This window comes from Alteromonas gracilis (assembly GCF_002993325.1).
Taxonomy (GTDB): Bacteria; Pseudomonadota; Gammaproteobacteria; order Enterobacterales; family Alteromonadaceae; genus Alteromonas; species Alteromonas gracilis.
Genome location: NZ_PVNO01000031.1, coordinates 346,029 through 461,029, shown reverse-complemented (window position 1 = coordinate 461,029; position 115,001 = coordinate 346,029). Strand labels below are relative to the sequence as shown.

Annotated in this window: 102 protein-coding genes and 1 tRNA gene (1 of these 103 only partly in view); 31 read left to right on the top strand and 72 right to left on the bottom strand. The window is 44.9% G+C overall.

Translation table 11 applies throughout. From position 1 onward, the window contains the following. Positions 1-272: 272 nt before the first annotated feature. The 17 genes from tuf to C6Y39_RS18580 all read right to left on the bottom strand — a co-directional run bounded on the left by tuf (position 273) and on the right by C6Y39_RS18580 (position 22,160). Positions 273-1,457 carry an elongation factor Tu gene (tuf, locus tag C6Y39_RS18660; protein WP_105929799.1) on the bottom strand — a complete coding sequence of 395 codons (1,185 nt, stop codon included), beginning with the start codon at positions 1,455-1,457 and terminating at the stop codon, positions 273-275. A 63-nt stretch (positions 1,458-1,520) separates the two neighbouring features. Then, complete coding sequence (fusA, locus tag C6Y39_RS18655; protein WP_105932695.1) at positions 1,521-3,623, bottom strand: elongation factor G; 2,103 nt, start codon at positions 3,621-3,623, stop codon at positions 1,521-1,523. 27 nt (positions 3,624-3,650) lie between these two features. Next, positions 3,651-4,121: a 30S ribosomal protein S7 gene (rpsG, locus tag C6Y39_RS18650; protein ID WP_014980519.1), complete on the bottom strand. Its 471-nt coding sequence runs from the start codon at positions 4,119-4,121 to the stop codon at positions 3,651-3,653. 75 nt (positions 4,122-4,196) lie between these two features. After that, the gene (gene rpsL, locus C6Y39_RS18645; RefSeq protein ID WP_014951037.1) at positions 4,197-4,571 is read right to left on the bottom strand and encodes a 30S ribosomal protein S12; all 375 of its coding nucleotides are present in this window, start codon (positions 4,569-4,571) and stop codon (positions 4,197-4,199) included. Positions 4,572-4,881: 310 nt separating this feature from the next. Continuing rightward, on the bottom strand, positions 4,882-9,054 hold the full coding sequence (gene rpoC, locus C6Y39_RS18640) for a DNA-directed RNA polymerase subunit beta' (RefSeq protein WP_105932694.1): 4,173 nt from the start codon (positions 9,052-9,054) through the stop codon (positions 4,882-4,884). Between the two features lie 81 nt (positions 9,055-9,135). Beyond that, positions 9,136-13,164: a DNA-directed RNA polymerase subunit beta gene (rpoB, locus tag C6Y39_RS18635; protein WP_105932693.1), complete on the bottom strand. Its 4,029-nt coding sequence runs from the start codon at positions 13,162-13,164 to the stop codon at positions 9,136-9,138. Between the two features lie 325 nt (positions 13,165-13,489). Continuing rightward, positions 13,490-13,864, bottom strand: coding sequence for a 50S ribosomal protein L7/L12 (gene rplL, locus C6Y39_RS18630; RefSeq protein ID WP_105932692.1), 375 nt, complete (start codon positions 13,862-13,864; stop codon positions 13,490-13,492). Positions 13,865-13,921: 57 nt separating this feature from the next. Next, positions 13,922-14,440: a 50S ribosomal protein L10 gene (rplJ, locus tag C6Y39_RS18625; RefSeq protein ID WP_105932691.1), complete on the bottom strand. Its 519-nt coding sequence runs from the start codon at positions 14,438-14,440 to the stop codon at positions 13,922-13,924. A 306-nt stretch (positions 14,441-14,746) separates the two neighbouring features. Further along, positions 14,747-15,442: a 50S ribosomal protein L1 gene (rplA, locus tag C6Y39_RS18620; RefSeq protein ID WP_105932690.1), complete on the bottom strand. Its 696-nt coding sequence runs from the start codon at positions 15,440-15,442 to the stop codon at positions 14,747-14,749. Between the two features lie 4 nt (positions 15,443-15,446). Next, entirely contained in the window at positions 15,447-15,875 is a 429-nt protein-coding gene (gene rplK, locus C6Y39_RS18615) for a 50S ribosomal protein L11 (protein ID WP_015068306.1), read from the bottom strand. A 462-nt stretch (positions 15,876-16,337) separates the two neighbouring features. Next, a complete protein-coding gene (locus C6Y39_RS18610; RefSeq protein WP_167390688.1) occupies positions 16,338-17,294 on the bottom strand; it encodes a GGDEF domain-containing protein in 957 nt (318 codons plus the stop codon). After that, positions 17,278-17,805 (bottom strand): methanogen output domain 1-containing protein, encoded by a 528-nt coding sequence (locus C6Y39_RS18605; protein WP_105932688.1) that lies wholly within the window; start codon positions 17,803-17,805, stop codon positions 17,278-17,280. The genes C6Y39_RS18610 and C6Y39_RS18605 overlap by 17 nt, the downstream gene beginning before the upstream one ends. 287 nt (positions 17,806-18,092) lie before the next feature. Beyond that, complete coding sequence (gene nusG / locus C6Y39_RS18600; RefSeq protein ID WP_015068310.1) at positions 18,093-18,644, bottom strand: transcription termination/antitermination protein NusG; 552 nt, start codon at positions 18,642-18,644, stop codon at positions 18,093-18,095. A gap of 4 nt (positions 18,645-18,648) precedes the next feature. Beyond that, positions 18,649-19,026, bottom strand: coding sequence for a preprotein translocase subunit SecE (gene secE, locus C6Y39_RS18595; protein WP_105932687.1), 378 nt, complete (start codon positions 19,024-19,026; stop codon positions 18,649-18,651). Between the two features lie 80 nt (positions 19,027-19,106). Next, positions 19,107-19,183, bottom strand: a tRNA-Trp gene (locus C6Y39_RS18590). A gap of 166 nt (positions 19,184-19,349) precedes the next feature. Beyond that, a complete protein-coding gene (locus C6Y39_RS18585; RefSeq protein WP_105932686.1) occupies positions 19,350-21,191 on the bottom strand; it encodes an ABC transporter ATP-binding protein in 1,842 nt (613 codons plus the stop codon). 342 nt (positions 21,192-21,533) lie between these two features. Beyond that, complete coding sequence (locus tag C6Y39_RS18580) at positions 21,534-22,160, bottom strand: RraA family protein (RefSeq protein ID WP_105932685.1); 627 nt, start codon at positions 22,158-22,160, stop codon at positions 21,534-21,536. Between the two features lie 259 nt (positions 22,161-22,419). Here C6Y39_RS18580 and C6Y39_RS18575 point away from each other — a divergent pair, with 259 nt between their 5' ends. Both C6Y39_RS18575 and C6Y39_RS18570 read left to right on the top strand, forming a co-directional pair. Further along, positions 22,420-24,486 (top strand): M13 family metallopeptidase, encoded by a 2,067-nt coding sequence (locus tag C6Y39_RS18575; RefSeq protein WP_105932684.1) that lies wholly within the window; start codon positions 22,420-22,422, stop codon positions 24,484-24,486. Positions 24,487-24,605: 119 nt separating this feature from the next. Next, positions 24,606-25,277, top strand: a complete 672-nt coding sequence (locus C6Y39_RS18570) for a lysoplasmalogenase (RefSeq protein WP_105932683.1) — start codon at positions 24,606-24,608, stop codon at positions 25,275-25,277. A gap of 2 nt (positions 25,278-25,279) precedes the next feature. Here the strand turns inward: C6Y39_RS18570 and C6Y39_RS18565 are convergent, their stop codons facing one another. The 5 genes from C6Y39_RS18565 to C6Y39_RS18545 form a co-directional block, all read right to left on the bottom strand. After that, complete coding sequence (locus C6Y39_RS18565; protein ID WP_105932682.1) at positions 25,280-25,678, bottom strand: ACT domain-containing protein; 399 nt, start codon at positions 25,676-25,678, stop codon at positions 25,280-25,282. Positions 25,679-25,711: 33 nt separating this feature from the next. Further along, positions 25,712-27,091 carry an ATP-dependent RNA helicase DbpA gene (gene dbpA / locus C6Y39_RS18560; RefSeq protein WP_105932681.1) on the bottom strand — a complete coding sequence of 460 codons (1,380 nt, stop codon included), beginning with the start codon at positions 27,089-27,091 and terminating at the stop codon, positions 25,712-25,714. Continuing rightward, positions 27,091-28,398, bottom strand: a complete 1,308-nt coding sequence (locus tag C6Y39_RS18555; RefSeq protein WP_105932680.1) for a substrate-binding periplasmic protein — start codon at positions 28,396-28,398, stop codon at positions 27,091-27,093. The genes dbpA and C6Y39_RS18555 overlap by 1 nt, the downstream gene beginning before the upstream one ends. Beyond that, positions 28,368-29,414, bottom strand: coding sequence for a dihydroorotase (gene pyrC, locus C6Y39_RS18550; RefSeq protein ID WP_105932679.1), 1,047 nt, complete (start codon positions 29,412-29,414; stop codon positions 28,368-28,370). Before pyrC ends, C6Y39_RS18555 begins: the two co-directional genes overlap by 31 nt. 101 nt (positions 29,415-29,515) lie before the next feature. Continuing rightward, on the bottom strand, positions 29,516-30,058 hold the full coding sequence (locus tag C6Y39_RS18545) for a lipocalin family protein (RefSeq protein WP_105932678.1): 543 nt from the start codon (positions 30,056-30,058) through the stop codon (positions 29,516-29,518). Positions 30,059-30,328: 270 nt separating this feature from the next. On the opposite strand from C6Y39_RS18545, the gene C6Y39_RS18540 reads away from it, so the two are divergent. Continuing rightward, positions 30,329-31,279 (top strand): aldo/keto reductase, encoded by a 951-nt coding sequence (locus C6Y39_RS18540; protein WP_105932677.1) that lies wholly within the window; start codon positions 30,329-30,331, stop codon positions 31,277-31,279. A 20-nt stretch (positions 31,280-31,299) separates the two neighbouring features. Next, positions 31,300-31,683: an SMU1112c/YaeR family gloxylase I-like metalloprotein gene (gene gloA2 / locus C6Y39_RS18535; RefSeq protein WP_105932676.1), complete on the top strand. Its 384-nt coding sequence runs from the start codon at positions 31,300-31,302 to the stop codon at positions 31,681-31,683. A gap of 83 nt (positions 31,684-31,766) precedes the next feature. Here the strand turns inward: gloA2 and C6Y39_RS18530 are convergent, their stop codons facing one another. Further along, complete coding sequence (locus tag C6Y39_RS18530) at positions 31,767-32,582, bottom strand: mechanosensitive ion channel family protein (RefSeq protein WP_105932675.1); 816 nt, start codon at positions 32,580-32,582, stop codon at positions 31,767-31,769. A 143-nt stretch (positions 32,583-32,725) separates the two neighbouring features. Further along, the gene (locus tag C6Y39_RS18525; RefSeq protein WP_105932674.1) at positions 32,726-33,943 is read right to left on the bottom strand and encodes an MFS transporter; all 1,218 of its coding nucleotides are present in this window, start codon (positions 33,941-33,943) and stop codon (positions 32,726-32,728) included. 281 nt (positions 33,944-34,224) lie between these two features. On the opposite strand from C6Y39_RS18525, the gene C6Y39_RS18520 reads away from it, so the two are divergent. Further along, positions 34,225-36,174, top strand: coding sequence for an alpha-amylase family glycosyl hydrolase (locus C6Y39_RS18520; RefSeq protein WP_105932673.1), 1,950 nt, complete (start codon positions 34,225-34,227; stop codon positions 36,172-36,174). A gap of 349 nt (positions 36,175-36,523) precedes the next feature. Then, on the top strand, positions 36,524-36,766 hold the full coding sequence (locus C6Y39_RS18515; protein WP_105932672.1) for a CPXCG motif-containing cysteine-rich protein: 243 nt from the start codon (positions 36,524-36,526) through the stop codon (positions 36,764-36,766). Positions 36,767-36,851: 85 nt separating this feature from the next. Here C6Y39_RS18515 and folE read toward each other — a convergent pair whose 3' ends face one another. Further along, the gene (gene folE / locus C6Y39_RS18510; protein WP_105932671.1) at positions 36,852-37,535 is read right to left on the bottom strand and encodes a GTP cyclohydrolase I FolE; all 684 of its coding nucleotides are present in this window, start codon (positions 37,533-37,535) and stop codon (positions 36,852-36,854) included. Between the two features lie 160 nt (positions 37,536-37,695). On the opposite strand from folE, the gene folM reads away from it, so the two are divergent. The 3 genes from folM (at position 37,696) to C6Y39_RS18495 (ending at position 40,496) form a co-directional block, all read left to right on the top strand. Then, a complete protein-coding gene (gene folM / locus C6Y39_RS18505; RefSeq protein ID WP_105932670.1) occupies positions 37,696-38,403 on the top strand; it encodes a dihydromonapterin reductase in 708 nt (235 codons plus the stop codon). 148 nt (positions 38,404-38,551) lie between these two features. Continuing rightward, the gene (locus tag C6Y39_RS18500) at positions 38,552-39,616 is read left to right on the top strand and encodes an agmatine deiminase family protein (protein ID WP_105932669.1); all 1,065 of its coding nucleotides are present in this window, start codon (positions 38,552-38,554) and stop codon (positions 39,614-39,616) included. Further along, on the top strand, positions 39,603-40,496 hold the full coding sequence (locus C6Y39_RS18495; protein WP_105932668.1) for a carbon-nitrogen hydrolase: 894 nt from the start codon (positions 39,603-39,605) through the stop codon (positions 40,494-40,496). The genes C6Y39_RS18500 and C6Y39_RS18495 overlap by 14 nt, the downstream gene beginning before the upstream one ends. A gap of 118 nt (positions 40,497-40,614) precedes the next feature. Here C6Y39_RS18495 and pdeM read toward each other — a convergent pair whose 3' ends face one another. Together pdeM and C6Y39_RS18485 are read right to left on the bottom strand one after the other, a co-directional pair. Continuing rightward, on the bottom strand, positions 40,615-41,319 hold the full coding sequence (pdeM, locus tag C6Y39_RS18490; protein ID WP_105932667.1) for a ligase-associated DNA damage response endonuclease PdeM: 705 nt from the start codon (positions 41,317-41,319) through the stop codon (positions 40,615-40,617). A 188-nt stretch (positions 41,320-41,507) separates the two neighbouring features. Beyond that, positions 41,508-44,087 (bottom strand): ligase-associated DNA damage response DEXH box helicase, encoded by a 2,580-nt coding sequence (locus C6Y39_RS18485; RefSeq protein WP_105932666.1) that lies wholly within the window; start codon positions 44,085-44,087, stop codon positions 41,508-41,510. A 224-nt stretch (positions 44,088-44,311) separates the two neighbouring features. Here C6Y39_RS18485 and C6Y39_RS18480 point away from each other — a divergent pair, with 224 nt between their 5' ends. Beyond that, positions 44,312-45,490 (top strand): DUF418 domain-containing protein, encoded by a 1,179-nt coding sequence (locus tag C6Y39_RS18480; protein ID WP_105932665.1) that lies wholly within the window; start codon positions 44,312-44,314, stop codon positions 45,488-45,490. A gap of 141 nt (positions 45,491-45,631) precedes the next feature. Next, positions 45,632-46,570, top strand: a complete 939-nt coding sequence (locus C6Y39_RS18475) for a type 2 periplasmic-binding domain-containing protein (protein ID WP_240618936.1) — start codon at positions 45,632-45,634, stop codon at positions 46,568-46,570. A gap of 114 nt (positions 46,571-46,684) precedes the next feature. Here C6Y39_RS18475 and C6Y39_RS18470 read toward each other — a convergent pair whose 3' ends face one another. Next, a complete protein-coding gene (locus tag C6Y39_RS18470; protein ID WP_105932664.1) occupies positions 46,685-47,500 on the bottom strand; it encodes a putative porin in 816 nt (271 codons plus the stop codon). A 243-nt stretch (positions 47,501-47,743) separates the two neighbouring features. On the opposite strand from C6Y39_RS18470, the gene C6Y39_RS18465 reads away from it, so the two are divergent. Together C6Y39_RS18465 and C6Y39_RS18460 are read left to right on the top strand one after the other, a co-directional pair. Next, entirely contained in the window at positions 47,744-48,760 is a 1,017-nt protein-coding gene (locus tag C6Y39_RS18465; protein WP_105932663.1) for a ligase-associated DNA damage response exonuclease, read from the top strand. After that, positions 48,760-50,490: a cisplatin damage response ATP-dependent DNA ligase gene (locus C6Y39_RS18460; RefSeq protein ID WP_105932662.1), complete on the top strand. Its 1,731-nt coding sequence runs from the start codon at positions 48,760-48,762 to the stop codon at positions 50,488-50,490. The genes C6Y39_RS18465 and C6Y39_RS18460 overlap by 1 nt, the downstream gene beginning before the upstream one ends. Positions 50,491-50,608: 118 nt before the next feature. Here the strand turns inward: C6Y39_RS18460 and C6Y39_RS19015 are convergent, their stop codons facing one another. Next, positions 50,609-50,734 carry a hypothetical protein gene (locus C6Y39_RS19015; protein WP_276309310.1) on the bottom strand — a complete coding sequence of 42 codons (126 nt, stop codon included), beginning with the start codon at positions 50,732-50,734 and terminating at the stop codon, positions 50,609-50,611. A gap of 124 nt (positions 50,735-50,858) precedes the next feature. On the opposite strand from C6Y39_RS19015, the gene efpL reads away from it, so the two are divergent. Further along, on the top strand, positions 50,859-51,434 hold the full coding sequence (efpL, locus tag C6Y39_RS18455) for an elongation factor P-like protein EfpL (protein WP_105932661.1): 576 nt from the start codon (positions 50,859-50,861) through the stop codon (positions 51,432-51,434). Positions 51,435-51,554: 120 nt separating this feature from the next. Here the strand turns inward: efpL and C6Y39_RS18450 are convergent, their stop codons facing one another. Beyond that, the gene (locus tag C6Y39_RS18450) at positions 51,555-52,523 is read right to left on the bottom strand and encodes a carbohydrate kinase family protein (RefSeq protein ID WP_105932660.1); all 969 of its coding nucleotides are present in this window, start codon (positions 52,521-52,523) and stop codon (positions 51,555-51,557) included. A 284-nt stretch (positions 52,524-52,807) separates the two neighbouring features. On the opposite strand from C6Y39_RS18450, the gene C6Y39_RS18445 reads away from it, so the two are divergent. Together C6Y39_RS18445 and C6Y39_RS18440 are read left to right on the top strand one after the other, a co-directional pair. Beyond that, on the top strand, positions 52,808-53,980 hold the full coding sequence (locus C6Y39_RS18445) for an ROK family transcriptional regulator (protein WP_105932659.1): 1,173 nt from the start codon (positions 52,808-52,810) through the stop codon (positions 53,978-53,980). A gap of 40 nt (positions 53,981-54,020) precedes the next feature. After that, the gene (locus C6Y39_RS18440; protein WP_420808497.1) at positions 54,021-54,923 is read left to right on the top strand and encodes a homocysteine S-methyltransferase family protein; all 903 of its coding nucleotides are present in this window, start codon (positions 54,021-54,023) and stop codon (positions 54,921-54,923) included. 55 nt (positions 54,924-54,978) lie between these two features. Here C6Y39_RS18440 and C6Y39_RS18435 read toward each other — a convergent pair whose 3' ends face one another. From C6Y39_RS18435 to ubiG, 5 genes are all read right to left on the bottom strand, one after another. Further along, the gene (locus C6Y39_RS18435) at positions 54,979-55,638 is read right to left on the bottom strand and encodes a glutathione S-transferase family protein (RefSeq protein ID WP_105932658.1); all 660 of its coding nucleotides are present in this window, start codon (positions 55,636-55,638) and stop codon (positions 54,979-54,981) included. Continuing rightward, positions 55,638-56,246, bottom strand: coding sequence for a glutathione S-transferase family protein (locus C6Y39_RS18430; RefSeq protein ID WP_105932657.1), 609 nt, complete (start codon positions 56,244-56,246; stop codon positions 55,638-55,640). Before C6Y39_RS18430 ends, C6Y39_RS18435 begins: the two co-directional genes overlap by 1 nt. A 208-nt stretch (positions 56,247-56,454) precedes the next feature. Then, complete coding sequence (locus C6Y39_RS18425) at positions 56,455-57,438, bottom strand: lipase secretion chaperone (protein ID WP_105932656.1); 984 nt, start codon at positions 57,436-57,438, stop codon at positions 56,455-56,457. A gap of 13 nt (positions 57,439-57,451) precedes the next feature. Then, positions 57,452-58,456, bottom strand: a complete 1,005-nt coding sequence (locus tag C6Y39_RS18420; RefSeq protein ID WP_240618935.1) for an esterase/lipase family protein — start codon at positions 58,454-58,456, stop codon at positions 57,452-57,454. 250 nt (positions 58,457-58,706) lie between these two features. Further along, positions 58,707-59,459 (bottom strand): bifunctional 2-polyprenyl-6-hydroxyphenol methylase/3-demethylubiquinol 3-O-methyltransferase UbiG, encoded by a 753-nt coding sequence (ubiG, locus tag C6Y39_RS18415; protein WP_105932655.1) that lies wholly within the window; start codon positions 59,457-59,459, stop codon positions 58,707-58,709. A 167-nt stretch (positions 59,460-59,626) separates the two neighbouring features. On the opposite strand from ubiG, the gene C6Y39_RS18410 reads away from it, so the two are divergent. Beyond that, complete coding sequence (locus tag C6Y39_RS18410; protein ID WP_105932654.1) at positions 59,627-59,986, top strand: DUF2237 family protein; 360 nt, start codon at positions 59,627-59,629, stop codon at positions 59,984-59,986. Between the two features lie 176 nt (positions 59,987-60,162). On the opposite strand, the gene C6Y39_RS18405 is transcribed toward C6Y39_RS18410, so the two are convergent. The 14 genes from C6Y39_RS18405 to C6Y39_RS18340 all read right to left on the bottom strand — a co-directional run bounded on the left by C6Y39_RS18405 (position 60,163) and on the right by C6Y39_RS18340 (position 77,374). Beyond that, entirely contained in the window at positions 60,163-61,593 is a 1,431-nt protein-coding gene (locus C6Y39_RS18405) for an aldehyde dehydrogenase family protein (protein ID WP_105932736.1), read from the bottom strand. A gap of 31 nt (positions 61,594-61,624) precedes the next feature. Further along, entirely contained in the window at positions 61,625-63,265 is a 1,641-nt protein-coding gene (locus C6Y39_RS18400) for an acetolactate synthase large subunit (RefSeq protein WP_105932653.1), read from the bottom strand. A gap of 288 nt (positions 63,266-63,553) precedes the next feature. Then, entirely contained in the window at positions 63,554-63,961 is a 408-nt protein-coding gene (locus tag C6Y39_RS18395; RefSeq protein WP_105932652.1) for a DUF4112 domain-containing protein, read from the bottom strand. A 106-nt stretch (positions 63,962-64,067) separates the two neighbouring features. Further along, the gene (gene hemH / locus C6Y39_RS18390) at positions 64,068-65,147 is read right to left on the bottom strand and encodes a ferrochelatase (protein WP_105932651.1); all 1,080 of its coding nucleotides are present in this window, start codon (positions 65,145-65,147) and stop codon (positions 64,068-64,070) included. A 209-nt stretch (positions 65,148-65,356) separates the two neighbouring features. Further along, entirely contained in the window at positions 65,357-66,958 is a 1,602-nt protein-coding gene (locus C6Y39_RS18385) for an AbgT family transporter (protein ID WP_105932650.1), read from the bottom strand. Positions 66,959-67,249: 291 nt separating this feature from the next. Then, the gene (gene hflC, locus C6Y39_RS18380) at positions 67,250-68,131 is read right to left on the bottom strand and encodes a protease modulator HflC (protein WP_105932649.1); all 882 of its coding nucleotides are present in this window, start codon (positions 68,129-68,131) and stop codon (positions 67,250-67,252) included. Between the two features lie 5 nt (positions 68,132-68,136). After that, positions 68,137-69,288 (bottom strand): FtsH protease activity modulator HflK, encoded by a 1,152-nt coding sequence (gene hflK, locus C6Y39_RS18375; protein WP_105932648.1) that lies wholly within the window; start codon positions 69,286-69,288, stop codon positions 68,137-68,139. 67 nt (positions 69,289-69,355) lie between these two features. Then, complete coding sequence (gene hflX, locus C6Y39_RS18370; RefSeq protein WP_105932647.1) at positions 69,356-70,645, bottom strand: ribosome rescue GTPase HflX; 1,290 nt, start codon at positions 70,643-70,645, stop codon at positions 69,356-69,358. A 17-nt stretch (positions 70,646-70,662) separates the two neighbouring features. After that, positions 70,663-70,911: an RNA chaperone Hfq gene (gene hfq, locus C6Y39_RS18365; RefSeq protein WP_014951092.1), complete on the bottom strand. Its 249-nt coding sequence runs from the start codon at positions 70,909-70,911 to the stop codon at positions 70,663-70,665. Between the two features lie 78 nt (positions 70,912-70,989). After that, complete coding sequence (gene miaA, locus C6Y39_RS18360; RefSeq protein ID WP_167390686.1) at positions 70,990-71,943, bottom strand: tRNA (adenosine(37)-N6)-dimethylallyltransferase MiaA; 954 nt, start codon at positions 71,941-71,943, stop codon at positions 70,990-70,992. Continuing rightward, positions 71,927-73,789 (bottom strand): DNA mismatch repair endonuclease MutL, encoded by a 1,863-nt coding sequence (gene mutL / locus C6Y39_RS18355; protein WP_105932646.1) that lies wholly within the window; start codon positions 73,787-73,789, stop codon positions 71,927-71,929. Before mutL ends, miaA begins: the two co-directional genes overlap by 17 nt. Positions 73,790-73,884: 95 nt before the next feature. Next, positions 73,885-75,234: an N-acetylmuramoyl-L-alanine amidase gene (locus tag C6Y39_RS18350; RefSeq protein ID WP_105932645.1), complete on the bottom strand. Its 1,350-nt coding sequence runs from the start codon at positions 75,232-75,234 to the stop codon at positions 73,885-73,887. Between the two features lie 83 nt (positions 75,235-75,317). Beyond that, the gene (tsaE, locus tag C6Y39_RS18345) at positions 75,318-75,800 is read right to left on the bottom strand and encodes a tRNA (adenosine(37)-N6)-threonylcarbamoyltransferase complex ATPase subunit type 1 TsaE (protein ID WP_105932644.1); all 483 of its coding nucleotides are present in this window, start codon (positions 75,798-75,800) and stop codon (positions 75,318-75,320) included. Between the two features lie 74 nt (positions 75,801-75,874). Next, positions 75,875-77,374, bottom strand: coding sequence for an NAD(P)H-hydrate dehydratase (locus C6Y39_RS18340; protein WP_105932643.1), 1,500 nt, complete (start codon positions 77,372-77,374; stop codon positions 75,875-75,877). 6 nt (positions 77,375-77,380) lie between these two features. Here C6Y39_RS18340 and queG point away from each other — a divergent pair, with 6 nt between their 5' ends. Beyond that, on the top strand, positions 77,381-78,523 hold the full coding sequence (gene queG / locus C6Y39_RS18335; RefSeq protein ID WP_105932642.1) for a tRNA epoxyqueuosine(34) reductase QueG: 1,143 nt from the start codon (positions 77,381-77,383) through the stop codon (positions 78,521-78,523). 32 nt (positions 78,524-78,555) lie between these two features. On the opposite strand, the gene C6Y39_RS18330 is transcribed toward queG, so the two are convergent. The 3 genes from C6Y39_RS18330 to nudC all read right to left on the bottom strand — a co-directional run bounded on the left by C6Y39_RS18330 (position 78,556) and on the right by nudC (position 81,432). Further along, entirely contained in the window at positions 78,556-79,218 is a 663-nt protein-coding gene (locus C6Y39_RS18330; RefSeq protein ID WP_105932641.1) for a hypothetical protein, read from the bottom strand. Between the two features lie 23 nt (positions 79,219-79,241). Then, positions 79,242-80,333 carry a uroporphyrinogen decarboxylase gene (gene hemE / locus C6Y39_RS18325; RefSeq protein ID WP_105932640.1) on the bottom strand — a complete coding sequence of 364 codons (1,092 nt, stop codon included), beginning with the start codon at positions 80,331-80,333 and terminating at the stop codon, positions 79,242-79,244. Between the two features lie 265 nt (positions 80,334-80,598). Further along, positions 80,599-81,432 carry an NAD(+) diphosphatase gene (gene nudC / locus C6Y39_RS18320; RefSeq protein ID WP_105932639.1) on the bottom strand — a complete coding sequence of 278 codons (834 nt, stop codon included), beginning with the start codon at positions 81,430-81,432 and terminating at the stop codon, positions 80,599-80,601. Between the two features lie 161 nt (positions 81,433-81,593). Here nudC and rsd point away from each other — a divergent pair, with 161 nt between their 5' ends. The 5 genes from rsd to C6Y39_RS18295 all read left to right on the top strand — a co-directional run bounded on the left by rsd (position 81,594) and on the right by C6Y39_RS18295 (position 84,752). Continuing rightward, on the top strand, positions 81,594-82,058 hold the full coding sequence (rsd, locus tag C6Y39_RS18315) for a sigma D regulator (RefSeq protein WP_105932638.1): 465 nt from the start codon (positions 81,594-81,596) through the stop codon (positions 82,056-82,058). 35 nt (positions 82,059-82,093) lie between these two features. Beyond that, positions 82,094-82,567 carry a transcriptional repressor gene (locus C6Y39_RS18310; protein WP_105932637.1) on the top strand — a complete coding sequence of 158 codons (474 nt, stop codon included), beginning with the start codon at positions 82,094-82,096 and terminating at the stop codon, positions 82,565-82,567. Beyond that, entirely contained in the window at positions 82,557-83,021 is a 465-nt protein-coding gene (locus tag C6Y39_RS18305) for a chemotaxis protein CheX (RefSeq protein ID WP_105932636.1), read from the top strand. The genes C6Y39_RS18310 and C6Y39_RS18305 overlap by 11 nt, the downstream gene beginning before the upstream one ends. Further along, the gene (locus C6Y39_RS18300; protein ID WP_105932635.1) at positions 83,011-83,448 is read left to right on the top strand and encodes a secondary thiamine-phosphate synthase enzyme YjbQ; all 438 of its coding nucleotides are present in this window, start codon (positions 83,011-83,013) and stop codon (positions 83,446-83,448) included. Before C6Y39_RS18305 ends, C6Y39_RS18300 begins: the two co-directional genes overlap by 11 nt. 101 nt (positions 83,449-83,549) lie before the next feature. Beyond that, positions 83,550-84,752, top strand: coding sequence for an OmpA family protein (locus C6Y39_RS18295; RefSeq protein ID WP_105932634.1), 1,203 nt, complete (start codon positions 83,550-83,552; stop codon positions 84,750-84,752). Positions 84,753-84,933: 181 nt separating this feature from the next. Here C6Y39_RS18295 and dnaB read toward each other — a convergent pair whose 3' ends face one another. The 5 genes from dnaB to C6Y39_RS18270 all read right to left on the bottom strand — a co-directional run bounded on the left by dnaB (position 84,934) and on the right by C6Y39_RS18270 (position 89,266). Beyond that, a complete protein-coding gene (dnaB, locus tag C6Y39_RS18290; RefSeq protein ID WP_105932633.1) occupies positions 84,934-86,319 on the bottom strand; it encodes a replicative DNA helicase in 1,386 nt (461 codons plus the stop codon). A gap of 115 nt (positions 86,320-86,434) precedes the next feature. Then, a complete protein-coding gene (locus tag C6Y39_RS18285) occupies positions 86,435-86,905 on the bottom strand; it encodes a hypothetical protein (RefSeq protein ID WP_105932632.1) in 471 nt (156 codons plus the stop codon). 265 nt (positions 86,906-87,170) lie between these two features. Further along, positions 87,171-88,172 (bottom strand): DUF4097 family beta strand repeat-containing protein, encoded by a 1,002-nt coding sequence (locus C6Y39_RS18280; RefSeq protein ID WP_105932631.1) that lies wholly within the window; start codon positions 88,170-88,172, stop codon positions 87,171-87,173. Between the two features lie 13 nt (positions 88,173-88,185). Continuing rightward, positions 88,186-88,698, bottom strand: coding sequence for a hypothetical protein (locus C6Y39_RS18275; protein WP_105932734.1), 513 nt, complete (start codon positions 88,696-88,698; stop codon positions 88,186-88,188). Further along, positions 88,691-89,266: an RNA polymerase sigma factor gene (locus C6Y39_RS18270; RefSeq protein ID WP_105932733.1), complete on the bottom strand. Its 576-nt coding sequence runs from the start codon at positions 89,264-89,266 to the stop codon at positions 88,691-88,693. The genes C6Y39_RS18275 and C6Y39_RS18270 overlap by 8 nt, the downstream gene beginning before the upstream one ends. Positions 89,267-89,383: 117 nt before the next feature. On the opposite strand from C6Y39_RS18270, the gene C6Y39_RS18265 reads away from it, so the two are divergent. Further along, a complete protein-coding gene (locus C6Y39_RS18265; RefSeq protein ID WP_105932630.1) occupies positions 89,384-90,028 on the top strand; it encodes an MOSC domain-containing protein in 645 nt (214 codons plus the stop codon). On the opposite strand, the gene C6Y39_RS18260 is transcribed toward C6Y39_RS18265, so the two are convergent. The 6 genes from C6Y39_RS18260 to C6Y39_RS18235 form a co-directional block, all read right to left on the bottom strand. Next, on the bottom strand, positions 90,015-90,461 hold the full coding sequence (locus tag C6Y39_RS18260) for a hypothetical protein (protein WP_105932629.1): 447 nt from the start codon (positions 90,459-90,461) through the stop codon (positions 90,015-90,017). The two genes, C6Y39_RS18265 and C6Y39_RS18260, sit on opposite strands and share 14 nt — an antisense overlap. A gap of 80 nt (positions 90,462-90,541) precedes the next feature. Continuing rightward, entirely contained in the window at positions 90,542-91,594 is a 1,053-nt protein-coding gene (locus C6Y39_RS18255; protein WP_105932732.1) for an MBL fold metallo-hydrolase, read from the bottom strand. 435 nt (positions 91,595-92,029) lie between these two features. Next, positions 92,030-92,482 carry a 50S ribosomal protein L9 gene (gene rplI, locus C6Y39_RS18250; protein WP_012519953.1) on the bottom strand — a complete coding sequence of 151 codons (453 nt, stop codon included), beginning with the start codon at positions 92,480-92,482 and terminating at the stop codon, positions 92,030-92,032. A 26-nt stretch (positions 92,483-92,508) separates the two neighbouring features. Further along, positions 92,509-92,736, bottom strand: coding sequence for a 30S ribosomal protein S18 (gene rpsR, locus C6Y39_RS18245; RefSeq protein WP_012519954.1), 228 nt, complete (start codon positions 92,734-92,736; stop codon positions 92,509-92,511). Between the two features lie 11 nt (positions 92,737-92,747). Continuing rightward, entirely contained in the window at positions 92,748-93,149 is a 402-nt protein-coding gene (rpsF, locus tag C6Y39_RS18240) for a 30S ribosomal protein S6 (RefSeq protein ID WP_014951120.1), read from the bottom strand. A gap of 144 nt (positions 93,150-93,293) precedes the next feature. Beyond that, the gene (locus C6Y39_RS18235; RefSeq protein WP_105932628.1) at positions 93,294-94,529 is read right to left on the bottom strand and encodes a GAF domain-containing sensor histidine kinase; all 1,236 of its coding nucleotides are present in this window, start codon (positions 94,527-94,529) and stop codon (positions 93,294-93,296) included. A 270-nt stretch (positions 94,530-94,799) separates the two neighbouring features. Between C6Y39_RS18235 and C6Y39_RS18230 the strand changes: the two genes are divergently transcribed. The 3 genes from C6Y39_RS18230 (at position 94,800) to C6Y39_RS18220 (ending at position 97,370) form a co-directional block, all read left to right on the top strand. Beyond that, a complete protein-coding gene (locus tag C6Y39_RS18230) occupies positions 94,800-95,087 on the top strand; it encodes a YebG family protein (RefSeq protein ID WP_105932627.1) in 288 nt (95 codons plus the stop codon). Positions 95,088-95,268: 181 nt separating this feature from the next. Beyond that, complete coding sequence (locus tag C6Y39_RS18225; protein ID WP_240618934.1) at positions 95,269-96,051, top strand: ABC transporter ATP-binding protein; 783 nt, start codon at positions 95,269-95,271, stop codon at positions 96,049-96,051. Then, a complete protein-coding gene (locus C6Y39_RS18220; RefSeq protein ID WP_105932625.1) occupies positions 96,051-97,370 on the top strand; it encodes an ABC transporter permease in 1,320 nt (439 codons plus the stop codon). The genes C6Y39_RS18225 and C6Y39_RS18220 overlap by 1 nt, the downstream gene beginning before the upstream one ends. Positions 97,371-97,392: 22 nt before the next feature. Here the strand turns inward: C6Y39_RS18220 and C6Y39_RS18215 are convergent, their stop codons facing one another. The 9 genes from C6Y39_RS18215 to C6Y39_RS18175 form a co-directional block, all read right to left on the bottom strand. Beyond that, positions 97,393-98,976 (bottom strand): methyl-accepting chemotaxis protein, encoded by a 1,584-nt coding sequence (locus tag C6Y39_RS18215; RefSeq protein ID WP_105932624.1) that lies wholly within the window; start codon positions 98,974-98,976, stop codon positions 97,393-97,395. 153 nt (positions 98,977-99,129) lie between these two features. Continuing rightward, a complete protein-coding gene (locus tag C6Y39_RS18210) occupies positions 99,130-100,635 on the bottom strand; it encodes a sensor histidine kinase (protein ID WP_105932731.1) in 1,506 nt (501 codons plus the stop codon). Between the two features lie 73 nt (positions 100,636-100,708). Next, positions 100,709-101,791 carry a methyl-accepting chemotaxis protein gene (locus C6Y39_RS18205; protein ID WP_105932623.1) on the bottom strand — a complete coding sequence of 361 codons (1,083 nt, stop codon included), beginning with the start codon at positions 101,789-101,791 and terminating at the stop codon, positions 100,709-100,711. A gap of 147 nt (positions 101,792-101,938) precedes the next feature. Continuing rightward, positions 101,939-102,361: a hypothetical protein gene (locus C6Y39_RS18920; RefSeq protein WP_240618933.1), complete on the bottom strand. Its 423-nt coding sequence runs from the start codon at positions 102,359-102,361 to the stop codon at positions 101,939-101,941. 37 nt (positions 102,362-102,398) lie between these two features. Next, the gene (locus tag C6Y39_RS18195; protein WP_205664223.1) at positions 102,399-103,697 is read right to left on the bottom strand and encodes a sulfite oxidase; all 1,299 of its coding nucleotides are present in this window, start codon (positions 103,695-103,697) and stop codon (positions 102,399-102,401) included. 67 nt (positions 103,698-103,764) lie between these two features. Further along, positions 103,765-104,769 (bottom strand): YeiH family protein, encoded by a 1,005-nt coding sequence (locus C6Y39_RS18190; protein ID WP_105932622.1) that lies wholly within the window; start codon positions 104,767-104,769, stop codon positions 103,765-103,767. 4 nt (positions 104,770-104,773) lie between these two features. Next, positions 104,774-105,781, bottom strand: coding sequence for a TauD/TfdA family dioxygenase (locus C6Y39_RS18185; protein ID WP_105932621.1), 1,008 nt, complete (start codon positions 105,779-105,781; stop codon positions 104,774-104,776). A 9-nt stretch (positions 105,782-105,790) separates the two neighbouring features. Then, complete coding sequence (locus tag C6Y39_RS18180) at positions 105,791-106,744, bottom strand: aldo/keto reductase (RefSeq protein WP_105932729.1); 954 nt, start codon at positions 106,742-106,744, stop codon at positions 105,791-105,793. A gap of 371 nt (positions 106,745-107,115) precedes the next feature. Then, the gene (locus tag C6Y39_RS18175; RefSeq protein ID WP_105932620.1) at positions 107,116-107,865 is read right to left on the bottom strand and encodes a GntR family transcriptional regulator; all 750 of its coding nucleotides are present in this window, start codon (positions 107,863-107,865) and stop codon (positions 107,116-107,118) included. Between the two features lie 98 nt (positions 107,866-107,963). On the opposite strand from C6Y39_RS18175, the gene C6Y39_RS18170 reads away from it, so the two are divergent. From C6Y39_RS18170 to C6Y39_RS18155, 4 genes are all read left to right on the top strand, one after another. Beyond that, entirely contained in the window at positions 107,964-108,716 is a 753-nt protein-coding gene (locus tag C6Y39_RS18170) for a sulfite exporter TauE/SafE family protein (protein WP_105932619.1), read from the top strand. Between the two features lie 171 nt (positions 108,717-108,887). Continuing rightward, positions 108,888-110,954 carry a glycoside hydrolase family 31 protein gene (locus tag C6Y39_RS18165; RefSeq protein ID WP_105932618.1) on the top strand — a complete coding sequence of 689 codons (2,067 nt, stop codon included), beginning with the start codon at positions 108,888-108,890 and terminating at the stop codon, positions 110,952-110,954. A gap of 16 nt (positions 110,955-110,970) precedes the next feature. Then, positions 110,971-112,698: a solute:sodium symporter family transporter gene (locus tag C6Y39_RS18160; protein WP_105932617.1), complete on the top strand. Its 1,728-nt coding sequence runs from the start codon at positions 110,971-110,973 to the stop codon at positions 112,696-112,698. Between the two features lie 274 nt (positions 112,699-112,972). Next, positions 112,973-115,001, top strand: partial view of a TonB-dependent receptor gene (locus tag C6Y39_RS18155; RefSeq protein WP_105932616.1) — the 5' portion only. Its footprint extends 380 nt past the window's final position; the window shows 2,029 of its 2,409 coding nt (coding positions 1-2,029); it begins with the start codon at positions 112,973-112,975; its stop codon lies beyond the right edge, outside the window.

The window sequence follows — 115,001 nt, the reverse complement described above, 5'->3', positions numbered from 1 at the left end:
ACGCCGCACGTATGCGGTGTCGGAGCTTTTACATAAAAGGTGAAATGTGCTCACGGCGTATTACTCCCTTCCTCCCCAAGCTTTTTGCTATGCCAAGCAAGGAGGGAGTAAAGCCCCATCAAAAACTCTCAGCAGCAGGGACGCTGCTGCGAAGCCGCCATGGATGGCTTCACGGCGTGTTTTTGATGGGGCTTCACTCCCGACCTAAAAATCGCAGGCATAAAAAAAGCGCACCTAAGTGCGCTTTTTTGGCTTGTGTTGCTAAGTCTAGATTAGTCTAGGATCTTAGATACAACACCAGCACCTACTGTACGACCACCTTCACGGATTGCGAAACGAAGACCTTCTTCCATCGCGATCGGAGCAATTAGCTCAACTTTGAATTTAAGGTTGTCACCAGGCATTACCATTTCTACGCCTTCTGGAAGCTCTACAGCACCAGTTACGTCAGTTGTACGGAAGTAGAACTGTGGACGGTAGCCTTTGAAGAATGGAGTATGACGGCCACCTTCATCTTTAGATAGTACGTATACTTCTGCTTCGAAGTTAACGTGTGGCGTGATTGAACCAGGCTTAGCTAGTACTTGACCACGTTCAACTTCATCACGCTTAGTACCACGTAGAAGAACACCAACGTTCTCACCCGCACGGCCTTCGTCAAGAAGCTTACGGAACATCTCAACACCAGTACAAGTCGTCTTAGTCGTATCTTTGATACCTACGATTTCTACTTCTTCACCAACTTTAACGATACCTTGCTCAACACGACCAGTTACAACAGTACCACGGCCTGAGATTGAGAATACGTCTTCGATTGGAAGGATGAACGGCTTGTCGATTGCACGCTCTGGCTCTGGGATGTATGAATCAAGCGCTTCACCAAGCTCAAGAATTTTCTTTTCCCACTCTGGGTCGCCTTCAAGCGCTTTAAGCGCTGAACCTTGGATAACTGGTAGGTCATCACCTGGGAATTCGTATTCGTTAAGAAGTTCACGAACTTCCATTTCTACTAGCTCTAGAAGTTCTTCATCATCAACCATGTCACACTTGTTCATGAATACGATGATGTAAGGAATACCAACCTGACGACCAAGTAGGATGTGCTCACGAGTCTGTGGCATAGGGCCATCAGTCGCAGCTACTACTAGGATACCACCGTCCATCTGAGCAGCACCAGTGATCATGTTTTTAACGTAATCAGCGTGTCCTGGGCAGTCTACGTGCGCGTAGTGACGAGTAGGAGTGTCATATTCTACGTGTGAAGTAGAAATGGTGATACCACGAGCTTTCTCTTCAGGCGCGTTATCGATTTGATCGAAAGCCTGAGCAGAACCGCCGTAAGTTTTAGAAAGAACTGTAGTGATAGCTGCAGTTAGGGTAGTTTTACCGTGGTCAACGTGGCCGATTGTACCCACGTTTACGTGGGGTTTCGTACGTTCAAACTTTTCTTTTGCCATTTTTCTCGTTTCCTAAGTTAAAAGTCCGACCCACCAATAGACCGGACCGAACCTTCATTTAGATTAAGTTCTAGATTCTATAATAGCCTGCGCCACATTGTTAGGCGCCTCAGAATAATTGAAGAACTCCATTGAGTATGAAGCACGACCTTGTGTTTGTGAACGCAAATCAGTTGCGTAGCCAAACATTTCTGAAAGCGGCACTTTTGCACGTATTATTTTAACACCTGCGACACCATCTTCCATACCTTCGATCATGCCGCGGCGACGATTAATATCGCCAACTACATCACCCATCCAGTCTTCTGGAGTAGTTACTTCAACTTTCATTGTGGGTTCAAGCAACACCGGATTTGCTTCTGCGGCGCCTTTTTTGAAACCCATAGAGCCGGCGATCTTAAACGCCATTTCAGAAGAGTCAACATCGTGATATGAACCGTCGAACAACGTTACCTTTACATCAAGTACTGGAAACCCTGCTAGAACACCACTTCGCATCTGCTCCTGAATTCCTTTATCGACCGCTGGGATGAACTCTTTTGGTACCACACCACCGACGATTTCGTTTACAAATTCGTAGCCTGAACCCTCTTCCTGAGGTTCAATACGTAGCCAAACATGACCGAATTGGCCACGGCCGCCTGACTGACGAACAAACTTCCCTTCCACTTCAACGGATTTACGAAGGGTTTCGCGATAGGCAACCTGAGGGTTACCTACGTTACATTCAACTTTGAACTCACGCTTCATGCGGTCGACAATGATATCAAGGTGAAGTTCACCCATACCTGAGATAATTGTCTGCCCCGTCTCGTCGTCCGTCTTAACTTTAAACGACGGATCTTCTGCCGCAAGCTTACTTAGGGCCATACCCATTTTTTCTTGGTCAGCTTGTGACTTAGGCTCTACCGCAATAGAAATTACCGGTTCTGGGAAATCCATACGCTCCAGTGTAATCACATGATTAGGATCACAAAGCGTATCGCCGGTGGTTACATCTTTTAGACCAATGGCCGCAGCAATATCGCCCGCGCGAACTTCTTTAAGTTCTTCACGGTCTTTTGCATGCATCTGCACGATACGACCGAAGCGCTCACGCTTGCCCTTAACAGGGTTATATACCGTGTCGCCCGTGTTGACTACACCAGAGTAGCAACGGAAGAACGTTAGCGTCCCTACAAAAGGGTCGGTCGCTATTTTAAATGCTAGTGCTGAGAACGGTTCGTCGTCGCTTGAGTGACGCTCAGCTTCCGTCTCGTCTTTATCGTCAAGCACACCCGTGATGGCCTTAACTTCCGTAGGAGACGGAAGATAATGAACAACGGAGTCTAGCACAGCCTGAACACCTTTGTTTTTGAAAGCACTGCCACAAGTGGCAAGAACAATTTCGTTGTTCAGCGTACGCTTACGAAGACCTAAACGGATCTCTTCCTCAGAAAGCTCTTCACCTTCCAAGTATTTGTTCATTAACTCATCAGATGCCTCTGCAGCCGCTTCAATCATCTCGGTGCGGTACTGTTCAGCGGTATCTAGATATTCAGCCGGAATGTCTTCATAGGTAAATGTCATACCCATGTCTTCTTCATTCCAGTTGATGGCTTTCATCTTCACAAGGTCGATGACGCCATGGAAATTCTCTTCAGCGCCCATGTTGATTTGAATCGGAACACAGTTTGCGCCTAAACGTTTGCGAATTTGACCCACAACACGTTCAAAATCAGCGCCAGCCCGGTCCATCTTATTAACGAACACAAGGCGTGGCACTTGATATTTGTCAGCCTGTCGCCAGACTGTCTCTGATTGAGGTTCTACCCCAGAAGACCCACAGAATACAACTACGGCACCGTCTAGTACACGCAATGAACGCTCTACTTCGATAGTAAAGTCAACGTGTCCAGGGGTGTCGATGATGTTGATCCTGTGTTGTTCGAACTGTTGCTCCATACCAGACCAGAAACACGTCGTCGCAGCAGACGTGATAGTAATACCACGCTCCTGCTCTTGTTCCATCCAGTCCATGGTAGCAGCACCATCGTGCACTTCACCGATTTTGTGAGACAGTCCTGTATAAAACAGAACACGCTCTGTGGTCGTGGTTTTACCCGCGTCCACGTGAGCCACAATACCAATATTGCGATAACGCTCAATCGAGGTCTTACGAGGCATAAATCTCTCTCAGTTATATTACGTTGATTACCAACGGTAATGAGCAAACGCTTTGTTTGCTTCGGCCATACGGTGAACGTCTTCACGTTTCTTAACCGCTGAACCTTTGTTGTCTGCTGCGTCTAACATCTCAGCCGCTAGGCGTTGTGCCATAGACTTTTCGCCACGTTTACGTGCAGCTTCTACCATCCAACGCATACCTAGCGCGTTACGACGAACTGGACGTACTTCAACTGGAACCTGATAAGTTGAACCACCAACACGACGAGACTTAACCTCTACTGTTGGGCGGATATTATCAAGTGCTTCCTCGAAGATATCTAGGTGTGCTTTGCCGGTTTTTTCAGCAACAATATCAAGCGCACCGTAAACGATTCTTTCAGCGACTGACTTTTTGCCGTCGAGCATTACGACATTCATGAATTTCGCAAGCAGTTGTGAACCAAATTTTGGCTCTGGTAGGATTTTACGTTGACCTACGACTCTTCTTCTTGGCATCTTCTATTCTCCGTATGAATTCAGGGAAAACCCAAAACTCTTAAACTTCAGTTTGGCCTTACTAACGGAGAACCGTTATGACTTAGGCTTCTTCGCGCCGTACTTAGAACGGGCTTGTTTACGATCGTTTACACCTGCGCAGTCAAGAGTACCGCGAACTGTGTGATAACGAACACCTGGTAGATCTTTAACACGACCACCACGGATAAGTACTACACTGTGCTCTTGTAGGTTGTGACCTTCACCACCGATATATGAAGAAACTTCAAAACCGTTAGTTAGACGTACACGACATACTTTACGTAGTGCAGAGTTTGGTTTCTTAGGCGTAGTAGTATATACACGAGTACATACACCACGTCTTTGTGGACAAGCTTGTAGAGCAGCTACGTTGCTTTTTTCAACGGGCTTTCTACGCGGCTTGCGCACTAACTGGTTAACTGTTGCCATTAACTAGCTCCTGATTAAAAACTACGAAAACCCAATCACTATGATTGGGTCCATATTAATGCGATTAAATGTTTAATCGCTCTACTTTGTGAACATTGTGCTCGTCAATATTCACTGAGCGCTGATACAAAAAACCGCGACCGTTTATCGAGCCACTTGATGGCTATCCAAAATCGGGTCGCGGAATATTAAAGATCATCGCCCTGACTGTCAAGGTGTACAAAGGTTAAGCAGTTAATTTATCTGCAATCTGTCAGCCTGACATGCCAATATGTTAGGAGTACGTTAACGTACTCCTATGATCTTTGCCTTATTCGGCAGTATCTTCGTCTGCACCGGCATTAAGCGCTTCGGTTAGTGCCTGTTCTGCCTCAGCAGCTGAAACTGACATTTCTTCGATTTGCTCTTTGCGACGTTGTGCACGGCGTTCATGGTAAGCGAAACCTGTACCTGCTGGAATCAGACGACCAACGATTACGTTTTCTTTCAGACCGCGTAGGTCATCTTCTTTACCTTGAACCGCAGCTTCAGTTAGAACACGTGTTGTTTCTTGGAACGATGCTGCTGAGATAAATGACTCAGTAGACAGTGACGCTTTAGTGATACCAAGCAGCTGTGTTTCATACTGCGCTGGGATCTTGCCGTGTTTTTCAATTTCACGGTTCGCCACTTTAACGTTCGATACTTCAACCTGTTCGCCTTCAAGGAACTGCGTATCGCCTGGGTGCGTGATAACACACTTACGTAGCATCTGTCGAATAACTACTTCGATGTGCTTATCGTTAATCTTAACACCCTGTAGACGATAAACTTCCTGAACTTCGTTCACGATGTAGTTGGCTACTGCTGAAATACCACGTAACCGTAGGATATCGTGCGGAGACTCTGGACCATCAGCGATAACTTCGCCTTTTTCCACTTTCTCACCTTCGAATACGTTAAGCTGACGCCACTTAGGAATCATCTCTTCGTATGCGTCCCCCTCAGCAGGTGTAATCACAAGACGCTTCTTACCTTTGGTCTCTTTACCGAAGCCAATAGTACCTGAGATTTCTGCAAGAATAGCAGGCTCTTTAGGCTTACGTGCTTCAAACAAGTCCGCAACGCGCGGTAGACCACCCGTGATATCACGAGTCTTCGAACTTTCCTGAGGAATACGTGCTAACACGTCACCTTCATTCGCCACTTTGCCTTCTTTCGCTTCAATTGTTGTGAAGCTTGGCAGACGAATTTCTTGAAGACCGAACTCGTCGCTTTCAAGAATTAGCTTAGGCTCTTTAGAGTTAACTTTCGCAAGGTCTTTAACAACAATACGTGTTAAACCAGTAAGCTCGTCTTGCTGCATTTCGGTGTTAGAGTCATCAATGTCTGCGAAGCTAATCTTAGCTGCACGTTCAGTGATGATTGGGTGACTATGCGGATCCCAGTTAGCAACAACGTCGCCAGCTGCAATTGATGCACCGTCATCCACGCTAAGCACAGCACCGTAAGGTACTTTATAGCGCTCTTTCTCACGGCCTTGCTCGTCGATAACAGTAAGTTCTGTTGAACGAGAAACGATAACCACTTTGCTGTCAGAGTTACGTACGAATTTCGCGTTGTGCAGCTTAAGGCTACCCGCAGTCTTAACTTGTACGCTGTTCTCAGCAGATGCTCTTGATGCCGCACCACCGATGTGGAATGTACGCATGGTAAGCTGTGTACCTGGTTCACCGATTGACTGTGCTGCAATAACACCAACCGATTCGCCGCTTCCCACCATGTGACCACGTGCAAGGTCACGACCGTAACACTTAGCACATACGCCGAAGTCATTGTCACAGGTGATAACCGAGCGTACTTGAATTTGGTCTATTGAGTTAGCTTCAAGCATGTCTACTAGTGCTTCGTCTAGCAGAACATTACGCTCAACAAGTACTTCGTTAGTACCAGGCTTAAGCACGTCTTCTGCTACAACACGACCAAGTACACGCTCACGTAGCGGCTCAACAACGTCTCCACCTTCGATTAGCGGTGTCATTGTTACACCTTCGAATGTGCCACAGTCGTCATTAGTGATAACCAAATCTTGCGCAACATCTACTAGACGACGGGTTAGGTAACCCGAGTTAGCCGTTTTAAGTGCAGTATCCGCTAGACCTTTACGCGCACCGTGAGTAGAGATGAAGTACTGTAGTACGTTCAGACCTTCACGGAAGTTCGCCGTAATTGGGGTTTCGATGATTGAGCCATCTGGTTTAGCCATCAGACCACGCATACCTGCAAGCTGACGAATCTGAGCGGCACTACCACGAGCACCCGAGTCGGCCATCATATAAACAGAGTTAAATGATGTCTGCTCTTCTTCTTCGCCATCGCGGTTAATTACGATGTCAGTCTTAAGGTTATCCATCATGGCCTTAGCAACTTTTTCGTTGGCATTTGACCAGATATCGATAACTTTGTTGTAACGCTCACCCGCGGTAACAAGACCGTTTTGGAACTGTTCCTGAATTTCGATAACTTCTGCTTCCGCCGCGTCGATAATCTCTTTCTTCGCTTCTGGAATAACCATATCGTCGATACCAACAGATGCACCCGCGATCATCGCGTAGTGGAAACCAGTATACATGATTTGGTCAGCAGCAATTACTGTGTCTTTCAGACCTAGCGTACGGTAACAAGCATTCAATAGTCTTGAAATTTGCTTCTTGCCCATCGCTTGGTTAATGATTTCAAACGGCAGACCCTTTGGAAGGATCAACGAGAAAATCGCACGACCAACGGTAGTGTCAGTTAGCGTTACTTTTTCAGTTTTGTTGCCATCTTCATCGATGTCATATTCAGTAATACGTACTTTAACGCGAGAGTGAAGCTCAGCATTACCTGTGCGGTAAGCTTTTTCTGCTTCATTCGGGCTGGTAAATACCATGCCTTCGCCTAAGCCGTTTACTTTGTCACGCGTTAGGTAGTAAAGACCTAATACAACGTCCTGTGAAGGTACGATGATTGGCTCACCATTCGCAGGTGACAGAATGTTGTTCGTTGACATCATAAGTGCACGTGCTTCTAACTGTGCTTCGATTGTCAACGGAACGTGTACAGCCATTTGGTCACCATCGAAGTCAGCGTTATACGCCGCACACACTAGCGGGTGAAGCTGAATCGCTTTACCTTCGATTAGTGTTGGTTCGAATGCTTGGATACCCAAACGGTGAAGTGTAGGTGCACGGTTAAGTAGTACCGGGTGTTCGCGGATAACGTCGTCTAGTACGTCCCAAACCTCCGGAGCTTCGCGCTCTACAAGCTTCTTAGCTGCTTTGATTGTTGTCGCAAGACCACGTGCTTCAAGCTTACCGTAGATAAACGGTTTAAATAGCTCAAGTGCCATCTTCTTAGGAAGACCACACTGGTGAAGACGTAGCGTTGGACCAACGGTAATTACAGAACGGCCTGAGTAGTCAACACGCTTACCAAGAAGGTTTTGACGGAAACGACCTTGCTTACCTTTGATCATGTCTGCAAGCGACTTAAGTGGACGCTTGTTAGAACCGGTAATCGCGCGACCACGACGTCCGTTATCTAGTAGCGCATCAACAGACTCTTGAAGCATACGCTTTTCGTTGCGTACGATAATGTCTGGAGCAGCAAGGTCTAGAAGACGCTTAAGACGGTTGTTACGGTTAATTACACGACGGTAAAGGTCGTTAAGGTCAGACGTTGCAAAACGGCCGCCATCTAGTGGTACTAGTGGACGTAAGTCTGGCGGAAGAACCGGCAGAACTGTCATTATCATCCACTCTGGCTTGTTACCAGACTGTTGGAATGACTCAAGCAACTTAAGACGCTTAGTAATTTTCTTACGCTTAGTTTCAGAGTTGATTGAAGGCAGCTCTTCACGCATAGCAGCTACGTCTGCGTCCACGTCTAACGCCTTAAGAAGGTCGAATATTGCTTCAGCACCCATCTTCGCATCAAACTCATCACCGTGCTCTTCAAGTGCATCCAAGTATTCTTCTTCGTTCAGAAGTTGACTGCGTTCAAGCGTCGTCATACCTGGCTCTGTAACCACGTATGATTCGAAATAAAGAACACGTTCAATATCACGAAGCGTCATATCAAGCATTAGACCGATACGAGACGGAAGTGATTTAAGGAACCAAATATGCGCAACCGGGCTTGCTAGCTCGATGTGACCCATACGCTCACGACGTACTTTGGTCAGTGTAACTTCAACGCCACACTTCTCACAGATAACACCACGGTGCTTAAGGCGCTTGTACTTACCGCAAAGACACTCGTAGTCTTTAACCGGACCAAAGATACGCGCACAGAACAGACCGTCACGCTCAGGTTTGAACGTACGGTAGTTAATTGTTTCAGGCTTTTTAACTTCACCAAATGACCATGAACGAATCATGTCAGGTGAAGACAGACCGATTCGAATATTATCGAATTCTTCGGTCTTGTTTTGTTGCTTTAGAAACTTTAATAAGTCTTTCACATTACTCTCCCAGCGGAGTCAGTCTCTAGAACCCGGCGCAAGCGCCGGGCCATCTCATAACATTACGCGGCGATTGCCGTATTACTTTTCTTCAAGCTCGATGTTGATACCCAACGAGCGAATTTCTTTAAGTAGTACGTTGAATGACTCTGGCATGCCAGGTTCCATTCTGTGGTCGCCATCGACGATGTTCTTGTACATCTTGGTACGGCCGTTAACGTCATCTGACTTAACGGTAAGCATTTCCTGAAGGGTATATGCTGCACCGTATGCTTCAAGTGCCCACACTTCCATCTCACCGAAGCGCTGACCACCAAACTGTGCTTTACCACCAAGAGGTTGCTGTGTAACAAGGCTGTAAGAACCCGTAGAACGCGCGTGCATTTTATCGTCTACTAAGTGGTTCAGTTTCAGCATGTACATGTAACCAACCGTTACTGGACGCTCAAATTCGCGACCGGTACGACCGTCAAACAAAGTAATCTGACCGCTTTCTGGAATATCAGCAAGCTTCAGCATTTCTTTGATTTCAGATTCACGAGCACCATCGAATACAGGTGTTGCTACAGGTACACCCTTACGAAGGTTTTCTGCCAAGCGGCGAACTTCGTGGTCAGTGAAGCTATCGATGTCGACTTCTTGATGATTCTCACCAAGCTCGTACACCTTCTTCAAGAACTCACGCAATTCAGCCAGCTCACGCTGCTCTTTAATCATGCGGTCAATCTTCACACCAAGACCGTGTGCAGCCATACCCAAGTGAGTTTCTAGGATCTGACCGATGTTCATACGAGACGGTACACCTAGTGGGTTTAGAACGATATCTACCGGCGTGCCGTCAGCATCGTATGGCATGTCTTCTACAGGCTGGATAGTCGAGATAACACCTTTGTTACCGTGACGTCCCGCCATTTTATCACCCGGTTGGATGTGACGCTTAACTGCAAGGTAAACCTTAACAATCTTAAGTACGCCAGGCGCTAGGTCATCACCTTGCGTGATCTTACGACGCTTAGTTTCAAACTTCTTATCGAAGTCAGCTTTAATTTCAGCGTGTTGATCAGCGATTTGGTCTAGCTCTAGCTGAGCATCTTCGCTGTTAAGTGCAATTTCAAACCACTTTTCACGGGGTAGGCTGTCAAGCTTAGCTTGGTCAACGCCAGCGCGTAACAATGCAGTTTGTGCACGACTAAAGATACCGTCTGCAAGAATTTCGAACTCGTCGGTAAGGTCTTTCTTAACCTGACGCAACTGCATATCTTCAATTTCTAGCGCTCGCTTGTCTTTCTCTACACCATCACGGGTAAATACTTGAACATCGATAACGGTACCGTGAACAGAGTTAGGTACACGTAGAGACGTATCTTTAACGTCAGACGCTTTTTCACCGAAGATTGCACGTAGTAGTTTTTCTTCTGGCGTAAGCTGAGTTTCACCTTTAGGCGTTACTTTACCTACTAAGATATCACCGCCTTTCACTTCCGCACCGATGTAAACAACACCTGATTCATCAAGCTTGCTTAGTGCAGATTCGCCCACGTTCGGGATATCAGAAGAAATTTCTTCTGGCCCAAGCTTAGTATCACGAGCGATACAGCTAAGCTCTTGAATGTGGATAGTGGTGAAACGGTCTTCCTGTGCTACACGCTCAGAAATAAGGATTGAATCCTCAAAGTTGTAACCATTCCAAGGCATGAACGCGATACGCATATTCTGGCCAAGTGCAAGGTCACCTAGGTCTGTTGAAGGACCGTCAGCTAGTACATCACCTGCAACAATCGGGTCGCCAACGTTACATGTAGGCTTCTGATTGATACACGTGTTTTGGTTAGAACGTGTGTACTTAGTCAGGTTGTAGATATCGATACCTGCTTCACCTGGAAGCATTTCATCTTCGTCTACCTTGATAACGATACGGCTGGCATCTACGTAATCAACCACACCACCACGCTTAGCAACTACAGTAACACCTGAGTCAACCGCGATGGTTCTTTCCATACCGGTACCAACTAACGGCTTATCAGCACGTAGTGTAGGTACTGCCTGACGTTGCATGTTCGCACCCATTAGTGCACGGTTCGCATCATCGTGCTCTAGGAATGGGATAATGCTTGCAGCAATTGAAACGATTTGCTGTGGCGAAACGTCCATGTACTTGATGTCTTCAGTCGGCATCAAAGTAGTTTCACCACGGTGACGACATGGGATTAGGTCGTCTACTAATTCGCCGTTCTCAGTTAACGCAATGTTAGCCTGAGCGATTGCGAATTGACCTTCTTCAATTGCAGATAAGTAATCGATTTCGTCTGTTACCACACCGTCAACAATGCGACGGAAAGGTGTTTCAAGGAAACCAAAGTCATTGGTGCGCGCGAAGCTTGCCAATGAGTTGATAAGACCGATGTTCGGGCCTTCAGGCGTTTCGATTGGACATAGACGACCATAGTGAGTCGGGTGTACGTCTCGAACCTCGAAGCCTGCACGTTCACGTGTTAGACCACCCGGGCCTAATGCAGAAATACGACGCTTGTGCGTTACTTCTGATAGCGGGTTGTTTTGGTCCATGAACTGAGAAAGCTGAGATGAACCGAAGAACTCTTTAACCGCAGCCGAAATAGGCTTAGCGTTAATAAGATCCTGAGGCATCACGTTGTCCAGATCACCTAAGCTTAGGCGCTCCTTCACTGCACGTTCTACACGTACAAGACCAACACGGAACTGGTTCTCTGCCATTTCACCTACAGAACGAATACGACGGTTTCCAAGGTGATCGATATCATCAACTTCATCTTTACCGTCACGAATCATTATTAACTGCTTCATTACAGAAATAATGTCTTCTTTATCTAATGTACCCGAACCGATAAGCTCTTCACGACCTAAACGGCGGTTGAACTTCATACGACCAACAGAAGAAAGGTCATAACGTTCTTCAGAGAAGAACAAGTTATCGAACAAGGTTTCTGCTGCATCTTTAGTCGGTGGCTCACCAGGACGCATCATACGATAGATTTCAACTAGCGCTTCGAGGCGGTTAGTTGAAGAATCGATACGCAGTGTGTCTGAAATGTATGAACCGTGGTCTAACTCATTGATGTAAAGTGTTTCGAACTCTTTAATACCCGCTTGGCTAAGCGCCGCTAGGTTTTCCAAAGTTAGTTCATCATTAGCAGTTACTATCACTTCGCCGGTGTCTTCGTTTACATAAGTAGCAGCAAACACGCGGCCGATTAGGTAATCTGCCGGAACTTCAAGTTCTGTAAGACCCGCTTTTTCAAGTGCACGAGTGTGACGTGCCGAGATACGACGACCTGACTCAACAACGACATTTCCTTCGCCATCAATGATATCGAACTGAGCCGTTTCACCACGAAGGCGATCCGGAACCACTTCCATCATCAGCTTGTCTTTGCTGATACGCACATTAACTTTTTCGAAGAAGGTGTCTAGAATCTCTTCAGACGTCATCTCCAACGCACGTAGAATAATAGTTGCTGGCAACTTACGACGGCGGTCAATACGTACAAACAGGTTATCTTTCGGGTCAAACTCAAAGTCTAACCACGAACCACGGTAAGGGATTACACGTGCGTTATATAGCACTTTACCTGACGAGTGGGTTTTACCTTTGTCATGATCAAAGAATACACCAGGTGAACGGTGCAGCTGTGACACGATAACACGCTCTGTACCATTGATAACGAACGTACCGTTCTCTGTCATCAACGGGATTTCGCCCATGTACACTTCTTGTTCTTTAATATCTTTTACGGTACCTGGGGCAGCGTCTTTATCGAACAACACTAACCGTAGTTTTACTCTTAACGGAGCAGAGAAAGTTACGCCACGAATTTGACATTCTTTAACGTCGAAAACGGGCTCTCCCAGGCGGTAGCTTACATACTGAAGCTCTGAACTACCTGAGTAGCTTTTAATTGGAAAAACGGAACGAAATGCTGCTTCCAAACCGTATTGAGCATCTGCGTCGATCTCAATAAACTTTTTGAAAGAATCAAGCTGAATTGAAAGAAGGTATGGAATTTCCAATACCTGTGGGCGTTTGCCAAAATCCTTACGGATACGTTTCTTTTCGCTATAAGAGTAAACCATGGGTTCCTCAGCCTGCTGATTTATGACCCAACCTGCTGCAAAATGCTTTAAAACGCGTGCTATGGGCTAAAAGCTGCGTTTCAAATGGCGCACTAAGCAACAAACTTCCACAACCCTTTTTCGGGCAGATACACCAGCATACAACAAAATTTAACCAATTATTAGTTAACTTGTTGGATTTTTATGCTTTTTATGGGTATGTCCGATTGGCGCTTTTACGTAATGTAGTCAGGGTTAGAATCTACACACTATACAGCGCAAAAAGGCTGGTGGTTCAAAAAACCACCAGCCTTGCCGTCTCAGGCAATAATCTGACTAAGTCAGATTACTTGATTTCTACTGCTGCACCAGCTTCTTCAAGCTCTTTCTTAAGTGCTTCAGCTTCATCTTTGCTTACGCCTTCTTTGATAGCTTTAGGAGCAGATTCAACTACTTCTTTAGCTTCTTTAAGACCTAGGCCAGTCGCGCCGCGAACTGCTTTGATAACTGCAACTTTGTTAGCGCCGAATGAAGTCATTACAACGTCGAACTCAGTTTGTTCTTCAGCAGCAGCTGCTTCACCAGCTACAGCAGGACCAGCAACAGCAACAGCTGCAGCAGATACGTTGAATTTTTCTTCAGCCGCTTCGATAAGTTCAACCAGTTCCATTACCGGCATTTCAGCGATTGCGTTTAAGATATCTTCTTTAGTTAGAGCCATGTTCTCTAAACTCCTGGGTATAAAATGTTAAAAAAATCAATATGCCAAAAACGCCAATTACTTGGTGTCTTTGACCGCCGCCAATACGCGCACAAACTTGCCAGGAACTTCGTTGATTGTTTGAACGAATTTCCCAACTGGTGCTTTGAAGGTTGCAAGTAGTTTCGCAAGCGCTTCGTCGCGGGTAGGTAGTGCTGCAACTGCGTCCAATTTCTCTGGACCAAGAAGACCGCTACCAATTGAAAGTGCAGTAACTTTAAGCTTATCGTTAGTCTTACCGAAGTCTTTGAAAAGACGTGCCGCACCGCCTGGTGCGTCGATAGAGAAACCATAGATAAGCGGACCAGTTAAGGCGCTATCTAAGTCTGCAAATTGACTGTCGGCTAGAGCGCGTTTTGCAAGAGTATTACGTACAACTTTTAGGTATACGCCTTGCTCACGAGCTTTAACACGTAGGTCAGTCAGTTCACTAACTTCCATCCCACGGTATTCAGCAACGGCTACGGATAGAGCGCGAGACGCAACATCAGAAATTTCTGCTACGATCTCTTTTTTTGCTGCTAAACCTAGTGCCACTGAGTTCACCTCTTTGTATCTGACTTTGTTTGTAGTTAACTACTCACGCCATCAGGGTTCACAGATTGATACCAACCCTCATGGTTGATACCGCTCTACGGTGTTTGTTACCCCAGAGAGTCTGAGTCAAACCACCGTCTGCGCAGGTTGTTGTATTAAGCAGTGTGTTGACTGTGAAAGTTCTCTTACCTCTTTCACCACACCGCACCTGCGGTCTTGGACGGGAGCTGCTTATTAGCACTGCTAATTTACACAGCTCCAACCCATAACCTTTAAGAGATTTCGATGAGCCTATGCTCAGCGAAATTAAAGACCTACAGAAGCCTTATCAAGAGCAACACCAGCACCCATTGTAGTGCTTAGGCTGATCTTCTTGATATATGTACCTTTAGCAGAAGAAGGCTTAGCTTTCTTCAGTGCTTCAAGTAACGCTTCAAGGTTTTCTTGAATTTGGTTCGCTTCGAACGCAATCTTACCGATGCTAGCATGGATTATACCGTTCTTATCGTTACGGTAGCGTACCTGACCAGCTTTAGCGTTCTTAACTGCCGTTGCAACGTCAGGCGTTACAGTGCCAGTTTTAGGGTTAGGCATAAGGCCACGTGGACCTAGAATTTGACCAAGCTGACCAACAACACGCATTGCGTCTGGGCTAGCAACTACTACGTCAAAGTTCATTTCGCCTTTCTTAACTTGCTCAGCTAGGTCGTCCATACCAACGATGTCCGCACCCGCTTCTTTAGCAGCTTCAGCATTTGCACCTTGAGTGAATACTGCAACGCGAACGTCTTTACCAGTGCCGTTAGGTAGTACAGTTGCACCACGAACGTTTTGGTCAGATTTCTTCGCATCGATACCAAGGTTAACAGATACGTCAACGCTTTCTGCGAACTTAGCTGTTGCTAGTTCTTTAAGAAGCGCTACTGCTTCATTGATTTCGTACTCTTTGCTTGAATCTACTTTTTCGCGGATCAGGCGAGCGCGTTTAGTTAATTTAGCCATTCGATTAGTCCTCTACGTTCAAGCCCATTGAGCGAGCAGAACCCGCGATAGTACGTACCGCTGCATCTAAGTCAGCTGCAGTAAGGTCTGGCTCTTTAGTTTTAGCAATCTCTTCCAACTGAGCGCGAGTAACAGTACCCACTTTTTCAGTGTTAGGACGACCAGAACCGCTCTTGATGCCAGCTGCTTTCTTAAGCAGGTAAGACGCAGGAGGAGTCTTTGTTTCGAACGTGAAAGAACGATCTTCGTATACCGTAATTTCTACTGGTACCGGAGCGCCTTTCTCAAGACTTTCTGTTTTCGCGTTGAAAGCCTTACAGAATTCCATGATGTTCACACCGTGCTGACCTAGTGCAGGACCAACCGGTGGACTTGGGTTAGCAGCGCCAGCTGCAACCTGAAGCTTAATAATACCGCTTACTTTTTTAGCCATTTTACATGCTCTCTTGTTTGGGTCTAACGCCTCGCAAATACAGAGATTATTTGCTCAATCGGCTTCCCGTTTCCGTTTAAAAGGGCGCGCATTATATAAGGTGATTAATTACTATGCAAGGGCTATTTAGAATAAAAAACCATCGAAAGGTCAGTATTTTTGCGCTGTCGCCTTTTCATTGGCAATGAGATGCGAAGAGTACTCCCTTCAAGACTAAAATGTTTAAAGTATTGTTCTTTGGAAAGCAACTTTTGGCCTTTACAGGACATTAATCAATTTGCAGGTGATTGAGAAGTAAGTTGCTGCGTATTTAGCAAGATAAAAGTGAATAGTCATTCTTTACACAGTTAAAGTTCATTGTTGGCGTGCGGTCTCTTCAGTTAAAACCTATCACTTAGAGTCTGTAGACAATTTGAAATGGCTTCCACTACATCTATGAACTTTGGCGATTTCCCTTTAGTTTCATGTGTACTTGATAAATTGATCACGCCCATTGCTCTTTGCTTTGTAAAGCGCCTTATCAGCTTTGGCTATGGCATCTTCAGGCGATAAAGCCGTTGATAGTGAGCAGTACCCAGCGCTGGCGGTCATTCTAAGAGTTTCTCCACTGGTTTTAACTACACTATCTCGTAATTTTTTCATTGCTCTAGAGAGAAACAGCGCCGCTTCATCTTCTGTACAGTTGCTAAGAATCACCATAAACTCTTCTCCCCCCCAGCGGCCTACAATATCGGCAGCACGAGCCTCACCTTCTAGACAAGATGCAAATACTCTCAACGCCATATCACCAGAGTCATGACCATACACATCGTTAATTTTTTTGAAGTGGTCTATGTCAAAAAGGACTATTACTGCATCTTCGCTACTTCTTTTCGTTGAATGCCATTGATATTCTAGAAAAGTGTTTAAAAAACGGCGGTTCTTCAACCCTGTTAGTTCATCTGTTGTTGCTTTGAGGGAGGCAATACGTGCTTTTCTAGCGTGATTAAGCTCAGCCTTTTGCATCTCCTTCAAGCGGGACGTGATTTTAAGTAAATGTTCATCAAGCTGCACAAGCATTGCCGCTGGTAATCCAGACTCTTTATAACGCAGCGCGGATATATAGCCTGGTACGCTTTTTTGAACACCGCAACTGTCAAGTTCCAACTTCAACTTAACAGGGAATAAACCAGTTCTCTTTGTAGCTATTGTCGCTACTTCCAGAATATTCTCAGTATCGTAGACAGTAGATGTGAGGCAAAAAATTTGTTGAATATTGTCTTTGGTAATGACTTTTGGCACTTTAGAGTAAAATTGGCGATTGTAATTGAGTATCTCTCCATCCATGGCCGCTATAACAGCAGGCTCAGTAATATTGTCCAGTAAAGAACGAAGACTCACATCGTCAACCATCTTGGCGTGGTCAACTGAAATACTCATTAAGTCCTCCCATATCATCGCTCTTTGGCTCTAAATGAATAACTATGTGGCAGTGGCCATCTCCATTTGCAATCGTCTTTTTCAATTCAACAGCGGCATACGAAAATTCCGTTGACACAATTTTTCCAAAGACATTCGCCGTCATTGAGCAAAGCGGACGTTTGCCCACGACATTTACACCAAATGGACATTTGGTATTGAGCAAAACAATAGCATTTTCAGAAACCTCAGATACCCGAAACCGTCCCCCTATTCTTCGCTTTAAATCAACTAAAACATGGGCAATAGTATCTAAAGTCATGGCCTCATCATTTATCTCAACCTTGTATTTGTTGTACAGCAGCTCTCCCACTTTATCAGCAACCATACCGATGAAACTTTTCGACTCTTCATATCCAATAACGTCCTCTAAAAGCTTTTCAAGCTCCAGCAAGATAGTTTGATGAAATGAGCTAGCGTCAATATCAATATTTTTGCATGCTATTCGATTTGCAACATTTAGCTCTGTCATGTCCGCCCCTTAATTTATACTTTAGTTGTAGAGCATGATGGTTAAATAATCAACAACCAGATGTCGTAGTCCACGGTGTTTGAGTAATTAAGTGGGCTCGTTCTAATACAAAAAATGTGAGAAGAAGGTTATTCGCGCGTGGAAAACGCTATTTGCGAATATATCGCGGGGCAGTGGGCGTATCTCATCGTAGTGCTTAGGTCTATTACCCTAGGACAGACAAACGGAGAGCATAAAAAAAGCCCCTAGACAGGGGCTTTCAAATAAAATCATGATAGAGACAGGCTTTAGCCTTTCTCTACCTGACCAAATTCTAAATCTACTGGTGTAGAACGACCGAAGATAAGTACCGATACTTTTACGCGGCTCTTTTCGTAGTCTACTTCTTCTACCACACCGTTGAAGTCTGCAAATGGACCGTCTGTAACGCGAACCACTTCGCCAGGCTCGAACAATGTTTTTGGTCTTGGCTTATCAACATTTTCTTCAAGGCGATTTAGGATAGCGTCTGCTTCTTTTTGCGTAATTGGCATAGGACGATCTGACGTACCGCCGATGAAGCCCAATACGCGAGGAACGCTTTTCACTAAGTGCCATGACTCTTCGGTCATCGCCATTTCTACCAATACATAACCCGGGTAGAACTTACGCTCTGATTTACGCTTTTGACCTGCACGCATTTCAACGACTTCTTCTGTTGGTACTAGTACCTGACCGAAGTAGTCTTCCATGTTGTGCATTTTAATATATTCAAGCAGCGTCTTCTTAACGCGAGCTTCGTATTGCGAATAGGCTTGAACTACGTACCATCTTTTCTTTACTGCTTCTTCTTCAGACATACGTTTATGCTCCTATTCCAGTAATAAAGCCAACTACACGAACGATGATGCCGTCTAGTCCCCATAAAATTAGTGCCATAACTAACGTCGCTGCAAGTACGATAAGCGTAGTTTGGTTCGCCTCTTGACGGGTTGGCCATACTACTTTGCGAACTTCTATGCGAGACTCTTTAGCAAAGCTCAAGAAGGTACTACCTTTTTCGGTAGTTGCTGCGATGAAACCAGCTATACCAACTACTACTACAATCGCGATGGCACGGTATAGTACCGAGATCTCACCGTACATTGTGTTAGCGGTTACTAAACCGGCAAGCAGTGCAAAAACCACTACCCATTTAAACATGTCCAATGCATTGGACTGATTTTCCGTCTTTTCGCTCATGTTACGATCCTAGCACTACAGCGTCGTTGTTTTACGCACTTATTCAATGCGCAATTTAAAATTCTTCGTTTAAGTAAATTTGGCAGGGGTGGAGGGACTCGAACCCCCAACCATCGGTTTTGGAGACCGCTGTTCTACCAATTCGAACTACACCCCTGTGGTGTCTACATCACAAAATTTACTTACACTGCCCTTGGGAGTTGTGCGTCTTTTCTAAGGAAAGTGCGGTATCGCAAGGGAGGGACGCGTATTATACTTAACCACTTTCAAGATACAAGCGGTTTATCGCTCCCAAATGCTCTTCCCATTATTTCTTTCTAAGATTATTCTACCCCAATGAAACCACCGGTTTGATGCGCCCACAGCTTCGCATAAATACCATTATGAGCAATGAGTTCGGCATGTGTGCCCTGCTCTACAATATTGCCTTTATCGAGCACCAACAACCGGTCCATTTGCGCTATCGTCGACAAGCGATGTGCAATAGCGAGCACGGTTTTGCCCTCCATTACTTTGTCTAGACAAGCTTGAATGGCCGCCTCGACTTCTGAATCCAATGCAGATGTCGCTTCGTCTAGTACAAGCACAGGCGCATCTTTCAGCAATACCCGAGCAATCGCAATTCGCTGTCGCTGCCCACCAGAAAGTTTCACACCCCGCTCGCCTACATGGGCGTCGTATCCTGTTCTTCCGTGACTATCGGTGAGGGTTAGAATAAAGTCATGTGCTTCGGCCTGCTTGGCAGCGCGGATCATGTCTTCTTCTGTCGCATCCGTGCGACCGTAAAGGATGTTGTCGCGCACCGAACGATGCATAAGCGAGGTATCTTGTGTCACCATACTGATTTTGGCACGCAGGGTTTCTTGCCCAACCTGAGTGATATCTTGTCCATCAATAATGATGCGGCCGCTTTGGGTGTCGTAAAAACGCATAAGTAAATTTACCAAGGTCGATTTACCTGCACCAGATCGCCCCACTAAGCCAACTTTCTCCCCTGGCTTAATGCTTAAATCCAAGTGAGAAAAGACATCGATAGGTTTATCATCAGCACCAGAATACGAGAAGTTCACATCATCAAACGTAATACCGCCACCGCTAACTTTAAGTGCATTTGCCTCGGGTTTGTCTTTAACCGCGATAGGTTGAGCCAGCGTATTCATGCCGTCCTGCACTGTGCCCAAGTTTTCAAATAAGCCTGATACTTCCCACATTACCCAATGCGACATTCCGTTTAGGCGAAGACATAAGCTTATTGCAATGGCAATATCTCCAGGGCTTGCGATGTTTTCCATCCACAAATAAATAGATAGAGCGCCAATGGTGAAAATAAGAATGGCGTTAGCCATTTCCACACAAAATTCCAATACGGTGACCAAACGCATTTGCGGGTAAACCGTTTTAAGAAAACCATCCATGCTCTCTTTTGCGTAATCCGCTTCACGGCGACTATGTGAAAACAGCTTTACCGTTGTGATATTGGTATAGCTGTCAACAATACGCCCCGTCATTAATGAACGCGCATCCGCTTGTTTTTGTGATACTTCTTTTAGTTTAGGCACCAGCACTTTTAAGATGCCAATGTACACAAAGAACCACACGATAAGCGGCATGGCTAGGCGCCAGTCAGTGCTGAAAATAAGCACAACCATTGAGATAAAATAAACACTTATATATACCAGCAAGTCGAGAACTTTAGTCACGGTCTCTCTCACTGATAGTGCGGTTTGCATTACCTTAGTGGCAACACGTCCGGCAAATTCATCGTGGAAGAACGTTAAGCTTTGCCCCAGCAAGTAGCGGTGCGCCTGCCATCGAATACGCATTGGGTAGTTCCCCATCAACGACTGACGGGAAAATAAGGAGCGAAGCAAAATAAACAGGGGAATTAGTACAAGTACGGTAACTCCCATTCCTATAAGTGTAAACTTTTGGTCGGCTAAGAATGTTTCGCGATTTTGCTCGGAAAACCAATCCACTAGCTGTCCTAAGAAACCAAACAATGCCACTTCTAGCATGGCAACAATTGCACTTAGCACGGAAACGGTGAGGATTACGCCCCACATACCTTTGGTATAATACTTACAAAAAGCAACAATGCCTTGCGGTGGTTGGGTAGGTGGCGTATCAGGGAAAGGCTGGGTAAGCTTTTCAAAAAATGAAAACATGTAAAACTCGTTTATTGTTCAGTGACAGAGCACATTTACGCATGCCCCAAAATGCTAGGTCACAATTCTACACGATATAAAAACGCGTGTTGAACTTTGCGTCATGTTTTACCGCAAAGTTCACTTAAAGTTGGTTAATATTTTGTAGAAACAAGGGCTGATTTGCTTCTCTTTTACTGTGTTAGAAAGCTCATGACCACGCCCGTTTATAGAACACTTGGTCATGGCTGCTAAACAAAGAGAAGCTGTTAGGTGGTTTGACTGAACAACCAGCCTCAATTAGATAATGTTGTAAACCGCTGGCAGTGACACAGACAAACACGGTTCGTTTAATGGGTAAGACTACTCGTTTGTATATCCGAGTTCAGTCAGAATACTCTCCACTTTTTTGACGTGCTCGGCCTGCCATTGCGCTAACGTCATAGCCCCGTCTTTCTCGGCCCGCTTTTTAGCAGTGTCAAAGGCCGTTAATGCATCCGCTTTTGGAATAACAGCAATACCCTCCTCGTCTGCCACGATAATGTCACCTGCGTTAACTACAACACCACCGCAGCTCACTGGTTCATTCAGCGGCGAAATGCATTTCTTGGCACCCGGCTTAGGTATTACACCGCGAGCAAACACGGGAAATTTGTTTTCACGTGTTTCTGCAATATCACGAATCACACCGTCAATAACAAAACCTTTGATCCCGCGAGCCTGCGCAATTGCACACACATTACCACCAGCGACAGCGAACTTGTCATCGGCCTCTACAACAATAATGTCACCAGGGCTTGCGCGATAAATTGCCGCATGGAGCATAAGATGGTCTCCTGGTTCACATTTTACGGTGAAAGCAGGGCCAGCTATACGCGGGATACCTTCCCATAAAGGTTTTATGGCGTAATCCATAAACTGGTGTCTTGGAAGCGCATCTGCGTATTCGCAAGGCGAGACGCTGTCAAAAGGGATATTGTCTAATTCCATTGCCTTTCCTGTCTTTTTTCTGGTGAGAGAAATCACTATAACGAAATTGTGACCCCAAGTTGTTACAAGCTGTGTATTTTCACTATAAACACTTTTTCTGTCAGCACTGCCATGCTAAAAACATGTGTGAATATAAAAGGCGAGTAGGTTTTTCAGGTTCTTAACCTTTTAAGCAAATGAGAGAGCTATAGCCTCGAGCCAAAAACAAATTAACGGTAGATGTCACCACTACCGATAAAATAAAAAGGAAAAACTCGACATGTTACGTAGCGTTCTAAGCTTAAGCGTGGCGCTGGCCTTAACGGCTTGTAGCCCACAAAATTCGTCCACAGAACAACAGACACAAAGCGCGGCCACTAAAGAGGCTCAACAGCAGCTTTCCTCAGGTGTCATAAAAGAAAATATGGACTTGTCTGTTGACCCAGGTGATGACTTTTTCCGCTATGTAAACGGCAAATGGTTTGATAATTTTGAAATACCAGCAGATAAATCGAGCTACGGCTCTTTCGTGATCCTTCGCGATGAAGCACAAGATCACGTAATGGACATTATAAAATCATCTGCCGAAGGTGACTTTAAAGCGGGAAGCGACGAACAGAAAGTGGGAGATTTCTACCGTGCCTATATGGACATGGAGACCCGCAACGAGCTTGGCACGACGCCGCTAAAACCTGAGCTATCCAAGATTTATGCTATTGAAGATTATACCGACCTTGCCGAGTACTTCGCATACGCTGCTCGCTATGGCTACGGCACACCATTTAGCCTAACCCAATATCCAGATCTTAAATCGCCGAAAGAATATTTGATGTATACGTGGCAGTCGGGACTGGGGCTTCCTGAGCGCGAGTACTATTTCAAGGACGATGAGACGTCACAAACCATTCGTGATGCCTACGTTAAACATATCCAAACCATGTTTGAGCTAGCGGGCTTCGAGGCGCCTAAAGAAAGCGCAGATATGCTCTTCGCGCTAGAAACGAAGATTGCTCAACTGCACATGAAAAAAGAGCAAGCCCGTAACTTTGCTGCCAATTACAACAAGCTAAACATTGAAGAGCTCAAAGCCTTAATGCCTAAGTTCGACTGGGACGCTTACCTTTCTGAAGCTAACATTAGCGACATTCCTTCACTCGGCATTTTACAAAAAGACTACATGCAAAACATTGATGGCGTTATTGCTGAAACCTCACTTGAGGACTGGAAGACGTTTCTTAAATGGGGCTTGTTAAATGCGTCTGCCGGCCGTCTGAACGCCGAACTCGATGAAGCAAACTTTAACTTCTACAGCAAAGTGCTTCGCGGCGTAGAAGAGCAGCAGCCACAATGGCGTCGTGCAGTGAGCCTTTCAAATGCCCACGTTGGTGAACTTATCGGTAAGGTCTATGTAAAACAGCACTTCCCGCCAGAAGCGAAAGACCGCATGATGGAAATGGTTAACAACCTGCTGTTGGCTTACAAAGAAAGTATTGAAAATCTTGATTGGATGACAGATGAAACTCGTGCGCAAGCGCTGGACAAATTGTCTAAGTTTACCGTGAAAATTGGTTACCCAGACCAGTGGAGAGATTATTCAGCTCTGACGGTTAATGCCAGTGACCTATTTGGAAATTTAAAGCGTTCTTCAGATGTGCTATACGAGGAAATGTTGAAGAAACAAGGTGGCCCAGTGTGGACCCATGAATGGGGCATGACCCCACAAACCGTTAATGCCTACTACAACCCACCGCTAAACGAAATTGTATTCCCTGCGGCTATCCTGCAACCTCCGTTCTTTGATATGAACGCAGAAGATGCGGTTAACTACGGTGGTATTGGCGCGGTAATTGGTCACGAAATTGGCCATGGTTTTGATGATTCAGGGTCAACTTTCGACGGTGACGGCGTTCTGAGAAACTGGTGGACTGATGAAGATCGGGGCGAGTTTGAAGCACGCACTGCAAACTTAATTGAACAGTATAATCAGTTTGAAGTGCTGCCTGATTTGCACGTAAACGGTGAATATACCTTAGGTGAAAACATCGGCGACCTTGGCGGCATCAGCATCGCACTTAAAGCTTATCATCTGTCTCTTGATGGTGAGGAAGCGCCTGAACTAGATGGTTTCACTGGCGATCAGCGTGTATTCATTGGTTACGGCCAAGTGTGGGCCAGCAAATACCGTGAAGAAGCCTTGCGCAGCCAAGTACAAACCGATACTCATTCGCCTACCAAGTTCCGCACTAACGGTGCTGTGCGCAACGTGCCTGAATTCTACGAAGCGTTTAACGTGACCGAAGAAGATGCGTTGTATTTACCACCAGAAGAACGCGTGAAAATTTGGTAATTTGCACACATAACCATGCGTAGATAATACGACAGTTAAAGCCCCATGTTTTGTTCGTCAAACTGGGGCTTTTTTGTGGTGTAACAAAAATAGAATTAAGCTGTTTTAGATAACTAAATATGAATGTAAGAGCAACTATCGTTTTTATGATCTTGGCGCTGCTTTACCTAGCGACGCTGCCGTTTTCGCCTTATGCCGCACAATTTCTACCTAAGGCGCTTCCCATTGGTGTACTGATGGTATTTGCGTTCATAAAGCTTGATAGTACGCCGCGATATGTCGTGTTGGCTGCACTACTTTTTAGCATGGCTGGAGATATCAGTCTGGCTATACCGTTTGAGGAAAGTTTTATAACTGGATTATCGTGCTTTTTCCTCGCGCATTTATCCTACGCCGTATGCTTTGCTTCGCTGTATTGCCGTCAACAAAGAATACACACCGACAATGTTATTTCGCACAAAACTAAGTGGCTAGTTAGTATTATTATCGTTAGTTTCGCCACGCTGATGGCTGCCCATATCCTGCCAGCATCGAAAAGCTTATTTTACCCTGTCGTCGCCTATATTAGCGTTATCACGGTAATGGGATTAGCCGCAGTGTGCCTAGCACGAACCAAACTAATTATAACTGGCGCTATGCTTTTTGTGACCTCAGATGCCATTCTCGCCCAGTCGGTTTTTAAAACGCCGCTTCCACTATCAGCCTTTTGGGTTATGACGACGTATTATGCCGCGCAATATTGTTTAACGGTGGGCCTTACTAGCGCGTTCTTACGAAAAGAGACAAGGTAGGATTAGTTAGACAACGACGTTAAAACGTCTAGCGCCACATCGACTTTTTCAGCTGGCACAAAAATATGGTCATGGTAGTACGCGGCCACCACGTTTGCGCTAATTCCTGCATTACCCAGTGCGGTGGACATAGCTGCGGTCATGCCTACCGCATCCAAACTTGAATGCACTTCACACGTTATACAGCGGTAGTAGCCTTCAAATTGCAGATTAGCTTGCTTGGCCGCAGTCACTGGCAGGATGAGCGTTGTGCCCTCCCGTTCCTGAAACATACCTTTAGCCACCGAGACAAGCGTGCTTGATAACTTGTCGGCAGGCAGTGTAGTGAAAACATAATTTTCACTACTCGCCACGGGATTTAAGTTTTTAAGTAACACGCTTAAGTCGGTTTCAGCTATCACGCTACGCTCTTTTAGTTTAACGCTATGGTTTGTTTAAAGCTTTTTAGCTCTAATACGCTTCCCTTTAATTTTACCCTCTCGAAACTGCGTCATGGCTTTTTTCACGCTACGCGCTTTTACAGCGACAAAACTCATACTGTTTTGAACTGCGATTTTGCCTAGGTCATCGCCAGGAATCCCCGCATCTTTGGTCAGCGCCCCAACTAAATCACCAGGACGAAGTTTTTCTTTTTTACCTGCACTTAATGAAATACAGGTGAACTCAGGCTGAGTAATTTTGTTTTTATGGAACCGTAAACTTTGCGCGCCTTTAAGTGGAATGTCGCTTTCCTGTAGCACTTCTATTTTTCTTAAAAAATGCTCTTCCTCTTCACTTACCAGAGTGATAGCCATGCCTTTTGCACCTGCTCGCGCTGTGCGTCCTATCCGGTGAATATGGGTTTCAGGCTCTTCGCTCACGGTGTAGTTTATAACACAGGCAACATCGTCTATATCTAATCCACGGGCTGCTACATCCGTAGCAACAAGCACTTGCAATGAGTCGCTAGCAAACTGCATCAACACAGAGGTTCTTTGATGCTGCTCCATATCCCCCTGAAGCCCTTTCGCACTAAAACCGTCTTCAATTAATTCATCTACAACGTCATTGACCTGAGTTTTACGGTTACAGAAAACAATGGCATTTTTAGGCTGATATTCCGTCAACACCGCTTTAAGTGCCTGCGTGCGCGTGTGAGGTAATACGTTATAGCCCAGCTGAGTTATTGCAGGCTTATTCTCTTGAGATTCTACTTTGCAAGTTACCGGATTATGCAGGTACTGCTTAGCCACACGCTCAATTTGTTCGGTGAAGGTGGCAGAGAACAACAGAGTTTGTACCTGCTTTGGCGTTTGACCAAAAATAACCCGCAGGTCATCTTCAAACCCCATGTCTAACATGCGGTCCGCCTCATCAAGAACCCGCAATTTTACATTACGTAAATCAATGCGGCGTTTCTCAACGTGATCCATTACGCGGCCTGGCGTGCCTACAATGATATGCGGGCTATGTTTAAGCGATTGAATTTGCGGCCCCATCGGCTGACCACCACACAAGGTGGTCACCTTGATGTTACCGATATCTTTTGCCGCAGTACGGCACTGTTGCGCGACTTGTTCAGCCAGTTCTCGCGTAGGGCAAAGCATAATTGCTTGTGTGGTGAAGTCATTCACTTCTATCTGCTGCAACGCGGGGATCACGAAGCACAGCGTTTTGCCACTGCCGGTCTGGGCCTGACCGATAACATCTTTACCCTGCAATGCCTCTGGGAGTGACTGCGACTGTATGGGAGAGAGCTGGTGTATACCTTGTGAGTCTAGCGCCTTTGCGATGGCGGGATTTATATCTAATTGCTTTACTGTTTCAACTGTCATTAATTTGGGTTCCAAAGGTGCACTACACCATGTTCGGTATGATGAGCTATGCCGTATTCTTGGGACACCATGTCACTCCATGAAGAAAGCCGCTCATTAAATTCATCACTCATTTTCACATCGGCCGCCGCTAACTTGAGCTTTTCTAAAACCAAAACACAGGTGTCTTTCTTGGATAGTGCTAGGTAGGCCGTTGAGATATCGTACTTACTTGAAAGTGTTATTGTCTCACATTTAAACTCATTTGGATTGCATCCAAAGTCAATCGCGCCCTGAGAACCGAAAATCGTATCTATTTCGTTGTTAAATAATGCTTCAACTAGCTCATTCCAAGAGTCATAGGCGCTTACTTTAAATCCATTTTCAAGGGCAACGTTATAGCGATAGTCTTCTAATAGCGTCCCTACTCTGAATGTTCGCGGTACATCATCAAAGCTTTCAAAATGGGGTTTATTTATGCCGAAGAGCCCGTGCAGATTGCGTGACACCGGCGTTATCCAGTGAAACACATCGTCTCTCTCTTCCGTACGAATAACGGCAAAAACCAAAACGTTCGATTTAGACATCGCCTCTTTAGCAATGCGCTTCCAAGGTGCCGACAATATATCTTGTGGCGAGGAAATTTCTTTGAGAACGCTATTAACAAGGTCGGCAGCGATGCCTTTTAACTTGCCCCGCTCCCCCTTTTCAGAAAAGAGTGGAACCACGTCTGCAATTACCCAAAGGTTGCTTGCATCAGCATCCAACTGACCTACTAGACTCAAAAGACCATAGGCTAGCTCTATCTCGGAAAAGCTCACTGACAGCGTAGATTTCACATTATTAGCAAGCAGGTGAAAGCCCTCAGAGTTTTTATACTCACTAATTTTTTCGCTTACGCGTTCTGCAAATTGGAAAGAGGTGGAATTTTTATCGATAGCAATATAGCTGACCGCGACTTCTTTTAGCTGATTCCCTGCGTTCGGCGTACAGGGCACGGTCTCGCCACACTCAAAAGCAAACAATGGAGATATCCAATAATACTCCCGCTCATTATCTGCCGTTCTAATTAGATTAAGATAGAGACGAGGGCTCGCCTGCTCTTCATCTGACATAGGTAGCAGCTCAGTTTGCTCCGATGATAAGGCATTTTCCAGCACCATACGGGCATACTCATCGATGCTTTCTCGCAGAGGTTGAGAAAACACATTTTGCAAGTCATGGGTATCGGACTGAATAAGAACCTGTGCCCTTGCAGAATTGATCCACAGGGCACTTAAACAAGCAATGAGTACAATTAGGCTTGGAAAGCCTTTTCTAGTTTCCATTGTAACGTTTGTCCGGCGAAGAATGGGACCATATCGGTGCCATCAGCTAAGGTAACTTGTTCTGGCACCATCCACGACTCTTTAACTAATGTCATTGTAGTTGTATTTCGCGGTAAACCATAAAAATCTGCACCATAATGGCTGGCAAAGCCTTCTAGTTTGTCTATTGCGCCTAGCTGTTCAAACACTTCTGCGTAAAGCTCAATTGCCGACCACGCACTGTAACAACCCGCACAGCCACATGCATTTTCCTTTTTGTGTTTCGCGTGAGGTGCTGAATCTGTTCCTAGAAAAAACTTTTTATTGCCGCTTGCCACCATATCACGAAGCGCTTTTTGATGAGTATTGCGTTTAAGTACTGGCAAACAATAATTGTGTGGTCGTACTCCACCCACGAGAAGGTCGTTGCGATTTAGTAATAAATGCTGAGGGGTGATGGTGGCTCCAACAAAGTCACTCGCGCTTGCAACAAAACTTGCCGCATCTGCGGTCGTAATATGCTCAAACACTACTTTTAGTTTTGGAAACGCCTCAACGATTGGGCCTAGGTGTGTATCGATAAACACTTTTTCACGATCGAAAATGTCGATGTGGTGCTCTGTCACTTCACCGTGAATGAGTAGCAACAAACCTTGTTCTTGCATCGCTTGGAATACAGGGTACAAAGCCTGAATACCTTTTACTGCCGCGTCAGAATTCGTCGTTGCTCCCGCAGGATACAACTTGCACGCCGTGACACCGGCTTGCTTGGCGTCAACAATATCTTGAGGTGTTGTTTGATTAGTAAGAAACAGGGTCATTAATGGTTCGAAGCTACTGCCACTAGGTCTTGCAGCCTCAATACGGCTTTTGTATGCCATCGCCATATCAGCATTAACCACAGGCGGCACAAGGTTCGGCATTACAATAGCACGTTGAAAGCAGCGCGCGGTTGCCGGAACGGTTTCTGCCAACATTTCGTTGTCGCGAAAATGAAGATGCCAATCATCTGGCGTGGTAATGGTGAGCGTTTGCATGCCTTGTCTCTCTTAGTACTTATTCAAACAGAGGGATATTTTGCGCGCAATAATAGCACAACTCACAATTTTTGCGCGCAGAACGAAACTTCGGTTTTGGGCTATGGTTGATTTTTTTCGTGCTCTACCCAAATTAGCTTGTTGACGTCATAGCCAGCAGCTGTGGCTGCATCTAAAAGCTGAGAACGCACATCATCAGCAATTGAAGGCGTGCGAGCTAAGATCCAAAGATAGTCTTTATCAGGGCCGGTGATTAACGCGTATTGGTATCCTTCTTTATCTAGCTCCATGATTACGTAGCTCGCATAAAATGGGCCAAAGAAAGAGACCTTAAGGTGTCCGATTGAAGGGGAATCTACAAAGTACGCTTTGCCCTCCGCTTCATCCCAAGCGTTGTCTTCTTTAGAAAAACCACGATTGATGACTTTTACACCACCGTCATCGCGCATACTGTAGGTTGCTGTTACATCGCTCAACCCTTCCTCAAAACTATGGTCGTATCTTGCAATTTCGTACCACTTACCTAAGTAACGAGGAAGCTCAAATTCATTAACCGGTGTAACCTTTTCAGGTACACCAGTACATCCGGATATACCCAAAAGGAAAATCCCGCTCGCCAGCGCAAAAATCAGCTTTTTAAACATATGTTTTCTCTCTCCGTAAATGTGTTTATAGCAAAGACGCGTCGCTACTCAACACAGCCTGCCGCTTGACTCAACAGAACATTGCCCCTTAATGTGGGCTCAACCATCCGATATAAGCCAGCTGTCGTTATAAAAAATAATTTCGCCTAATCAAACTTTTATTATGAGTGCCCTCATATTACAGTGCCTGACGAGTAACAACGAATTGATACCAATAACGAGTGCCTTAACGTCTTGTCCACTCGATATTTTGAATAGGAAGTAGAACAAATGAACGCACATTTTCCACACGCAAGCCGATTAATTTACGGGTGCATGGGGCTCGGTGGAGGTTGGAATAATTCACCTGTCACAAAAGATGATATAAGCCAAGCCCGCTCCATTATCGACACCGTTTTAGACCTAGATATTAACGTATTTGACCACGCCGATATTTATACCTTTGGCAAAGCCGAAACTGCCTTTGGTGAGGCACTGAAAGAAGCGCCCGAGTTAAAAGACAACATGATCATCCAATCAAAATGTGCAATACGCTTTGAAGATGATTTGGGACCAAAGCGTTACGATTTCTCTGCGAACCATATCCACAACTCAGTGGAAGGTATTCTTTCACGCTTAGGCATAGAGCAGCTTGATGTTTTATTGCTTCATCGCCCTGATCCATTAATGGAGTTAGAAGAAGTCGCGGGCACACTACAGCTTTTACAACAGCAAGGAAAAATTAAGCATGTGGGCGTATCAAACATGCACGGGCACCAAATTAACTATCTTCAATCAGCGCTCTCAACGCCGATAGTCGCCAACCAGTTAGAAATGAGCTTGGGTTTTAGAGACTGGTTAGAAGACGGTATTACAACCAACAATGCTGCAAACCGTAACATCGGGTACGCGCCTGGCACACTTGAATATTGCATGATGAACAATGTACAACTGCAGGCATGGGGAAGTTTGGCCCAAGGCAAGTATACAGGCGCCACGGCAGAAACGAGTAGCGATAAAGCCACGGCTGATTTGGTTGCGCAGCTAGCGGGGGAATATCAAACGACACCCGAAGCTATTGTGTTGGCTTGGCTTATGCGCCATCCCGCAAATATTGCTCCGGTTTTGGGTAGCACCAACGTTGAAAGGATTAAAGCTAGTCAGAAAGCGATGGGTGTCCACCTGACCCGAGAGCACTGGTATAAGCTATTTGAGGTAGCTCGCGGCCAAGAGATGCCATAACAATCAACGAGGGAAATAGTATGTTGAAAGGTTTTCATCATGTTGCTGTTATTTGTAGCAATTACCCGCGATCAAAGGCGTTTTACACGGACGTCTTAGGTTTTTCTATCATTGATGAAAATTACCGAGAAGCCAGGGATTCGTATAAATGCGACTTGGGCTTGCCTGACGGTAGTCAAATAGAATTGTTTTCATTTCCAGGCGCACCGCAAAGGCCATCACGCCCCGAAGCACAAGGGCTCCGGCACTTGGCATTTAAAGTCGACAATTTAGATGAAGTGATTAATCACTTAACGAATAAGGGCGTGGAATGCGAACCGGTAAGAATTGATGAATACACCGGCAAACGATTTACGTTTTTCCAAGACCCTGACGGTTTACCTCTAGAGTTATATGAGCGCTAAAGGGCGTTCTTTTATTAAAAAAATGCCGAATAGAAGCGTGTCTTTATTCGGCATTTTTTGGTTAAAACGTCTGATCATTTGGACTAATCGAGCATTCTAACTTCCCGCTGCGGAAATGGAATATCAATATCATGCTGTTGAAGTGCGTTAAAAATAGCTTGATTGAGCGCATATCGCACCTCGAAATGCCTGACCGCGGGTGCCCACACCCGAATTCCAAAGTTGATGCTACTATCGCCAAAGTTATCAACGCCAATGGCCGGTGACTTTTCGGTGCTTACACCGTCAACGGTTTTAACCGCGTTTCGAATTACGTCAATTACGTTGTCTACATTACTAGAATACGCAACACCGATTTCCAGCTCGATGAGCATATTTTCTGCAGAGTTGTGCAATATTTCGCCCACAATTAACTTATTGGGAATTTGAATATGCACATTATCTTCGTCGATAAGTATGGTGTAGGGCAGCATCACTTGGTCGACAACACCGGCAACCCCACGAACGCGAATGGTATCTCCCACAACAAAGGGGCGAGTGATGATAATGGTGAATCCAGCCGCATAATTTGCCAGCATTCCCTGAATGGCAAGGCCTGCCCCCAAGCCCACTGCGCCTAACGCAGCAATGAGTGGCGTAACACTAATACCAACGTTGCCTAACGCTATTATGATGACAAGCCCAAGCACCACCAATTTACAGGCACCACCAGTGAAACGACTAAGCGTGACATCAATGCCTTTGCTTACCATTAGGTTTTCAACCACATGGCCTATTTTGTTGGCAACCCACCAACCAATGAAGAATATGATAATGGCACCTACAATTTGGAAGCTGTAGGTCACTGCAAATTCAACCAGTGTGTCGTATAGCGCTTGCGCTTGTTTTAATTCATCCATTTAGCGTTAGTACAATTAGCGGTGATACTTGAATAGGTGAAGAGTAAACAACAATGATAAGAAAAACCAGTGCCGGAACTTAGCCCGGCACTGTTTAAGAGAAAGTAAGGCCTGCTGACGACAAGCCTAAGAAAAAACGAACATTAGTTAGCGTATTCGCTTGCCTCTATTTCAGCCAAACGCGCCTTTGTAGGGTTCTTAATGTAGTTATACACCAAGCCCACAAATAGCAACGCCGCGAACCCTGTTGCCACCATAAAACCGTATTTAGCATCGCCGCCATTAGCGTCACTCACAAGCCCCATTATAAACGGCCCAGCGGCTGCACCTGCGGCGGTGAAGAACAATATAACGCCGGCTACACTGCCGTGCTGATGCTTAGGAAAACAGCTTATCCCTTTGGAGTTGAAGGTTGGGTATATGACCGACATAAAAATACCTGTCAGAGGGAATAAGAACAGGGCAACTTGTTTTCCGCCCCACAAACCAATACCGAAACACAATACAATCGCGCCGGTAAATAGCATCAACACCAGTGCCCAGTTGAAACGAGACATCATCCAGATACCTACAAACCGTCCTGCAGCTCGAAGAATAAAGAAGGCGGTCACTGAATATATGGCCAACGTTTGTGAAAAGCCTTCTGTATAACAATCATACGTCGCCTTAAGTGTGGTTGCATCGCACACTAAATAGCTTGGCATCCAAACATAAATCGCACTTTCTGCAGCAACATAGAGAAATGCACCTATCGAGAAACCCAGCGCATAGGGATTTTTAACCAATTTCAGACTTTGTGCTATAGATACCTTTTCTTCACCGTTTCCTGTGTTTCTTGTATAAGCAGGATATTTAACTAATAACGCCCCCACAATGAGTACGGTGCAAACACCACCGGCAATGACATATAACCACTGCCATGCAACGCCTTGATGAATGAGGTATGCAACAATTAACGGACCAATGATTGCACCTACGCCAAAGAATGCTTCTGCGCCGTTCATGGTAGCTGTGTGCTGTTTAGTAGATGACGATATATCACCAATTAACGCAAGGGCACCCGTTTTGAAGATACCCACGGCTACACCAGAAAGACTCATTAGACTCACAATAAGCATGAAGTCGTTGGCAATTAGGAAGCTGTAGCATGCTAGACCAAAAAGCGCGAGCCCTATGATAATGGTAGGCTTTCGCCCTAGCTTATCGGCTAAAAAGCCCAAAAATAGACCTGATAGTGCAATACCCAGCATAGGGAGTGAGTGCATCAAGCTAGCTTGTGCATTAGTGACCGAAAACGCCACTTTTACTTCTTTGATTATCTCCCCTACAGAATCTGATGTCATTGCAAACATCATAAACATAAGGTATGTCAACCACCTGATAATTCTGCTACTAGAGTCCTGATTAGGCATATTTTGTCTCGCAATTACACTGGCGAAAGGATTAGCTTAACCTTTCTTAAATTCATAAAAATACGTTTACTGTTTCACGTACTCATTTTGTAGAAAATAACGATTTAATAACCTTGAAAAATAAGCTTAATCGTTTAAGATAAAAGTTAACAGAATTTAAAAAGCCTGTAAACCCGATAATTTGGATAGGCTAACTTAGCATACAAGTGTGTAACAATTTGGAGTTTTCTATGAGCTATGCTGCTGACAGTGGTGTATGTTTAGACAGAATCTTGGCATCTACCGATTTATCTGGCCTTACAAAGAAAGACGCGACGACATTCACTCGTCGATTGAAGGCGCATTTTCCTCGTCTTTTTGAAAAATATACTTACGTCTATGGTCATCAGTACGACTGCTATTTCCATTTACAAAAGCTCGTTGAAATTTTAAGAGACGGTTTAAAAAACCGAAAGCCTGCACTTAAAAAGTTAGATAGCCAACGCCTCGACTCCCCCTTATGGTATCGCGATGAAGAACAGGTCGGAATGGCCTGTTATGTCGATTTGATGGGACCGACGCTCAACGACCTACACGACAAAATTGACTACTTTAAAGCACTTGGTGTTACTTACGTTCATTTGATGCCTTTATACGATGCCCCTAAAGGTGATAGTGACGGCGGATATGCAGTTTCGGATTACCGAAAGGTAAATCCAACGTTAGGAACGGTCAAAGATCTGGAAAAACTTGCTGACGCACTCCAGAAAGAAGGGATTAATCTTGTTCTCGATTTCGTCTTTAACCATACCTCAGATGAGCATGCCTGGGCCAAAGCGGCGTTAGACGGTAACAAACAATATCAAAACTATTACTACTTGTTTGATGATAGAACGATTCCAGATCAGTACGAACATACGCTTAGAGAAATCTTTCCACAGGTAAGAAGAGGCAGTTTTACCTTTAATGAGCAAATGGAAAAGTGGGTGTGGACCACATTCAACAGTTTTCAGTGGGATCTTAACTACAGCAACCCAGAAGTATTTAATGCAATCACTTCAGAAATGCTTTTTCTTGCAAACCTGGGCTGTGCTGCGCTACGTTTAGACGCATTGGCGTTTATTTGGAAAGAACTGGGCACAAACTGCGAAAACCAAGAAAAAGCACACGTGCTGATTCAAGCGTTTAACTGTTGTCTACAAATTGTAGCGCCCGCCGTGGTATTTAAGTCAGAAGCTATCGTACATCCCGATGAGGTACTTAAATATATCGATAAAGACGAGTGTCAGCTGTCTTACAATCCACTGTTAATGGCGTTGCTATGGAACTCGCTGGCAACGCGCAAAACGCGACTTTTAACCAGCTCAATGAAAAAGAGTTTTGCAATATCTGATGACTGTACATGGGTTAACTATGTGCGCTGTCATGATGATATAGGATGGACATTCGACGATGCTGTCGCGCACGACATTGGCATTAATCCGTTCGATCATCGTTTGTTTCTCAATCAATTTTACACCGGAAGGTTCGAAGGAAGCTTCGCAAACGGCGTACCCTTTGCTGAAAACCCTTCTAACGGCGATTGCCGGGTATGCGGGTCGCTTGCATCACTGTGTGGCTTGGAAGGCGCACTAAACGATAACGACGCGCAGGGCGTAGACGAAGCAGTAAAACGCATGCTATTGCTCTACGGCATTACGTTTAGTATCGGCGGTATTCCTTTGCTTTATTCAAGTGATGAAATTGGAAAGCTTAATGACTACAGCTACCGTGATGACGATAGCAAGAAACACGATGACAGATGGGTAAATCGGATCGCTGTGACTAACGAAGACACCCAGCTTGCACTAGGTGAAACCACACCTTCGAATACGGCGCAATCTGCAAGCCTGCGCGTTTTTAAAGGTCTTCAACAAATGATAGCGATAAGGAAGGAGAACGCCATCTTTGGTCAGGCTAAAACCCATATACTAGAAACTGACAATCAGCATTGCTTCGCCTTTTTGCGTGAAAGTACTGAAGGGGAAAAGCTTCTTGCTATTTGTAACTTCAGTGAACACCCTCAATCACTATCCCGTAGCATTTTGGCAACACTTAAGCACTCTGCCAGTAAAGATTTGCTTACTGGTGAAACTGTCGAGATAAACTCTTCAGCACTGCTACTCGCCCCGTTTCAACAAATGTGGCTACTTCCCGCATAATTATCTTTCTATAAACTACACCCAACTAATTTCTAGCGTCAGCTAGCAGATTAGTTGGGACTTGTTCAGCAAACAATTTAAATTCATTCACGTCAACAACTTAACAACTATCCCATAGTTTCAAAAGCAAATGAAAAAATTACTACTATACTTAGGTGTGTTGGTGATTATTTCACATGTTTGGAAGTGTGCGACACGTTAGACCACTGAAAGCGCAGGAAGTGAGAAAATGCATTCACCAATAGGTTTGGTTTAATACTTGCTAGGTTAATTCTTGCTAAGACTTCTTGGAATACTATTAGCAGGACTTCTCTGAATTAAGCCGCCGGCGAAATTCGAATTGTGTCATATGGATATGTTTAACATGGTAACGGATAGAACGATGCAAAGTGATAGCGCTTTGGAATACATGTGCCCTTATTGCGGGGCAATTAATGATTTTAAACTCGACAGTCTTCGCGACATGTATCACGAACAGCATGAGTCATGCAGCTGCTGTAACAAGATACTAAGCCTCACCCCCGCTGACGGGATTGCAGGACGCGTAAATCTTATCGTCGATGAGGTTATTAACGACAATGTCATCAAGTAACCTTCTCTTCTAGGTTAGTTCATGTCTCTCTAAACAAAAAACCGCTGAATTCAGCGGTTTTTTTAATGCTAGCAACGGGGTAAGCCTAACGGAAAAATTCTCGCTTTAACTCGTTGTCTGTAAGGAAACGGCCGCCTAATGCAGACGTTTTTGTATATGAGTTCGTATCTCGAATGCCACGCGCCTTAACGCAATAGTGCGTGGCATTTATGCTCACTGCAACGTCTTCAGTGTTCGTGAGCGTTTGCAATGCCACGAGCACTTGCTGAGTTAACCGCTCTTGCACCTGGGGGCGCTGCGCAAAAAAGCCGACAAGTCTGTTTATTTTTGAAAGCCCAATTACGGTGTCTTTAGGAATGTAAGAAACCGTAGCAGTGCCGTCGATAGTGACAAAATGATGCTCACACGTGCTGGTCAGGCTGATGTCCGAAACCTGCACTGGCTGATCAATCTGCATCTTATTTTCGATAGCAGTAATTTTAGGAAACTTTCGATAGTCCAGCCCACCAAAAATCTCATTAACATACATTTTAGCGATTCGCGCTGGCGTGTCACAAAGACTATCATCAGCCAAATCTAAACCAAGCGTGTCCATAACATCTCGCATGGCACTTTCAATCCGCTTTCGCTTCTGTTCATCTGTCAGCCCATTAGCTACCATTGGCGTTTCTAACCCTTTGGCTTCTAATGCATCTCGTACACGTTGTGCTGATTCTGAAATAGAGTGGTCCAGTGCGTCGCGCACAATTACCGCTTCTTTTGCTAACATTGCTTTATCCGTTGTTACTGCTTTTTTTGAACTTCTACGCTGAGTTACTCGTAAAAGTTCGGTTATACAACAACATGACTTTTATTTAATGTTGTTGCTACCGATAGTGCTACTTACACAATAATAAAACTGCGACTGCTTATTTAAGAAGGACATCATCTTGAAATCACCTGTACTTATAACAGGCGCTAGCCAACGTCTTGGACTAGCCATGGCCGAAAGTTTACTTGAACAAGGCCAGCATGTAGTGGTGACGTATCGAACACCACGCCCGAGTATCACGATGCTTAAGGATAAAGGCGCAACAGTTTTACAAGCTGATTTTAGCACTGAGGCGGCTATTGATCGAGCAATTGATGAGATTAAGGCAATCAGTAAAACCTATCGGGCCGTTATTCATAATGCATCCGATTGGGCACAAGAAAAAGACAGTAGCGATAAGCAGAGCCTCATAGAGCGAATGATGATGATTCACGCTATCGCACCCTACCGCATTAACTTAGCGCTAGAAGATGCGCTACGCGAGTATGAAGGCCAAGCCGATATCATTCATATGACTGATTACATTCAAGAAACGGGCAGCGAAAAGCACATGGCATATGCAGCAAGTAAAGCTGCCTTGCACAATCTCACCTTATCGTTTGCAAAAAAGCTTTCTCCTCAGGTAAAAGTAAATAGCATTGCTCCTGCTTTGCTTATGTTTAATGAAAATGACGATGAAGCCTATAAACAGAAAGCTCTTAAAAAGTCGTTACTTGAAATAGTTCCTGGCGCGCAAGAAGCCGTGAAAGCGATGAATTACCTATTTGATAGTGAATATGTGACTGGGCAAACCCTTCATCTCAACGGTGGGCGGCATTTGAAATAAAGCATATCTGTCGCGTCATATAACAGGCGTAGACCAATGTAATAAAGTAATCGTCACAGCCATTTAATTTCATCGCCATTTGCCTTGGTCTACTGCTGGGGCATGGCTATAATCCGAACCCTATTTTTACGCTATTTGGAATTTTACTATGCACGGCAACCGTATTATGGCACCTGAATGGCATGACATCGATGCTGTCATGCTGGCATGGCCGCATGCACAAACCGACTGGGCTCCATGGCTAGAAGAAGCGAGAACGACCTACCTTAACGTGATCTCGGCAGTAAATCGCAATAATGCGAGTGTTATTTTATTGTGTGCGCCTGATGATGTTGACAACGTTTTATCTCGTCTGCCTGAAAGTGCACAAGTGCTAATCGTTCCTGCTTCATATAATGACACGTGGATGCGAGATTATGGTTTTATTACCTGCAAAGACAGTGATGGAAATGGCTCACCAGTAGAGTTCCGATTTAACGGTTGGGGTAATAAGTTTAATGCTGCTGAGGATAACCTTGCCAATCAGCGTTATCTTGCCGCCATGTGTAAATCTGCACTACGCAGCAGTCCTATTGTGGCAGAGGGCGGTGCGTTAGAGATTGATGAAAACGGGCATTTACTGAGTACCGCGCAGTGTTTGCTTAACCCTGAGCGTAACGGCGATATGTCCTTAAGTGCCTATGAAGATGCATTTAAAGACATGCTGGGCTGCAGCAAGGTAACTGTTTTGCAAAATGGTCATTTAGAAGGCGATGACACTGACGGTCACATCGATACCCTTGTGCGCTTTACACCAAACGAAGGCTTAGTTATTCAAGCCTGTAACAACCGCCCTAACGATAGTCACTTTGAAGGGTTAAAAGCATTGTGTGACGAGTGCGCCCTTGAACTGCCTGAGCATGAACAGTTTCATTTACCGCTGCCTAATATTGTAAATGATGAAGGGGATCGCTTGCCGGCATCGTACGCTAACTACTTGATTTGTAACAACGCTATTTTACTGCCTGTTTATGGTGAAGAAGAAGACGCAGAAGCCATTGAAACAGTAAAAAGAGCACATCCAAATCATATTGTTGAACCAATTGATTGCAGTGTACTCGTAAGACAATACGGCAGCTTGCATTGTATTTCCATGCAAGTGCCTACAAATACATTAAAAGATTCAATTATCACCACCTTAAAAAAAGGAGTGTCATTACATGCGCCCAGCTAAGCTAAAAGTGGGTCTGGTACAACAGGCCGTTGCTGATAACGACAAAGCAACGAACTGGAATAAAAGTGCCAAACAAATCGCCAAATTAGCGGCTGAAGGCTGCGAGTGTATTCTTCTTCAAGAACTTCACAGCACCCTGTATTTTTGCCAGCAAGAAGATACTAACGCCTTTGACTTGGCTGAGCCAATTCCAGGCCCAGCGACAGACTTTTTCGGTGAACTCGCTGAAAAGCACAATATCGTATTAGTGACGTCGCTATTTGAAAAGCGTGGCTCAGGGTTGTATCACAACACTGCCGTAGTATTTGACCGCAGTAAAGAAATTGCAGGCAAATACCGTAAAATGCATATTCCCGACGATCCAGGCTTTTATGAGAAGTTTTACTTCACTCCGGGCGATATGGGCTTCACGCCTATTGAAACCAGCGTAGGTAAGCTTGGCGTATTGGTATGTTGGGATCAGTGGTATCCAGAGGCGGCACGCCTTATGGCAATGGCAGGCGCAGACTTGTTGTTCTATCCTACCGCGATTGGCTGGGATTTAACTGACACAGAAGAAGAGCGTACGCGTCAGCACGGTGCATGGGAAACCATTCAGCGCTCTCACGCTGTGGCAAACTCGGTACCAGTTATCGTGGCAAACCGCACTGGCTTTGAGGCTTCACCTGTTGAAGGTGACCCTGGTATTCAGTTCTGGGGACAAAGCTTTGTTGCAGGCCCACAAGGTGAGATTTTGGCCAAAGCCGACGCTGAAGGGGAAACAACTCTAACAGTAGAGCTTGATATGGAACGCACCGAGCAAGTGAAGCGCATTTGGCCTTACTTCCGCGACCGCCGCATAGATGCCTACGACGAACTAACCAAACGCTGGCGCGACTAACCTAAATAAACGGGGGTCAGAGTACATTTTTTCGAAGCAGCAATAACTGCGAAATGTACTCTGACCCCTTTTTTAATTCTGCCGCGGTAGAAATGTACTCTGACCCTATTTGGGTGGTTCACACTTTAAAAATAATGTTGTCGTAAAGCGTGAAAACCTGACGGGTCGGCTTGGGAAGAAGCGCTAGCATGACGTCTTCGTCTATGTCTAACCCGCCGGTGAACTGGCCGAAGGCTGGCATCACAAGTAAGTTTTCGTTGTTAGTAAAGCATTTACCAGAGTAACGACGGCGAGAAATTGTGGTGCGATTCTTGGGATGGTAGTGACCGATAACCTGAGCACGAGTTTCGCACATTTCTGGTTCATGCCTGAACACCATGTTATCTAGCACTATTTCAAAACATGGCGTACCGGGAATGCCTTCTGGCAGATCTGGGTCATGATTACCTTCCACCCACATCCACTCTTTCACTTTATCAACAAGCCTACATAAGTGCTGACGGTCTTCAATAGTCATACGAGACATGCTGTACTTATCGTGAAAACTATCGCCTAAGCTGATTACGCGCTTAGGCTGGTAATCATCAATAATGCCTTCTAGGCGCTTAAGCGTGGCGGTGGAATCTAAACTGGGTAAGGGGTTGGCATAGCTGCGTAAATAGCTGCCTTTTTCTAAGTGAAGATCAGACACAATCAGCCAATCGCATGCGGGTAAATACGCCACACCGCGTGCGTCTAGCAACCACAGGTAATCTGCATATTTCGTAATTGTGATTTGGCGCTGACTGACTTTTTCAGTCAGCCACGCGTCGGTTATTGCCAAATTATCCTCTTTATTTTTCGTTTGTGAGTTTTTATTACCGGGGTAAAGCTGCGCGTTTATTTAGCGAAATACTATTAAGCTTTCCTGTTCAACGGACTTACCGCAAATGTTTGTTAAGTAAAGCATCAGGCGTGAAGTAAATCGTCCATATGGGAAAGCGATGTTTGAATATTCTATTAAGTTTCACCCTATTCAACGCTAGCCCCTGAAAGCAACGCTCGAACTTCGTCTAGCATGGTTTCGGCTTCGGCGTATAAATTAGCTTGCTCAATAATAGCTTGCGCACCAGCGCCTTTTACTTGTTCACTGCGCACATCAAGTACTATAGGAATAGCCATAGGCGAAGGTTTTTCAAGGTTCACCAGAGTTGCTGAATCTACGTAGCGAATAAGTAAGTTTGCCAGGCGGCGCAAGTCGAGTAACTCTCGCTCAGCATCAGCCCGGGCTACTTTGAGTAAAATATGGTCGCGGTCGTGTTCACGCAACGTATCGTAAATAAGATCAGTTGAAAAGGTAACCTGCTTCATAGTTTTTTGGCTGGCGTGATAGCGCTGTTCAGTCAGCCCACTTACCACCGCCACTTGCCTAAACGAACGCTTAAGCATAGGCGCCTGTAACATCCAATCTTCTAGCTCGTCCCCTAGTATATCCGGCTGAAATAGCTGTTGAAGCTGACTTTGCGTGATGGCGTTTACTGATGCTACCGATAATCCGTAGTCGGTCACGCTGAAGCTCAAAGGCTTGATGCCCATTTTCTCCATTCGCCGAGTTAGCAACATACCTAGAGTTTGATTTGCCTTTCGTCCATCGAAGGTGTAATACAAGGTATAGTGCGCTTGCCTAAATGGAAATTGCTCCACCAGAACCCGCTCAGGACTAGGTAACTCAGAAAAGGCCTGCTGAAGGTTAAGCCACTCTTGTACCTGCACTGGTAATGCTTTCCATGTGTTTTGATTGGCCAAGATAGCGCGAACACCTTCCGCTAAATAGGTAGACAGCGGCATTTGGCCACCCGCGTAGCTTGGAATTTTAGGCTCTTTAGCTTTTGCTGGTTTGGCGTGAAGCTGCATATCGCGAATAGCTTCAAAGCGCAGCACCTCTCCGCCAAAATAGAAGGTATCTCCCGGTGTTAATTGTTGAGCGAAATACTCTTCCACCTCTCCGATAATCTTGCCTTGATTTCCTCGACGGATACGCTTTACTTTAAGCCGCCCCGCTTCAACTATGGTGCCTATGTTCTGTCTGTGCCTTTGAATAACACGCCGATTAGCTGGCGAAAAAGTGCCATCGTCGTTTCTTGTCAGCCGCTGGTAACGCTCATACGCGTTTAATGCGCTACCGCCGTCTTGGGTGAACTGCCACAGCTTATCGAAATCATCTCTATCTAGCCCTTGATAAGGCGTAGCAGTGAGAATCTCTTGATATAAAGTATCAGGGCTTGCAGCTTGGCTGCACAAACAGTTCAAGATAAACTGGGGAATAATATCTAACGCGCCTGGCTGTGGGCTTTCGCCGTCTAGCTCTCCTTTTTCAATTGCGGTGATCGCCGCCCGGCATTCCAGTGCCTCAAAACGATTTGCAGGTACAAGTAACGCTTCACTCGGCTCATCTAACCTGTGATTCGCTCGCCCTATCCTTTGCAGCAGCCTGCTTACGCCTTTAGGTGCGCCGACTTGAATCACTTTGTCTACGTCGCCCCAATCAATACCGAGCTCAAGCGCAGACGTACATACAATAGCCCGCAGCATACCGCTTGCCATCATGGCTTCGGTTTTCCGGCGCTGCTCTTTACTCAAACTACCGTGATACAGTGCAATGGGTAGCGCAGCCTTATTTGCCTCCCACAACATTTGAAACAACAGCTCTGATTGAGCGCGGGTGTTTACAAAAACCAGCGTAGTCTTAGCACTTTCAATGGCTTGATAGATATCGTCGATAGCGTAGCGAGCCATAAAGCCACCAAAAGGCATGCGCGCTTTAGAGCGCAACATTTCAACTTTAGGCTTTTCACCCGCTTTCACTTTTATAATATTAGCTACACTGTCGCTGCCAGCCAGCCAAGCGCCCAAAGTCTCTGGAAATGCTACGGTGGCAGACAGCCCAATGCGCTTACAGTTTGGAGAAAGCACGCTTAACCGTGCGAGAGCAAGTGATAAAAAATCGCCGCGTTTATTGGCCATTAAACTATGCGTTTCGTCGATTATGACACGCTTTAGCTTGCCAAAAAGCTTATCGGCATCGGCATAGCTCAACATCAGCATGAGCGATTCTGGTGTGGTAAGTAGTATGTTTGGAGGCTTTTTACGCTGGCGCTGGCGCTTGTGCGAGGGCGTATCGCCAGTGCGTGTTTCGGCCGTTATCGGCAGCGCCATTTCTTCAATGGGCTGCAACAAATTACGGTGGATATCTTGCGTGAGCGCTTTTAGCGGCGAGATGTAAAGGGTATGTAGGCCGTTGAAACCACCCTTTTCTTTTCCTTTCTTTGCTTGTTTATCTGTAGCCTTTGTTTCGACGAGTTCGTCAGTTTCTCTCAACCTAGAAAACTGTCTCGTTTCAGAGGTCTCGATTGGTGCCTCGTCTTCTACCATCTCAGCAAGCTCGACTAGGCTAGGTAAAAAGCCGGACAGAGTTTTGCCTGCTCCAGTGGGTGCAATCAATAATGTACAGTCATGCTGGTCTTTCTCCACCAGCATGGTGTGTTGATAATCGCGAAGTTGCCAGCCTTTTTGTTCAAACCAACGGGCAAAGACTGAAGAAAGTGGGGTCATTGATGGTTCTTGTTAATACTTTTAGCACTTATACGGCAAAACCTTAGTTAGGTTTACTTGTTACACCTTAAGATAGGTGCAGGAAGTAATCAGCCTAAGCGCGTTTAATGTTTAGATACACTTTTCACTTCGCTCTTGCGCAATGTCTTAGCGTAAACTTCAGCGCAGGGTTTTCGATCTTCTTAGACTTTACGAATTAGCGATTTTTCTTACAAGGACCGTATATGCGAATTCATTCAATAGACGCCGTTAGAGGCTTAGCCATCCTCGGCATCCTGTTCATGAACATTACATTCCACCAAAACGGTTATGTTAACTACGCGTTTTTTGAGGAGCCGCTGTTATCAGACACGATTATTTCACTTTTCAACACGCTGTTTTTGGATGGACGATTTCGTTCTCTGTTCTGCTTGCTGTTTGGTGCGGGTCTGGCATTACAATTTGAGGCCTGTGAAAAGCGCGGGCGCAATTTTCTAGACTTCTCACAAGCCAGACTTAAATGGCTGTTTGTATTTGGTCTACTGCATGGCGTATTTATTTTTAGCGGCGACATCTTATTATATTACAGCCTGTGCGCATTTTTTATTTTAAAACATTTCACACTTCCTCAAAGTGAACTCAAAAAGAAGAGTATTAACTATCTTATTGTGGGAAGCGCAATCATGTTAGTTGGTGGACTCGTCATGGCGTTTTTTTACGACATGGGGGGTAAACTGCCAACACGACCAAGTGAAACGTTTAACGAAGAAGTGGCCTTGTGGCAAAGCGGCTATTTAACGCAGCTTGGTATTCAAGCGTCATTTATGCTGTCTACGGTTATTGTCGCGCCATTCACTATGCTGTGGCAATCGATGGGGCTTATGATGTTTGGTGCATACTTGTATAGAACAGGCTTTTTCAATCACGGCTTTTCGTCACTGACTTTTAAGAAATTAGTGTTGGTTGCAATCGTCACATCCATCATCACTGCACTTCTGCAATTTTTATTCGAACAGGTAACATTAGATGTAGTACCTATGTTTACTAGTATTCCAGCCATTTTCTGCGCTTTGGTTTACGCTCACGTACTGATAAACATAAAACATACTGGGGCATGGTTATATCAGTCGCTCATAAACTGTGGCAAAGTTGCGTTCACGCTCTATCTAACCCAATCAATAGTACTCGCTGTGCTGTTCCGCATCATTATGCCGGCCTATTTTCCAAACTTTATTTACAGCGTAACGTTGCTTGATTTACTTCTGGTCACTATCGCCCTCTCTGCAGCGCAAGTTATTTTAGCGAACGTTATTGCCAAGCACTTCAACAAAGGTCCCTTTGAAGCCCTATGGCGAACAATGTATTTGCGCAGTTTTTACAAAAAGCAAAAATTGAAACATGATGAGGTAGAGCAGCTCACCTAACACTATGTCGCTTGCATCTTGAAAATTGTGTCTATACTGAACGGTAAACGTAACCTAAATAACTAGGCCTGCTAACTTTTTCTCTGTACTAAAGGTTAGCAGGTCCAATGGCTTTTTCATAAGCCATTGAGGTAAAGAGGTATGATAGAGAATCGATTTCAAATAGGGCTATTTTCAATTGTAGCGGTAATGATAATTTGGCATCTTTTCTGCCAACGTGCTTTTGGAAGTGAGTTAGATAGTGCACAAACATCACAGCGCCCCTGTAACAATTGCGAGGTTAAAATAGTCGAAAGTAGTAAGTTCGACTATGAGTCTCATGCTTATTACTCTTCACTACTTAGATTAGCGCTCAGCAAAACGGATGACCCTCTTAAACCAACTTCTCTCGTAGAAAGTAGCGGCCATTTGGTTCAAGAGCGTGTGCTGCGCCAGCTAAACCAAGAAGGCGGGATCGACGTATTTTGGACAGTGACGTCAAAACTACGTGAACAGCAAGCCATTCCGGTGCGTGTCCCCTTATTAAACGGAATCATGGGTTACCGCGTCTCTTTGGTACGTCAAAGCTCTCAAAATGAATTTAAAAATGTTCGTAGCGCTTTCGACCTGACGCGCTTTGTTGCAGGTCAAGGCCACGACTGGCCTGATTTTCAGATTCTAAAGCACAACGGATTTACCACCTTGGGGATCAGTAATTACGACATTATCATTGAACTTTTAAAAGCTGGCAGAATCGATTATTTTCCTCGTGCAGCCCATGAAGCGATAGTAGAGGCTGAATCGCTAAACGACCCAGACGTTATCATAGAGCCTTCCGTTTTATTGTATTACCCGTCTTATATGTTTTTCTTCGTTTCAAAGTCGAAACCTGAATTAGCGCTGCGAATAGAAAGAGGGTTAAATATTGCTCGACAAGACGGTAGTTTCGCCGCGTTATTTGAAAAGTACATTAATTTTAGCGATGTCAAAAAAGCGCTGAAGCTATCAGAGAGAACCGTACTCAAACTCGATAATCCCCACCTCTCCAAAGCAACGCTAGACGCAGCACCGGCAGATTCATTATCGACACTACTTCAATAGAACAACAGCACCGCTCAAGCCCTCGAGTTATTACTTTAAGCTGTCTCAACTATATGGATGAAGTATAAAAAAGGGCCTGTTATAAATAAGGCCCTTGCTCACTTAAGTAGCGTATTAGAATCTAAACGTTCCTAACAAGGTAGCCGAGCCCAACTGATTCTCGTCGGTATCATAACCTAAGCCAAATTCGATAGATGAATGCGGGTTAAACCAGTAGTGAGTGCCTAATTCAATAACGTTGTCAGAGCCTATTACTTCATTGCTTTCGTGAATGTAGGTCACTCCCACGCTCCAATCAGGACGGAAGTAATAATCTGTATCTAGCTCAACGGAGAACTCACCATCAAACTGTGTTGCTTTCAATTTGGTATCCCACCCCGGAGAAAACTTACCAGAACGTTGCCCAAAGCTCGTATATCTTGCAAATGCACTGTAGCTGAATTCTGAATCAGAACGCTTTTCGCTAACGCCAGCATTGATGGAACTGTAAAGCTCTTCATTAAGGTGAAAATACTCAACACCAATGCCGTATTCCCAATTTTGATTCGCAAAGGTAGACACTTCTACAGCATAGCGATTTAACGTTTCGTCATAGAATCTACTGTCGTTAGTTACACGCCCATAGCGACCTCGAATAACTAACGCGTCTGAGTAAAACCACTCACCTCGTACATTTACGCTGTCGATATTATCAATACCAAAATAATCAACAGAAACATTGTTCGTTCTTTGAAGATAAGGGCTAATCGACCAAGGTTGCTGGTCAATGTTCACTGATTCGAAATAGTAGCGGTAGCTCGCTCCAATAAAATTGTCGTCGGCATCACGGACATCAGAAAACCCTAGTGCAACTTCATGCTGAATATCTGTTGATTGGGCAAAAACAGGAAGGGTTGAAATAGCAAGTAAACAAGCGCTTAAACGTAACATTAGGCAATATCCTTATTTATTGTGAGCATCCAAAAAAAGCTTTTTTAGTAGGGCGTTGAAGTTAAATTAAAAGGTCGTGTAGTGCAATACTCGAAAGCACATCGACATATTTTGTGACAATTAGTAAAGCCAATAAGTTCAGCACGCTTATTGAATTATTGGCCTTACACACTTCAAGTGGTCGTTTTAAGGGACTGATTACGTAGTAACAAGCATTCTCTAATTTGGCAGGAATGATAAGTAGTGCATCCATCAACGTGGCTAAAAACTGATGATACCGGCCTGTATTGCGAATCAGGTGAGTTTTACATTGACCCCATGAATGAGGTAGCAACCGCGCTTGTCACACACGGGCATGCAGACCATGCACGGGCAGGCCATAACAGCGTGTATGCCAGCCCAGAAACACTGGCAATTATGAAAACTCGCTACGGTGAAGAGATGGCGATTCACCAGCATGCTGTAACGTTAGGAAAAACCATTGAATTTAATGACGTGAAAGTCACGTTTTATCCTGCAGGCCACATTCTTGGCTCTACACAGATCCTAATTGAATATGCGGGCTACCGTGTTGTGGTGTCTGGCGATTACAAGCGTCGACACGACCCAACGTGCCCGCCATTTAAAGTTGTCCCTTGCGATATATTGATTACCGAAGCTACCTTTGGGCTCCCTGTCTTTAAACACCCGCCCATTGAACAGGAAATTGAAAAGCTTCTTCATTCGTTACGGGTTTTTCCCGAGCGATGTCATCTGGTAGGCGCTTACGCATTAGGTAAATGCCAACGGGTGATATTAGCACTGCGCGAAGCGGGTTACGCCAAGCCAATTTACTTACACGGTGCACAGCTAAAACTGTGCGATTTATACAAGCAATTGGGAATAGACTTGGGTGAGTTAACTCCAGTATCTGAGGTAACGGATAAAAAAACCTTGGCCGGTGAGATAGTCATTGCGCCGCCTTCGGCACTTGCCGACAGATGGTCACGAAGCTTACCTAATGTGCGTCCGGTTGTGGCATCTGGTTGGATGCAAATTCGCGCTCGTGCCAAGCAAAAAAATGCCGAGCTGCCACTTATTATTTCTGATCATTGCGACTGGCCCGAATTGTTACAAACCATCGAAGAAGTAAACCCAAAAGAAGTATGGGTGACCCACGGTAGAGAAGATGCCTTGATGTATCAGGCTGAGAAGATGGGGTTCAAAGCAAGGGCGCTTTCCCTTGTGGGTTACGATGAAGAAGAGCAAGGAGGCGATTAATGGAGGCATTCAGTCATTTACTTGAGCAGCTGTATTTCACGTCTGGAAACAAAGCCAAAGCGCAGCTTATAGCTGACTACATTGCCAATACGCCAGACCCCGACCGTGGATGGGCCATTGCCGCTATGGCAGGCACATTGAGATTCGATTTTTTTAAGCGCAACACAGTGAAAAAGCTCATCACTGAACACAGCGACGCCGCCTTATTTGCTATGAGCTATGATTATGTCGGCGAAGTCAGTGAGACAGTGGCGCATTTGTGGCCATACAGTAAGCCTACGGATTCCCTTCCTAGTCTCACCGAGGTCGTTGAAACCTTCGCGTCGGTGAGTAAGCAAAAAGTATCTGACACCCTTGCCAACTACCTAACAGTGATGACACCTGCCCAACGCTGGGCGTTACTAAAGTTGGGCACAAGAGGCTTGCGTATAGGCGTGTCAGCTCGCTCTATAAAGCAAATACTGGCCGATTATGGCGACAAAGACATCAAAGAAATAGAAACACTTTGGCATGCGGTTCACCCTCCTTACGTTGACATGCTTAGTTGGCTAGAAGGAAAAGCTGAAAAGCCAGATATCGAAAATGCGGTAACCTTTCACCCAGTCATGCTCTCTCACCCCATTGAAGAAAGCGATATTGAGGCATTTACTGAAAACACATGGCAAATTGAAAACAAGTACGACGGCATTCGCGTACAGCTCGTTGTTAAGTCAAGTAAAGCTTTTAATGATAGGTCTATTGACAGTGATGGAGCCAATGAGGATGAGCCCGAAAAAGCACTCTTTTCCCGCACTGGCGATGACATCAGCCACTCATTTCCCGACTTACTTGAGTCTGTTAGCGGTAACATGGTGTTAGATGGAGAACTGCTGGTTATCCACAACGTGGAACATGACAATGACTTATCTGAAGGCTCAACCGCTCAAGGTATAACTACTGGAAATACAACGAGTGATAAAAGCGACTTACAGGCTTGGTCCATGGTACAGCCGGATGTGGACACCTTTAATGCCCTTCAACAGCGCCTAAATAAAAAGAAACCAAGTAAGGCGCTACAATCGTCTGCACCGGTTGGGCTTATTGTTTACGATGCGTTAGTGCTAGATGGAAAAGACCTGACGGAACAAACGCTGAAAACTCGGCGCCAAGCATTGGAAAGATGGTTCAACAAAACAGATAACAAACGCCTGTTTTTATCGCAAACCCTCACCGCTACCAGCCCTGAAAGCCTTCGCCAGCTGCACACAGACGTTTGCCAAAACCGGGCGGTCGAGGGGCTAATGATAAAGCGCCTCGATAGTAAGTACATCCCCGGCAGACCGAAGGGTAAGTGGTTTAAGTGGAAGCGCGATCCGCTGGTTGTTGATGCTGTCATGATGTACGCCCAGCGCGGGCATGGGAAGCGTTCCAGCTTTTACTCCGATTTCACTTTTGGTACGTGGGAAGACAATCAACTGCTACCCATTGGTAAAGCATATTCAGGCTTCACCGATGAAGAGCTAAAGAAGCTGGATAACTGGGTAAGACGAAACGCAGTGGGCCGCTTTGGCCCCGTGCGGGAAGTAAAAAAAGAACTGGTATTAGAAGTAGCATTCGACGCTGTACACCCTTCATCAAGGCACAAGTCAGGGGTTGCGCTTCGTTTTCCACGTATACATAGAATTCGTTGGGACAAGCCTGCCAACGAAGCTGATACCTTGGCTAACGTAAAAGCGTTAATAGAGAGTTAATACCAGTCCGCATAGATAATTACCCACTCAGCGAGAGTTAAAATGTTCGTAATCGCGGCGTGTTACCGTAGGTGTAGTGGTTCTACATCAAGGTGACACAACAAAGAGTACGGAGATTTTAAACTCGCCCTTCGGGAAGGTCTGGCAAGCTTCCTAGCTTCATTCTGGGAATTTGAAAGGGAACAACCATTCCTGCATTCCCACGCTTCGCTAGGAAACTTACCAGCGCCTTCTGAGTGGGCACTTATCTATGCGGATTGGTATAAGCCCGCAAAAACACTTTCTTCGTCATGCAAAATCGCAGAGAATGGCAAGAGACAAATGATTGGGTTTGTAGCCTGAGTAAAATAAAACAATAGGAAGTCGCCATGCCAAAGGCTAGTGAAATTAAAAAGAATAACACCGTGGTATTTGACGGAAAAACGTGCATTGTTCGCGATATCGAACGATCTGTTCCCCAAGGCCGTGCTGGTGGCAGTATTTATCGCATGCGTATGTATGACGTGGTAACGGGTGCTAAATACGACGAAACATTTAAAGACTCAGACACATTGGATATGGCAGACCTCACCCGTCGCCCGGCAATGTTTTCTTATATCGACGGTGACGAGTATGTGTTTATGGATAAGGAAGACTACACCCCTTATCACTTGAACAAAGAAAGTATTGAAAACGAAGCCTTGTTCATTAACGAGGAAACTGACGGCATTCAGGTTGTTATCGTTAGCGAAGTGCCGGTTGCCTTGGACTTACCAATGAGTGTTGAGCTTGAAGTGGTTGAGACAGATCCTTCAATTAAAGGCGCATCGGCTACATCACGTACTAAACCAGCCACCCTTTCAACTGGCCTGGTAGTACAGGTACCTGAGTATATCAGCACGGGTGAGTGGATTAAGGTCAACACTGAAGAGCGTAAGTTCCAAAGCAGAGCAGATAAGCACTAAGCTCAATTAATGCAGATAGCTCTATAACTTGGCACTTTTAATATCGCTGCTGCCAGTACTTAAAAATAAAAAAGGGTTCAGTTTGACGTGAACCCTTTTTTTAACAGCCTGATAAATAAATTATTTAGCGATATTAGCCTGTGTAGGCAAAGCACTAAATGCGCCGTACTGAGTAACCGTGTAAGCACCGCAGCGAATAGCAAATTCAGTGGCTTCACTTACGTTTTCAAAGTTTTCTGCCCATGCATCAAATTCATCGGCATTTTTTACTTTAGTAGAAAGGAAATACAGGAAACCACCAATAAACGAGTCACCCGCTGCTGTGGTGTCTTTAACATCCATTTTTGGTGATGCTAGCGTGCCGCTAAACGACTTAGTAATATAGTGAATTGGCTCACCACCGTCGGTAACTAACACCACTTTTACCCCACTTTCCAACCATTGCTGTACTTTTGTGTCGGCATTTTCTTCGCCATAAAGCTCCGCGAGCTCTTCACGGCTTGCTTTTAGAATAGACACTTTCTTCGCCGCTTCGTCTATGCGCGTTGGAGCGTTAGCCGTGTCATCCCAGAATGCTGGGCGATAATTGATATCCAAGCACACCATCATGCCGTTTTCCTTCGCCTTGTTTAGGATAAACTCAGTACCAGGAATAAGCTCAGGGCCTGAAATTGAACCCGAACAGAAGTGAAGCACAGTATTTTTATCGCAATCAATGGTCGATAAATCTTGCTCTGAAATGTGCTTATGTGCAGCATTATCAACGTAAAAATCGAACGAGCGCTCGCCATCTTCGTCTAGATTAACAAATGCTAATGCAGTATTACCTTCTTGTGTGGTCCAAACAAAATCAGTATTAACGTTGTAGTGCTCAAGCATTTCTTTAAGGAATGCGCCAAAAGTATCGTCGCCAACTTTTGATACCATTGCGCTCTTACCACCGAGCTGGGCAACGGCAACAGCAACGTTTGCAGGCGCGCCACCCGCATAAGGTTGAAAAGGTTTCATAGCTGGTATATTGCCATCTTTGGGCGCCGCACCTTGGCTTAACATATCAATAAGCACTTCACCTAAACATAAAATTTTCATACCAGCCTCGCTCAACAAAGTTCAAAATAGACGTTTAAATTTATGCCAAAAACACAAAGTTAACGAATCGTTAAATAATTGGGGCATAGTATTGTCGAAAGAAACAATTAAATCAACCCAATTGATTTAAAATCATCCTAAAGAATTGTATGATAAGTTTGCGTAATTTTAGACCAGTCTAAAACAGACCCCCAGAAGCACGCACTACGTTAATTCTTAAATTTGATACACGGCTAGCTTGTTATTAAACTCTAGTCTCTTTTAATGGACAGATTGTAATTACATTGAATATTGAAACGGCTTTTCATCTGCCATCCCAAAGGATGCCTTTACTACTTGATGCGCGCTCAACTAATGAACGGGAAATCCTTACTCTCATTCGTCAGCGTATTGCATTACCCAAGGCTGAAATCGCTCAATTAACCGGTTTGTCCGCGCAATCCGCTACGGTAATCATAAAAAAGTTAGAAGCCGATGGTTTGGTAAAACGCTTAAAGCCTATTAAAGGTGGTGTAGGTCAGCCAAAGGTTCCTTTTGGCATTAACGCTAATGGTGCATTTGGCGTCGGCCTCAAAGTGGGACGTCGTAGCTTCGACATGACACTGCTTGACTTAAAAGGCAATGTAAAAGCAACACTTCACGAGAAGTCTGACTATCCAACGGTTAGCAATTTACTTAATTTCGCAAAGCGTGCCTTTAACGTGCTTATTAAGAATCTTGATACCGACCAACAACGCCTTGTTAGGGGTCTAGGCGTAGCCATGCCCTTCGAGATTTGGAGTTGGGCAGAGGAGGCTGGAGCTCCGAAAAATGAATTGGAAGAGTGGAGAGAATTCGATCCTCAAAGCGCCCTTGAAGGCCTTCTCAACTTACCGGTATTTATTAAAAATGACGCGGGAGCGGCGTGCAGCGCCGAAATGTCTTTCGGAAATCCTAAACGTTACGAAAGCTTCTTATATATTTTCGTTGGCACCTTTTTAGGTGGTGGTCTTGTATTAAATAACCAGCTGATAAACGGAAAAACGGGCAATGCAGGCGCTATTGGCTCTTTACCATTTCATAGCGGCACGTCGCAGCGCCAGTTGATTACTCAATCTTCGCTTTACTTGTTAGAACGGGCACTCGTAGACGCTGGGCAAAACGGCAAGCATATTTATGAATCGCCTTCACACTGGTCGTGCGACGAGGGCATCGTTGACTTATGGCTTTCTGAAACCGCCAAGGGATTAGCATTTGCAGCTCAATGCGCAATGAGCCTTTTGGATGTAGAGGGTGTAATTATAGATGGTGCTATCCCTAATGATGTTAAGGAATCGCTGGTTGAAAAAACCAAAGGGGCGATGGAGCACCTTGATATGCGGGGGCTTTCAAAGATAAACGTGAGTCCTGGCCTTGTAGGCGCAAAAGCGCAATCTATAGGCAGTGCAAACTTAGCGCTCCAAGCAAACTATTACTAATCATCTAAGAGTTCAAGACAGCGTTAGGGGCGGTATACCAGTGAGAGAAAAGCACATTACAATTCTAGATGGCGGCATGGGGCGCGAGTTAAAAAGAATAGGTGCGCCTTTTAGACAACCCGAATGGTCTGCTTTAGCGCTGATGCAAACGCCAGAATTAGTCCGAGAGGTTCATGCTCATTTTCTTGAAGCAGGTGCCAGCGTCATTACAACTAATGCATATGCACTAGTGCCCTTTCATATTGGCGAGAAAACATTTAACGAGCAAGCATTTAAACTAGCCGAAACCGCTGCCAGACTAGCAAGAGAAGCCGTCACCGCTCAGCAGGCAAAGCAATCCAGCAAATTAACCGTGGCTGGATGCATTCCACCGGCGTTTGGCTCTTATCGTCCCGATTTGTTTGATGCCAGTCGACTCAGTGAAATACTTTCACCACTTATCGAAGCCCAAGCTCCCTATATCGATATTTGGTTAATTGAAACGGCCAGCTCCGTGGAAGAAGCAGAGGCAGTGGTATCACTTATCAAAACCCTTTCTTCCCGACCTGTTTGGCTGTCGTTTTCATTGCAAAATCGCGCTTCACCAGATGAGCCGTTAACACTTCGCTCTGGCGAGCCCCTTTCAGATATCGCTTACCTATTATCTCATGTCGACAGCGTGCTTTTTAACTGCTCACAGCCTGAAGAAATGGAAAGCGCAATCACTATTACACGCCAGATGAACGCTACCATTACCATTGGCGCTTACGCCAATAGCTTTTCAGAAAGAAAGCGTAGCCATGAAGCAAATGCGCTTCTATCTGAACTGCGTGATGACGTCACACCCGAACGCTACTTAGATTATGTTCAAACGTGGATAGCGGCGGGCGCGGATATCGTGGGAGGGTGTTGCGGCATTGGACCCGAGCATATAAAAACCATAAGCGCGTTCGTAGGAAAATAAACGCGCTAAAACCGCAGTATGATTAGTCTCTTCAAATAAGCAGGAGCGAGAGAGCCTACCTAGTCACGACGTTTTTAGCCCCTTTAAGCAGCGCCTCTTTATCTATCTTATTAGGCACTTCTACGCCACGTCGCGCTGCTGGCCTTGCTTCAATGCTGTTCTTCCAGCGAATGAGATTATCCAAGCCTTCAATGCTAACACCTGACCATTCGTAAGTGCGCACCCAGCACCAGTTAGCCATGTCAGCAATACTGTAGTTGTCTACTAAGTATTCACGATCCTCTAGCCTGCCATCAAGCACGGTGAACAATCGTCGAACTTCGTTTTGGTATCGCTCGATAGCAACAGGGATTTTTTCTTCTAAGTACCGATGAAATACGTTCGCCTGCCCCATCATAGGGCCAATTCCACCCATCTGAAACATTAGCCACTGTATAACCTGGCTTTTACCCTTAGCATCACGCGGCAAGAACATCCCTGTCTTTTCAGCGAGATAAATCATAATGGCGCCAGACTCGAAAACAACGTGGCCACCGGCTTCTCTATCTACGATAACGGGTATACGTCCATTCGGGTTCATGGCTAAAAACTCAGGGGTTTTCTGCTCGCCTTTCATTAAATTAACCGCATGAGCAGTGTATTCAAGACCCATCTCTTCTAACGCCACCGACGCTTTCCAGCCATTGGGCGTTGCCGCAGTATATAAATCTATCATTAGGCTTTTGCACTCGCTCTGCTGCTCACCGCGTCGTACCAGCGAGCTAAATTAACATGCTCTTCGCTCATGCGTATTTTTACAACTCGGGCAAAATCCATAGCACATAACGCCGTTATATCGGCAATAGAAAAAGCATCTCCCGCTATGTATTCTTTTACACCAAGTCGGCGCTCTAAAATATTGAGATATTTAGACGCATTTATACCCGCCTCTTTGCCATACTCTGGTACCGGCGTCATGCGGTCTTTGAAATAACCTGTAGTATGTTGGAAGCACATACCAATTTGCATCATAAACGCAAGCTCTACCTGCCGCTGCCACATTGATATCGTGGCTTTTTCAACGGGCGTTGTTCCCATTAACGGCGGCTCTGGCTGAAGCGCTTCAAAGTAAGTACAAATGGCATCGGTTTCAGCAATACACGTGCCGTCATCGAGCTCTAGAATAGGAATTTTACCCAGCGGGTTTTTGGTCCGCATTTCTGCACTTAAATTTTCTCCTTTCTGAATGTCGACTTGAACATAATCAACATCAATGCCTTTTTCGGCTAAGAACATACGTACTCGGCGTGGATTAGGAGCGGTCTTCGTTTCATAGATTTTCATAGTGGTATGACTAGCCTCGCGAAACAACAATGGAAATTTCGGTAGAAATAACGTTGAAATTAACGGTGTAAGTTAATAAACAAAATCTAGATTAGTAAGAGTATTGCACGCTTTCAAATCACTTCGTATAGCGGTGACACTATTCAGCGTTTTTATGGTCTTACCATATCATTGCTCGCTCACTGTGCCTTTGTATCTGCTTGCCTTGTCATCGCGCTGTAAGCACCTTAAGACGTTTAATCTCGTTCGCAGTGAAATGTTTCCTTTTGTATTCCGCCAGCGACTCACTCATCGTCTCAGGTGAAAGCCCCTGCTCCATCAACCCATCTCTAAAACGTGTGTATGCTTCTACCTTTGCCTGCCACTGAGCTCGCTCTTCCCACGTTTTAGCAAAGCGCTGGGCGACCTGTGTTCCAAATTCAGCAGCCACAGCATTGAAGCGATCGTTTATATTGCTGTAAGTGTTTTTAATTTCATTGATGCGGTGCATATTCAATGTAGGTTGAAAGGCGTCGCGCTCAGCGGGATTACCCGCCTTCAGGGCGTCTACTATAAGCGCTTTTCTCTCTTCTTTTGAAAGCGTGTCTTCCTGAGCAATGCTCAATCTTGCTAATGCCGCTTCGTCGACTTGTGCCTCTTGACTGAATAAGTAGTGATATTCGTTGTCGGTAAAATACCTACGCCGTATGTTTTCTCGCTCATCTAACTTAAAGGTTACATCTCGTAAACTGTGTGCGGACAGGTCTACCTCTAATTCCACAGACGATAGCGCCACCTTATAATCAACGTAGCGAGAAAATAAATCTGCTGCTGTACGGGCAGATTCTTCTGTGTATTTCGTTTTAGTATGGTTCGAATAGTCTAGTTTAACCACGTGGGGGAGTTCGGAGGTTCGCTCGAATATATAGCGGTCGAAGATGTCTTTTGTTGTGTAATCTAAGATGAAGACTTCAAGGCTAGTATCAGTTGAATCAGTCTTATATTCAGAAATATAGTTTGTCGCGTGAACGCCTGCATCATCTTGTTGGCTCGCCCTTTCTTTGTCGAACTCGCTTTCACCTTTCAGGTTATCTTCTGCATTCGGCAAAGTCGCGCCCGCTTCTGACACGATAAAGTCTGAGTTGATATGGTAGAAAACGCCAATGATAAGGAGAGCACTCAGCCCTCCTGCGGTGATAAAACGCCAATTCAAGGAATATACCTCATTAAAGGCCTAGGCCTTTGAGACGGTTTGCTTGGCGAACAAAAACATCAACGGGATTGGTTTCAAACCAATGTGTGATGCCAAAGCTCTGATTGACCTCATCAAGATGATTCATCTTGTAGTTATCTTTGAGCACTTTACCTAAATGTGAACTGCAGGTTGAGACCAACCCATCGTTTGGTTCTTTAAACGCAGTGCCAGTTATCGCTAAAAATGGATCTACAACATCTAGCGCATTAGTGTACGTTTTTCCGCCGCTCCACGAAAAATAATAAACACCGTTTTCAGCGAGCATTTTGCCATCGTTACGACAATATGCCGTTGGCATCCCTTCTGGGTATTGCTGGTTAAAGGCCACTGAACCAGCAGTTGAGAGTGAATTAAGGGCGGCAATTGAATCGGTAGGCTTGTCTCTTGGGTCTGAGCCCGAAGCAATTTCGATAATATTGGCAAATGCATCAACGACAAGCCCAGTCGCACCTTCACCAACAGAGCCCTCTGAAAAGGCATCTCGCAATTGGTCGGCTACTTTACTTCCCCAGTTCACACCTGCTACCGAACTTACCGAGGCGACTTTTTCAGGCGCGACACTGGCAGCGTAACGCGCTGTTGGTCCCCCATGGCTATGACCAATAAGATTTACTTTGTCAGCACCAGACAATGCTAAGACTTCGTCGATGTATTCTAACAACTGTTCGCCGCGCACTTCCGTAGAATTAGCTGGTGAGACTTCGGCAATGTAAACCACAGCGCCGTTTCGGCTGAGTTTATGCGGAACCTTATAGAAATAATCGACAAATAAAATATCTTCAAAGCCAAATAATCCGTGAACAAGTACAATTGGGTGTTTAGTTTTTGCGTATGTGCTTGAATGCGCCTGTCCAGAAAAGCCTACAAATAAGCAGAGCAACGTCAATATAGCCGCGAAGGTGCTTTTTCTCGTTTGATTTAGTCGTATGTGGTTGGTTCGTGTTTGGGTTATTCGTGTGTAATTGCTTCGTGTCATAGTGTGTGCCCCATAATTATGGTAAATACCTGGTCTGTGGTCAGACCTTTGTTATAATTATGTAAACACAATGTAAAGATCAAGCTTTACTAACAAGTTTTAATAAAGCGCTCCCGCAAATAAACGTCATTTCTAGCCATCCCGTCTAGACAATAGCCTGCTAATTCAGTTAGCTAGCACTAGCCATTAGGTATGCTTCACAATACCATTTTCAGCTTTCATACAGAGCATAAGCATAATTTATGGCCAGCTATTCATCTCTGGAATAGGTTTGAATAAAGTTCACGGCAAGGCTTGATGTCGTTAACCATTCACCCTTTAACGGGTTTAATTTCATTCCTACTTGATGTTTTAAGGAAAACGCACCCCCGACCCACTGTTGTAACTCTCTAGGTTTCACGAATTTTCTCCAATCGTGAGTACCAATGGGCAAATACCGCATAACGTATTCAGCGCCAACAATTGCAATGATATAGCTTTTAAACGTTCTGTTTAATGTGGCTAAAATAAGAAGTCCGCCGGGTTTCACTAAACTCGCACATTCCTTTATAAGTTGCCGTTGATCGGGTACATGCTCGACCACTTCAGCATTAATTACGACATCATATTGAAGTCCTTCGCCCACAACCTCACTGGAGAGCATATGTCTATAATTAACATCCACACCGCTTTTTTCGGCATGCCGCTTGGCAACTTCAACGCTGACCGCGCTTGCGTCTATGCCTGTTACATGAGCGCCCAATTTTGCTAGTGGCTCACTGATAAGGCCACCACCACTGCCAATATCAATCATTGACAGAGTTGAATAGTCTGGGGGTAATTTACCCTTCCCGAAATGATTTTCTATCTGCGCTTTAATGACATCTAATCTCGCTCTATTAAAATCTAAAGCAGTTTTATATTTCCCTTTCGGATCCCACCATGATTCGGCGAGCGCATCAAAGCGCGCGATTTCATCCTCAGAGAAATTACTTCCACCTGTTTTTTTGCTTTTATCGAGCACGATTTTTTACCTTTAGACGTAATTAGACTATTGCTTCACATTTGACTCTCTATACTCAGGGTCATAAGGTGAGCAGAATAGGGTTATAGGCCTGACGCGATTTACATTCTTATGTTTTGACAAAGCGACATCAATATAAAGATACGTTGTAAGAGAGGGTTCTGATTTTGGCGAACGCAAAAAATGTTTATGGTCGTCCACTGCAGCTGTGTTGCGGGAATGCGGGTTTTACTAGAGAAGGGTTTTGTTATGTCCCAGATGCAGATTTGGGCAACCACAGCGTTTGCGCCATAGTAACCGATGAATTTCTTCAGTTTTCATTACGACAAGGAAACGATCTTATTACTCCTTGGCCTAGCATGACATTTCCCGGTCTGCTTGCTGGAGACAGATGGTGTTTGTGCGCGGCTCGATGGTTACAAGCTTATGAAGCTGGAGTGGCACCTAAAGTTCGTCTTGAAGCGACGCATGAAAAAGCGCTGGATATTATCCCGCTGTCACTATTGGAAGAATATGCAGCCGATTAGGCATTTATCTGCACCTTTGGGAAACGTGCAATGAGCTAAACGGTATAATTTACAATCTACATCTTTCTAGTCAGTGAATTGAAGTAATGAAATGGGCATGTCGTATAACATGCCCTTTTTTACTGCGTTAGTAGTTTAACGTCAGTTAATGTTTACTTAGTTTAAAACTCGCCTAATTATTGTGGTGTTCGAATTACCATAAGTCGGGTTTCAGACATATCTTCAATGGCGTAGCGAATTCCTTCACGCCCAAGACCTGAGTCTTTCACACCGCCGTATGGCATATTGTCTACGCGCCAGCTTGGCACATCGCCAATCACGACGCCACCAACCTCTAGCACGTCCCATGCTTTGTGTGCTTTATAAATATCGCGGGTAAATACACCGGCTTGGAGCCCATAACGACTATTATTAACTTCGTTAAGTGCTTCGTCATAGTCATCGAACGGCACTAAGATGGATAGCGGACCAAACGCTTCTTCGGCACTGGCATCGCAATCTTTCGGTACATTTTCCATCACCGTAGCTTGAAGCATGGCACCGTCTCGAGTACCACCACACAGGATAGTTGCTCCTTTGTCTTTCGCCTCTTCAATCCAGCCATGGAGGCGTTCAGCCTCCCCTTCAGAAATCATTGGGCCGATAAACGTATCTTCATCAGATGGATCGCCAGATACAAGCGCTTTAACTCTTTCTACATAGCGAGATTTAAATTCATCATATATTTTGCTGTGCACTAGCAGACGCTGAACACTGATACAGCTTTGGCCAGATTGATAATAGGCGCCCACAATGACGCGGTCGATGGCGTCTTCAATATCGGCATCTTCGTCAACCACGCACGCTGCGTTACCGCCAAGTTCCAACACAACAGGCTTCTTTCCAGCTTTTGCTTTAAGCGCCCAGCCCACATCGGGTGAACCAGTAAAGCTAAGCAGCTTTAGTCGCTCGTCTGTAGTGAACAAATCAGCGCCATCACGACTACACGGCAGAATTGAGAATGCGCCTTTTGGCAAGTCTGTTTCCGCAAGTACTTCACCAATAATAAGTGCGCCAATAGGAGTGCGCGACGCTGGCTTAAGAACAAAGGTGCAGCCCGCAGCGATAGCTGGCGCTACTTTGTGGGCAGCAAGGTTAAGCGGAAAATTAAACGGCGATATAAACGAACATGGGCCAATAGGTACTTTTTTGGTCATACCCTGATAGCCCTTCGCGCGGGCTGATATTTCTAAATTGACCGTCTCGCCGTTGATGCGCACTGACTCTTCAGCGGCAATTTTAAACGTATCGATAAGGCGACTTACTTCGCCTTTCGCATCTTTGATTGGCTTTCCTGCCTCAATGCACAATGCTTGCGCCAGTTCGTCTGCGCGCTCAGTAAAACGCTTCACGCAGTGCTCTAATACGGCTTGTCTTTCATAAGGTGCCATCGCCGCCATTGCAGGCTGGGCTTTTTCAGCAGCAGCAATAGCTTTGTCGATAACATCCGCATCTGCTAACGCAACCTTGGTCGCTACCTCTTGGGTGTATTTGTTAGTTACATCCAGATCGGTATTAGCATAATGTGGTTCACTCGCCAGATAATAGGGGTAGCTTTCCTTTAACATCGTTGACTCCTTAACGTTATGTTGCGTTGGCTTAAAGCTTAGCACTTAGCTCTTTAATCGTATGATTTAGTGTTTTGTCATTCATGCTGTAATCAACGGGACAATCGATAATGTGCACACCTTTTGTGTTCAAACACTTATCCACCATGTGAATGAGTACGTCGGTATCATCTACCCGCCAGCCCTGCGCGCCATAACTTTGCGCATATTTGACAAAATTAGGGTTGCCGTAGTCTAAACCAAACTCATCAAACTGCATGTTTGCTTGTTTCCATTTAATCATCCCATACGCATCGTCACGCAATATGATCACAACAAGATCTAGCTTGAGCCTCACAGCGGTCTCAATCTCTTGGCTATTCATCATAAAGCCACCGTCACCGCAGACACTTAAAACAGGGGCATCTGGATTGACGAGTTTAGCGGCAATGGCGGAAGGCAAACCTGCTCCCATTGAGGCTAGTGCATTATCTAAAAGCAGTGTATTTGGGTGGTAAGCGGGGTAGTTTCTGGCAAACCAAATTTTGTAGATGCCGTTATCTAACGTAACAATGCCGTTGTCTGGCATTACCTTACGTATATCTCGCACTAAACGCTCGGGTAAGATAGGGAATCGGTTGTCATCTTCCGCTTCGGCGCGATGTTCGACATAGGCTTGATGCACGTCTTTATAGAAATCGAGTTTCCAACTGTCTTGCGGGGTAATTCCTTCTTTTATTTGCCAAATGCTATTGGCAATGTCACCAACCACTTCAAGTTGAGGAAAGTACACCGGGTCTACGGCTGCCGAATCAAAATTAACATGAATTACTTTTTTGTCGTTGTGGTGCATAAAAAACGGTGGTTTTTCTACTACATCATGGCCCACATTAATAATGAGGTCTGCACGCTCTATCGCTCTGTGAACAAAGTCTCCGTCCGACAGCGCCGTATTCCCAGCAAATCGAGAATCGCTTTCGTTTAGCACGCCCTTGCCCATTTGCGTAGTAACAAAGGGAATACAGGTTTTATCGACGAACTCCCTTAACATTTTTGCTGTTAGCTTACGGTTTGCACCTGCGCCGATAAGTAGTAAAGGGGATTGTGCGTTTTCTATCATGCTAATAGCTGAAGAAATTGCTTTATATTCAGCAATAGGACGACGAGCTACGCTAGGCTTTAACAGCGGTGCGCTCGTTTGCTCTGCCGCTATATCCTCAGGAAGTTCTATATGAACTGCACCCGGACGCTCTTCAGAGGCGAGTCGAAATGCCTCCCTTACTGTAGAAGGGATCCTGTCACCACTTACAACTTGGTTGGTAAACTTGGTAATTGGGCGCATCATGTCGACAATATCAATCACTTGAAAACGACCTTGCTTACTGGTTTTAATGGGCTTTTGTCCAGTAATCATAAGCATAGGCATAGCACCTAACTGAGCATAAGCCGCTGGAGTCACTAAATTGGTAGCCCCCGGCCCGAGGGTTGATAAACATACTCCGACTTTTCCTGTAAGTCGTCCATAGGTAGCGGCCATAAAGCCTGCTCCTTGCTCATGACGAGTTAGCACCAACTTAATCGAAGACTCACGCAACGACTCGAGTAAATCGAGGTTTTCTTCACCGGGAATACCAAAAACGTATTCCACACCTTCGGCTTCTAACGCTTTCACAAATAAATCGGACGCTTTCATGTGCTGCACGCTCCTTGTAGAAGGGTATATTTTAATAGATTGTGATTGATTCCTACGGCAACAGCATAAAAAACGATTGATATTTTTTTATGACACGTAAGTCGATTGTTATGTTCTGCCCCCTATTTCACTCATTAATAAGAGAATGAGGGCCGCCCCATGCTTATCGCATGTAGTGTAAAAAGTTTATGCGATAAACAGGTTTGTAGTGAGGCTTTAAGAAATGACTAGCAAAGCCAAACCAAGGACTAATGGCTTGACCGATACTTTAAATGATCACGCTGTGACCTATGGGTTTTCACTTTCCCACTGCGCTAGTTTAGCTTGGGTAGCGGCATCAACGTTCGCTTTATTTTCGCTTATCCACCAGCGCTCCATAATGCGAACATTTTTTTGATTCGCTTTGTAAAACACGTCAACGATATCGCCGATGAATGGAACAAAACCTAAACCAAAATCGATGGCCGAGTTTTTAACCATCTGCGCAACAAGCGCTTTCGGCATACCTAAAGATTTTCCTAGCCAAACAATGCGCAACGATACAAACAGCATAAGCGCGTCACCCGCGCCAGGGATAAGGCCAATAATGGAATCCAAACCTATTCTTATTGGAATAAGAGGAAGCTTTACGGCCGTATCTAGCAGATTCGCCAGTTTTTGTGCTTTAAGTAGTGCCTTGGGTGCTTTTGCGTCCACGTTGTTCTCTCCCTTTAATCGTATTGCTAAACCCTATAGCCTTAGTGAAAAGCGGCCGGCGAAAATAAATGGGACTGATTTAGACCAAATCGAGAATAATGCGCCGCTACTTTTCTGCGCCCAAAGCTCTCGCCAATCCAGCACGCAGACCATTATCAGATTCTACTGTCCAGCCGTGCAGGTTTTCTTGCACTATGTCAAAAAGCACATCGATATGTTCTTTGTCGCTGTTTAGTGCGGCAATATATTCATAACGCTCTCCACCTGCTTCCATAAAGTACTCGCGGTTCTCTTCGCCAATTTCCTCAATAGTTTCAAGGCAGTCTGCTGAAAAGCCTGGGCACATAACCTGAATCGATTTAACGCCCTTCTCAGGCAAAGATTTCAGGGTTTCATCTGTATACGGCTTCAACCACTCTTCTCGACCAAAACGAGATTGAAACGTCGTCATGTATTCGTCGTGTGAAAGCCCAAGTTTTTCAGCAAGTAGTCGTGATGTTTTATGACATTCACAGTGATACGGGTCGCCGTTCATCAAATAACGTTTAGGAATACCGTGATAAGACAAAATAAGCTTATCTGCTCTACCATGCGTCTCCCAGTGGGCTTTTACCTTGTTGGCAAGCGCTGTGATGAAGTTATCGCGGTCGTGATAGTGATTCACAAAACGAAACTCGGGGAGCCAACGGCGCGAGGTAAAATCTTTGGCAATAGCATCAAAGGTTGAGCCTGTCGTCGATGCGCTGTACTGCGGATAAAGGGGTAAAACCACAAGCTTACGCACGCCTTTGGCAAGCATAGCTTCAATTGTGTCTGATACCGCTGGCTTGCCGTAACGCATGGCGAAATCGACAATAACATCGTCGCCGTATTTTGCTTTGCAACGTTCTGCTATAGCACTCGCCTGCGCTTTCGTGATTGCCATCAGAGGCGAGCCTTCTTCCGTCCAAACCGTTGAATAGGCCTCTGCCGAACGCTTGGGACGAATATTTAAAATAATACCGTTAAGAATAAACCACCAAATCGCTTTTGGAACTTCAACCACACGAGGGTCAGAAAGAAACTCTTTCAAATATGGGCGTAACGCCTGTTTAGTTGGTGCTTGCGGTGTTCCTAAATTTGTTACTAGCACCCCGATTTTGTCAGCTTGCCCGTGGGTGAAACCGTTATTCGATTTGTATTTCATCTATGATTATTCCGAGAAGTACTGCGCTGTATCCGTATTATACTGAATTAACGTAGTTTATGATCTTTGATAACGTCAAAAATGTGCGATTAAGTTGATAGTTTTTAGATATTAAAAAAGCGGCAAATGCTCAGAAAAATTTTTCATAAACATGTGCCGCTTTTGCTCGCCACCGAGTAAACCGTACAGCGATGAGTCAGACTATTTGCTTAGGGCTGATAATAAGTCGCCGCGCCTGGGCCCACCGGCATACCTAGCAGGAATACCCAGATATAGAAGAGTATGGTCCAACCTACGATAAATACCATGGAATAAGGCAACATCATTGCGATAAGCGTCCCCATACCTAAGTCTTTTTTATACCTTGCAGCCATGGCCAAGATAAGTCCGAAATAACTCATCATAGGCGCAATAACATTCGTAACCGAATCCCCTATACGGTAAGCCGCTTGAATAACTTCCGGCGCGTAGCCAATTAGCATAAGCATGGGCACGAATATAGGAGCGGTTACAGCCCATTGAGCAGAGGCACTGCCTAGAGAAAGGTTAACCACACCACACATCAAGATAAACAGAATAAATACCGCTGGGCCGTCTAGACCAGCGGCTTGCAGCAACGCAGCGCCTTTAACCGCTAAAACTGTGCCTAAGTTAGTCCACTTAAAGAAAGCAACAAACTGCGCAGCAAAAAATACTAGCGTAATGTAAAGGCCCATGGCCCCCATGCTTTTAGACATGGCATCGATGACATCTTTATCGTTCTTCATCGATTCCGTAACTTTGCCGTACACGAAACCAGGAATAGCGAAGGTAATAAAGATGAAGGCAACAATTCCTTTAAGAAATGGAGAGCCTGCCACTTCGCCGGTTTCAGGATGGCGTAAAATGCCGTTTTCTGGCACTACGGTCAATGCCAAGATAGCGCATACAACAACAAAGGAAATACCAGCCCAACGTAAACCTTTCTTCTCTAGGTCAGTCGGCGCATCCATCGATTGTTTGCCTAAGTCTATTGACGCTTCGCTAGGGTCATACTTTCCTAATCTAGGCTCAACAACCTTTTCAGTGACCAATGCGCCCATGATCGCTACAACGAACGTACTGATAAACATGAAATACCAATTCACTTCCGGCCCAACCATATAGTCGGGGTCAATCATATGAGCAGCCGCTTCAGTAATACCCGAAAGGAGAGGGTCAACGGTACCAAGCAATAGATTGGCACTGTAGCCAGCTGAGACCCCAGCAAATGCTGCGGCAAGACCAGCAAGGGGATGACGGCCTAAGGAATGGAAAATCATAGCCGCTAAGGGAATAAGCACCACATAGCCAAGCTCTGAAGCCGTGTTTGAAATAATGCCAGCAAAGACGATTGCAAACGTTACCGCACGCTTTGATGCATTCATCACCAGAGCTCGCATCGCCGCAGATAGCAGGCCGGAGTGTTCAGCGACAGATACACCAAGCAGTGCAACAAGTACGGTACCTAGCGGCGCAAAGCCGGTAAAGTTTGTTACCAAACCAGTAACGATACGCTGAAGCCCTTCTGCGCTCATAAGCGATATCACTTCAATCATACCGTCTTCTTCACGACCTTTTGCGCCAACTGGGCGTGGGTCAGCAACGGCAATATCGAAAAAGCCTAGTATTCCACTTAACACTACGATGAAGAGTGAAAGTAGCGCAAATAACGTTACTGGATGGGGGAGAAGGTTTCCTAACCATTCTACCGTAGCGAGAAATCGAGAAAATAACCCGCCTTGTCCGCCATTTTTATCGGCAGACGCTGAATTTGTGTTTTCCGTTGTCAAAATCTTCCCTCTGTCGTTTATTGACGTCTACCACATTAAGATTAGTGCTGGGAAGGCACCAACTTTATACAGAAATAGTGACGCGTTTTAATTGTAGTCAGGCGGTATTTTACCCGATTTAGTGAAAATTTGGCAGTAGAGTGGGAAAATGAAAGGTAAACGTCCTGTACAACTTTCTTGCGAAGCTTTTTAAATAAGAAAATTAAGTCAGAATATCATTAACTTAATATACAAGCTCGCATAAAAAAGCCAGTCGGAAAGACTGGCTTTTTAAAGGAAATAAAGGACGGGTTAATTGCCTTTAGACTGATTCATATACTTAAAGAAATCACTGTCAGGGGCAATGACCATAACATCTTGCTTACTATTGAAGCTATTTCTGTAGGCATCCATACTGCGCAAGAAGCTGTAGAAGTCTGCATTCTTCGAATACGCTTCAGCATAAATTTGCGCAGCAATTGCATCACCTTCACCGCGAAGCTGTCGAGCGTTGCGCTCGGCGTCAGCAAGCATAACTGTCACTTTCGCATCAATATTAGCCTTTATGACTTCAGCCTGCTCCTGACCTTCTGAACGGTGCTCACGGGCTACTGCCGCGCGCTCTGCGCGCATACGTTGGAAGATTGAGTTACTCACTTCAGTAGGCAGGTTAATCTGCTTAACGCGTACGTCAACAATCTCAATACCCAGTTCATCAGACGAGGTTGAAGCTTGTTCCATCGCTTGATTCATAAGCGCAGAACGCTCGCCAGAAACAATCTGCGCAATAGTGCGCGTACCGAACTCTGAACGAAGACCGTTATTAACTTTTTGCTTTAATAACGCTTCAGCCTGCAGCTTATTACCACCTGTTGAAAGGTAGTAGCGAGCAAAATCGTCAATGCGCCACTTAACATAAGAATCAACGATAAGGTCTTTTTTCTCACTTGTTACGAAGCGATCCGGAGAACCGTCAAGGGTTTGAATTCGCGCATCAAGTACGCGTACTGAGTCGATAAACGGGAGCTTAAAGTGAAGACCCGGCTCAAAGACTTTCGTGTCGCCCGTGGCGTCATCTCTTTGTACTTTACCAAACTGGATAACGATAGCGCGCTCGCCTTCCTTAACTGCAAACAGAGAGCCTGATGCTAGCAAGACAAGAAGAACGAATACTGCAATTAATAAATTCTTCATTATACTTATCTCCCCTCTCTAAAGCTGTCACCGCGAAGGCCTGAGGTAGGCGAGCTATTACGGCTGCGACCATTTGCATCGGTTACCGGTGCTTGTAAGCCTTCTAATGTGCTGCGTGAACGTTCTTTAGATGTAGACTGCTGACGCTCCATGATCTTATCAAGTGGCAAGTACATCATGTTGTTACCGCCCTTGCTGTCTACCATGATCTTACTGGTGCTGCTTAACACTTCTTCCATCGTTTCTAAATAAATACGTTCGCGTGTTACTTGCGGAGCGCGCTCATACTGCGGAAGAAGCTCTTTAAATCGTGCAACTTCACCCTGCGCTTCCAGCGTCACCTGCTCTTTGTACGCTTGCGCTTCTTCGTTCATGCGGTTTACTTGACCACGAGCACGAGGTTCGATCTCTCTTGCGTACGCTTCTGCTTCACGAATAAAGCGCTGTTCATCCTCTTGCGCAGCTATCGCGTCATCAAACGCATCTTTTACTTGCTCAGGTGGACGGGCATCACGGAAGTTCATATCGATAATCGACACGCCCATATTGTAAGGCTCAATAATCGCTTGGAGCTCTTCCCACACACGCTGGCGAGTAACTTCACGACCATCGGTGAGCACGTCATCCATTTTTGAATGACCTACAACGTAACGAATTGCGCTGTCTAGCGATTGACTAAGGCTTTGCTCTGGGCTTTCCACCGCGAAGGTCCAACGGAAAGGGTCAACAACACGAAATTGCATTTCCATTTGGACACTCACAACGTTCTCATCTTCCGTAAGCATAGAGCCAGATGAAGATTGATCGCGTATTGACTGAACGTCTACAGGTATCACAGTATCAATAAACGTTGGCGCCCAGCGGAGACCCGGCTCAACCTGTTGATAATACTCACCAAAACGCAGCACTACACCACGCTCTGCTTCACGGATAGTGTAAAACCCGCTGATAAACCAGATCACAACGAGCAGGCCTACGAGAATACCCGCACCGATGCCACCAAGGCTTTTGCCTGAGCCACCACCGTTACCACCTGACTTTCCAAACTTACCGAATAAGTTTTTAAACACATCGTCTAGATCTGGGGGACCTTGTTCTTTCCCCCCGCGATTTTTCCACGGGTCGTTATTATTGCCACCCGGCTCATTCCAAGCCATGCTGATACTCCATAGATTACTGTTATATTTTTGAATTCTTTATGCTCAACCCAGTGACTAGCACTGACTAATGTCGCACAACATACTCTGATATTCCGTTTTCCAGACGCTTTTCCAATCTGTTCCAGTCAGCTGCGGGCATTCTTACGTCCACTACCCAGTCTCCCTGACTGTCGTACTCTTCGCTAGAAATGCAGTTTAGCTCATACAGCACACCGCGCAATCGACTTTGTGCAGGGGGAATCTTCAATGTGTAATTGACCATGCTTTTACCCAAACACTCGGTTAAAGCTTGGCTTAATAATTCCGTCCCTTCACCTGTCTGCGCAGAAAGCCACACTCGAACGGGCACGCCCTCATCGTTTCTTTCTATACGGGGATTTACGTCGTCTAGTTTATCAATCTTATTACAGATTAGTAATTGTTGAATGTCTCCCGCTTCTATTTCTTCAAGCACGTTGTTAACTTCATCCATGGTTTCGCGATATTTTGCATCAGCAACATCAACAACATGGAGCAGTAAATCAGCTTCTTGAGTTTCTTGAAGCGTTGCTTTAAACGCAGCAACAAGGTCATGGGGAAGATGACGAATAAAACCAACCGTGTCTGCGAGTATGGCAGGGCCTACATCTTTCAACTCGATTTTACGTAAAGTGGGATCTAGCGTTGCAAACAGCTGGTCGGCAGCATAGACGTGAGAATCGGTAATGGTGTTAAACAGGGTTGATTTACCCGCATTCGTATAGCCAACTAAGGATACCGTAGGAATTTCTGCGCGTTTACGAGAGCGGCGCCCCTGCTCTCGTTGCTTCTGCACTTTTTCCAAACGACGAAGAATGGCTTTAATACGACCACGAAGTAAACGACGGTCAGTCTCTAGCTGTGTTTCACCCGGACCGCGAAGACCAATACCACCTTTTTGACGCTCAAGGTGGGTCCATCCTCTGATGAGACGCGTTGAGATATGTCTCAACTGAGCTAGTTCAACTTGGAGCTTACCCTCGTGAGTTCTCGCGCGTTGCGCAAAGATATCGAGAATGAGCCCCGTTCTATCTAACACCCGGCATTTACACACGGCCTCTAAATTTCGCTCCTGAGAAGGAGAAAGGGCGTGATTGAAAATAACAACGTTGGCATCATGTGCCCTTACCGCTGCCGCTATTTCCTCTACCTTACCTGAGCCGACGAAATACTTAGCAAGAGGCGCGGTACGTGAAGTTGTAATAACTTCAGCCGCATTCACCCCTGCCGAAGACACAAGCAATTCAAGCTCACTTAAGTCCTCTTTTGAGTCTTCATCGGAAAAATTTACATGAACAAGTACAGCCTGTTCACCGGCTTCATAACGGTCAAACAAGCGCGTTACCTTTTAAATTATTCACCTTTAGTATTTTCAGAATCTCCTGCGCTAGGCATTGTTATAGCGCGTGCTGGAACAACAGTAGAAATTGCGTGCTTATAAACCATTTGGCTTACTGTGTTCTTCAGTAAAATAACGAACTGATCGAATGATTCAACCTGTCCCTGAAGTTTAATACCATTTACCAAATAAATTGATACTGGAATACGTTCCTTACGCAAAGCGTTCAAGAATGGGTCTTGTAAAGATTGCCCTTTAGCCATTTGATATCCTTAGTTTTTATTATTCGTGATAGAAATTTCACTATCACTGCACGTCTAATGTATACCACACTCAACTGTTTAAAGTGTGACTTTCGCTGTAATTTTAGTCAAATTATCGTTAGCAAATGTGTCTAGCCACGTTACCTGCTCCCAGCCTCTCAACCACGTTAGTTGACGCTTGGCTAGTTGCCTTGTAGCAATTATGCCTTTTTCACGCATTTCGGCATAACTCAACTGGCCATCTAAGTACTGCCACATCTGCCTATATCCTACTGAACGTATAGAAGGCAATGCTTCATGTAGATCACTACGTTCGTAGAGTTTTAATACTTCTTTCTCAAACCCCTGCTCCAACATCATGTCGAAGCGAGTTGCAATACGCGAGTGCAATACTGCGCGGTCTGCGGGCGCTATGGCAAATTGTGCAATATCATAAGGGCATTTTTCACCTTCTTGCTGTTGCCAATATGTCAAGGTTTTGCCCGTACTTCTAAATACTTCCAGTGCACGCGTGATCCGCTGAGGATCATTAGGGTGAATTCTCTCACCACTAACTGGGTCTACACCACGCAATTCGTCGTGTAATTTAGGCCAACCCAACTGTTGTGCCTGCTTTGTTATTTCGTCTCGAATATTCTCATCTGACTTAGGTAGTGGCGAAATTCCATTTATCAAGGCATTAAAATACATCATTGTACCACCAGCCAGAATTGGCACTTTGCCTCGTGCTACTATTTCGCCGATAAGTGCGTTGGTATCCTTCACGAATTGTGACACAGAATACGTTTCTACTGGGTCAATAATATCAATAAGATGATGAGCAACACCCGCTCTCTCTTCAAGCGTTGGCTTTGCCGTCCCAATATCCATTCCCTTATAAACTAAGGCAGAATCGACGCTTATTATCTCGCTGTCTACTTGCGCAGCAATTTCAAGTGCCAAACCTGTTTTACCTGACGCCGTAGGACCCATGATAGCAATAACGGGTAATGCAGAATTTATGCCACTGGACACTTTATTCTCCCCAAACATCTAGCACTTGTTTTAACGGGCGCACTTTAGCAAATTGCTCAATAATTTCCCATTGTTTAACTTCGCTTTGCTCATCCAACCAGTACCACACTTGATTCTGCACATCTTCAGCAAGTACGTGGCCGGGTAATACCAGTGACGTAATAACTTTATCTAACGTGTCACAATTTTCGTCAGGTGTAGCAGTTAATAAGTGTTCGAACCACATAAGCCAAGGTAAATGTCGTGTTCCTGCCGGTACCTGTTGCAATCGATATTTTCCTGCGACCTTGTTAACTTCAAAGTGTGAGGAATTCAAAAGTGTAAGAAGCGGTTCGCTTACGTTATCAAGTGATACGGCAACTGGCATAAGTAACGGTTGGCTGTGCTCTGCTTTTAAAAATAGTTCGCTCAGCCACATACTGACAACTTTTGCCGCCGAAAGCAGAAAAATTTTTTCAGATTTTGGGTACATCCTTTGAAGTGAAGAGAGATTTACATATTCAAGAGGCCCTTGAGTGTTGTCTTCTCTCTTAACGTTGTCGCTATTTGGCGTCATCAACGCATTATAGCTAGACTGATATGCTGCGCTTGGCCCTCGACTCTGTCGAGGGGTAGCGCCGCTCGCTCTGCTCGTCCCTGCCATTTTAGCCGAGCCAAATGTTGGCTGGCCATGGCTGGTTGACGGTGAATTCGAAAAACCATCTTGTGAGAAAGGTTGGGATGGATAAGGGCTCGATTCACCAAAAGCTCGACTGCCATTTTCCGATTGAGCTTGAAGTGGCCTTATATAATCGTGCTCTACGTTAGTAGACATGAAACCGCCGCTCGACGCTGTTTGGTCTTGTGAATCGAGCAAGGGCTGGTCACCTGTTATTGCATGTAATGCATCACTTACTGCTTTGTAGATAAAATCATGTACTAAGCGACCTTGCTGGAATCTCACTTCGTGCTTAGCAGGATGAACATTAACGTCTACGTCTTTTGGATCAACAGTGAGATAGACGACAAAACTCGGCTGCTCTATAACGCCCCACACTGTTTCATAGGCCTGGCGAATAGCGTGCATAATAAGTTTGTCACGCATTCCTCTTCCGTTAACAAAGCTAAACTGGCAATCGTTGCTGCTTCGCAGCATAGCTTCATTACCGAGCCAAGCGTTAATGTGAAGCCCTTCATATTCGGTATCAATGTGAACGGCATTTTGAATAAACTTTTGACCAACAACAGAAGCAATTCGGTTTGCTAAGCTCCCTTCTCTGTCAGCAATAAATCGTCTCGCAACCTTGTCATTGTGTTTAAGAATGAAAGACACCTCAGGATGGCTTAGCGCAATGCGCTTGATAACGTCTTCTATGTGCTGAAACTCTGTTTTTTCCGTTCGCAAAAATTTACGCCTTGCGGGCGTGTTGTAAAACAAATCGGCGACGTCAATAGTGGTTCCAACGGGATGAGCTGCTGGCTGTATATTCACTGCCATCTCTCTACCCTCACAGTAAGCCTGCCATGCTTCGGTTTGTGACTCAGTTCGCGAGGTCAACGTTAATCGGCTCACAGAGCTAATACTCGCCAACGCCTCGCCACGAAAACCAAGAGATAAAATCTGCTCTAAATCGTCGAGGGTTGTAATTTTGCTGGTTGCATGGCGACTTAACGCCAGTTGCAATTCACTTTTGACGATCCCCGATCCGTTATCTTTTATTCGGATTCGCTTATGACCGCCCTTTTCAATATCCACTTCAATTTTTGTCGCCCCTGCATCTAGACTATTTTCTAATAGTTCTTTAACTACAGATGCGGGGCGCTCAACCACTTCACCAGCGGCAATTTGGTTAGCTAGTTGTGGAGATAAAAGCTGTATAGGCAAAGGGCTACCCTATGAAATAATTAATGGATAAAAGGCGGATTACAGCGCAACGCGAGGCAACGATGCCGAGAAAGACTTATAAAGCGTACGCTATGCTACGTTCTCGGAATATTTAATACTTGCCCGACTCGAACAACATCGCTTGAGAGATCATTGGCTGCTTTTATACTGCTCACTTTAACATTATAACGTTGAGCCAGCAGCGACAACGACTCACCGCTCCTAACCCTGTGGGTTCGGTTGTTCTCTCTTTCTTGAGCCCATAGTGTACCATCGGGAGGAACTTGCTTGAAGTAACGCTTAGTTGCATTAAACATGGCGGCAGCTAAACGTTCGCGATATTTAGACCAATTTAGGTTCTTTTCTTCCTGCGGGTTAGAAATGAAACCAACTTCAACCAAAATTGATGGAATGTCTGGCGCTGTTAAAACCGCAAAGCTCGCAGCTTGAGGTTTCCTCTTGTGAAGACTGGTTACCTGCTTCAATTCCTCAACAACTTTGTTACCCAAATCATGACTGGTTGCCATACTGTGATCCATAGAAAGACCAAGTATGGTTTCCGTTAAGTAACGCTCGCTTGATTTATCGTTGATTACTTCTGCTGCGCCACCTAACAACTCAGAGTGGCGCTCCGATTTTTCTAGCCATCGACCTAACTCTGTATCAGCCCTTCGCATGGAAAGTACCCAAACAGAACCACCTCGTGGCTGTGGCTGACTAAAGGCATCGGCGTGAATAGATATCAGCAAGTCCGCTTTTTTCTCTCTTGCGATTTCAGGGCGGCGGTTAGGCGATATATAGTAGTCATCGCTGCGTGTCATTATGGCTCGCATTCCGCGCTCTTTGTTTATCATGCCTTCAAGTTTTTTGGCTATGCTCAGCGTTATGTGCTTTTCAAACGTGCCCGCAGGTCCTACCGAGCCTGGGTCGTGACCACCGTGTCCTGCATCTATCGCGACAATTATGTCTCTGTCGCGAGAGCTCGTCGAGTCGTCGAGCACTACAGAGCCTGTTGATGCAGAAGCCGTTAGCTTTGGCGCACTTTTAGATGCTTTGTCTGGTAAATCTACCACCAACCTATGACCATAGGCACCCTCTGGCGCCATAGCAAATAGAGAAGGCGTCGTATTTCTGTTTAGTTCAACAACAACCCTTGAAGACGAGTTGTTTTTCGGTGTTGAATAGCGCAGCTTGTTGATTAGGTTACCGCTATTTTCGATATCCGAGAGTTTATATGTGTCGTTCGTATTGTTGAGATCGATAACTAAGCGAAGCGGGTTTTTGAGCGTAAAGTAGGTATACTCAGGTGCCGTTTTCATGTCAAAAACTACACGGGTATTGTCCGGCGACGGCCATATTCTTACTCCGTCGATGTTATTTTGCGCGCCGTGGGCAAACTGCACCACAAGACACAAAAGTAATACCGAAACTATACTGCGCACCATATTTAGCCTTCGTATTGTTGTTATGCCGCTCTCGTAAACCTCGGAGCGACTATGCTTTCTTATTTTTTCACTTGTAGCGCGTGTTAAACACGTTTGCATTGTTGAAGCAATTTAGCACCATGCGAACTTTTAGCTTCTAGGCTGAACTGTCTACCCGACGGTGTAATATTTATACTAATCACTAAGTCGGGAGATGCCAAGTGTTCACCACCTTTTTCAGACCATTCAATGAGCGCGATAGCGCCTGAGCCAAAATAATCCCTGATCCCCATAAATTCGAGCTCTTCAGGATCGGCAAGGCGATACAGGTCAAAGTGATAAATATTGACGTTATCCAACTCATAAGGTTCAACCAATGTATAGGTTGGACTTTTAACGCTACCTGAATGGCCTAACGACTGAATGAAGTAACGACTGAAGGTGGTTTTCCCGGCGCCCAAGTCGCCGTTAAGATAGATAACAGCGTCGGTAGGTAACTGACTTGAAACGGCTTGCGCCAAGTCTTTGGCAAGTTGCGCGGTATCATCTAATTCATTAGCAAAAAAAGAGGTATGCGGGTAAGACATCAACAATATTCCACAGTAGTCTAAGGCCGAGTAACACAGCAGATGCCTGCCCGATTAGAGCAAAACCACGCTAATTAGTGGTTTATAAGCGCACGAACTGCATCAAACAAATCGCTTGCTATCATACCACGTTGACCATAGCGTTGGGCAATATCATCTCCGGCCTTTGCGTGAAGTACAACGCCATATTTTGCTGCGATGTCAGTTTCTACGCCCTGAGCAAGCAATGCGCCTAAAATCCCACTTAAAACGTCGCCGCTTCCTGCCGTTGCCATACCTGGATTACCATGACGACAAACCCAAGTTTTCTTCTCATTGTCAATTAGCGTTCCCGCGCCTTTAAGTACACAGACTGCATGATAACGCTGAGAGCACTGTCTCGCGTAGTTAAACCGGTCGCTTTCTACGTCGTCGATGGATACTCCCAGTAACCTTGCTGCTTCACCAGAATGAGGAGTAAGAATACTGTCTGAAAGGGTAAATGCTGTTGATTGTTTACAAAGCAAGTTTAGCGCATCAGCGTCGATGACCACGGGCTTGTTCTGGTGTTGACAATGCTTCATTGTGATTTCAAACACATCTTCAGCCCATTCATCTTGCCCAAGCCCTGGGCCTATCACTACGCACGTTGCCCACGCTAGCGCTTCGTCCAAATTGAAGTCGGTTACCATCAGCTCTGGCCTACCTGCACTCACCTGGATTACTGAAGACTCGTGAGTATAAACCCTTACCATACCTGCACCACTTCTAAGCGCCGCTTCGCTCGCTAAACGAATGGCGCCCGCCGTTCCGCGGTTTCCTCCGATGCACAACAGTCGGCCATATGTCCCCTTATGACTGTTAATTTCGCGAGGGCCCATTCCCTTAAAGTGGTCGATATTGAGCATAGTGGCAGAAGCTTTCGCAAGCCCCTGAAAGGCTTTCCCAATACCTAAATCAGCATAAACCAACTTGCCACAGGATTGTTTTCCAGCCCCCGTCACAAGGCCAGGTTTTATCCCTACAAAGGTCACCGTAATATCGGCCTGTACGCAGCGGCCAAGACTTTGACCAGTATTGGCGTCTAACCCAGATGGTACATCCACGCTAACAACTGGGGTTGAAGATTCATTTACCGCATCAATAATATCGGCAAACTCATTTCGTATATAACTGTTAATACCAGTTCCCAACAAGGCATCGATGACAACATCAGCTTTTTTCAGCCATGCAGCGTCAAAACCATCGATATTTCCGCCGGAATCAAGCCAACGCTGCTGCGCCTTTCCTGCATCGCCCTCTAATGTTCTTTGTGGCTCAACCGCACATAAGTGAACTTGCTTACCCGCTAACTTAGCGTTAACCGCCGCGATGTAACCGTCGCCAGCATTGTTCCCCTGACCAACGAGTACTAAATAGACATCAGAGTTTGGCATTAGCTCTAAACATTGCTTGAACACAACGTCACCCGCTCGCTGCATCAGGGTAAACATATCGCAACCTGATTCAGCCGCCGCTTGCGCTTCATTTTCTCTAACCTGATCGGCCCGAAATAATTTGTATGATAAACTTGACGTTAATTGAGTATCTAGCATGAGCAAATGTCCGAAATTAGTTCTATCGACCTCGTTGAATTAACAAACAATATCAAGGCTTGGGGTGCAGCGCTAGGCTTTCAACAAGTCGGCATCAGCGATATTGATCTAAATCAGCACGAGTCCCATTTGCAAGCGTGGTTAGACAATGGGTATCACGGCGACATGGCCTATATGGAAAGCCATGGGATGAAGCGTGCCCGGCCGAGCGAGTTGGTACCTGGCACCTTGCGCGTCATTAGTGTTCGTATGAACTACTTACCTCCGGATGCATCATTTGCCAAGCACCTCAAAAATAGAGAGATAGGATACATAAGTCGCTACGCGTTAGGGCGCGACTATCACAAGGTATTGCGTAAGCGTTTAAAGCAACTGGGTGACAAAATTACCGCATCACTCAAGCATACTCAGTACCGTCCGTTTGTAGATTCCGCGCCAGTATTAGAGCATGCTATCGCTGAAAAAGCAGGCATAGGTTGGACAGGAAAACATAGTTTAACGCTTAATAAAGAGGCGGGCTCTTGGTTCTTTTTAGGCGAGCTTTTTATCAACCTTCCCCTTCCTGTTGACGCTCCTGTTGAAGAAAACTGCGGTAATTGCACAGCCTGCTTAACGATATGTCCCACCAATGCGATTGTTGCCCCATATACGGTAGATGCTCGCCGCTGTATTTCATATCTCACTATAGAATCGGACAAAGACATACCGGAAGAGTTAAGGCCCATGATGGGCAACCGAATCTATGGCTGCGATGACTGCCAGTTGGTTTGCCCTTGGAATCGCTATGCCGACGTCACGGATGAAGAAGACTTCCATCCTAGAGAAGCCCTCCACGGACAAAGTTTACATACTCTCTTTAGCTGGTCTGAAGAAACATTTTTATCTAATACTGAGGGCTCGCCAATAAGGCGAATTGGCTATGAAAAGTGGCAGCGTAATATAGCCGTGGCACTTGGAAACGCTCCATACAGCAGCGAAATCATAATGCTTTTAAACGAGAGGCGAGGCACAGTAAGTGATTTGGTAGACAGGCATATTGATTGGGCACTTCAACAACAAGGGCTCAAAAAAAGCGCGTTAGAGTTGCAAAATAGGCAGCAGCATCGGCTAATACGGGTTATAGAAAAAGGCTTACCGCGCGACGCTTAGTGCGCAACTACGCGAAAATTGCTTTTCCCTGATTAACCCGCTGAAGCCACCTTTTGATTTAATTCAGCCTGCATTTCGTTGCCAAACTTCTCGTCATTATGCGGTAAATGTTCAGCTGCAAAAGAAACGTTAAGCTTTAAACCACGCTGTGCGAACTCGGTTGCTATTATGGGCTTGCCGAAGTGCCACCACGGTTCTCTCTCAAGCGCTTCAATGATCGAAGAAAGCTCTGCTTCAGAGCCGTCGTATTCACCCACTAGCTCGCACAATCCATTTTCACATTTAACAGAACTTAAGACAAAGCGCTCGTTGTTTGGAGGGAGCAAAAAAAAAGTAGTCAGCGAACCCTCAGTCTCAGAATAGAAATTATCTGACGCAGGTAGCCTTGAGCTTTTAATGCTCCCATTTGAGAGCGCGCTATGCTGTTTTGAGCCGGTGTATGACAGATTACTTAGTTGCTTATCACTCAGCTGATTATCACTTAGTTGTTTATCGCCCGGTCCGCCGCCAGCAACAAGCTTTGTTGCTGGTTTCATGACTTTAAGTTCGCTTGTTTCAGTGACCCGAGAACGGTCTAGCACAGAGGTTAGCCGTTCTTTCTCAGCGTTTGATTCGCTAAGTTGGTGTTGATAACTAAAGACCTTATAACCTGCTATCAATGCAAATATTATCAGCCCCGCAAGCCACGTTTTCATTAAAGTACCTTAAAGAAGTATGCTTACTTGTGATATTGCTTGCTGAACTTATGCACTGCATCAACGAATACGCCAGCATTTTCAGGCGGAACATCTAAGTGAATGCCGTGACCAAGGTTAAATACATGACCGCTTCCTTCGCCATAACCTTCCAGAATTGTGGCAACTTCTTGTTCGATGCGCTGCGGCTGAGCATAAAGCATCGATGGATCCATATTTCCCTGAAGTGCCACTTTATCGCCTATACGTGCTCGCGCTTCTTTGATGTCGATAGTCCAATCTAAACCAACCGCATCACAGCCAGTAGCCGCAATTGATTCTAGCCACATACCGCCATTTTTCGTGAACAAAGTAACCGGAACTTTACGGCCTTCATTTTCACGAGTTAGGCCGCTCACGATTCGTTCCATGTACTGCAACGAGAATTCTTTGTAGTCGCGAGGTGACAACACACCACCCCAAGTATCAAACACCATCACTGACTGGGCACCCGCTGCAATTTGTGCATTTAGGTACTCCGTTACAGAGTCGGCTAATTTTTCTAACAGTGCATGAAGGATTGCTGGCTCCGCAAACGCCATTTTCTTTATTTTCGTGAAAGCTTTACTTGAACCACCCTCAATCATATAGGTAGCAAGGGTCCATGGGCTTCCAGAAAACCCTATTAGCGGAACTTCACCTTTAAGTTCACGTCTGATTGTGCGAACGGCATTCATGACATACTGCAGCTCACCCTCTGGATCAGGAAGACCAATTTTGTCAACGTCTGCTTTACACGTGATAGGATTTTTAAAACGAGGGCCTTCACCGGTCTCGAAATAAAGACCTAGTCCCATTGCGTCGGGAATGGTCAAAATATCTGAAAACAAAATAGCCGCATCTAGCGGAAAACGACGCAAAGGTTGAAGCGTAACTTCACAGGCTAGCTCTGCATTTTTGCAAAGTGACATAAAATCGCCAGCTACTGCGCGGGTCGCTTTATACTCTGGTAAGTAACGCCCTGCTTGTCGCATCATCCAGACAGGTGTGACATCTACCGGCTGTTTAAGTAACGCACGCAAATAACGATCGTTCTTTAACGCGGGTTTATCAACACTGGGGAAATTTTGCGACATATAACTCACCTAAATAACAGAAGATAATTGAGCGCGAAAGTATACCAGCATTCTTTATGAGGTGCGCTACAACCTGAGTTAAAAATCTACGTTTAAGCGACAACTTCTTTGAAAACGCCACACTGTCGATTATTAAAGACGGATAAACCTTGAAAAAAAGCTTGCACTAACAAAAGTGGTCTGCTAACAATATAGAGGTTAAAGAAAAGAAGCCCACTAATGGGACCGTGCTAAACTTATTGAAACCCTGCCTCGGCAGGGTTTTTTATTTGTTGCCAATTAGAGACACCGTTTCTGCAATAAGCTGCCCTGCAATCGACACTTTCGGCGGAATAGTTGGAAGGTTATCGATATCAAACCACTGCGCATCATCTATTTCGTTCTCTTGGCAGCGTATTTCCCCTTCATCGTATTCAGCAATAAATCCCACCATAAGTGAATGAGGAAACGGCCAAGGTTGGCTGTTGTAATATCGTAAATTTTTGACTTTGACCCCAACCTCTTCATACACCTCTCGGTGTACTGCTTGCTCAAGACTTTCTCCACTTTCCACAAAGCCAGCTAGCGTTGAGTACATATTGGCATCTCTATGGCGAACGCCTTTTGCCAACAGTACTTTTTCGTTATTGTGAATGGAAACGATGATACAAGGTGAGACTCGCGGATAACTTCGATGCTGACAGCGATGGCAATGCATAGCCATTTCCCAATCAACTCGCTCTGTCTTCGAACCACATTGGCCACAAAATTGATGAGTGCGCAAAAAATGGATGTATTGCCAAGCTCTTCCGATAACCGAAAAAGCAATATCATATTCAGCAAAAAGAAGTTGCCGTAGTGACACACGCTCCCAACCTGGTTCATCAATATGCTCGGCACCTAAATCAACCACAAACACCGGCAAATCTCGCTGTGCGGTTTCGTTTAAAGGAGGTAGTTGATGAATATCACTGATATATGACGTCAAAAATGGAAGCTCATGCAAATAAGCGACTGGGATAGATTCTGATGACTCTTGAACAACTAATTTTCCTCGGCTGAATACTACCCACAAGGCTTGCTGAGTTGTGAGCATTGCTTCGTCTAGCTTAATCATCATTGCATATCACCTCTGTCTTTTAATTTCAGATAGTACACTATTAATTAGTTCTAGTAATTGTAACGCTGCGACTTCAATTGGAACTTTTTCTAGCAAAATTTGTGTCGCAAGAGCACAGTGTTATACTGACCCTATTGTCGCTAGATGAGTAGCACATCAATATGTTGCAACAATTGGAAAGCGTAAAATCGAAATGGGGTGGTAAGAGCCATGTTATTGACCGATGGTTGATGGACAGGCAAGCGTTACTCGTTTCCTACTGTAAATTAGCAGGCATTAATAATGACAGCGAGTGCTTACCCGACGCTGATGAAATAGCTAACTTTTGCAGTGCATTACTTGATTACTTATCTGCAGGACACTTTGAGGTCTTTGATATTTTGGTGGAAAACGACACGGAAGGTCTTAATTTAAGAGACAAGCTATACCCCGAATTGTCAAAAACTACTGACGCAGCTCTCGCATTTAATGATACGTTTGCACAATCAGTAACGCTTGAGCAGGCCGCTGATTTAGACTCAGCGTTAGCGTCGCTCGGTGAAACATTAGAAGAGCGCTTTACGTTGGAAGACGAGTTGATATCACACGTACATTCAAACCAACGTGATCCAGAAGTAACGCTTTAATATAACAATGAAAGTCGAGTTTACGGTTATCATCAATGAACAAAACCACACTTATTCATAAAGCACGGGCGTATTGCGAGCAGCGCGGCGCTAGATTCACACCGCTACGGGAAAAGGTGTATGAAATTCTTGTTTCAAAGCACGGTCCAATGGGTGCATATGAGCTCCTCGACTCTTTAAAAGAAACGGAATCGAGCGCCAAGCCTGCAACCGTCTATCGCGCTCTCGACTTCCTTCTTGATTTTGGATTGATACACCGGCTAGAGTCTACAAACGCGTTTGTTGCCTGCTATCACTTTGGTTGCAACCATCCCGTTCAATTTTTAATTTGCGATAGCTGCGGCGATGTCGCTGAGATTCAGTCTGAGGGGCTAAAAGACACGCTTGACAGTCAGGCTCAGCAACATGGTTTTAAAGTATCGAAACAAACTATAGAGGCTCATGGATTATGTGCCGATTGTCAAAAAACGGAAGCGCAGTCTGACTTGGAGAGTGTAAATGAATGCTGATTTTGTTAACCCGTTTATTGCTGGCCTTCTAAACGTACTTGAAACGATGGCACAGACAAAATTGACACCGGGAAAGCCGAAGCGTAAACAAAATGATATTGCAAAAGGTGATGTTTCAGGGCTTATTGGAATGGTGGGTCCGGATGTAAGAGGGTCAATGTCTATTACTTTCGATGAACCTCTAGCTCTTACCATTATGGAAAGAATGGTGGGGGAACGTCCAGAGAAGCTTGATGCAGAAGTCGGTGATATGGTTGGTGAAGTTACTAACATGATTTGCGGTAATGCAAAGCGTGATTTAGCTGAACGGGGCTATGAATTTGGTATGGCAACGCCGATTGTCGTATCGGGAAAGCAGCACACCATAAGCCATCAAGTGGACGGCGCAAAAATTATCCTTCCGTTTATGTGCGATGAAGGCCTAGCGTACCTGGAAATTTGTTTTGACAAATAATTTCTGGCAGTCTGAAAAAATTACACTCGACAGTTACCCAAGGGGCTTTCATCTGATTACATCTCATGTGGAAGCAGCCCTACCCAGTATCCGCCACGTTGAAGTAGGCCTACTGCATTTATTCCTTCAACACACTAGCGCGAGTTTAACGATTAACGAAAATGCTGATCCTACCGTCCGGCAGGATATGGAGGCTTTTTTCAACCATAGTGTAAAAGAAGAGCTTCCTTTTTTCAGGCATACTTATGAAGGTAAAGATGATATGCCTGCGCACTTAAAATCGAGTATACTAGGGTGTCAACTTACTATTCCTGTCCAACAAGGCAAGCTTGCACTTGGCACATGGCAGGGTATCATGCTCGGTGAACACCGGGATCATGGTGGAAGACGAACTATTATTGCCACATTACAAGGGATCGCAGCCTAACCCATATTATAAATGGCATATTTTGTGCTTGAGATTTTCATAAAGCACAACACAAAATTATCAAAAATCGATAATCACTCAACGTTAAACAGGATGTGACTATGAAACAACACTTTAAAATGGCAGCGCTATCTCTTGCTGTACTATCTTCAACTAATGCATTTGCACAAGATTCTTCAGAACCTGCATACAAAAGCTGGTTTGGTGGTTCTGCGATGTATTACAACACTGACGAGTCTAGACCGTTCGACGGTGGCGTAGCTGACGATGATGGCGTTGGTCTATCAGTGGAATATGGTTTTCGCTTTACACAAAGCTGGGCCGCTCGAGTTGAATTTACAGCGCTAGAGTTGGATTACACTGACGTAAACGGCAACTCTGCTGACGATGACGGTGAAATGACCGGCGTTGACGTAATGTATTTTATGCCTAATGACCAATGGTATCTATTTGGTGGTGTTAAGCGCCAAGCAGTACTTGACTCTTCCACTCTAGGTAATATCGGTATTGGTAAACATTGGGATATACATGAAAATGTTAAGCTAATCACTGAAGTTGCGGCGTACCACGACTTTGGTGAAGACTACAATGATTACAGTGTAAAACTAGGTCTAGCTGTTCCATTCGGTAAAGCGACGCCATCTGCGCCTAAAGACAGCGACAATGACGGCGTTGTTGATGGCAAAGATCAGTGCCCAATGACTCCAGCAGGTGTTCGCGTTGATGCAACTGGCTGTAGTGTAGACAATGATAACGACGGCGTACTTAACAGCGTAGACCAGTGCCCTAACACACCAGCAGGTACTAAGGTAGACGCTACTGGCTGCGCAATCAAAGATGCAGACAATGACGGCGTAGTAGATAGCAAAGACATGTGCCCTGATACACCTGCTGGCGTTAAAGTTGACGCTAAAGGTTGTACAGTATTTGACGAAGAAACCGTAGAAATCACATTACGCGTTCTGTTCGACAACGAAAGCGCTGTTGTTAAAATGCCAAAAGATCCAGAAATCTCTGAATTCGCTGAATTCATGAAGCAGTATCCTTCAACAACTGCAGTAGTAGAAGGTCACACTTCTGCTCCAGGTACTGAAGCATATAACATGGACCTTTCTAAGCGCCGTGCTGCTAACTTCAAAGAAGTAATGGTAGACATGTACGGTATCGATTCATCTCGCCTAGAGACTATCGGCTACGGCGAAACTCAGCTTCTAGATACTGATAACGATGCTGAAGCACACCGTGTTAACCGTCGCATTTCAGTGACAGTTAAAGACACAGTAAAAGTAGCTGAAGAAAAGTAATTCATACTATATGAATTGAAGAAGGCGCCGAAAGGCGCCTTTTTTGTGTCTATCATACCAGTCCGCATAGATAAGTACTCACTCAGCGAGATTTAAAATGTTCGTAATCGCGGCGTTTTACCTTAGGTATAGTGGTTCTAAATTAAGGTGGCACACATAATTTTGCCGCTAAAAAAGCGGATTAATATTCATCTGCTATGGCAGGACCAGCGTAGTTATCGAAACGCGAGAACTGACCTTGGAAGGTAAGGCGACAGGTTCCGATTGGACCGTTACGCTGTTTCCCTATGATAATCTCTGCTATGCCCTTATATTCACTGTTCTCGTGATACACCTCATCACGGTAAATGAACATGATCAAGTCGGCATCCTGCTCGATTGACCCAGACTCACGAAGGTCAGAGTTAACAGGGCGTTTATCAGCACGTTGTTCTAGCGTACGGTTAAGCTGAGAAAGTGCAACAACAGGTACTTCAAGCTCCTTAGCCAGTGCTTTAAGTGAGCGGGAGATTTCTGCTATTTCTAAGGTACGGTTATCACTGAGTGAAGGTACGCGCATTAGCTGTAGATAATCCACCATGATGAGACTGATCCCACCGCGTTCACGAGCGAGCTTTCTTGCACGACTTCGCACATCCATCGGTGTAAGGCCTGAAGAGTCATCAACAAATAAGCTATCTTTGTCTTTCAACATGGCCATGGTATTAGATATACGTGCCCAGTCTTCATCATCGAGTTGCGCAGTACGGATTTTAGTTTGATCTACACGGCTTAATGAAGCCAACATACGCATCATGATTTGTTCTGAGGGCATCTCAAGACTGAAAACCAGCACCGGCTTTTCTTCTGCCATCATAGCGTTTTCAATCAAGTTCATAGCAAAGGTAGTTTTACCCATCGATGGACGAGCCGCCACTATGATTAGGTCAGATGGCTGCATACCGCTGGTCATTTTATCCAAGTCAGTAAAGCCTGTCGTTACTCCCGTCACCTCTTTATTGGTTTTCACCAATTCCTCAAGGCGGTCGATAGTTTTACCTAGAACTGACTCGACATCGCGAGGGCCCTCGTTCTCCCCCGTTCTGCGCTCAGCAATTTCGAACACTTTACTTTCGGCTAGGTCGAGAATATCAGCACTATCTCGTCCTTCTGGATTGTACCCAACCTCAGCAATTTCGTGTGCCACACCAATAAGCTCACGGGTGATAGCCCGCTCGCTAATAATTTGCGCATAAGACACCACGTTCGCAGAACTCGGTGTATTTTTAGCAAGCTCGCCTAAATAAGCAAAACCACCGGCATCTTCAAGTTCGTCGTGTTTTTCTAATTCCTCAGAAACGGTAATCAGATCGATGGGCTGACTGCTATTAAGCAGACGTGTGATTGCGCGAAAGATAATTTGGTGCGAACGATTGTAAAAATCACTATCGGTGACGCGTTCTGCAACCTTATCCCAGCTATCAGGGTCGATAAGCATGCTGCCTAGAACAGATTGCTCAGCCTCAATGCTATGAGGTGGAACCTTCAATTTCTCAACACTTTTATCGTTTTTAGACGCAGACGCCACAAGTAAAACCTATTCCAATGCACAAAAGTCAGTAAGATATTATGCGCTTTTAACGCACATCTCTCAACAAAGGAAGCAGGTCTTTTATTCCGAAAGCCTGAAAAAGCGGCAGGGCTTAAAGCGTTTTTTCTAACTTGAGAAAAGTGCCGTCAACGAGTGTGTAGGCGTTGCTGTTTTCTTGAAAAATTAGCGTAGATCCAATGACAGCGCTATTATCCGAGCACCCCAAGTCCACTTGGGTGATTTTGTCATCACTAAAACCTAATGACGATGCTGACGTTCTATAAGCAGCGAAAAACTCTTCGCCCGTTATGTTCTGAGATGTATAAACGGGTGACTCACAGAACGCTTGATCTAGTTTTGCAACACTTTGTTCGTAGGTGACAGAGCGGCCAAGAAACTGCTCTGCTTCGGATGCTGAGTGGGCACTAATACCCATATTATAGGCTTTAGTTACTACCCAAGTCCCTTCGTAATAAGCAGGCTCTTGAACAGCACAACCTAAGGTTAACGCACAGATCCCAAACGCACCAATAATCAGGCTGTGAAATCGCCAAAACCTTTTGACGTGTCCAACAATACTCAATCTATTCTCCACACATAAAACTTATTAAAATCAGATAGTTTAACGTAGAAACCATCTATAAAGTTCACTAGAAATCACGTAGATATAGAGCTTTCGAGTATTGTTATAGTTCTGATTAAACGTTCAAACATCACCAATGAGCGACAAAATTAAAAAGCTGCATCTATACGCAGCCTTTTACTTGTCACAACATATTCTAATCAATAAATATGGTTTAAATCGTTTTTTTCAAGCTAAAGCCTCAATTAAACAATCTATACCTTATTCACTTTTGATCTATTTCAATGCGCCCATGCACTGTAGAAATATCGACGTTCGCTGCACCGCCGTTATAAATAAACCGTAGCCAGCTACCCGGGCCATATTTTGGCTTTTGGGACTGTTCATCACTGATATTATTTACAATATTACCGCCAGCGTGAGTCTCAATATCAAATTGTGCAGATACACCGTTTTGAAAAATAAACTCCATTGCACCGCCTACAGAGTTTGCTTTTACGCTAGCGTTTTTATTGAGACCTAGACTTGCGTAAGTCCGGCCGTTAACCGTATTTATTTGCAGCACATCAACCACTTGTAGTGATAAATCAATTCGGCCATTCACTGTTTCTACCGATACGTCTGGACTGTCGGAAGTAATGTCGAGCTTGCCATTCACTGATGCAAAGCTAACGGGCGTTTTACCTGAGTGTGACGCTTCAATTTCGCCATTAACTGTTTCCGCCTCTAAACGGCCTCTCACATTCTCAAGGACGATATCGCCATTGACCGACTCGACCTCGACCCGCTCACCGATATTTTTAAGAATCACGTCGCCATTTACCACTTCAACGTCTACCGCTTCTGTTATACCTTCTGCAGTGAGGTCTGCATTAACTGCAGTGTAATGAAGATCGCTTGCCGAAGGGATATAAATAACGAGGTCGTCTCCATCTTTTCCTTTGTTAAACCAGCTCTTCGAATTGCGCTCAACTTCAACGTGTATAACAACAACATCTCCCCGTCTTTCGAAGATAAATTCCTCAGTTTGGTCGCCGAGTTCACCGGTGACCCGAACCTGAGACTTATCCCATACTCGAATATCAGCTTTTCCATTAATGTGCTCAATGTCGACTTTCGGCGAAGACGATGTATCGATCGTCTTGTCTACTTTTTCTCCTGCAAACGCCGCAGTGGCAATAGTGAACAGCGCAGTAGATAGTAATACTTTGACTCCAACAGGCGTCCTAAGTGTTTGCAAAAATGCATTCTTCGTATTTATATTCATCGTTAAACCCTTATTAAATTTGCTGCCACTTTGGCGCGTGCACTCGCTCAATTAAGGCAATTTGCTGTTGATATACATGATGCAGCATTTTGATTAATGCTGAGTTGTCTGGATCGTCTTTCAACGCTGCCTTGATAACATCAGCAGCATCGTCTAATTCTTTCAGTTGTTCTTGCCAATCTTGGGTAAGCGCAGGTGTGCTTTGATAACTAGCGAGCAAACTATTTACTTGCTGCTGTTGCTGCACGCTCATCGCATTAATAAGCGCGTAGCCATCACTTCGACTTTCATCAGCTTTAAACGCAAAGGGTGCTGCGAACCACAGTACAGTGACCAAGCAAACGCTTGCGGCTATCGCTATCCACTGTCTCGATGTAACCGTAGATGGTGAGACGTCATCATTAGATGCTGGGTTTTGAGCCGATGTTATACCTAGCTCTATACCGCGCCATAGAACTCGCTCGGGCTGTTTCTCTTTCGATAGCGCTGAAATATGCCGAGCAAGCTTGTCATCAAAATCACTCATCATCGACTCCCATAAATTCTTTCAATAATTGCTTTGCACGGAAAAATTGTGCTTTGCTTGAGCCCACTGCCATATTCAACATTTTGGCAATGTCTTCGTGTCGGTAACCTTCAAGTGCATGGAGCACAAAAACCATTCTTGCTCGCTCAGGAAGGCGAATGATCAATGCTTCTAAGTCAACATCGGTGCTATTCTCTTCAGCTGGCATCTCATTAATACCGCTATTTTCCAAATTGAACATGCGTTGTACCCACCCTTTCTGTTTACGCATGTAAGAAATAGCAATGTTCGCCGTTACACTATGTAACCATGTCGAGAATTGGCTTTGGCCATCGAAGTTAGCGATTTTTTTCCATAGCTGAATAAAGACTTCTTGCGAGGCATCTTCCGCCATTCCTTTTTCACCTGTTAGCCGATAACATAACGCATAGACTCGCCCAATATGATCGTCGTAAAGAGTCCGAAACGCCTGCTTGTCGCCCTCTTTAGTTTTACATATCAGCTCGTGTTCGCTTTTGTTACCAAACACCACATTGGCGTGTACAACACGTTGTTGTGTGTGTTCCATTCTTTTCTCTTTGTTATTTGTGGTGCCGATTAGCATTAGCACTTGTTAGTGTTATAAGGTTAGTCGTACCCTATAATGGAAAGGTTTAAATGCACAAAAATATTTTTCGGAGATTCCATGTCTGCCACATTTGCCGTTAATGCTTTATTCGCTGGAAAACCTCAGCCACTGGGCCCTCGTGGGGCACCAAGTAGTATTGTTAAAAGCCCTGTTGATACGTTAACGGTACACATGGATAGAACCGATGAAGACGAACAAGCCAACAAACGCTTACATGGCGGCCCTGAAAAAGTGCTACATCAGTTCAACCCCACTAATTATCTAACGTTAAGAAAACACTTTCCTGAAGGCGAGTTTTCTCTAGGCAGTATTGGCGAAAACATCAGTGTGGAGGGCATGGACGATGCCACCGTTTATATCGGCGATATCTGGAAATTCGGCGACGTAGAGCTACAAGTGAGTTCGCCGCGCGCGCCCTGCAGTAAAATTTCTCAGCGGTTTAATATTCCGAATTTAGACAGATTTGTGGGCGAACGAGGTATCACTGGCTGGTATTACCGCGTCATAAAAACGGGAACCATAAATCTAGGCGACGAGGTAACATTACTCCACCGAGAAGACAATACGGTTAACGTGCACACGCTGATGCAGTGTGCTCATACCAAAGCCGACAAAGCACTCGCTGGACAACTGGCCCAACTCACTGTTCTTGACGATGAATGGCGGCAGAAATGCGCGAAAATCTCGCTCAAGGCGCGTTGATAGGGCGCTTTTGGGTATAGGTATATAATGAGTAATTTAGATTAGCTTCGTTATCAATGTGATATTGCGACTCGTTGTCCAATATTGGTGATACTTCATTCTCTAAGCGATGGAGAATCGGCTCTAATTTTGAAGGCGTGTTTACATACACCCAAAGCCTGCAGCTTTTGTCGTTGCAATAAAGATAATATCCAACATCTGCTTCAACATAGGATGTGAAAATTTGGTTGAGTGTATTTTTCACCATGGTGCGCTGATAGGTTTTAGAAACTCGGTACTCTAGGTTCATAGTGCAATTGTCTAAGCATGCAGTGAAAGGCGCAGGCGCACGGGTAGGACTTTGGCTAGATAAGTGTATAAAAATCCCCGCGTAGGCGCATAAAGTTACCGAAAACACAATTAACGCCGCAGTTCCAAACTTTAACAAATTCATCCCCTGAATATAAAACCATCCCTTAGTAGATTAAAGAGTAACCACTCCTTTGTGCCCACGCAAGATAATCTTATTAACTCTTAAAAAGATACTTTCCCGCCTTCATTTAAAATAACCCACGGTACAGACGTATTGAGCTGTTGCTTCATTTTCATCAGTCGGAATAGCGCAGAATGTGACGTTTTGTCGCCCATCATCCAGCTAGCATTTCCATACCCCCAGGGCACTACCACTTTACAGCCTAGATCTTCAGCCGCAACAATGGCATCTTCTGGCGTAGTATGGACCTTGCGATACCATTTAGGTGAGGTTTCGCTGAAATAAGACGCTATGGGTAACAAGCACACATCTATGTCACCAAAGCGGTCTTTAATATCTTTGAAGTGCGGAGAATATCCCGTATCGCCTGCAAAAAACAACGTTTTGCCTTCGTGCTCAAATACCCAACCGCCCCACAGTGTTGCATTGTCATCTTCGTATAAATAAGGTACCCAAATCCGGTTACTGAAATGATGGGCTGGCACGAAGTGAATAGAGGTTTTGCCTATCTTTTTGCTGGTATACCACGCCATCTCGTTGATAGTAAAACCTCTATCAGGAAAGTGCTCTGCAAACCCAAGCGGAACTAGGTACGCAGGCGTAGTTCCTAATTCGGCAATATCTGCTTTATTAAAATGATCATAGTGAATATGGGAATAGACTATGGCATCGGTTTGAGCAAGTTTTGCTTCACCTACCTCAGCGGGTTCATTGCGGCTGAACCCTTCGGCCAACCGAAAAGCCCAGTTAACCGGCCAATCAAACTGACCAAACACCGGGTCTATAAGTATTTGCTCACCACCTGTTGTATTAAGTATAAAGCTTGCGTGCCCTAACCAGGTAACGGTAAACCCCGCGCGTAAATTAACCTGCGGATTATTGCCAACGAACTGACAGTTTTGCATGTCGCTTTCACACTTGATATCGGCAGACGCCGGATAGCAATCATCAGTGCAAGTAACGGGATAATCTCTGAAGTCATTGTAAAGATTGCTGAACCTATCCTCGTAGCCAACCTCATCACTGTAAATGACCACCGCACTGCTATCGTCAACTCTCGTTGTTCGATTAGGTGTTGCACACCCAACGAGCATGCAGGTTGATATAAAATAGATGGCGATATACTGCTTCACTTGTTTTAGTCCCTTTATTTCTCGCTCATTAAAGCTTTGCGGCGGAAGTCTACAGTCTAAACAGCACGCTATAATTCACCACCTTTTATTTGTAACAAGACGATAAGAAGATGTGGATGTGTGTATCTGAGTGAAGTATCAATGAGTGACGACTTATCTATTTGATTAGTAATTGTGAATATCAAGCGAAGCGCCGATAGCATTTTTCTTGAACTATCTCTTATACCAATCCGCATAGATAAGTACCGACTCAGAAGGCACTGGCAAGTTTCCTAGAGAAGCGTGGGAATGCAGGAACGGCTGTTCCTTTTATTTTTAGGCAGCAAGCGAGTAGACGTGAATTTACAAGTAAAAAAAAGCCGCTCTAGGAGCGGCTTTTTTCGAATACGTCAGCGATTACGCTTCAGCAATGATGATCACTTTAATTGAAGTGATAACGTCAGAGTGAAGTTGTAAGTCGATGTCATACTCACCAGTCTCGCGAAGAGTACCAGTAGGTAGTTTAACTTCTGCTTTTTGTACTTCAACGCCAGCTGCAGTGATTGCATCAGCGATGTCACGAGTACCAACAGAGCCAAATAGTTTACCTTCGTCACCAGCAGGTGCTGCGATTGTAACTTCAGCAAGCTCAGCAACTTTTTCAGCGCGTGCGTTAGCAGCAGCTAGTTGCTCAGCAATTTTCGCTTCAAGTTCAGCACGACGTGCTTCGAACTTTTCAACGTTGTCTTTAGTTGCAGGAACCGCTTTACCCTGTGGGAAAAGGAAGTTACGAGCGTAACCAGACTTAACAGTCACTTGGTCGCCCAGGCCGCCAAGGTTGGCGATTTTATCTAGTAGGATGATATTCATCTTAGCTAACCCTTATATTCGCCAAATTACTTGTGTGAATCAGTGTACGGAAGCAACGCAAGAAAACGTGCGCGCTTGATCGCAGAAGACAGCTGACGCTGATATTTTGCGCTAGTACCAGTAATACGGCTAGGGACAATTTTACCGCTCTCAGTGATGTAGTTCTTAAGAGTAGCGATATCTTTGTAATCAATCTCAGTCACACCTTCTGCAGTGAAACGGCAGAACTTACGACGTCTGAAAAAACGAGCCATGGGTGATCTCCTTAAGCGTTGTCTTCAGTGGTTTCAGTTTTCTTTTCCGCGCGGTCTTGGCGAGGAGCAGAATCGTCACGACGCTCACGACGAGGCTCTTCTTTCATCATTGGAGAAGGCTCAGTCACAGCAGTCTTAGTGCGCATAACCATGTTACGTAGGATCACGTCGTTGAAACGGAAAGCATTTTCCAATTCATCAACAGCTTCTGCAGATGCTTCAGCATTGATTAGTACGTAGTGGGCTTTGTGCAGCTTTTCAATTGGGTAAGCCAGTTGACGACGGCCCCAATCTTCTAAACGATGAATCTGACCACCGTCTTGCTTAAGAATTGTAGTATAACGCTCGATCATACCAGGTACTTGTTCACTCTGATCAGGGTGAACCATAAATACGATTTCGTAATGACGCATTATAGCTCCTTACGGTTGTAGCCTCGACAGTACAGCCGACTGTATGGAGACAAGGAACGAATTGGGATGGCTGTAAGGGCGCGCATTATACGCACACTTACATCGTTGCACAAGCATTAATCAACAGACCCAGCGTATCTGCGGTTAGTAAGACACGTTTTTGCAAACGTTTGATAGAGGCTGGCTCAATGGGAAGGTAAAAGTAAATTCCGTGTTTTTAGAATCTGAGGAGACTGTTATTGCTCCTTCGTGGGCACTCGCAATTTCGGAGGCAATAAAAAGCCCTAGTCCCAACCCTTCTTTTTTATCGCTCTCTTCTTTGCGCCAAAAAGGCTGGAAAAGCCTAGTCTTAGATTCGTCTGAAATTGCTGTTCCGCTATTAGTTACACTTAATAGAAACTCAGTGTTATTGGTGATTACTTTAACGTAAATAGGTTGGGTCTGATCACCATGGACTAACGCATTTTTCAACAAATTGGAAAGTAACTGGCAAATTCGTTTTTCATCACACACTAAGCCATAGGCAATATCAATATGAATATTTATCGTCGCTTGCGGGTTAGCTGTAGCCAATTCCTCTATTGTGTAATGCAGCTGCTTTGACAGGTCATGTGAAATAGCGAGTTCAACCGGCAACCCCTTACCTACCCGACTATGAGTAAAGTCCATTGCATCTTCTATCAAGCGCGTCATTCTTTGCACGCTATTTTTCATTCGTGAAACAGCTTTAAATACTGGAACTTGTATTGTGCTAGCTATTTCACTGTCTTTTATAACATCGTCTAAAAAGTTAATACCAATTTGAATTGAAGACAAAGGCGTACGAATATCATGACCTAATATAGCGATGTACTGCTCTTGCAGGCGCGTCATCTTTTTCGCATCGTCAAGTTGAGCATGGGTTTGCTCGATATGGTCGCTCAACAGTATTTGATTTGAGATAAGTTTCGCAAACGCACTTATTTGGCCATGAACTTTTGCGTTACGAAGTTCTCTTGGCTCAGGATCTAGACCGCACAAGGTACCGAAGAACTCGCCGTTTGCATCAAAGATAGGATAAGAGAAGTAACTTTCGAATCCGTACATTATAGGTATTGGATTGTCGCGATATTCTTTGTCAGCAGATGCGTGATTTATCACGATTTCTTTTTTACTTGCGCGCACCGTACGACAAAATGTTGTGTCTATTTCTAAGTGATCGCCTGGCATTAGCCCAAAGTCTGCTTTATCTAAAACAGCACACATGGTCCATGCTTGCTCAGTTACTCTAGCGACACAGATAAAACGAAGCTGCAAGCTACTTGCCAATATTTGCATGATGTGTGGGATGGCATCTATTGACACTATCGCCTGAATATCTCTTTGAATTTCCGTGCTCATATCAGTCGCCTTATTAATTCCTTTAATGGGATAAAACAAAGTCGTGTCTGTCTATCCTGTTTGAGCCTATGAGCCAATGGCACTAATAGATGCCATACTGATTGAACCAGCGAAGGTAGTCTTGTAATCAAAAAAACTAATCTATTTTGACTAAAGCATAATACTTGAGTCTATCAACATTATTAAGCAATAATATTTTACCAATTACTGTTTATCTATACAGTTAAATACTGTACAGTTTTTGTCTCTTAAATAAATAGGGGACCTACCATGGCCATTACCACACAGTATGTTGTTACGCACAAAGGGGTAGAAAAATTGGTAACTACCGACAAAAAAGAAGCCGATCAGTACGATAAAATGCTTGATGCAGCAGACAACTTAGCAAACTATATTTACGCTAAAGGCATTAAGCTAGAAGACAGCGTCGTAGAAGAGTTGACAATTATGCTGTCGAAAAACAAAGATAAAATTAGCAAGATATTCAAAGGCGCCACAGCTGAAAGCGTACTTGAAGATGAGAGCGCAGAAGTGGTAAAGCTTCAGGCTAACGGCTAGTTAATTTACGCTTTCCGATTTACTACGTCGTTAGTACAAGCGAATAATAAGATCAATTGCCGCTTTATGGTGATGTTATTTGATAACATCACCATAAAGCGGTAACTTATTTACGGTTGCGATGAGCTGCTTCATCTCTGCTTATTCTAATTTTTTGACGTGTAGACGGGTCGAGCGAAACGTGGATTTAAGTGAAAAAAAGCAAAGGGTTCAACACAGAGAAGTTGAGTGTACTACCGCTATTGAAGTAACTAACTTACAGTTTGCGTATTCTAAAAAGAGTAAACCCATACTCGATATCAAGAAATGGCAGATCCCGAAAGGAGAGCATATATTTCTCTCTGGGCCCTCCGGTAGCGGTAAAAGTACCCTGCTCAACCTACTATGCGGCACGCTAACACCATCAAAGGGTAAAATTTCGTTATTAGAGCAGCCATTCTCTTCGTTATCTAACCGACAAAGAGACACATTTCGAGCGCGCAATATTGGCGTAGTATTTCAGCAGTTCAATCTCATTCCTTATCTTTCTGTTGCGCAAAACATTAACGCTGCGGTCTATTTTGCTAACAATGGGAACTTCAAAAATACGAAAGAGGTTACAGCTGCAACTTATCAGCTGCTGAACCGGCTTCAGTTATCAGATAGTTTGCTACACGCCAAGGCCGATACTCTCAGCATTGGTCAACAACAGCGTGTAGCAATAGCCCGTGCGCTTATTAACGACCCACAATTATTGATTATCGACGAGCCAACATCAGCATTAGACACTGACGCAAGGGACAGCTTTATGTCGTTGCTAAAAGACGTCGCGGCCGACAGTACTATGATATTTGTAAGTCATGACGAGGCAATGAAAAGTTATTTCGAGCATCATTGTAGTATCTCTCAACTAAATGGCTCTCTCGGCAACTCCGCCTCGTCTTCAAGCAAAGATACTACTAATCCTATGCAGGAGCGCGCCTGATGCTCAGCACCATCGCAATAGAAAGTTTAAAGCGCAGGAAAGCAACTGCGATACTTACGATTTTGAGTATAACTATCAGCATTAGTTTGTTGCTTTGCGTAGATATTGTGCGCAATCAGGTAAAAACGAGTTTTACCCGCACCGTTTCCGGCGTAGACCTTATTGTGGGTGCACCAAGTGGGCAGCTCAATTTGCTATTGTCCTCTGTGTTTAATATTGGTACTCCAACAAAAGGCATTGACTATAAAAGTGTTGAGTCGCTTAAGACGAATAACCAAGTTTCTTGGTTAATCCCACTCTCCTTGGGCGATACACATCGAGGATTTAGAGTTGTTGGCACAACTAACAGCTTTTTTGAGCATTTTAAGTATGGTGATATGCAGCATTTGGCCTTATCTGCAGGAGGTGTATTCAACCAGCCTTTATCTGCTGTTATCGGATCTGATATTGCGTCAAAATTAGGTTACGGCGTTGGCGATGAGATGGTCATTTCTCATGGCTTGGGTAATGTTTCATTTAATAACCACGACAAACATCCTTTCGTTGTTTCTGGAGTTTTAGAAAAAACAGGTACACCTGTTGATAAAGCCGTATATGTTACGCTGCAAGGCTTGCAAGAAGCACACTCAGGTTCGCAGCAGGCAACGGCCTCTATAGTGAGGAAGCCGGCCGACAATCATATCAAGACTTCTGATGAGCATGAGCATGAGCATGAGCATGAGCATGATGAGCTTACTCAAGTTAATTACGATAGCGACGCTTTTACGCCACAGTCGGTATCTGTCGTAATGTTAGGGCTTAAAAGCCGTATCACCGCACTACAACTTCAATACCAAATCAATCAAAGTAAAAAAGAGCCGCTAATGGCTATTTTACCAGGCATGGCGCTTGCCGAACTGTGGCAAATAATGGGGAATATTGAAGCCTTACTGTTAGGTTTATCTGGGTTGATTGTCATTTGCGCCTTAATAGGTCTTGCCACTATGCTTTTGGCAACAATGCGCGAGCGCTATCAAGAAATAGCGATTTTAAGAACTATTGGTGCAAGGCCCTTTACATTGCTTTTACTTGTTCAAATTGAAGCTATGTTGCTTACGATAATAAGTGCTGTTTTAAGTATTGGATTAGTGGGAGCGTTAATGAATGCACTCAAGCCGTGGCTTAGCGGCACCTATGGGCTATTTTTAAGTAGCCCATTGTTCGGTAAAAGCAGTGCCATCATCATTTTGTTAATATTAAGCTGTACCTACCTCGTGTCTCTTTTCCCCGCTATTACTGCTTACAAACGCGGGTTACATGCAGGTTTAAGTCAGCATTGATAACCTTATCGTGACAACGGTTTTATTCTCCTACTCTGCGATTTGAACTAAACCGAATAATAAGCTCGTTTACCTGCGTCACAGTTTTACGTAAATCGTCACTTGCAACTAGTGACGCCTCTGATGAGCGCTGGGTCTCTGCCGCACCGTCAGCGACCTCAACCAGCTGTTGATTGATGTGTTCTGCTACAGTACTTTGCTCTTCCACCGCCGAAGACATTTCAACTGTGGCGTCAGCAATACCTTTAACGGCGGTGTTTATTTCAAATAGTGCGCCCCGTGTTTCTTCTACAATAGCGCTGCCGTTCTCGGCAGACGCAAGCCCTTCATTAGAAACCCTCACTGCACGCTCTGAACGCTCAGCCAACTCACTAATAATATTATGAATTTTATCTGTCGACTCTCGGGTCTTTGAAGCTAATGTGCGCACTTCGTCAGCAACGACAGCAAAACCTCGTCCTTGCTCGCCTGCCCTTGCCGCTTCAATTGCAGCATTGAGCGCAAGCAAGTTAGTCTGCTCAGCTATTGTAGAAATTATGTTTGCCGCTTCGCCGATATCAGTCGTTGATTGCGCCAGTTCTGTGACTGTTTTTGAAATAGACTGAACCGCTTCACGCAATTCGACAATCGCTTGCATCGCCTGCTCTGCTTTTTTATTGCCTGTAGCGACATTTTCTGCGGCAGACTGGGCGCTTTTAGCATTGCTTTCTACACGCTCCGCGACTTCTTGAATAGCCTGGCTCATTTGCGTAACCGCAGAGGCAATTTGTTGTGTTGCTTGGTTCTGCTGTACAACCGCTGCGCTGGTCCCTTCCGCTTGCTCGTGAGTTGTTTTGGCGATTCTGTCTAAGCTCGCCGACGCATCCTTAATTCGTGTAAGCGCAGTGCGATTGCGGGCAAGCTCACACCCGAGAGCAAGTTTAACCTTGGCAATATGCGTGGGGTCGGAAAAGTAAGTTTGCGCCACCGTTTCATCGGTATAGCTTTCTGGACTGAGTGAAAGTACTGCACTCCAATCTTTCTTATTTTGTAGCTGTTGAACAGTTATTAATGCTAGCGCTCCGACCAACGCTATCGCCCCGGCCCCTAAGCCATGGGTAACACCAAGTACAGCAATTATAAGTGCACCAATAGCCAAAGACGGAAGTAACTGCTTAAACATATCCGCAAAGCGAGAGACTGGTGATACTGCAGACTTTCCTTGTTGTAACCTGCCATAAATATCGGAAGCTCGCTGAATCTCTTCATTTAAAGCTGGCACTCTAACAGACTCATACCCGACTATAGTTTGCCCTTGATAAACAGGCGTAACAAAGGCTGACACCCAGTAATGATCACCGTTTTTTCGTCGGTTTTTAACCAGCCCTAGCCAACTTTGCCCAGACTCCAAGGTCCGCCACATTTCCTTAAACACCGCTGAAGGCATATCAGGGTGTCTTATGATGTTATGGTTTTTGCCAATCAGTTCATCTCTGTTGAAGCCACTTGCCTCTACAAATTCATCGTTACAATGCTGTATAACGCCACGCTTATCCGTGGAAGAGATAAGGCGATGGTGAGTAGGAAACTTATATTCCTTTTGTGTAATTGGCTGGTTATTTCTCATTTATTACTGTCTCCAATTCGCAAAGCGTGGGTCCGTTTTATTGGAAGCAATGCTTTCTCATAAGACTAGATCATAAAACGCTTCTGTCTAGTGCGGAGAGTAAATTAGAAAAAATTATAATTTTACCAAAAACTTAGAGTAAGGCATTGTACTTTAGATGAAAGGCAAAACGACCGTGACTTTTGTACCTTTGCCCTCATCACTAACGATATCTATCTTGCCATTATGCTCTTCGATAATGGTCATTGAGATTGACATTCCCAATCCGGTCCCCTCACCCACAGGTTTAGTCGTAAAAAAGGGCGTGAATATTTTGTTTTGGACCTCTTGCGACATACCTTCGCCTTCATCATCGATGATAAGGAACAAATTGTATTCGCTCTTTTCTATTCGTAATTCTATTTTTTTATCTTGCGGCGTGGCGTGAATAGCATTGGTTAAAAGGTTAACCAGCACTTGTTGTATTTGACCTGAATTTCCATTGAAGTAAACATCTTCTGCTGGCGCGTCGAACACAACGTTATTACGATATTTATGCAGGTTATTAGTTAGCTTGATAGCCGTGTTCATTGCTTCGATGGCACTAATTTCAGAATACTTTCCCCCACTAGGATAGGAAAAGCTGCGCAGAGCTTTGACTATGTCTATTATTCGCTCTATTCCTTCTTGAGATTCATCAAACATTTCGGTGATTTCTGAAGCGCTTTCACGCAAAGCAAAACGTTTCTCAAGCTGTAAGAACTTTTCTTCTACTTCACCACCCGCAACTATACATAGGCCGCCAATTTCGTCTAGCGCACGTTGATATTCGTTAAAAATATCTTTAGCCACTACAGTATTACTGCGCACATAGCCAATGGGGTTGTTAATTTCATGAGCAATACCGGCGGCAAGTTGCCCAAGCATTGCCATTTTATCTGCACTAACAAGCCTTTCTTCTAAAAAATCGCGGTCTTTTTTAATGCGACTTAATTCGTTTTGCCTAATACTCAGCTCACTCTTTTTATTTTGATATCGGGAGGTGATATTTAAATAGTGCTTTGTTGTGTCTAACACATACAGTGTCTCTTCTTCGAGATGATCATCCTTGGTGAGTAGTACCAACCACGTATATTGGCCTTCTGACATTTCATGCATAAAATGTAGCAAGCGAGCTTCTTGATTTGTGTCTGGCCGCGTTACGACACTCACACACCAATGAGAATAGCTTTCTCTCAACTCTAATGGCGTCTCTTTTAACATTAATTCCGATAAAGCATGAGATGTTACCCAACCTTGTCCATCTACCAAAACACGGTCGTCACCACCTAAGCATAATTTTCCATTTTTAACCGAGAAGGCTTTACCACAATATGCACCGCTAAATTCTACCGCAGACTCAAGGGCTGAAATTATGAGACTTTTCGCAGATTTTGCCTGAGTAAGTTTGGACGCGGTACGATTAAGATAAAGCAGTTCACGTTCCCGCTTCTTTGAGTCGTTGAGGGCTTTTCTTAACGCTTGGTTCGCGAGATACGCATCTTGGGAGTAGGTTTCGAGGAATGACTCGGCGTTTTTTCGCGCCGATTTCTGGCGTTTTAACTGACGCTCTAGGGAATTAACGCGGGCTTCTAACGCTAAAATGCGCTCTTGTTCAGTGGATTTTGATGATTCACTCAATGAGAAGCCCAACGCTGTGTTTGCTAACGAAGAATTTTTGCTGACCTACCAAACTGATACCAGTTTGAATAGGCTAACCAAGTAGCCTATCAAGTAGCGTCATTACCCTTTCGCTTGCCTGTTCCATTTCTAAAAGCTTAGCATCTGATTCATCATCATTGCCATTTTGTTTAGCTTGAATAGCAGCTACGCCGCTGCTATGCACTTTTGCATGTGGTGCATCAATCTCTCTAAAAGCAGCAGTCTGCCCAATAGGTTTACTCGCATTTTCACGATACCATTGCCCTAAACGACAGCTTACGTGGTCGCTAAATTCCGAAAGCGATTTGGTGCTATATCCACACAAGACTGAATAGACATCAGCTTTCCATACTACGTGGTCTAACTTAACAGTTTGAATAAATGTAGCCATTGCACCTTCGCTGATAGTAGATTTCATACTATCGCAGTGCTGTACCATGGTTTCATAACTGCCATTGAGTTGATTGATGCCTTTCTCTAACTGTTCGTTGTTACCGCGAAGCTGATTCACACCAGAAACAGCTTTAGACGTCGACTGGATAATACCGTTAACCAGCTCAGAGACCTCCGTTGCTGATTTGTTTGTCTCAGTCGCTAGTGCGCGAACCTCATCGGCCACTACGCTAAAGCCTCTTCCTGCATCTCCCGCTCGCGCAGCCTCAATCGCCGCATTAAGTGCAAGGAGGTTGGTTTGATCTGAAATGCTTGTAATGGTGGTCACGAACTTGTTGATATTGTCAGCAGTAGTAGATAAGCCAGAAATACGCTCGCTCATACTCCCCATCTGTACATTAAGACCGCTCATATCTGAAACAATTTTGTTCAGTGTAGAAGCTGATTCGCTGAATAAATCATTGATATTCACAATAGATTGGCTTTCTGCATTGATTCGTTCATAAGAACTTAGAACGGTCTCTCTCACACCCTCTAATTGTCTTAGCGCATCTATCAAGCATCTTACTACGGTAGAATCAGCGACCGATGAGCTTTGATTACTCGCAGTTTCTATTGTATTTATTAGCTGGCTGTTTTCAGCTTCGAGTCGCTCAATTTTATCTAGCGCATCTTGAACTCTTGCCTCTAACGCCCGCACTTGAGATTCTTTTTCTTCGTATTTACTGCGAGATACAAACATTTTTTGATTACCAGTGTATTTATGAAATTAATTTTACATTAACAGATTTTCAGGCAATTTACCTATTAGCCTGAAGTAGCGTTGTTATCTAAATATCGGTATAAAATTGAGAAGCTTAAGAAAAAACTCGTCTAAATTCTTTCTAGTTCATTGTTTAGGTAATAAGTGAGGGGAAAGCTGAGGGCGCCTTGCACTTTTTTTCGGTCCGTACCAGGTTGATAAATAATCCAGAATAACAGGTTCAGCTTCTCCTAGAGCCCACAATTTTTGGGTCTCCTGCATCCATCGGATAGTGTCTAACCAGCGCTCTCGACTCATAGCATTTTGTGTAATAAGAGAAGAAGAGTGGCATGCGCTACAATGGGCGAGTACTAGATTAAAGCCTTCTGCTTTCACCAAACCAGACTGGGCGTCTATTTCAGGTTTGGCAACAGTTATTGACGTGCCCTTGATTACCTGTCCTTTTTCGCCCGCCCTCGCATAGCTGGTATGAAATGCGGCAAAAGATAAAATAAAGCCAATAAAAACAAGTAAGCCAGAGATGTACGGTTGTCTATTGAGATTATTCACGAAGCACTCGCCCTTTCAAAAACTGGGATCATTACTTTCACACAACGCGAATAGCAATTCGATGACAGGCGTTATTTAAGTAACCTTTGGGGTTCCACCCGGGCAAAACCATAGGCTGTGCTTTTCCATGTTCGTCTTGTGCTTTCGCCCACACCTCATAATAGCCTTGTTGAGGAAAATTAACCTGTGCACGAAATTGCTGCCACGCATGCCTGTTTGCTGGCGCACTCAAATGAGCCAACTGCCATGTTTGCCCAAAATCAATAGAGGTAAACACCTTGGCTATTTTGCCCTCGCCACTCCAAGCATGACCGCGAACGTCTAGCTTCTTTGCCAGAGGGTGGTCGCTGCCAGACTTAGGGAACGTAATTAGCGACTTAACCGGCATGGCTTCAATAATACACATGTCCTCTTCGGCGACTTTAGCGCCAGGTGCGACAGGTTTACATGGAACCCGATAGGCCTTTCCTAGCATTTTCGCACCGTCGTGAATGCGATCTCGAATAACTATTTTCTTAAGCCATTTTCCTGACGTTGATGCAGGCCAGCCGCCAAATACAAGTCGAAGCGGATAGCCGTTCATTAAGGGAAGCGGTTCATCATTCATTGCCCATGCGATTAACGACTCATCTTCCATCGCTTTGTCGATGGGCACGCCACGTGAAATAGCCGCTTTGCCCGGCGTTCGGCTTAAATGTTGATCGTCACCGTAATAACCAATGTAAACCGCATCATCCTTTACTCCCACTGATTCTAGTACGTCTTTGAGCCGTACCCCAGTCCATCTTGGACAGCCTACCGCCCCCGTTGTCCACTGATTACCTGTGGCTGCCGGAGAGAACTCGGCACGCCCGTTTCCACCGCACTCTAGCGTTAGCTGATAGGTATAATGCTTAAATTGAGCTTTAAGCTCTTCAAGGGTAAAGGTCTTCGACTGTGCTGCAGACTCCCCTTCAATAGTAAGCGTCCAGCTGTTTGCATCTGGTGCTTGCGGGGGAATACCGTTATTTCTCACGAAAAAGCGCGAGGCGGGTGTCACCGCATCATCCAATAAATGTGCGGGGGTTTCTGCGTTTAGTGGTCTGTCGTTGAGTATGGTTAAGCCATCCTTGCCATCTATAGAAAATGGCGTTTCTGACTGGGCAAATGCAGCAGGAATAAAACCTGCCGGCATAAATTGACCATAAACGACTTCAGCGCCAAGCAACAAAGACAGGGACTTCAGGCCTTTAATAAAACCGCGCCGGGTCAGCGTGTTGCTAGTTCGCTGAAAAACCTGTTCGTCGGCTTTTACAGGGTCTTTAGCATAAAGTTCGTGAAGACCGTGTTTTTTCACTTAGACCACCTTATCGATACAAACGCATTATGTGCAGAACGTGCAGCTGTAAAATGATGAACTGCCTTTACATGGCATAAAGAAAACCAAGAATAAGCAGCGCAATCCATAGGGTTTCAACGACTATCATGACAATGGGGAGCACACCCACTTCGGCAAGCTTGCCCAGGTTTGATTTCATGCCGATAGCAGTAATGGAAACCACCAGAAAGAAACGAGAAACCTGCGTGCCTGCTTCAATCACAAATTCAGGTAACGTTACAAAACTATTGAGCAGCATTAACGTAATAAACCCGATGAGAAACAGCGGCATTTTAGGTACTTCACCGCCCTCAGCTTGGGTATTGGTTTTATAGAAACGCTTGATGACAAGCATCATGATCAATACCACCGGCATGAGCATGGCAACGCGAACCAATTTGGTCAGTGTCGCCATATCACCAGCGCTTTCTGACACTGAGTAACCTGCACCTACTACCTGTGCTACATCGTGAATTGTACCGCCTAGAAAGATGCCAGCTTCGGTATCTGTCATACCTAGCTGCCCAGCAATTATCGGGTAAAGCACCATGGCAATAGTAGACATAGCCGTTACGCCGATAACGGTAAGTAACGTATCTCGCTCGTGGTTTTCACCTTTCGGAAGAATAGTAGAGATGGCAAGGGCTGCAGAGGCTCCGCAAATAGCGACGGAGCCACCAGTAAGCGCTCCGAAACGCTTTTGAAGTCCTAATAATTTTGCCAGTCCCACACCCAAAACAATAGTGGTGAATATGGCGCCAGCGAGCATGAGTGCTGTTTGCCAACCTAATACCGCTAAATCACCTAGGGCTATTCTTAAGCCAAGCAAAACGACACCCGCGCGAAGCAGCGTACTTGCAGTAAAGTCGATACCGCAAGCGCATGGCGTATCGTTTTGATAAAGAAACGATACCGCCATGCCTAACAATAATGCGAACAACATAGCAGGGGCATTGTAGTGCTCACTTAAAAACAGCGCCGCCATGCCTGTGATGGTAGCAATACCCAGCCCAGGCCAAATGTTTTTACACTTTACTGCTATGTCATTCATGCCATCATCGCTCTGACGCAACCAAGGCCACAAGTACTACACGCTTGCGGTCACCAGAGTAAGGACGACGCCCGTGCATTGCGCGATAATTATCAACAATTGCTACGTCTCCATCTTGCCACTCTAAGTCAAACGTAAAGTCTTCTGATAGCTCAGCTACACGCTCTAACCCCTCTTTTGGGATAGCGCTACCGTCGCCGAACGTTATTGCTGAGGATGGGTTCTCGCGAACGCCTTTCCAGCCCATATAGGCTGCGATAAGTTGGTTATAAAACACTTCAGAGCCGTCTTCTAACTCGATGACCGCAGGCAGTACGGGAGTGATAGCTTTTAAGCTGCCATCTTCCAACCATTCCCAGCTATAACCTAATTCTTTAAGTTTAGCCTCGCCTTCTTCCACCGTCTCAACGCTAAGCGTACTTTTCCAACTGCGCCCTTGACCAGAATTGGCATCATTTGCTGCTGGCATTGTGGTCGTGTACTTCAGCCCCTTCTCTTTGAAATCGTTTGCTAGTGCTGGGTTTTCAGCTTTCAACGCTTCAAATAATTTATCTGAGCGACACAGGGGCGTTGCTCCTCCTTCATCCGCTGCAGTTTTACAGAAGAAAAAAAGCTTACTGGGAGAAATAGGCGTTTGCGCCATTTCGTGATGAAGAAAAATTTCAACATCTTTAGGCGCTTCGTTTGCGGTAAACACCCGTTCGGTATAATTGATACGCACCGCGTTAGACAGCGACTCTTGGTAAGTAAAGTTAGGATAGCCGAAGCCTGCTGAAAAAACGTCAAAGGTCTCTGCCGAATCAAGAGGAAACCCTCTGAAAAGCAGCGCACCAGATTTAGCAAGCTTTGCTTCAAGTTCTGCTTGATTTGCTTTAACAAAGGCAACGGTTTCCTCTACGGTGGAACAGTTTTCATTGTTCACGACTATTTCAGGGAATACGCCGCCGTTATAGTTGTGCTGTGTAGGTACGCTTGCATACGCTACCGCAGAGCTGTCATTGACGTTTTTCATAATTTACTCCTAGTCGTAAATGGGGTGGAAACGATTAAAGGCTGCTTCGCAGAAGTGACCCGGATCGTTAAATCGACGGTTCATGTTTAACGCAGAAATTGCCTGCATTTCACTGTCGCTAAGTGAGAAATCGAAAAGCGCCAAGTTTTCTTTCATACGTTCCACTTTTGACGTTTTCGGAATAATGGCGTTACCGCGCTGAATACCCCAACGCAATACAATTTGCGCTGGCGTTTTATCATGGGCTTTTGCCGCAGCTTTTACTACGCTTTGCTCTAGCACTGATTCCGTCTGATCAGCCATTTCAAGCTCTAAGTATGAAAGCGCACCTAAAGGAGAGAACGCAGTGACGTTTAAACCATAGTCTTTCGCTAAGCGAATTAAACGTTCTTGGGTAAGATAGGGGTGAGATTCAATTTGCAGCATGACCGGCTTGATACGCGCGTAACTCATTAGGTCGTTAAGCAAGCCTGTGTTGTAGTTGCATACACCTATTTGTTTAATTTTCCCCTTATCCGCTAGCGCCTCCATGGCTTCCCATGTTTTGTGAAGCGGTACAGGAGCAAGCTCCATTTTAGGTTCAGCAGCATCTGGTTCGTAGAACCATTCAGGCGGGTATCGTGTTTCGATTGGCACGAATTTTTGCGCAATTGGGAAATGGATTAGGTATAAATCTAGGTAGTCTAGCTGTAAATCAGATAGCGTTTTTTCAAGCGCCAGCTCAACGTGTTCTGGGGCGTGGAAGGTATTCCAAAGCTTTGATGTTACCCACAACTCTTCTCTGGTACATAAACCATCATCAATTGCGCGCTTTATACCTTCGCCCACTTCTTTTTCATTACCATAGTCTGCTGCGCAATCTAAATGGCGATAGCCAGCTTTGATGGCTTGATAAGTTATTTCGGCACAAATGGCAGTATCTACTTTCCAAAAGCCAAAACCTACCTCTGGTATCTTATTCATTGTTTCATTCACCTTAGAATTTGTTGCATTAAGCTAATTTGTTTTACTTTATCAGTATGCTCTTGTATAAATTCAGCTTCAAACTTTAGTCTTGTATAAGACATAAGTTATTACACAGACATTGTTATGTCAACAAACTGTTAACAAGCTAAATAAAAAGATTAGCGCTAGCATCAAGGTACCTGAATTGATACATGCCGTAAGCTTTTTAATTCAGGCCGTGGGTAACTTAGAGTAGTAGCAACCTAGGGGGCGGCTTTCTAGCGTGAAGAATGAGCGACAGAAGAAGCAAAACAGAAGATAATGTAAGCGAAAAGCGCAAAGCCACCGTCTAGATGACTCAGCCTGGAGGTTCCTTAGGGTGTATCAAATTAATCAAGTTCAACTTGATAATGATAATGGTCGGTTCTGCACTTACTTTCGCGATACTCAATTAACTTGCCGTCAATAGATTCAGTAACGCGGGTGACCAAAAGTAATGGTGTTCCTTTTTCAATACCCAAGCTTTTCGCATCACTTTTTGACGCAAGAACAGCCTTGATGCTGTCACGGGTTTTAAAAACAGTTTGGTTATAGTCAGTCTGATAAAAATGGTACAACGTGTGAGGAATGTCTTCACGTTTTTCGATATCAAGAAACATTTTGGAAGGCAGGAAAATAGTCTCTAGCATACAAAATTCGTTTTCTAGTATGCGCCTGCGTTTAAGCTTCACGGTTTTATCCTTTGCCGTTAAAGCAAGGGCCCCCTGTACCGTTTCATTAGGCTCTACCAGCTCTTTGCTTATTAGCTCTGCTTTAGGTAAGTCAGCACCCTTTCCGTCGGCTTGCAATGGAAAGAAACGAAATAATGCATCTTGAGCGGTATGTTCAGAAACGAATGTACCAACGCCTTGCCTGCGGGTTACAATTTTAGTGTCAGTAAGCAGTGTTAACGCTTTGCGAACCGTTCCCTGACTCACGTTGAATTCATCAGCAAGTTTGAACTCACTAGGCAGCATTTCACCGGGTTGCCATCGACGCTCAACTATAAGCTGCTTGATATATTCAGCTACCTGTTGGTATAGAGGCTGAAAGGCAAGACTTGGACCGCTGAGTTTGTGATCGAATTGAGATGAAGACATGAACCCTAACCTAAATGCTTAATTTTTGTTTTTATATCATACACAAGAGTTATAGCGCATTTTTGATTTAAATCACATACATCATAGGAATAACGTAAATGCTTTTGGAAACAATGCTGCCCATGTTTGCGCTGCTAGGTCTTGCGACGCTCCTGCAAACCCTTAGCGGGTTTGGGTTTGGGTTAATGGTGGTATCTAGCTTTACCTTATTCGGCATTATGCCGCTTACCGCGACAACATTTATGGTGAGCTTTTTAAGCCTTTTTAATTCGGTTAGCTTAGTTGCCAAAAATCGTAACCAAATTAATTCGCGTGCATTTAAAATAATACTTATTAGCGGCATTCCTTTTATGGCGATTGGTTATGCGCTACTAGAATACTTATCGATAGGTATGGCTACGTGGTTAAACCTGTTACTAGGCTTCGCTATTTTAAGCTGCTGCGGCCTACTTTTAATAAAGAGAAAACAAGTACAACCATCAGGCCGCGCTTTTGGTTTCTCTATTGCGGGCGCCTTAGGAGGGCTGCTCGGCGGTCTTTTCTCGACCTTTGGCCCTCCTGTGGTGTTTCAGTGTTATCGTCAAACATGGCCGATAAATGAAATACGCACTACATTGTTGGCCGTATTTAGCGTAACCGCATTGATACGTCTTGCCATAGTACCTTTCGGCACACTCCCCTCGATAGACGTTGTGATTTCTGCACTACTCGCAGTGCCAGTCATTCTTATATTTACACGAGTAGGCCGCGTGCTGGCTGCGCGAGTGTCAGCATCTTCAGTGAGATTACTGGCGTTAACCATGCTCGCGCTAAGTGGCGTTACGCTAATTGTGAAAAACATAAGCTTTTAAGCCCTTTTAACCCAAACTTCAGTGATAAGGAACAGAACTTAATAAGCTACAAACGCATCACAGCGAAGCCACCCCGAATCTAAATCTTCATAATTTACTAATTGCAGATTGACACCTAAGTTACATTTCATTAACTTATGTCTTATATAAGACATCAAGGGTAATGTAAAAATGAGTAACGCTTTTTGTGTAACTGAGCCAGATTGGAACGATATTAAAGCCGCTGACATTACTGAGCAGCCCTTTTTGTCTGACGATAAAACACTTATCGTCCCTACGCAACACGGCGAGTTGAGCCTAAGTATCAGCCAGTTTGGTTTACGTATTCAAAGTGATGCAAACATAACTGATGACTTTGGAATGCTTACACAAGCACCCGATAGACAAACATTGGTACTTTCCGGTGATAAGTCTCACAGTACTCTGGCAGCAGGTGACTATCGATTAGAAATTTTTGCCGCTCCTCTTCATTTCAAACTATATAAAAATGACGTTTTAGTTCAGCAAAGCGCCACTGACGGCCACTTTGTGCGACAGCATCGCTTACCGCCGTTTGCTAAAACTGACAAGGGTTGGTTAGTAAGTTTAGAGCTAAGCTACGACGAAGCTGTTTATGGACTTGGCGAGAAATGGGGCAAGCTTGATAAACGCGGCCAACTTATTCGCTCGTACAATCATGATGCCTTGGGCGTAAACGCAGAGAAGTCATACAAAAATACGCCTTACGCGTGGAGCCCAGAAGGTTGGAACCTTTTTGTACACACGCCTGCTCCCGTTACTCATGGTGTAGGATATGCGCTCTGGTCACAGCGAGCGTATGTGTGCTTGGTTGAAGATGAAGTACTCGACATATTCTTGTTCCATCAAGACTCGCCAGCTAAAAGCCTTCAAACCTACAGCGAATTAACAGGCTTTGCGCCAACGCCGCCTACGTGGAGTTTGGGCGTCATTCTTTCTAAGGCATATTATAAAGATGCTGATGAGCTACTCGCCGTTGCCCGAGAGGTGCGCGAAAAGAATATGCCTTGCGATGTAATAACACTCGATGGCCGCGCATGGCAAGACACCGATACCCGCTTTGCTTTTGAGTGGGACCCTAAGCGCTACGAAGATCCACAGCCGGTTATTGATGAGCTTAAAGCCCTAGGTTTCAAAATCTGCGTATGGGAATACCCCATGATTTCAGTGAAAAACCCACTCTATAAAAAAGCTGCAGAAAAAGGCTGGCTGATAAAAGACAAACGCACTGGCGAAGCGTATCGCTATGAATGGGATTTAAGCCCATTTGGTGAGGTACTTACACCGCTACCAGACTCAGGTATTTTAGACTTTACTAATCCCGAAGCTTACGAGTTTTGGAAAACCTCGCATAAACCGCTTTTTGATCTTGGCGTAGACATGATCAAAGCCGACTTTGGCGAGCAGCTAGAAGACGACAATATGCTGTCTTACAGCGGTGATTCAGGCAATCGTCTGCACAACGTTTACAGTATGCTCTACAACCGCTGTGTCTATGAGGCGGCCGAGGCTTACTGCAAAACTGGCCCGTTCTTATTTAGCCGTTCAGCATGGACGGGAAGCCAGCGTTATCCTTCACAGTGGGGCGGCGATCCACAAGCCGATTGGCACGGGCTCGCAGCAAGTATTCGTGGCAGCCTGTCTTGGGGAATGTCAGGCGGACCTTTTTTCGCCACGGATATCGGTGGTTTTTACAAAGATACCCGAGATGCAGAGCTATATGTCAGATGGGCGCAAGCGTCGGTATTTAGCGCACACATGCGATTGCACGGCATTGGTCCTCGCGAACCCTGGTCTTATGGTGATGAAGCTTCAGATGCAGTGTTTAACGCATTAAAGCTACGCTACAAGCTTATTCCTTATTTAAAAGAAACCGCAGAAAAGGCATCTCTTACGGGCCTTCCAGTTCAGCGCGCCATGGCGTTAGCCTTTCCTGATCAGCCGCTTTCTCACAGTTTTGAACAACAATTTATGTGCGGTGATGATTTACTTGTCGTACCTTGTGTTGTGCCTGGCGGAAAAATTAAGTACTACTTGCCAAAAGGTGAATGGGTGCGTTTTGGTACCGATGACGTCGTGCAAGGAGAACAATATAAGGAAGAAATACTTGCACTTAATGATGTGGCAGTGTTCATCCAAAAAGGCAGTCGCATTGTCATGGGCCCAGATGTTCAACATACCGATATGGATATGTCAAAGACGACACACTGGCCAGCATAGCGAATAGGAGCAGTACATGGATATCACCCTTACCCTGCTATCATGCATGGCGTTTATGGCACTGGTTGCCGTTATTTCTTACATGAAAACTAAAGGGGAAGTAAACACGCAAGACGGTTACTTCCTTGCTGGAAGAGGGCTTACCGGCACTTTTATTGCCGGGTCCATGATCCTTACTAACCTTTCCGCAGAGCAGCTTATTGGCTTAAATGGCTCTGCTTTTGGCTACAATTTAAGTGCGATGGCATGGGAAGTCACTGCAGGCATCTCTACCATTATCATGGCGCTTATTTTCTTACCCCGTTATTTAGCAGGCGCTTTCTCCACCTTGCCTGAGTTTTTGCGCGACCGATTTGACGATAGCGTACGTAGGATGACGGTTGTTCTATTTATGGTGGGCTATTCATTAGTAACTATTCCGTCGGTACTTTACTCTGGCTCTATTGCCGTACTTCGGCTTTTTGATGTACCAGGCCTCTTTAACGTAAGTTATGAAGTAGGCTTAGTTATGACCATTGTGATTGTTGGCACCATAGGCGCGCTCTACGCTATTTTTGGTGGTTTAAAGGCAGTGGCAGTATCAGATACCATCAACGGTGTGGGCCTTTTAATTGTGGGTTTACTGGTTCCAGTTTTAGGCTTGGTTGCATTGGGCGACGGCAGCTTTAGCCAAGGTCTATCTACTATTGCTACAACGGAAACTGAAAAGCTCAATGCTATAGGTGGACCCGACGACCCTGTCCCCTTCGGTACTATTTTTACCGGTATGATCTTAGCTAATCTGTTTTATTGGGGTACAAACCAATACGTGATTCAGCGTACTCTTGGGGCAAAAAATCTGGTTGAAGGCCAAAAAGGCGTATTATTCTCAGGCTACTTTAAAGTGCTAGTGCCTTTTATGATGATGCTGCCAGGCGTAATCGCATACCACCTGTATCAAGACGAAAATCTTCAAACTATCGATCTAGCCTACCCTCACTTGGTGAAAGATGTGCTGCCACAATATTTGTCAGGCTTCTTTTTAGCGGTCCTGCTGGGTGCGGTGTTTAGCTCTTTTAATTCTTTACTTAACAGTGCAGCCACCCTCTTTTGCTTGGATGTATATAAACCCTTCAAGAAGAATAAAGTAAGTGACGAAAAGCTAATACGCGTTGCCAAAATCACCAGTATTGTTATTGCGGTTCTTTCCTTTATTACTGCGCCGTTGCTTATGTTTGCTCCAGAGGGATTGTGGCAAATCATTCGTATATTCACTGGGTTCTACAATATCCCTGTAATCACCATTGTACTGGTTGGTTTGTTTACAAAGAAAGTACCTGCCCTAGCCGCAAAAGTGGCCATTATTTTCCACGTCATCGCTTATGGACTGCTTAAGTTCGTATGGGAAGTCGATATCAACTTCATTCATATTTATGCCATCTTATTCGCTATCGAACTGGCCATTATGTTAACGATAGGCAAGCTTTACCCAATGGCGACACCATGGCACTTTACGCCCAAAGCCGAAGTTAATATGACCCCGTGGCGCTATGCGATACCGTGCGCCATTGTGCTTGTTGGCCTTATTGCAACACTGTACCTGATGTTCTCTCCTGTAGGCTTTGTGGGTGGTGTTAGCAGCGCCTTTATTCCGGCACTTATTGGATTATGGGCGACATGTTTTGTCGCAATTGGACTAAGCCTTAAATGGTGGCGTGTAAGATATGAGCGAGGTTTAGAGCGTCTAACCTCGCAGCCCGCATAAGCCAAACATTTTAGTTCTGTATAGAAAAAACACGAAAAAATTAACATAACGTTTGCAAACGACTTAACAATTGTTTAACTTAATCACTCTTATATAAGACACTAGATAAAAGATATCTTTTATCTAGTTCTTCAAATAGAAATTCGCGTAGCGCTGTACCCTACGTACTAAAAATAAAAACCAAGCACCGTCTACTTACAACGGTTGATATATCAAAAAAAGTGTTGGCCATTGTTAGTTAGAGCGAGATAAGCGAAAGACCCTGGAGAACAACATGAATACAAAAAGATCGATCATTAGTAAGGCGGTAACCCTTGCTATGACATCTGGCTTGCTGCTTCACGCAAATGGCTATGCGCAAGATGCAGAAACCAAACAAACTGAAACAGCTAAAGACGACAAGTCATTCGAGCAAATTGTCGTTACCTCACAGAAACGTGTACAAAGTATTAGCGACGTCCCTGTTGCAGTATCCGTATTGCGTGGTGACCAGATAGAATCGGCTTTCGCAAACAATGTTGAAAATCTTCAAGCGCTTGTTCCATCGGTAAGCTTCCGCAAAGGTACAACAACCCGTAACTCTGCACTAACCGTTCGTGGTATTGGCACAATTTCATTTAGTATCGCTGCCGAGCCAAGTGTGGCGACAGTGGTAGATGGTGTGGTACTAGGCCGTTCAGGGCAAGCTTTCGCTGACCTCTATGACGTTGATCGTATTGAAGTGTTGCGCGGTCCCCAAGGTACGCTTTTCGGTAAAAATGCTTCAGCCGGTGTAGTCAACATCACCACAAAAGATCCTTCACAAGAGCTAACGGGTAGCCTTTCTACAGAATTTTACCAAGACAATGAATATCGTTTAAAAGGCACGGTGAGCGGCGGTTTAACCGACGACCTTTCAGCTAGCCTGACTGTCTTCCAAGGTAAATTCGACGGCTACATCGACAACGTTTACAACAACGAAACGGTAAACGGCTATGACCGCGAAGGTGCGCGTGCAGTAGTACTCTATGAACCAACCAACGATTTAAAAGTAAAATTTATCAGCGAATTTTACAGTGCTGATGACGATTGCTGTGCTGACTTAGAGGGCGTATCAAGCGGTCGTAATCCAGATTCAGAAGCTGCGCCTAGCAGCGCGACTATTGCTGACGGTATTGATTTAGAGCAGCGTCAAATTGACCATGACTTTGAGTCTCGTACTATTGACGACCACTCAGCCTTCTCTGTTCAGGTTGATAAAACCGTTGGCGATTATACGTTCACTTCAATCACCGCTCAGCGTTCGTGGGAAAATACTGAATTCCGTGAAGGTGACTTCACCTCGATTGCTGGCGACAGCGACCAACCTGTATTTGGCGTACCATTCCAATTACACGATGTAGGTGAGCAAGAGTGGAGTCAGTTTTCTCAAGAATTCCGTGTTGCTTCAAACCTGTCTGGCCCATTTAACTTCCTAGCTGGTATGTTCTACTGGAACATGGATTCAGAACGCAACTTTACCCGCGATGCGAGCTGCCAGAATAATGCAGGCCAACTTGGTGATGCACTTTCGTTTTACGCACAAAACAATTTATCGGGTGACGACCTAAGTGCCGCACTATCAGACTTAGACGCTTACGCTGATTCATTAGGTGTATCGTGCAATGCAAACGATATTGTTTCTGCCACCGCATTTATGAGTACCGAATTTAATAACTGGGCGGTATATGGCGACGGAACTTATGACTTAACTGATGATATGCGTCTTATCTTCGGTCTTCGCTATACCGATGACGAAGTGTCTTATAAGCATCGTCGCATCAGTAATGATGAATATGGTCGTCGTGGTGTTGGTGTGCGCCCTGCTACCGAAAACACTGACGCAGAAGGTGTGGTAGATGAAACCAATCTGTCTGGCCGTGTTGGTCTTCAATACGACCTGGACCAAAACCAGATGGTTTATGCAACTTACTCACAAGGATACAAAGGCCCTGGTTTCAACGTTTACTATAACTTCAATCCAGCGAACGACGGCAGACCTATTGGTGCTGAAGAATCTGACGCGTTCGAAATAGGCTATAAGTACGCAAGTCGTGATTTGCTACTAAACGTTGCGCTCTTTAGTACCGACATTGAAGGCTTCCAAGCGAACAACTTTGACTGTTCAGACGGTGCGTGTATTACCCGTCTTACTAATGCTGGTGATGTTACCACTCAAGGCATTGAGCTTGACATGATGTGGAACGCTACTGACAACTTAACCCTTATCGGTGGTGCTGCATATACCAAAGCAGAAATTGACAAGTTTAATTGTCCCGAAGAGG

What these genes read in the sequence shown, in the direction of transcription:
- C6Y39_RS18555 (WP_105932680.1), bottom strand. Translation starts at nt 28,398, where the DNA reads ATGGAAACTAGAAAAGGCTTTCCAAGCCTAATTGTACTCATTGCTTGT.
- rpsL (WP_014951037.1), bottom strand. Translation starts at nt 4,571, where the DNA reads ATGGCAACAGTTAACCAGTTAGTGCGCAAGCCGCGTAGAAAGCCCGTT.
- C6Y39_RS18495 (WP_105932668.1), top strand. Translation starts at nt 39,603, where the DNA reads ATGCGCCCAGCTAAGCTAAAAGTGGGTCTGGTACAACAGGCCGTTGCT.
- gloA2 (WP_105932676.1), top strand. Translation starts at nt 31,300, where the DNA reads ATGTTGAAAGGTTTTCATCATGTTGCTGTTATTTGTAGCAATTACCCG.
- rplI (WP_012519953.1), bottom strand. Translation starts at nt 92,482, where the DNA reads ATGAATATCATCCTACTAGATAAAATCGCCAACCTTGGCGGCCTGGGC.
- rplA (WP_105932690.1), bottom strand. Translation starts at nt 15,442, where the DNA reads ATGGCTAAATTAACTAAACGCGCTCGCCTGATCCGCGAAAAAGTAGAT.
- C6Y39_RS18545 (WP_105932678.1), bottom strand. Translation starts at nt 30,058, where the DNA reads ATGTTTAAAAAGCTGATTTTTGCGCTGGCGAGCGGGATTTTCCTTTTG.
- C6Y39_RS18435 (WP_105932658.1), bottom strand. Translation starts at nt 55,638, where the DNA reads ATGATAGATTTATATACTGCGGCAACGCCCAATGGCTGGAAAGCGTCG.
- rplK (WP_015068306.1), bottom strand. Translation starts at nt 15,875, where the DNA reads ATGGCTAAAAAAGTAAGCGGTATTATTAAGCTTCAGGTTGCAGCTGGC.
- C6Y39_RS18585 (WP_105932686.1), bottom strand. Translation starts at nt 21,191, where the DNA reads ATGTTTTCATTTTTTGAAAAGCTTACCCAGCCTTTCCCTGATACGCCA.
- hemE (WP_105932640.1), bottom strand. Translation starts at nt 80,333, where the DNA reads ATGTCGCAAAATTTCCCCAGTGTTGATAAACCCGCGTTAAAGAACGAT.
- C6Y39_RS18260 (WP_105932629.1), bottom strand. Translation starts at nt 90,461, where the DNA reads ATGAATTTGTTAAAGTTTGGAACTGCGGCGTTAATTGTGTTTTCGGTA.
- C6Y39_RS18575 (WP_105932684.1), top strand. Translation starts at nt 22,420, where the DNA reads ATGTTACGTAGCGTTCTAAGCTTAAGCGTGGCGCTGGCCTTAACGGCT.
- C6Y39_RS18460 (WP_105932662.1), top strand. Translation starts at nt 48,760, where the DNA reads ATGGAGGCATTCAGTCATTTACTTGAGCAGCTGTATTTCACGTCTGGA.
- C6Y39_RS18515 (WP_105932672.1), top strand. Translation starts at nt 36,524, where the DNA reads ATGGATATGTTTAACATGGTAACGGATAGAACGATGCAAAGTGATAGC.
- C6Y39_RS18185 (WP_105932621.1), bottom strand. Translation starts at nt 105,781, where the DNA reads ATGAAAAACGTCAATGACAGCTCTGCGGTAGCGTATGCAAGCGTACCT.
- C6Y39_RS18500 (WP_105932669.1), top strand. Translation starts at nt 38,552, where the DNA reads ATGCACGGCAACCGTATTATGGCACCTGAATGGCATGACATCGATGCT.
- C6Y39_RS18205 (WP_105932623.1), bottom strand. Translation starts at nt 101,791, where the DNA reads ATGTTTGTATCTCGCAGTAAATACGAAGAAAAAGAATCTCAAGTGCGG.
- rsd (WP_105932638.1), top strand. Translation starts at nt 81,594, where the DNA reads ATGTTGCAACAATTGGAAAGCGTAAAATCGAAATGGGGTGGTAAGAGC.
- C6Y39_RS18160 (WP_105932617.1), top strand. Translation starts at nt 110,971, where the DNA reads ATGGATATCACCCTTACCCTGCTATCATGCATGGCGTTTATGGCACTG.
- rpsF (WP_014951120.1), bottom strand. Translation starts at nt 93,149, where the DNA reads ATGCGTCATTACGAAATCGTATTTATGGTTCACCCTGATCAGAGTGAA.
- folE (WP_105932671.1), bottom strand. Translation starts at nt 37,535, where the DNA reads ATGTTAGCAAAAGAAGCGGTAATTGTGCGCGACGCACTGGACCACTCT.
- secE (WP_105932687.1), bottom strand. Translation starts at nt 19,026, where the DNA reads ATGAGCGAAAAGACGGAAAATCAGTCCAATGCATTGGACATGTTTAAA.
- C6Y39_RS18330 (WP_105932641.1), bottom strand. Translation starts at nt 79,218, where the DNA reads ATGAAAACGTGGCTTGCGGGGCTGATAATATTTGCATTGATAGCAGGT.
- efpL (WP_105932661.1), top strand. Translation starts at nt 50,859, where the DNA reads ATGCCAAAGGCTAGTGAAATTAAAAAGAATAACACCGTGGTATTTGAC.
- C6Y39_RS18570 (WP_105932683.1), top strand. Translation starts at nt 24,606, where the DNA reads ATGAATGTAAGAGCAACTATCGTTTTTATGATCTTGGCGCTGCTTTAC.
- rpsR (WP_012519954.1), bottom strand. Translation starts at nt 92,736, where the DNA reads ATGGCTCGTTTTTTCAGACGTCGTAAGTTCTGCCGTTTCACTGCAGAA.
- queG (WP_105932642.1), top strand. Translation starts at nt 77,381, where the DNA reads ATGTCCGAAATTAGTTCTATCGACCTCGTTGAATTAACAAACAATATC.
- nusG (WP_015068310.1), bottom strand. Translation starts at nt 18,644, where the DNA reads ATGTCTGAAGAAGAAGCAGTAAAGAAAAGATGGTACGTAGTTCAAGCC.
- C6Y39_RS18255 (WP_105932732.1), bottom strand. Translation starts at nt 91,594, where the DNA reads ATGCTCGTTGGGTGTGCAACACCTAATCGAACAACGAGAGTTGACGAT.
- C6Y39_RS18430 (WP_105932657.1), bottom strand. Translation starts at nt 56,246, where the DNA reads ATGAAAATCTATGAAACGAAGACCGCTCCTAATCCACGCCGAGTACGT.
- C6Y39_RS18175 (WP_105932620.1), bottom strand. Translation starts at nt 107,865, where the DNA reads ATGTCTTCATCTCAATTCGATCACAAACTCAGCGGTCCAAGTCTTGCC.
- pyrC (WP_105932679.1), bottom strand. Translation starts at nt 29,414, where the DNA reads ATGCAAACGCTCACCATTACCACGCCAGATGATTGGCATCTTCATTTT.
- dbpA (WP_105932681.1), bottom strand. Translation starts at nt 27,091, where the DNA reads ATGACAGTTGAAACAGTAAAGCAATTAGATATAAATCCCGCCATCGCA.
- hflK (WP_105932648.1), bottom strand. Translation starts at nt 69,288, where the DNA reads ATGGCTTGGAATGAGCCGGGTGGCAATAATAACGACCCGTGGAAAAAT.
- nudC (WP_105932639.1), bottom strand. Translation starts at nt 81,432, where the DNA reads ATGATGATTAAGCTAGACGAAGCAATGCTCACAACTCAGCAAGCCTTG.
- C6Y39_RS18340 (WP_105932643.1), bottom strand. Translation starts at nt 77,374, where the DNA reads ATGCTAGATACTCAATTAACGTCAAGTTTATCATACAAATTATTTCGG.
- C6Y39_RS18230 (WP_105932627.1), top strand. Translation starts at nt 94,800, where the DNA reads ATGGCCATTACCACACAGTATGTTGTTACGCACAAAGGGGTAGAAAAA.
- rpsG (WP_014980519.1), bottom strand. Translation starts at nt 4,121, where the DNA reads ATGCCAAGAAGAAGAGTCGTAGGTCAACGTAAAATCCTACCAGAGCCA.
- hemH (WP_105932651.1), bottom strand. Translation starts at nt 65,147, where the DNA reads ATGAAATACAAATCGAATAACGGTTTCACCCACGGGCAAGCTGACAAA.
- C6Y39_RS18270 (WP_105932733.1), bottom strand. Translation starts at nt 89,266, where the DNA reads ATGGAACACACACAACAACGTGTTGTACACGCCAATGTGGTGTTTGGT.
- miaA (WP_167390686.1), bottom strand. Translation starts at nt 71,943, where the DNA reads ATGTTTGGGGAGAATAAAGTGTCCAGTGGCATAAATTCTGCATTACCC.
- C6Y39_RS18170 (WP_105932619.1), top strand. Translation starts at nt 107,964, where the DNA reads ATGCTTTTGGAAACAATGCTGCCCATGTTTGCGCTGCTAGGTCTTGCG.
- rplL (WP_105932692.1), bottom strand. Translation starts at nt 13,864, where the DNA reads ATGGCTCTAACTAAAGAAGATATCTTAAACGCAATCGCTGAAATGCCG.
- C6Y39_RS18480 (WP_105932665.1), top strand. Translation starts at nt 44,312, where the DNA reads ATGCGAATTCATTCAATAGACGCCGTTAGAGGCTTAGCCATCCTCGGC.
- C6Y39_RS18190 (WP_105932622.1), bottom strand. Translation starts at nt 104,769, where the DNA reads ATGAATGACATAGCAGTAAAGTGTAAAAACATTTGGCCTGGGCTGGGT.
- C6Y39_RS18165 (WP_105932618.1), top strand. Translation starts at nt 108,888, where the DNA reads ATGAGTAACGCTTTTTGTGTAACTGAGCCAGATTGGAACGATATTAAA.
- C6Y39_RS18610 (WP_167390688.1), bottom strand. Translation starts at nt 17,294, where the DNA reads ATGAGTATTTCAGTTGACCACGCCAAGATGGTTGACGATGTGAGTCTT.
- C6Y39_RS18180 (WP_105932729.1), bottom strand. Translation starts at nt 106,744, where the DNA reads ATGAATAAGATACCAGAGGTAGGTTTTGGCTTTTGGAAAGTAGATACT.
- tsaE (WP_105932644.1), bottom strand. Translation starts at nt 75,800, where the DNA reads ATGTCTTACCCGCATACCTCTTTTTTTGCTAATGAATTAGATGATACC.
- C6Y39_RS18280 (WP_105932631.1), bottom strand. Translation starts at nt 88,172, where the DNA reads ATGAATATAAATACGAAGAATGCATTTTTGCAAACACTTAGGACGCCT.
- C6Y39_RS18475 (WP_240618936.1), top strand. Translation starts at nt 45,632, where the DNA reads ATGATAGAGAATCGATTTCAAATAGGGCTATTTTCAATTGTAGCGGTA.
- C6Y39_RS18265 (WP_105932630.1), top strand. Translation starts at nt 89,384, where the DNA reads ATGTCTGCCACATTTGCCGTTAATGCTTTATTCGCTGGAAAACCTCAG.
- tuf (WP_105929799.1), bottom strand. Translation starts at nt 1,457, where the DNA reads ATGGCAAAAGAAAAGTTTGAACGTACGAAACCCCACGTAAACGTGGGT.
- C6Y39_RS18540 (WP_105932677.1), top strand. Translation starts at nt 30,329, where the DNA reads ATGAACGCACATTTTCCACACGCAAGCCGATTAATTTACGGGTGCATG.
- C6Y39_RS18520 (WP_105932673.1), top strand. Translation starts at nt 34,225, where the DNA reads ATGAGCTATGCTGCTGACAGTGGTGTATGTTTAGACAGAATCTTGGCA.
- C6Y39_RS18580 (WP_105932685.1), bottom strand. Translation starts at nt 22,160, where the DNA reads ATGGAATTAGACAATATCCCTTTTGACAGCGTCTCGCCTTGCGAATAC.
- C6Y39_RS18450 (WP_105932660.1), bottom strand. Translation starts at nt 52,523, where the DNA reads ATGAAAATTTTATGTTTAGGTGAAGTGCTTATTGATATGTTAAGCCAA.
- C6Y39_RS18350 (WP_105932645.1), bottom strand. Translation starts at nt 75,234, where the DNA reads ATGGTGCGCAGTATAGTTTCGGTATTACTTTTGTGTCTTGTGGTGCAG.
- hfq (WP_014951092.1), bottom strand. Translation starts at nt 70,911, where the DNA reads ATGGCTAAAGGGCAATCTTTACAAGACCCATTCTTGAACGCTTTGCGT.
- C6Y39_RS18525 (WP_105932674.1), bottom strand. Translation starts at nt 33,943, where the DNA reads ATGTTTATGATGTTTGCAATGACATCAGATTCTGTAGGGGAGATAATC.
- fusA (WP_105932695.1), bottom strand. Translation starts at nt 3,623, where the DNA reads ATGCCTCGTAAGACCTCGATTGAGCGTTATCGCAATATTGGTATTGTG.
- C6Y39_RS18400 (WP_105932653.1), bottom strand. Translation starts at nt 63,265, where the DNA reads ATGAAAGCGTCCGATTTATTTGTGAAAGCGTTAGAAGCCGAAGGTGTG.
- C6Y39_RS18405 (WP_105932736.1), bottom strand. Translation starts at nt 61,593, where the DNA reads ATGTTAAAGGAAAGCTACCCCTATTATCTGGCGAGTGAACCACATTAT.
- C6Y39_RS18275 (WP_105932734.1), bottom strand. Translation starts at nt 88,698, where the DNA reads ATGAGTGATTTTGATGACAAGCTTGCTCGGCATATTTCAGCGCTATCG.
- C6Y39_RS18420 (WP_240618935.1), bottom strand. Translation starts at nt 58,456, where the DNA reads ATGACACGAAGCAATTACACACGAATAACCCAAACACGAACCAACCAC.
- C6Y39_RS18235 (WP_105932628.1), bottom strand. Translation starts at nt 94,529, where the DNA reads ATGAGCACGGAAATTCAAAGAGATATTCAGGCGATAGTGTCAATAGAT.
- C6Y39_RS18605 (WP_105932688.1), bottom strand. Translation starts at nt 17,805, where the DNA reads ATGACAGAGCTAAATGTTGCAAATCGAATAGCATGCAAAAATATTGAT.
- C6Y39_RS18215 (WP_105932624.1), bottom strand. Translation starts at nt 98,976, where the DNA reads ATGAGAAATAACCAGCCAATTACACAAAAGGAATATAAGTTTCCTACT.
- C6Y39_RS18220 (WP_105932625.1), top strand. Translation starts at nt 96,051, where the DNA reads ATGCTCAGCACCATCGCAATAGAAAGTTTAAAGCGCAGGAAAGCAACT.
- C6Y39_RS18295 (WP_105932634.1), top strand. Translation starts at nt 83,550, where the DNA reads ATGAAACAACACTTTAAAATGGCAGCGCTATCTCTTGCTGTACTATCT.
- hflC (WP_105932649.1), bottom strand. Translation starts at nt 68,131, where the DNA reads ATGAAGAATTTATTAATTGCAGTATTCGTTCTTCTTGTCTTGCTAGCA.
- C6Y39_RS18305 (WP_105932636.1), top strand. Translation starts at nt 82,557, where the DNA reads ATGAATGCTGATTTTGTTAACCCGTTTATTGCTGGCCTTCTAAACGTA.
- C6Y39_RS18485 (WP_105932666.1), bottom strand. Translation starts at nt 44,087, where the DNA reads ATGACCCCACTTTCTTCAGTCTTTGCCCGTTGGTTTGAACAAAAAGGC.
- C6Y39_RS18470 (WP_105932664.1), bottom strand. Translation starts at nt 47,500, where the DNA reads ATGTTACGTTTAAGCGCTTGTTTACTTGCTATTTCAACCCTTCCTGTT.
- C6Y39_RS18530 (WP_105932675.1), bottom strand. Translation starts at nt 32,582, where the DNA reads ATGGATGAATTAAAACAAGCGCAAGCGCTATACGACACACTGGTTGAA.
- rpoB (WP_105932693.1), bottom strand. Translation starts at nt 13,164, where the DNA reads ATGGTTTACTCTTATAGCGAAAAGAAACGTATCCGTAAGGATTTTGGC.
- C6Y39_RS18310 (WP_105932637.1), top strand. Translation starts at nt 82,094, where the DNA reads ATGAACAAAACCACACTTATTCATAAAGCACGGGCGTATTGCGAGCAG.